Source organism: Teichococcus aerophilus, assembly GCF_014490485.1.
GTDB lineage: Bacteria > Pseudomonadota > Alphaproteobacteria > Acetobacterales > Acetobacteraceae > Pseudoroseomonas > Pseudoroseomonas aerophila.
In genome coordinates this window covers 1-110,641 of record NZ_JACTVA010000003.1, presented here as the reverse complement: position 1 = coordinate 110,641, position 110,641 = coordinate 1, and the positions used below count along the sequence as shown (strand labels likewise).

The window sequence follows — 110,641 nt, the reverse complement described above, 5'->3', positions numbered from 1 at the left end:
GGGCACGGTCCGCAAGGCGCTGGCGGAGCTGGAACGCCGCAACCTGATCGAACGTCGGCAGGGGCGGGGCACCACGGTGCTGCGCCACACCGGCGATACGGCCCGCTTCCACTTCTACCGTCTGCGCGACCTGGACGGGGCGGAGGTCATCTCCCGCATCGTCGTCCTCTCCTGCGAACCGGCCGAGGCCGATGCGGCGGAGGCGGCGGCGCTGAAGCTGCCCGAGGGCACGCCCGTGTACCGCCTGCGGCGGATTCGCCTGGTCGAAGGCGCGCCGCGAATCTTCGAGCGCTGCACCCTGGTGGCCGAGCGGCTGCCCGGCTTCCACCTGCCGGAGGGCGAATTCTCCACGGAGCTCTATGTCCACTTCCAGCGCGCCCATGGCGTGACCGTGGAGCATGCGGAGGAAGAGCTCTCCGCCCAGGCTGCCGGGCCGGAAGAGGCCACGCTGCTGGGCTTGGAGCAGGGAACGCCCTTGCTGATGGTGGAGCGGATCGCCTATGACATCGCCCGCCGCGTGGTCGAGCACCGCGTCTCGTTGATCGACACCAAGCGCTATCGTTACGCCGTCCGGCTCGACTGACGGTTACGACTCCAGCAGCAATGCTTGCACCCCCCGGGGGGCGGTGGTATTGGCCCCGCCTTCCTTATTGACCGCTGACGACTACAGCACGACCAGAGAGAGAGGCCCGGCGCCATGGCCGTTCCGAAGAGAAAAGTTTCGCCGTCCCGCCGTGGCATGCGTCGCAGCCATGAGGCCCTCGGCACCGAGGCGTACCATGAGTGCGCGAATTGCGGTGAGCTGAAGCGCCCGCACCACATCTGCGCTTCTTGCGGCCACTATGACGGCCGCGAGGTCGTCTCGGCTGGTAAGGCCTTGAAGGCCGCGGTTCGCGTCTGATCGGCTGACCGCGCCCAGGGATTTTCCGTACCTTGTCTCAGGTATCTTCTTCCCCGGGCGTGATCGCTCAGAATCCGAAGATCGGTGCGTATGATCTGGCCATCGATGCGATGGGCGGGGATCACGCGCCGGTTTCGGTGCTGGACGGGCTGGAAATCGCCGCGGAACGCCACCCCAACGCGCATTTCCTGCTGGTGGGTGACGAAGCCACCCTGCAGCCGCTGTTGGCCAAGCGTCCGCGCGCGGCCAAGGCCTGCACCATTCGCCATGCCCGGGAAGCCATCCCCGGTGACATGAAGCCGACGGCCGCGTTGCGGGTCCGCCAGTCCTCCATGCGCATCGCCATCGATGCCGTGGCGGGGCAGGAGGCCGCCGGCGTCGTCTCCGCCGGCAATACCGGCGCGCTAATGGCCCTCGGCAAGATCGTCGTGAAGTCGCTGCCGGAGATCGACCGGCCGGCGCTGGCCGCTATCGGCCCCTCCGCCCGCGGCGACGTGGTGCTGCTGGATCTCGGTGCCAACATTGTCTGCGATGCGCGCAACCTGGTCGAGTTCGCGGTGATGGGCGATGCCTTCGCCCGCGCCGTTCTCGGCCTGCCCAATCCTAGCATCGGCCTGATGAATGTCGGCAGCGAGGAGCTGAAGGGCGACGAGCGCGTGCGCCTGGCGTCCGAGATGCTGAAGGCCTCCCCGCTGGCCGCCAACTTCCACGGCTTCGTGGAGGGGCACGACATTACCGCCGGCACGGTGGACGTGATCGTCATGGACGGCTTCACCGGCAATGTCGCGCTGAAGACGGGCGAGGGCGCCCTGAAGCTGTTCGGCGGCCTGCTGAAGCAGAGTTTCACCTCCTCCTGGCTCTCCAAGCTTGGTTACCTGCTCGCCCGCCCGGCGCTGGAGCGGTTGCGCGAGTGGATGGACCCGAGGCGTTATAATGGCGCCGTGTTGATCGGCCTGAACGGCCTGGTCGTGAAGAGCCATGGCGGCACCGATGCGCTGGGCTTCGCCCATGCCGTCGACGTGGCGATGGACATGGTGACCAACCGGGTCAACGACCGGATCCGGGAAGGGCTGGCCGCCATGCCCTCCCGCAACCGGGCGACGGCGAGCCTGACAACAGACTGATTCCATGGGCGACAGGCGCTTGCCGCCGGGCCCGCCTTGCGGATATCTGCCCCCATGATCTCCTCTTCCCAGGACATTCGCGCCGTCATCATCGGCACTGGCGGCTATCTGCCGGAGGAAGCGCTGGATAACGATGCGGTCGCCGCACGCTACCAGCTGGACACCTCCGACGCCTGGATCGTCGAGCGCACCGGCATCCGCCGCCGCCACATCGCCGCCGCCGGCCAAATGGCAAGCGACATGGCGGCCGAGGCCGCACGCGCCGCGCTGGCCCAGGCCGGGGTGGATGTGTCGGAGGTCGATGCGATCATCGTGGCCACCGCCACGCCCGATTCGGCGTTTCCCTCCACCGCCGCTCGCGTCCAGGCCAAGCTGGGCGTGACGCAGGGCTTCGCCTTCGACATTTCCGCCGCCTGCACCGGCTTCGTCTACGCGCTCTCCGTCGCCGATGCGATGCTGCGGGCCCGGCAGGCGCGCTGCGCGCTGGTCATCGGGGCCGAGGTGTTCAGCCGCATCGTCGACTGGACCGACCGTGGCACCTGCGTGCTGTTCGGCGATGGCGCCGGCGCCGTGGTGGTGCGTGCCACCGAGGGCGGGGAGCGCGGCGTGCTTTCCACCCACCTGCATGCCGACGGCAACCACGCTGATATCCTGCTGGTCGACGAAGTGGCCGGCGTGGTGCGGATGACGGGGCGGGAAGTGTTCCGCCATGCCGTATCCAAGCTGGCATCTGTGGTGGACGAGGCCCTGGCCGCCAATGGGCTGCAAAAGTCCGACGTGAAGTGGCTGGTACCGCACCAGGCGAACCGCCGCATCATCGAGGCGATGGGCAAGAAACTTGGCCTGCCGGCCGAGCAGGTGGTGATGACGGTGGACCGCCACGCCAACACCTCCGCCGCCTCCATCCCGCTCGCGCTGGCGGAAGCTACGCGGGACGGGCGCATCCAGCAGGGCGACTTGGTGCTGATGGAAGCCATTGGCGGCGGCTTGACCTGGGGCGCGGCGCTGGCCCGTTTCTGATTCCTGCGGTTCATTATTTGCACCGCGCTGCAGCAATTTGCTAATTATCTAAGCATATCAGCCGCTTGTCGTGGAATTTTCATTCCATTTCAATCGCACGGACCCCTTTGCTTTGTAAGAGGGCCGACTGTATGTTCCGCCCGCCCAGCGGGGGGCCAGCCGATCAGGCTGCTCCCTCTGAGGCCGGGGGATCAAGTTCAATGCTGATCACATTGCCGCCTGATTACAGGCCCTCGGAATCCGAGGAATTCATGAGCCCCCTGCAACAGGAGTATTTCCGCCAGAAGCTGTTGCGCTGGCGGCAGGACCTGTTGCGTGAGGCTGGCGACACCCTGGCGAGCTTGAGCAAGGGTGGTATCTCCGAGGCCGATCTGACCGATCGTGCCAGCGTGGAGACCGACCGCGCCCTGGAATTGCGGACACGCGACCGTGCCCGCAAGCTCATCTCCAAGATCGACCAGGCGCTGGAGCGGATTGCCAATGGCAGCTACGGCTATTGCGACGAGACGGGCGAGCCCATCGGCCTCCGCCGGCTCGAGGCACGGCCGATCGCCACCATGTCGATCGAGGCGCAGGAGCGCCACGAGCGTATGGAGCGCGTGCACCGCGACGATTGAAGCCGGTGGCCTCGGCCACCATGTTACGGTCAAGGCCATGGGCGACGCCCGATGCGCCGCGATACGGGCAAATGGGCGCCTCGGGGCGCCCGGCTTTGCCTGAAGAAGGCCTTACTGCTTGCAATAAGGCCCGATCCAGGGCATGTGCCGCCCCCATGGCCGGCTTCCGGATGACTCGCTTGCGGGTGACGGAACGACGGGAAGCTGCGACGGTTCCGGTATGAAGGTGACCAGGGTTCCCTGGTCCAGTGACAGCCCTGCCGATGGTGGGGCTGGTATCGGTGGTCGGAGCAACCGGGCTTAAGAAGGTTATAAGCGAGGACGCAGCCACGGGAAGCTGCGACCGGCTTGCATCATGATTCCCGCGCGGCTCGCGCCGCGACGCGTATGGAGGCCCACGTGGCGCGCACCCCGCTCAACATGATCCGCAATATTGGTATCACGGCGCATATCGACGCCGGTAAGACGACGACCACCGAGCGGATTCTCTACTACACCGGCAAGTCCCACAAGATTGGTGAGGTCCACGAGGGCAACACCACGACCGACTACATGGACCAGGAGCGTGAGCGTGGCATCACGATCACCTCCGCGGCCGTGACGGCGGAGTGGAAGGGCCACCGGATCAACGTCATCGACACCCCGGGCCACATCGACTTCAACATTGAAGTCAACCGCTCGCTGCGCGTGCTTGATGGCGCGGTGTTCGTGATCGAGGGCGTCGCCGGCGTGCAGCCGCAGTCCGAGACCAACTGGCGCCTGGCCGACCGCTACAGCGTCCCGCGCATCATCTACATCAACAAGCTCGACCGCACCGGCGCCGATTTCTATCGCGCGGCTGATACGCTGACCGAGAAGCTGGGCATCACCTGGGTGGCCCTGCAGCTGCCGATCGGCATCGAGGACACCCTGAAGGGCGTCGTCGACCTGGTCGAGATGAAGGCGCTGATCTGGGAAGGCGACGAGCTCGGCGCCAAGTACCACGACGCCCCGATCCCCGACGACCTGAAGGAGAAGGCGGCCGAGTACCGCCAGACCTTGCTCGACACCGCCCTGTCGGTCGACGACGCGGCGATGGAAGAGTACTTCGACAAGGGCGACGTCTCCGTCGAGACCCTGAAGAAGTGCATCAAGAAGGGCACGATCTCCGGCGCCTTCCGCCCGGTTGTCTGCGGTTCTTCCTTCAAGAACAAGGGCGTGCAGCCGTTGCTGGACGCCGTGTGCGACTACCTGCCGAGCCCGGTTGAAGTCGCCGGCATCATGGTGGCCCCCGAGGAGGGCGAGGAAGAGAACCTCGACCGCCGCGTCATCGAAGTGAGCGAGACCGCGCCGTTCTCCGCGCTCGCTTTCAAGATGATCAACGACAAGTACGGCAACCTGACCTTCATCCGCGTTTATGCCGGCGTCGTGCGCCAGGGCGATACCGTCCTGAACACGGCCAAGGGCAACAAGGAACGCATCGGCCGCATGTTCCAGATGCACGCCGACAAGCGTGAGGAAGTGAAGGAAGTGTTCGCGGGCGACATCGTCGCCATCGTGGGCCTGAAGGATACCCTGACGGGTGACACCCTGGCCGACCCCGCGGACCCCGTCGTGCTGGAGCGCATGGCCTTCCCGGTGCCCGTCATCGACATCTCGGTCGAGCCGAAATCGAAGGACGGCGTCGAGAAGATGACGCTCGGCCTGCAGAAGCTGGCCAGCGAGGACCCCTCGCTCCGCCTGAAGACCGACCAGGAAACCGGCCAGACCATCCTGTCCGGCATGGGCGAGCTGCACCTCGAGATCATCATCGACCGCCTGAAGCGCGAATATGGCGTGGACGCGAATATCGGTGCGCCGCAGGTGGCCTATCGTGAGACGATCACGAAGTCCCACACCGAGATCTACACCCACAAGAAGCAGTCGGGTGGCTCGGGCCAGTACGCCGAGGTGAAGATCACCTTCGAGCCGAAGGAGCGGAACGAGGGCGTCGAGTTCGTCAACGCCGTCGTCGGTGGCTCGGTGCCGAAGGAATACATCCCGGCCGTCGACAAGGGCATCAAGGTGCAGGCCGAGACGGGCGTGCTCGCCGGCTTCCCCACGGTGGACTTCAAGTACTCCCTGGTGGACGGCAAGTACCACGACGTCGACTCCAGCGCCCTGGCGTTCGAAATCGCCGCCAAGGCCTGCTTCCGCGAAGGCATGAAGAAGGCCGGCCCGGTCATCCTCGAGCCGATCATGGACGTGGAAGTCACCACCCCGCAGGATCACGTCGGTGACGTGGTGGGCGATCTCAACCGTCGCCGCGGCGTCATCCAGAGCCAGGATATGGCCGGCACCTCGGTCATCGTCCGTGCCCATGTGCCGCTGAAGGAGATGTTCGGCTACATCTCCAACCTGCGTGGCATGACGAAGGGCCGTGCGTCCTTCTCCATGTCCTTCCACCACTACGATCCGGTGCCGCGCAACGTCGCCGAAGAGATCGCGAAGAAGAGCGCCTGAGGGCGCAGGCGCGGCCCCGCCGGCAAAGGCGGGCCGTGCCGCAACCCGGTACCGGGGACGGTCTTCCGTTCCCCGTTGCCGGGATCATGCTTCGGCAACGACGCGGGCGAGTCATCGCCCGCGTCGTTTGCATTTTGGGGCCAGGCTCCACGGGTGGCGCGGAAGGTCTGTTCCACGCCATCTGCGAGGCGGTGCTACTCGGCGCGCAGCATCCGCTGCACCCGGGTGAAGCGGCCCGCCAAGGCCCGGCAATGGCAGGCCACATGCGGTGCGATCTGCTCGCACCACACCCGCGTCGCGGCATTGCCGGCGGTCAGGCGGGCTGCGGTCTCCCGCGCCTCGCTGGCCAGCCGGGCCTCATCGACGCCCAGCACCTTGCCGTCCCGCAACTTCCAGGCGCCGCCGACCATCACGTCCCGCACCGCGCTGCCATCCTCGGTCCAGACCAGCTGGTTGGCGGCGTTGTTCAGCGGCAGCCAGTTGATGTGGTCCAGGTCCAGGAAGGTCAGGTCTGCCAGCTTTCCGGCGGCGATGACGCCGGCATCCAGCCCCAGGATGGCGGCGGAGCCACTCGTGGCCAGCTTCACCGTCTCCGGCGTGCCTAGCCACTCAGCCTCCTCCGCGCCCTCCCACAGGCGGGAAGCGAAGGCCGCCAACCGCATGGATTCAAACATGTTCTGGTTGTCGGAGGAGGAAGAGCCATCCGTCCCGATCCCCACCGTCACCCCCGCCTGCAACGCTGCCCGCACCGGCGCGACGCCGGAAGCCAGCCGCATGTTGGCACCGGGGTTATGCGCCAGCCCGGCGCCGCGCTGGGCGAGCAGGGCGAGATCCTCCGGCGTCAACCACACGCCGTGGGCAACGCTGAAGCGCTCCGTCACCAGGCCCAGCCTGTCCATGTGCGCCAGCAGGGTGGAGCCGTAGGTGACTTCGCCACCGGCGGCTTGGTAGCGGGCCTCGGAGACATGGCTCTGCATCCGCAGGCCGTACTCGTCGGCCAGGCGCTGGCAGCCCTGCATGAAAGCGTCGGAGCAATGCAGCGGGATGGTGGGGGCGATGCCCAGGGCAATGCCGGCGGCGCCGTGGCGCCACTGGCGGGCCACGCCGTCCAGCGTCGCCAGGATGGTGTCGGTCTCCATCATGCGCATGCCGGCGGCGCGTTCCCGGTGCTCTTCCGGCAGGGCCTCGACCAGCCCGGGCGTCGCCTGGAAGAAGGTGCGGTCGGCGATCATCGGTGCCAGCACCGCGCGCAGCCCGGCGGCGCTGTAGGCCTCGGCAATCGCGTCCAGGCCGTCGGCGGTCGGGCCAGGGAACTCGGCATGCAGGTCGAAGGCGGCGGTGCAGCCCTTCTTCAGCATCTCAACGGCGTTCAGCGTGGTGGAAAGCCGCTTCTCCGCCAGCCCGCGGCCACCGCCGACCCAGGGGGCGTGCGCCAGCAGCAACGCCAGGTCCCATTTGTCGCCAACGCCCTTGGCCAGCGCGCCATGCCCATGGCTGTGCGCATTGACCAGCCCGGGGATGATCAGCCGGCCGGCGGCGTCGTGCTGCTGCGCATCGTCCACCACCGCGTCGGGCGGCAGGATGGCGGCGATGCGGTCGCCTTCGATCAACAGGGAGGCGAGGGGGGCGGAGTCGGCCTCCGGGGTCAGAACCCGGGCACCGGTGATGAGCATGCGTGTCATGCTGCCATCGGTCCAGAGCCCGGGGCGAATGGCAAGCCCCGCGATGCCCGGCTATATGCGCCGCTGCGCAGCGGAGACCAGAATGACAGTCGGCATCGATATGGGCAGCACCAACACCGGGGCGCCAGCCATCCTCGACCTGGAGGAATTGCTGGCGACGCGCTTGCTGGTGCAGGGCAATTCCGGTTCCGGCAAGTCACACCTGCTGCGGCGGCTGCTGGAGCAGTCGGCGCCCTGGGTGCAGCAGGCCATCATCGACCCGGAGGGCGATTTCGTCACCCTGGCCGATCGCTTCGGCCACCTGGTGATCGACGCGGCCGAGCATACCGAGGCCGCCTTGCAGCGCGCGGCGGACCGGGTGCGGACCCACCGCGTCTCCGTCGTGCTGAACCTTGAGGGGCTGGATGCGGATGGGCAGATGCGCCACGCCGCCGCCTTCCTGGGCGGCCTGTTCGATGCCGACCGCGACTACTGGGCGCCCATGCTGGTGGTGGTGGACGAGGCGCAGCTGTTTGCCCCCGCCGCCGCCGGCGAGGTGTCCGATGAAGCCCGGCGTGCGTCCCTCGGTGCCATGGCCAACCTGATGTCGCGTGGCCGCAAGCGTGGCCTGGCCGGAATCATCGCCACCCAGCGCCTAGCCAAGCTGGCGAAGAACGTGGCGGCCGAGGCGTCCAACTTCCTGATGGGCCGCACCTTCCTCGATATCGACATGGCCCGCGCCGCCGACCTGCTCGGCATGGAGCGGCGGCAGGCGGAGATGTTCCGGGACCTGCCGCGCGGCAGCTTCGTCGCCCTCGGCCCCGCGCTCTCCCGCCGCCCGTTGCCAGTGAAGATCGGCGCTGTGGAGACGGAGTCGCGCGGCACCAACCCGTCACTGATCCCGCTGCCGCAGACCGCGCCGGAAGATGCGCGGGAACTGGTGATGAGCGCCGCGGCGCAGCCGGACCCGGTGCGGCTGCCGCCCCGCCGCCCGCCGGCCGCGCCGCCGCCGGATATCCTGGCGCAGCTGGCGCAGGCCCGCCCCACCATCGCCCAGCCGCGTGCAGAGCCGGCGCCGACGCCTGAGGAGGCCGCCGCCCGCAAGCGCCGGCTGGAGGAGATCCTGCGACAGATCCTGGCGGAGCCGGAGGCGGCGTTCCGCAACGTCTCCGTCCTGTACCAGGATTTCCTGGTGCGGCTGCGCATTCACGCCGTGCCAGGCAAGCCGCCGGAAATTCCCGCTTTCCGCCGCATGCTGGCGGTGGCCCGTGCCGGCGTCTCGGCCGAGGCAGCGGAGGGCGAGGAATGGCAGCGGGTCCAGGCCCGCGCCGCCCTGCTGCCGGAGGATGTGCAGGGCGTGTTCCTGCTGCTGGCCCGTGCCGCGCTGGAAAAGGCGCCGTGCCCGTCGGATGCGGTGATCGCCCAGGCCTATGGCACCCGCTCCGCCGGGCGGGCGCGTCGGCTGCTCTCCTACATGGAGGAGCAGGGCGCCATCGTCTGCCGGCCGGATGCCGCCGGGCGCCGCATCGTCGCCCTGGTGGAACTGGGCTGGGAAACCGCGCCGGGCGATCCCAACCTCGTCTGAAACCGAATGGTGCGTTCAGTTTCGCGTCAGGGGGCGGTGATGCCCCGCGCCGTCATCTCGAATTCCGGCAGCCGCGCCTCGAACTCCGCCTTGTCCGCCACGCAGACCATGGAGGTGCGGCCGCGCGGCGTTTCCATGATGGTGAAGTAGGTGCGGATCTGCGCAGCGCGTGGCGGCAATTGCGGGCGGGGCTTGATGTCCCCCACCATCACCAGGGCGCGCAGGGGGCCATAATCCGCCGTGCCGGCCGAGGTAATGTCGTAGATCGGGCCCAGGGCGGCCCGGGCGGCTTCCTGCCAGGGCGGCTGGCTGATCGCGCCGTTGATCTGCGCCTGGGTCAGGTTGGCGTTCTGGGCGGCGGGGGTGAAGGCCACCTGGCAGCCGGTCTCCTGCTCACCCGGGCGTTGGATGGAGAAGCGGGCCGCACTGCGCTGGCCGGGGTCCTCGGCCTTCGCGGCGTAGCCGGGCGGCGGATTCACGGCCAGGCCGCTGGCCGCATCCCGCAGCGGGGCGGCCGTGGCAGGGGCCAGCAGGGCGCTGCCGGCCAGCAGGCTGAAGGCCAGGAAGCTCGCGGGGCGCAGCATCGGCATCATCTCCGTCATCCACCGGATGAGATAGGGCAGCCCGTCCCCCGCCGACAGGCCGCCCTGGCGGAGATTGCGCGTCAGACCTGCCGTTCGGTGGCCGGCGGCAGGAACTTGTCGGTGAACATGCTGGCGGCGGCGGGCGGGTTCTGGATGCCGTAGGCCTCGGCATTCACCTTCACCAGCGTCTCCGCCCGCGCCATGTCCAGGTAGCCGAAGCCGTTCTGCTTGACGTTGGGCGTCAGGATGCAGCGGTCCCGCGTCATGGCGAAGCGGCGGGCTTCCAGCTTGTCGTCAAACAGCGGCTCCCGCTTCTTCAGCGCGGCCATGCCGGCGGGCACGTCCGCCAGCAGCGCGCGCAGGCCCAGGATGGAGGATTTCACGAAGGCGGCGGCGGCCTGCGGGTTCTTCTCGAGCCAATCTGCGCGGGCGACCACGGCGCTGCCATACAGGTCCAGCCCATTCTCGGCATACGGCCAGGCGACGATGTCCTCCTCCTTGATGCCGACGCCGACGAGGTTGAAATAGGTGGTGAACAGGAAGCCCGTCACCGCATCCACCTGCCCCTGGGCCAGCATCGTGTCCCGCAGGTTGGAGGCCATGCTGGTCCACTGGATGTTGCCGATGGGGATGTTGGCGGCACGGGCGAAGGCCGGGAAGATCATGCGGCTGGCCTCGCCTTCCGGCGCGCCGAGCTTCTTGCCCGCCAGCCCCTGCAGGGAAGTGATGCCGCTGCGCTTGGTGGTGATCACCGCCGCCGCCGTCCGGTCGAACACCTGGTAGATGGAGACCAGGCGCTTGTCCGGGTTCTCGGCATTCAGCTTCACGGCGGTGCTGATGTCGGTGAAGCCGATGTCGTAGGCACCGGCCGCCACCTTCACGGCCGTATCGCCCGAGCCGAAGCCGCGATCCATGCGGACGGAGAGGCCGTTCTCGCGGAAGATGCCCTTGTCCTCCGCCAGCGCCCACATGCCGTGGTTGCCCTGCAGCGCCCAGTCCAGCGTGAAGCGGATCGGCGTGGCCTGGGCCGAGGCCGGGCGGATCGCCGGCATGGCGAGGGCCGCGCCGGCGGCGGCGGTGAGGAAGTGGCGACGCTGCATGAGGTGGTGCTCCCGTTTCCCTGCAGGAAACCGGAACGAAGCCAGGGCAGTCAACCGGAGTAGGCGGCCAAAATCAGCCACTTAGGCAGTGTTTGCCACTACTTTGTGCAAAGCCTGCCTCGGTTTCGCCCAGCAGACCATGAGGGTAGGGCCCGTTCACATTCGTTCACGTCCCATGCCCCCGGTCTTCATCCGGCCGCGTGACCCAGGGTTTAGGGCGTCTCGGCCGGCGGGCGGATCAGCAGGGCATCCCGCACCACGGAGCGGAACTCCCGCCTGTGCAGCTCGGAGAGCACCAGGATGCTGCTGAGGATCAGCGCCACCGGGTGAACAATCCAGGCCAGCGCAGCCAGCCCGAAGTAATAGGCGCGCAGGCCGGTGTTGAAATGGCGGGCGCCCCGGTTGGCCACCTGGGCGGCCACGTCCGCCTGCGGCGTCCAGTCCGGCCCGCGGCCCAGCCCGCCGATGCAGGTGCTGCAGTAGTTGAACTGGCGCAGCGCCCAGGTCAGCTCGAAGAAGGCGCGGACGAAGATGAAGATCAGCAGGAACAGGCGCAGTTCCCATGCCGCCGGGTTCTCCGGCACCGCCGCGAAGGGCACCGCGCCGAATACCCGCCGCCCAATCTCCGGCGCACCCAGCAGCGCCACCAGGCCACCCAGAATGAAGATGCTGGTATTGGCCAGGAAGGAGGTGCTGGTCATCAGATTGCCGATGATGCTGATGTCGGCGATGCGGTTCTCGCGGGAGAGCAGCATGCGCATCCAGCGGCCGCGATGCTCGTCCATGGCGGCGATGACGCTGCGGGCGCGGATGGCCGGCACCCGGTCCACCACACTCGCATAGCCGGCCCAGCAGAGTACGAAGACGGCCAGGGCGAGCCAGTCCAGAGTCGTCAGCGGAATGTCCATGGGAAACCGGAAGCAAGGGGGATGCCAGCTTGCGGGCGGCACGAAAAAGGGCGGGGGCCTCGCGGCCCCCGCCCGGAACGAAACGCGGCCGAAGCCTCGTTTCAGCCCATCTTCTTCTGCAGGTTCTCGTCCAGCTTCGCCAGGAAGTTCTGGGTGTTCAGCCAGGGCTGGTCCTTGCCGATCAGCACGGCCAGATCCTTGGTCATGTAGCCGGACTCGACCGTCTCGATGCAGACCTGCTCCAGCGCGGTGGCGAAATCCACCACGTCCTGGGTGCCGTCGAACTTGCCGCGATAGGCCAGGCCACGGGTCCAGGCGAAGATCGAGGCGATCGGGTTCGTGCTGGTCTCACGGCCCTTCTGGTGCTCGCGGTAGTGGCGCGTCACCGTGCCGTGGGCGGCCTCGGACTCGACCGTGTTGCCATCCGGCGCCAGCAGCACCGAGGTCATCAGGCCAAGGGAGCCGAAGCCCTGCGCCACGATGTCGGACTGCACGTCGCCATCGTAGTTCTTGCAGGCCCAGATGTAGCCGCCTTCCCATTTCAGGGCGGAGGCGACCATGTCGTCGATCAGGCGGTCCTCGTAGACGATCCCGCGCTTGTCGAACTCGGCCTTGAACTCCGCGTCGAAGATGGCGCGGAAGATGTCCTTGAACTGGCCGTCATAGGCCTTGAGGATCGTGTTCTTGTGGCTGAAGTAGACGGAGTAATTGCGGGCCAGGCCGTAATTGAAGCTAGCGCGCGCAAAACCCTCGATCGAGGCGTTCAGGTTGTGCTGGCCCATGAACACGCCGGGGGCCTTGAACGGGAAGTCGCCGATCTCGACCGGGGCGCCGCCGCCCTCGGGCGTGTAGGTCATCGTGACCTTGCCGGCTCCGGGGATCTTCATCTCGACCGCGCGGTAGATGTCGCCATAGGCATGGCGGCCGACGACGATCGGCTTGGACCAGTGCGGCACCAGCCGGGGCACGTTCTGGCAGATGATCGGCTCGCGGAAGATGGTGCCGTCGAGGATGTTGCGGATCGTCCCGTTCGGGGAGCGCCACATCTTCTTGAGGCCGAATTCCTTCACCCGCGCCTCGTCCGGGGTGATGGTGGCGCACTTCACGCCCACGCCGTACTGCTTGATGGCGTTGGCGGCATCGACCGTGACCTGGTCGTCCGTCTGGTCACGATACTCGATGCCGAGATCGTAATACTTCAGATCGACGTCGAGGTAGGGGGTGATCAGCTTGTCCTTGATGAACCCCCAGATGATGCGGGTCATCTCATCGCCGTCGAGCTCGACGACCGGGGTCTTTACCTTGATCTTGGCCATGCTGATCCTCGTCTGGACAGTTTTCGTATCCGCCCCGCCGGCGGGTGGCCGAGGCCAGCCCCCGATGGTCTGAATGGCGCGGAACATCGCACCGGGGCGCGGGAACGGCAAGGGTGGGGGGTGACACCAGCGGTTCTCGCGCACGCAAAAAGGTTCTATCAGCGGCGGAATGCTCGCCGCTGGGTGCCCCTGACATGCTGAAGCGCTTCTTCGCCTACTACCGGCCGCACCGGGGCCTGTTCCTGCTCGATTTCGGCTGCGCGGTGCTCTCCGGCCTGCTGGAACTGGGCTTCCCCCTGGCGGTGCGCGGCTTCATCGACCACCTGTTGCCCGGCCAGGACTGGACGTTGATCCTGCTGGCCTCGGCGGCGCTGCTGGCGGTGTATGTCACGAATACCGGCCTGATGATGATCGTGACCTACTGGGGCCACGCGCTGGGCATCAACATCGAGACGGAGATGCGCCGCAAGGCGTTCGACCACCTGCAGAAGCTCTCCTTCCGCTTCTACGACAACCAGAAGACCGGCCACCTCGTCGCCCGCGTCACCAAGGACCTGGAGGAGGTGGGGGAGGTCGCCCACCACGGGCCGGAAGACCTCTTCATCGCCATCATGACCTTCATCGGCGCCTTCGCGCTGATGTTCATGGTGCACCCGCAACTGGCCTTCATGACCGCCATCATCGTGCCGCTGACCGGCTGGCTCTCCAGCCACTACGGCAGCCGGATGACGGCCACCTGGCGCGCCATCTACGGCCGCGTCGGCGCCTTCAACGCGCGGATCGAGGAGAATGTGGGCGGCATGCGCGTCGTCCAGGCCTTCGCCAACGAAGCGCATGAGAAGGCGCTGTTCGCCGAGGACAACGCCAAGTACCGCACCACGAAGCTGGAGGCCTACAAGATTATGGCCGCCAGCACGACCATCAGCTACCTCGGCATGCGGCTGACGCAGATGGTGGTGATGATCGCCGGCAGCTACTTCGTCATCCGGGGCGAGCTGAGCGCGGGCGGCTTCGTCGGCTTCCTGCTGCTGGTCGGCGTGTTCTTCCGCCCGGTCGAGAAGATCAACGCGGTGCTGGAAACCTACCCCAAGGGCATCGCCGGCTTCCGCCGCTATACCGAGCTGCTGGATACCGAGCCGGACATCACCGATGCGCCGGACGCCATCGCCGTCACCAGCCTGAAGGGCGACATCCGCTACGAGCATGTCAGCTTCGGCTATGGCGGTGGCAGGACCGTGCTCAGCGACATTTCGCTGGAGATCAAGGCGGGGGAGACGGTGGCCTTCGTCGGCCCCTCGGGCGCCGGCAAGACCACCATCTGCTCCCTGCTACCCCGCTTCTACGAGGCTGATGGCGGGCGCATCACCATCGACGGCATCGATATCCGGCAGATGACGCTGGCCTCGCTGCGCGGGCAGATCGGCATCGTGCAGCAGGACGTGTTCCTGTTCGCCGGCACGTTGCGGGAGAACATCGCCTATGGCCGCCTGGGTGCCAGCGAGGCCGACATCCTGGAAGCCGCCCGCCGCGCCAAGCTGGATGCGGTGATCGCCGGGCTGCCGGCGGGGCTGGATACGGTGGTGGGGGAGCGTGGCGTGAAGCTCTCCGGCGGGCAAAAGCAGCGCCTGGCCATCGCGCGGATTTTCCTGAAGAACCCGCCCATCCTGATCCTGGACGAAGCCACCAGCGCCCTGGATACCGAGACAGAGCGCGCCATCCAGCAATCGCTGGCCGAACTCTCGGTCGGGCGGACGACGCTGACCATCGCGCACCGGCTGGCCACCATCCGCAATGCGGACCGGATCGTCGTCGTCGACACCACCGGCATTGCCGAGCAAGGCCGGCACCAGGACCTGGTGGCGGCGGGTGGCATCTATCGCCGCCTGCACGAGGCGCAGGCGGGCATCCAGCAGGCCTCCTAGCGGCCGGACTGACGCTGGCGGGCCCTGCGGCCTTCATCCTGGCCGATCTCGTAGCCACGCTGGCGGATCCAGGCATCGGCGGCGGCCTGCCCGTCCCGGGCGGCACGGCGGTGATATTCCGGCGTCAGGCCCCTAACGCGTTCCCGGACGCGGGCCTTGGCCGCTTCGTCCAGTGGCGAGGCGGCATCGCCACCCTGGCGCTGCTGCACCTCGTGCACGCGGGGCGGCTGTTCCTGCTGTAGGTAGCGATCATCCGGGGCGTGGTGGCCCGGCTCTGCCGAGGTCATGGACGGAACCGGCATGCGCGCCTGCGCGGTGCCCGCCATGGTCGGCAGGAGCACAAGGGATGTGGACACCATGGCAATCCGTGCAAGCCGCATGCGCTTCTCCTAATAATCTGCCAAAGGTAAACCGACCTTCATCGTTGCGTTCCGAACCCTTGGGCACATTCATGTCTCGCGGCTGGCCCGGGATCGTCCTGCCGCGCCATCGGTCGCCGGGGGCCTGGCCCCGCTGTCAGCGATAATAGCCGCGGCGAGGGGCGTAGTAGCCGCTGTGATGGCGGCGCGGAGGCGGGCCGTAATAGCCACGGTCGTAGTGATGGCCACGGCTGTAACGCGGGCCGTTGTCGCTAGCGGCACCGACCACCAGCGCGGTGGCGAGACCCGCACCGGCGCCAAGCGCCAGGGTGCTACCCCAATCGGTCGAGCCATCGGGGTTCTGGCAGGCGCCCAGGAAGAGGCTGCCGGCCAGGGCGAGGATCGGAAGAGCGTGACGGCGGATCATGGTTCATTCCTCCTATGAGGAAGAACATGACGGCCCCGCAAGGCGTTGCATGGACGTAATCAGGGCGATTCGGTGGTGAATTGCGGCAAAGATGGCGGGCAGGTCAATCGCGATTGGGTGAGAAGGCGTTGAAGGTCTGCAAAGTATAGGTGTCCTTCACGCCAGGAATGCTCTGCACCCGCTCCACCACGAACAGGCCGATATCCTGCTCCGTACCCAGGTAGAACTTGCCCAGAAGGTCGTACTGGCCGGACACCGAATGCATCTCGGACAATTCCTCGATGGTATCCGCCATTTCGCGCGCCACTTCGTAGGCGCGGCCCATGTCGCACTTGATCATCACGAAAATCGCACGCATCGCATCTCTGCCCTTGGCTGACATTCGCCCCGGAACTGTCGGGGGCGCGCCACCATCGCCCGATCCGCCGGGCGGGGCCAGGGGCGGCACCGTGATTCCCCCGAGTCCGAAGCGGTTCCTTAAGGCCTGCGCGTCCAGATTGCGCCCGGGCCGGCCATGCAGGCGGCCGTCACGAGGACGCTTCCACAATGAATGGTCTCTCCGCCGCCCTGGCGCGCCGCATGATGCTGCTCCTTCCGCTCTGCGCCGCCGCGGTTACGCCTGCCATGGCCCAGGGCCAGCAGGATTTCACCTTGGTCAACCGCACCGGCTACGAGATTCGGGAGCTGTATGTCGGCCCCTCGCGCAGCAGCAACTGGGGCCGGGACATCCTGGGCGAGGGCGTGTTGCCGGCGAACCAGCGCCGCGACATCCGCTTCTCCTCCGGTACCAGGGACTGCGCCTACGACATCAAGGTCGTCTACAGCGACGACGACACGGCCGAGTGGGGCAACCTGGACCTGTGCAAGATCTCCCGCGTCTCCCTGTTCTGGGACGCGACACGCCAGGTCAGCCGCGCCGAAGTGGAGTGAGAGCGCTGGTGGGGGGAAGCACTCCCCCACCAACCTTTTGTCAGTCCCCGACCGCCACGCCTTCCCGCCGCGGGTCGGCACCGCCCAGCAGGCCGGTCGGGGTAATGACGATGGCTTGCAGGCCGGAATTCATCTCCCGTGCCTCGGCCCGGTGTCCGCGCGCCTGCAGGCCCGGCACCAACGCGGCGGCGGCCGTCCCGGCCTCCAGCTCCAGCCCGGCGCCGACGGTGCCGATATGCGGCAGGGAAACCGCCGCCTGCGGGTCCAGCCGCCAATCCAGCAGCCCGACCAGCGCCTGCGTCACGTAGCCGATGATGCGCGCCCCGCCCGGCGATCCGACCGCCGCGAACAAGGTGCCGTCCCGGTTGAACACCAGGGTGGGGGACATGGAGGAACGCGGCCGCTTGCCCCCCTGAACGCGGTTGGCCACCGGGCGACCATCCACCTCCGGCCGGAAGGAGAAGTCGGTCAGCTCGTTGTTCAGGAAGAAGCCGCCCACCATCAGCCGGGCGCCGAAGGCATCCTCCACCGTCGTGGTCATCGAGACGGCGTTGCCGGCGGCATCGACGATGGAGAGGTGGCTGGTGCCGTATTCCGGCTGCAAGGGCTGTGGCGCCAGCGCGGTATCCCGCCAGCGGGGGTTGCCGGCACGGGGCGTGGCAATGGCGCGGTCCATTTCCACCAGTTGGGCCCGGCCGGTCAGGTAGGCGGGGTCCACCAGCCCGCGCAGCGGCACCGGCACGAAATCGGCATCCGCCAGGTAAAGGTTGCGGTCGGCGAAGGCCAGGCGCCCGGCCTCGCCGATCAGGTGCGCGGCATCCAGCCCGCGCGGGTCCAGCAGCGCCAGCGGGAAGTGCTCCAGCACGCCCAGGATCTCGGCCACGGCGACGCCGCCGGAACTAGGCGGCGGGAAGCCGCAGACGACGAAGGCGCGATAGGGGCCGCAGAGTGGCTCCCGCTGCTTCGGCGAGTAGCCGGCGAGATCCCCCGCCGTCATGCCGTTGCCCTGGTCCCCATGGCTGCCGACGGCGGCGACGATTTGCGCGGCGATCGGCCCGGTCTGCAGGGCGGCGGCGCCGCGCTCGGCCAGGGCGCGCAGCGTGGCGGCCAGGGCCGGGTTCTTCAGCACGTGGCCGGCCGGCCAGGGCTTGCCATCGGCGTCGAAGAAATAGGCGGTGGCGGCCGGGTTGCGCTTCAGCCGTTCGGCATCCGCCGCCACCTGCATGGCCAGCCGGGCGGAGATGGGGAAGCCTTCCTCGGCCAGCTTGATCGCTGGGGCGAACAGGTCCGACCATGGCAGGCGGCCCTCGGCGGCATGGGCGGCCGCCAGCATGGGCATAACCCCAGGCACGCCGACGCTGCGGCCGGACAGCACGGCCTCGTAGAACGAGAGGGGAGAGCCGTCGGGCTTCAGGAACAGGCTGGGCGTGGCGGCGGCCGGTGCCGTCTCCCGCCCATCCCAGGCGGAGACGTTCCGGCGGGCGGCATTCCAATGCATCAGCAGCGCGCCGCCGCCGATGCCGGAGGATTGCGGCTCCACCAGCGTCAGCACTGCCTGGGCGGCGATGGCGGCGTCCACGGCGGTGCCGCCCTGGCGCAGCATGGCCAGCCCGGCCTCGGCGGCCAGGGGGTGGGCAGCGGCCACCATCTGCCGCGTGGTACGCGCCGGTGCCCGTTGCTCAGCGGTGGTTGCAACCGGCGCAGGCTGCTGCGCCAGCAGGGGCGCGGGCAGGATGGCGGCGCCCAGCATCAGCAGCCCGGCCAGGGTGGCCCGTCGCGGCGTGGGGTAGCGCGGGCCGGGGTGGCGCGAAAGGTGGCGCATGGGGGTGGCAGTCTCCCTTGGATCGCCAGCAAGCTTGCATCCGCGCCGCGCGATGTCACCTACTGCGCGGGATCAGGAGATCGCGTGCGATGGCAGAGGGCGAGCCGGAAGGCATTCGGCGGAAGCTGGTGGAGACGAAGCAGGCCTGGGCGCGGGAAGGGCGGCTGCTGACCGGCCAGACCGCTGGCCACGAACAGCGGCTGCCGCCCGGGCAGCGCCTGGTGAAGGATTTCCCTGTGCTGGACCTCGGCATCCAGCCCGAGATCGGCACCGCGGCCTTCCGCCTGACCGTGGACGGGCTGGTCGAGAACCCGGTGACGCTGGACTGGGCCTGGCTGAGCGAACTGCCGCAGGAACAGCGCGTCAACGACATCCACTGCGTGACCCAGTGGTCGCGCTACGACAACCAGTGGGGCGGCGTGCCGGTCACGGCGCTGCTGGACCTGGCGCGGCTGAAGCCCGGTGCCCGCTTCGTCAGCTTCGAGGCGCATGACGGCTACACCACCAACCTGACGCTGGAGGATTTCGCCCGGCCGGAGAACCTGCTGGCGCATTCCTGGGAAGGCCAGCCGCTGACCCGCCAGCACGGCGGCCCGCTGCGCGTGGTGGTGCCGCACCTGTATCTGTGGAAGAGCACCAAATGGGTGCGCCGCATCACCTTCATGGCCAAGAATCAACCCGGCTTCTGGGAGGTGAGGGGCTATCATGACCGTGGCGACCCATGGTTGGAGGAACGCTATGGTTGAGCTGCCCCGCCGCCTTCTGCTGGCTGCCGCGCCCCTGTTGCTGCTTCCGGCCGCCAGGCCGCGCGCCGCGACCCCTGCCGGGACCGCGTATGATTTCCGCTTCCCTGCCATCGAGGGCGGGGAGATCGACCTCGCCCAGCATCGCGGCAAGCCAATCCTGGTGGTGAACACCGCCAGCTTCTGCGGCTTCGCGCCGCAATTCGCCGCCCTGCAGAAGCTGCACGAGACCTACGCGCCGCGCGGCCTGCTGGTGGTCGGCGTACCGTCCAACGACTTCAACCAGGAAGCCGCCGACAACGCCGCCGTGAAGGAGTTCTGCGAGGCCGAGTTCGGCGTGGACTTCCCCATGGCCGCCATCAGCCATGTGCGGGGGCCGCAGGCGCACCCGTTCTTTGCCTGGGCGGGGGCGCCACGCTGGAACTTCTTCAAGTATCTGGTCGGCGCCGATGGCCGGCTGCTGAATACCTTCCCCAGCCAAGTGGAGCCCAACGCCCCGGCGCTGCTCCAGCCGGTCGAGGCCGCCCTGGCCTGATGGAAGTCTGGCCTGATGGAAGTTTCGTAATGGCGTGAATCGGCGCGCCCCGTGCTTATGGTGGAAGCCAGCGGGCCGTCCCGGGCCCGGCGACAATGGGCTTCCACCACCGATGCAACAGAGTACCGGCGCCGCCCCGACCACGGCGGCCCTGATCCCCGGGGAGCAGCAGCGCCTCCTCCGCCATCCCAACCTTCCGGCCTTCCTTGGCAGCCGCAGCCTCTCGGCCCTGGCCTACCAGATGCAGACGGTCGCCGTCGGCTGGCAGATCTACGACCTGACCAGCAGCCCGCTGGCGCTGGGCCTAGTCGGGCTGGCGCAGTTCCTGCCGATGGTGCTGCTGGTCTTCGTCTCCGGCCAGGTGGTCGACCGGTTCGACCGCCGGCTGATCGCCGCCATCTGCCAGGGCCTGTCCGCGCTCTGCGCCCTGGCCTTCGCCGTGGCATCCTTCACCCACGCCATCACGCCGGCGATGATCTATGTGCTCATCGCCCTGTTCGGCACCGCCAAGGCGTTCGAGGGGCCGAGCTTGCAGGCGCTGCTGCCCGGGCTGGTGCCGGCGGCGCTGTTTTCCCGAGCCGCGGCGCTGTCCTCCTCGGTGTTCCAGACGGTCACCATCATCGGTCCCTCGGCCGGTGGGTTGCTGTATGGGCTGGGGGCAGGGGTAGTCTATTCCATCGTCGCCGCCATCTTCGCCCTGGCCTCCTGCTCCGCGCTGCTGATCCGGCTGCGCCAGCCGCCCCGCGCACGGGACAAGGTGACGCTGGAAGCGGTGTTCGGCGGCCTGCGCTTCATCCGCTCCCGCCCCGAGATCATGGGTGCCATCTCGTTGGACATGTTCGCGGTGCTGCTGGGCGGCGCCACGGCGATGATGCCGCTCTATGCGCGGGATATCCTGCATGCCGGGCCGTGGGGCCTCGGCCTGCTGCGCGGCGCCCCGGCGGTGGGGGCGCTGGGCGTCTCCATCTGGCTGGCGCGGCGGCCGATCAAGCGGCACGCGGGGTTGCTGATGTTCGCCTCGGTGGCGGTGTTCGGACTGGCCACCATCGTCTTCGGCCTCTCCACCTGGCTGCCGCTCTCAGCGCTGGCGCTGGCGGTGCTGGGTGGGGCGGATGTCGTCAGCGTCGTCGTCCGCTCCACCCTGGTGCAGTTGCGGACGCCGGACGAGATGCGGGGGCGGGTGGCGGCGGTGAACATGCTGTTCATCGGCACCTCCAACCAGCTGGGCGAATTCCGCAGCGGCACCCTGGCGGCCGGCATCGGCCCGGTCGCGGCCGTGGTGCTGGGCGGCGTGGGCACGGTGATCGTCGCCGGGTTGTGGATGCGCCTGTTCCCGAAGCTGCGGAACCTGCAGCGGCTGGATGAGGAAGTGGCGTAACGCTGGCGGCAGGGCCGGGAGGCTGACCTCCCGGCCTTGCCGGCTCAATCCCCGAAGCGGTTGTTCTTCGGGAAGCCATTCGGCGGCTGGCGGCCGGCGCCGGCGCGGTTGCCGCGCCAGGTGGTCAGGTCGGATTCCATGCGGACGCGCTCACCCAGCTTCCAGGTCAGGCCGGCGCTGGCCTTGAACACCTTCACATCGGCCATGCCGCCGTCACGGTAGCCTTGCAGGGCAACACCGCGGCCGCGCGCCATCTCCGGCAGCTGTTCCAGTGGGAACACCAGCAACTTGCGATTCTCGCCGATGATGGCGACGCTGTCTCCCGCGGCGGGAATGCAGCAGGCGGCCTCGTTCGGGCTGTCCACCACCAGCACCTGCTTGCCGGTGCGCTTCTCGGCCACCAGGTCCTCGCTCTTGACCACGAAGCCGCGCCCGTCGGTCGAGGCGACGAGGTGCTTCACGCCCTCCGCCCACACGAACAGGGTGACGACGTCGTCCTCATTGGTCATGTCCACCAGCAGGCGCACCGGCTGGCCGTCGCCACGGCCACGCGGCAGCGCATCGGCCTTCAGGGTGAAGCACTTGCCGTTGGTGGCGAACAGGCAGAGCCGGTCCGTCGTCTGCGCGTGCAGGAAGAAGCGCAGCTTGTCGCCTTCCTTGAACTTCTGCTCGTTCTCCGGCGAGATGTGGCCCTTCAGCGCCCTGATCCAGCCTTTCTCGGAGAGGATGACGGTGATCGGCTCCTTCTCCAGGAAGGCACGCTCGTCGATGATGACGGCGGCGGGCGCGGCATCCAGCGTGGTGCGACGGCGGCCGATCTCCGTCTCCTCGCCGAATTTCTGGCGGGTGAGCTCGATCTCGTCGGCGATCTTGTTCCAGCGCTTCGTCTCGCTGGCCAGCAGGCCCTGCAGCGATTTCTGCTCGGCCGAGAGCTTCTTGTGCTCCTTGCGGATCTCCATCTCCTCCAGCTTGCGCAGGGCGCGCAGGCGCATGTTGAGGATGGCTTCCGCCTGGGTCTCCGTCAGGTCGAAGGCGGCGATCAGCGCCGGCTTCGGATGGTCTTCCTCCCGCACGATGCGGATGACCTCATCGAGGTTGAGGTAGACGATCAGGTAGCCTTCGAGGATCTCCAGCCGCCGGGCGATGGCGTCGAGCCGGTGCTGGCTGCGGCGCACCAGCACCACGTGCCGGTGGTCCAGCCAGGACCGCAGCACCTGCTTCAGCCCCATCACCTGCGGCGTGCGGTTGGCGTCCAGCACGTTCATGTTGAGCGAGAAGCGGTTTTCCAGCGGCGTGGCGCGGAACAGCGTCTCCATCAGCATGGCCGGGTCGATGGTGCGGTTCTTCGGCTCCAGCACGATGCGGACGACGTCCGTGCTCTCATCCCGCACATCGGCCAGCAGGGGGAGCTTCTTTTCTTCCAGCAGCGCCGCGATCTTCTCGATCAGGCCGGATTTCTGCACCTGGTACGGGATCTCGGTGACGACGACTTGCCAGGTGCCGTTCTTCAGCTGCTCCTTCTCCCACCGCGCGCGGATGCGGAAGCCGCCGCGGCCGGTGGCATAGGCCTCCCGCACCGCATCCGGCGGCTCGACCAGGATGCCGCCAGTGGGAAAGTCCGGGCCCGGCACGTGCAGCAGCAGGTCGTCCAGCCCGGCATTGGGGTTGCGTATCAGCTCCAGCGCCGCCGCGCACAGCTCGCCCGCATTGTGGGGCGGGATGGAGGTGGCCATGCCGACGGCGATGCCGGCGGCGCCGTTGGCCAGCAGGTTGGGGAAGGCGGCGGGCAGGACGATCGGCTCCTGCTCCTCCCCATCATAGGTGGCGCGGAAATCGACGGAGTTCTCCTCGATCCCCTCCAGCATCGCCTGGGCGATGGCGGTCAGCCGGGCCTCGGTGTAGCGCATGGCCGCGGCGTTATCGCCGTCGATATTGCCGAAATTGCCCTGGCCCTCGACCAGCGTGTAACGCGCCGCGAATTCCTGGGCGAGGCGCACCATGGCCTCGTAGATCGAGGCATCGCCATGCGGGTGGTACTTACCCATCACGTCGCCGACGATGCGGGCGCATTTCTTGAAGCCGCCGCTCGGGTCCAGCCGCAGCTGGTGCATGGCCCAGAGCAGCCGCCGATGCACCGGCTTCAGCCCATCCCGCACATCGGGCAGGGAGCGCGCGGTGATGGTGGACATGGCGTAGGCCAGGTACCGCTCCGACAGGGCGGCGGAGAAATGGGTCGGGACCTCGCCGTCCTGCGGCAGGATTGTCATGTCATCGGCGGGCATGGTGGGCTCCCTGGTAGGTCGCTATGCGGCAGGCGGGTCGGGTTCGCCGGCAGGCGGCGTTTGTCCTGGCGGGGCTAGCGCATTGCCGTCCTTTGCGCCAGAGCGGGAGAACATAACAGAAACGCATGCCGGGGTCATGCCCGGCGGCGTCAACTCCCACCATCCGGCCACGTTACAGTCCCGCGGGTCAATCGGGACCCAGAGCACGAGCGCCCCGGGCAGTCCGCCCGGGGCGTCCTTCATGACGCCGGAAAACGGCGTCGGGCATGACCGTGGCCGCCCAAGGCCAGATCTGCCCCTGTCAGGGAGCGAGAGCGATGAGCATCTTCGGTTCGATCATGAGCAAGATCTTCGGCCACCCGTCGGCCAAGGCGCAGGAAGCGCCGGCGGCTGCGGAAGCGGCGGCCGGCTCGCCCAGCGCCACCGGGGGCAGCACGCCAGGCGCCAGCGTCGCCGGTACCACCGCACCGGCGCCGATGGCGCCGCCGCCTGTGCTGGGCGGCGCACCGGCCGGCGCGGGGTACGGCACCCCCGCTGCCGCCGCCGGCACGCCAGGGGCCAGCGCCACGCCGCAGCAGCCGGTGGACGTGAACGCCGTGCTGACGCAGATGGCGTCGGCCAACGGACAGTCGCTGAACTGGAAGCAGTCCATCGTCGACCTGATGAAGCTGCTGGGCCTGGACAGCAGCCTGGAGGCCCGGAAGGAGTTGGCGCGGGAGCTGAACTACTCCGGCGACACCAATGACTCCGCCAGCATGAATATCTGGCTGCACAAGCAGGTCATGACCAAGCTGGCCGAGAACGGCGGCCAGGTGCCGCCCGAACTGCGCGGCTGACCGACCCAGGCCGGCCGGGACCCCCGGCCGGCCTGCGTCACCGCCCCGACAGCGGCGAAGTCCTGGCGGTGCGCGCGAACCTTGAGCGGACGGCTCTGTTATTCCACCAGGAAGCGAACACGCCTCTGGAAAGGGAGCACGCCGCGATGAGCATCTTCGGCGCCATCGTGTCCAAGGTTTTCCATCCGCCCCTGCCGCCGGGTGCCGATGTCATCGCCATCCTCCACCGCGCCGCGTTGGACCGGCCGATCATCGAGAAGCTGAACTGGGGCCAGTCCATCGTGGATCTGCTGAAGTTGCTGAACCTCGACAGCGGTCCTGATACCAGGCGCGCTTTGGCGCTGGAGCTTCGCTACAGCGGCGACCCCAACGACATGCTGCATATGAACACCTGGCTGCATCGGGAGGTGATGGCCCGGCTGGCACGGGCCGGCGTGCAGCCGCCGCTGGACCCGCGCCACTGACCGGTAGCGTCGCCAGCGGACAACCCACGTCCGAATCGAGAGAACACACCCCTGGCAGGGTGAGGCGAGTTACAGGCCCGCTTTCCACGGCGCCTTCGCCCGCGCCCGATGCCGTCGACCCGCTCACAAACCCGCAAGTTCGGCCGCCGCCGGGGTGACGCTCCATGCCTCGGCCTGCATAGTCCCCGGATAACCGCCGCCAAGATCAACAAAAACAGCGGCAGCCGGGAGAGTGAACAAGAATGAGTGCCAATGCCGAGGTCCTCGCGCATCGCGATGCTGCGCAGACGGACGACCCCTATCGCCTCACCAAAGACGGCATCATGGAACCGCCCGTCGGGTGGGCGCATTCCCTCAAGCATCTCGGCCCGGGGCTGATTCTCAGTGCGTCCATCGTCGGCTCGGGTGAGTTGATCGTCACCACCACGCTTGGCGCCACGGTGGGCTTCGCGCTGCTGTGGATGGTGATCTTCAGCACCTTCGTGAAGGTCGCCGTACAGGTGGAACTGGCCCGCTGGTGCATCTCTACCGGCCAGCCGGCACTGACAGGGTACAACAAGGTCGGGCCGCATATCGGGCGGCTGAGCTGGATCAACCTGCTCTGGGCCCTCATGGCACTGTCCAAAGTGCTGCAGATGGGCGGCGTGGTGGGCGGCGTAGCCCTGGCCATGAGCATCCTGCTGCCCATCGGCGGCGCGCCGCTCAGCGGCATCTCGCTCGGCATCTGGACCGCCATCACCGTCTGCGGCAGCATCGCGCTGCTCTACAGCAACAATTACAGCCGGATCGAGCGTGGCGCCGGCATCCTGGTGGTGGTCTTCTCCTTCATCACCATCGGCATCGCCCTGGGCCTGCCCTTCACCCCCTTCGCCTATTCGATGGATGACATCGCCGGTGGCTTGGCCTTCGCCATTCCGGCAGGCGCCATCGGCGCCGCCATCGCGATGTTCGGCATCACCGGCGTCGGCGCGGACGAGCTGACCTTCTACACCTACTGGTGCATCGAGAAGGGCTACGCCCGCCATGTCGGCCCGAATGACGGTAGCGAGGCCTGGCAGCGCCGCGCCAAGGGCTGGATCAGCGTCATGTACAAGGACGCCTTCCTCTCCTGGGTCATCTACACCTTCGGCACCATTGCCTTCTTCATCATGGGCGCCGCGGTACTGCACCCGCAGGGCGTGGTTCCGCAGGGCAATGAGATGATCACCGCCCTGTCCCGCATGTACACGGACACGCTGGGCGAGTGGGCCGGCCTGGTCTTCCTGGTGGGCGCCGTGGTGGTGCTGGGCTCCACCCTATGGGCGGCCATCCCCAGCTGGTCCCGCATGTATGTCAACCTGCTGGCCGAGATGGGCGTGCTGAACTGGCACGACACGGCGGACCGGCTGCGCTGGATTCGCTACTTCACGATCGGCCTGCCGGTGGTGTGGGGGCTGGCCTACATGTTCGTCCGCTCGCCAGTGGTGATGGTGCAGATCGGCGGCGTGGCCACCGGCATCTTCCTGCTGGCGGTGGTCGTGGCCGTCTGGCACCTGCGGAAGCATGAGACGGACCCGCGCCTATACGGCAGCAAGGCCTTCAACGCCCTGCTGGTGGTCAGCAGCATCGCCATCATCCTGCTGGGCATCTACACCGGGCTGAGCGCCTTCAAGCTCATCTGACGCGGCGCGCGGCCCAGGGGCACTCAACCCCTGGCCGCGCCCGTATCACGTGCCGCCGCCGCCCGGCGGCTCCGCGCGGAACCACGCACCGAGTGCGTGCCACGGCCGGTCGTCCCAGAAGCGGCTGGCCTGGCCGGAGGTGGAGGGCATCACCCAGACTGGCGGGAAGTCCGGCGCTCCTTCCACGCGGCCGTAGCCGATGGCGCTGGTCCGCCGCCCCAGGAAGGCGGCGGCAGGCGCCTTGGCCGTGAAGGCCACCGCATCCGGCCGTACCGCCAGGATGCGGGCGGCAAAGCCGGCAGGGTCGTAGGCATCCGGCGGCAACTGGTCGTCATTGCCGCTGGCGTGCTTCGCCATGTCGGTCAGCCCAATGCCCCAATCGAGCAGCAGCTTATACTCGGCCGGGGCCAAGCGACGCGGCGTCAGCCCGGCCTCGTGCAGCACGCGCCAGAAGCGGTTGCCGGGATGGGCGTAATAGGCGCCCCGTGCGGCGGAGACGGCGCCGGGCGCGCTGCCGCAGAAGACCAGCCGCAGGCCAGGGCGCAACACATCCGGCAGGACCGGCTCCAACGGTGTCATGGGCAGCGTGGGGGCGGTATCGGGCATCACGATCCAACGTCATTCCGTGCGAGAGGTTCGGCCGCTTCAGCCCGCGACGTTCGTGTCCGTACCGGCGGCGAGGTCCGCGACGCGGTGTTCCAGCCGTTCCCGCGCCGGTGGAACCGCGCGGTGCCGGGCGCCGAAGGCATCGCGGGTGAGAAAGTGGCCGGTCAGGCGCAGACCCTGCAGCCAGGCCGCCGGGTCGCGCTCCGCCTGGGCACCGTGCAGGAAGCTGGGCAGCGGCAGCAACCGGCCGGCATAGGGCAGGGCGGCCTCGGCACTGACGGCGCGGCCGGTGCGTGGAGACACCCAGTCCAGCGCCTCCGTCGTGCCGGTGGCCGCGCAACGGCTGAGGCCGAGGCCGTAGCCCAGCGCCTCCAGCAGCACGAGTTCCCAGCGGACGTAATCCGCCATCAGCTCCGCGCCGCCCTGTTGCAGATGCGCCAGCAACGGCAGCATGGCGGAGAAGACGCGGGGCTGTGCCTCCCGCTCCGGCAACGCATCGGCGGCCAGGGCGCAGGCGGACTGCAGCAGGGCGAGGGAGAGCGGCTCATCCATCGCCAGGGCGGCGGTGGGATGCACCATCTCGCCCGTCATGTGGCCCAGCTGGTCGGCCAGCCGGCTGACCCAGCGGACCTCGACCAGGTTGCCCGACTGCCACAGCCCGGATTGCGCGCGAGAGGCGCCGCCGCGGACCAGCCCTGCATAGCGCCCGTACTGCTCGGTGAGGACGGAGACGATGGCACCGCCCTCGCCGTAAGGGCGGGCCTCCAGCACGATGGCGGGAGCTTCCCATTCCATCGCGGTGCCGGGTCAGCTCTCGGCGGGGCGGTCAGGCCCGGCTGCGCGCATCGGCTTCGGCGGCACCTTCTAGCCGATGTCTTCCAGGCCGATGGCGCGGATGCGGGCGCGTTCCTCATCCCAGCCCTGGCGTTCCTTGACGTTCAGGAACAGGTGGACGCGGCGCTCCAGCAGCTTCTCCAGCTCCGTGCGGGCACGGCGGCCGATATCCTTCACCTTGGCGCCGCCATCGCCGATCAGGATGGCCTTCTGCGTCGCCCGGCCGACATAGATGGTGCAGTCGATGCGGACGGAGCCGTCGCGCCGTTCCTCCCACTGCTCGGTCTCCACCGTGGTGTGGTGGGGCACTTCCTGGTGGGTCTGGCGCAGGATCTGCTCGCGCACGATCTCCGCCGCCAGCATGCGGTCCGGCAGGTCGGAGAGGTCGTCCTCCGGGAACAGGTAAGGGCCGTAGGGGACGTGAGCGGCCATCATGTCCAGCATGCGGTCCACGCCATCGCCGCTCTCGGCGCTGACCATCAGCGTCTCGGCGAACTGGATCTGCTCGTTCAGCGCGGCGGTCAGCGGCAGCAGCTTCTTGGTATCGATCAGGTCGGTCTTGTTCAGCACCAGCCAGACCGGGGCGCGGGAGCGCTTGAGCACGGAGAGGATGGATTGCAGCGCCTCGGTCAGCCCGGCGCGGGCATCGACCACCAGCAGCGCCAGGTCGGCATCCTGGGTGCTTTCCCAGGCGGCGGCCACCATGGCGCGGTCCAGCCGCCGGCGCGGGGCGAAGATGCCCGGCGTATCCGCCAGCACCAGCTGCGCCGCGCCATGCATCACTACCGCACGAATGCGGAAACGCGTGGTCTGCGGCTTGGGGGAGACGATGGAGACCTTGCTGCCCGCCAGCCGGTTGACCAGCGTGGACTTGCCGGCATTCGGTGCACCCACCACGGCGATGATGCCGCAACGGGTCTGGGCCGGGTTCTGCTCCCGGGGGGTCGGGTCCTCGGGCGTCTGGTCGGTGGGCGCGGCGGTGTTGTCGGTCATCTCAGTTCTTCAGATTGCGGCCAGCCAGGCTTCGGCGGCGGCCTGCTCGGCGGCGCGCTTGGATTCGCCGCTGCCCTCGGCTTCCCGCCCAGCGGCGCGCACGGCGACCACGAAGACAGGCATATGGGATGGGCCGGTGGTCGAGACCAGCCGGTATTCCGGCAATCCTTCCCCGCGGCCGAGCGTATATTCCTGCAGCCGGCTCTTCGCCGACATCGGCGGCGTCGGGTCGGCGTCCATGTGGCCGGTCCATTCGCGCCGAATGAAGTCGCGCGCGACCTGCAGCCCACCATCAAGGTAGAGGGCGCCGATCAGTGCCTCGGTCGCGTCCGCCACCACGGTCATGCGGCCGCGCAGGCCGGTGCGGCCCTCGGCGGGGGGGATGCGCAGCGCGGCGGGCAGGCCGATGGCCTCGCCCACCTTGGCCAGCGTCTCGGCGGCGACCAGCACGGCCAGCCGCTTGCCCAGCGCGCCCTCCCGCTCCTGCGGGAAGCGGTCGGACAGCCACTCGGCCATCACCAGCGCCAGCACCCGGTCGCCCAGGAATTCCAGCCGCTCGTTGGAATCGAGCATGTCCCGCCGCGGATCGGCGGCGGAACGATGCGTCATCGCCTGGTCGAGCAGTGCGGCATTGGCGAAGCTATGGCCAATGCGGGCCTTGAAGCCGTTGCTCACCGGACGGCCGAGAACAGGCGGTTCCAGCGGATGGCGAAGGGCCAACCCCAGACTTCCCACCATGCCGCGCTGCCATCGACGGAGAAGAAGATCATCTCCGCCCGGCCCACCAGATTCTCCAGCGGCACGAAGCCGACGCCGCTGATCATGTCGCGGCTGTCCAGGCTGTTGTCGCGGTTATCGCCCATGGCGAAGACATGACCCTCCGGCACCAGGAACTCGACGGTGTTATCGTAGGGCCCGTCATCCGTGGCTTCCAGGATCTCGTGCGGCGCCGGCTGGCCGTTGGGTGAAGCCGGCAGCGCCTCGCGGTAGCGGCGCACGGTGATGCGCGGCCCATCGCCCTCGACCGTGTAGAGGCCGAGTGACTCACGCGGCACCTCCACCCGGTTCACGTACAGCCGGCCGGCGCGGACCTGGATGCGGTCCCCCGGCAGGCCGACGATGCGCTTGATGTAGTCCGTCGTGTTGTCCCGCGGGAACTTGAACACCGCCACGTCGCCGCGCGCCGGCAGGGAACCGAAGACGCGACCCTGGAAGAGGTCCGGGCTGAAGGGCAGGGAGTGGCGGGAATAGCCGTAGGCGTATTTGGAGACGAACAGATAGTCGCCCACCAGCAGCGTCGGGATCATGCTGCCGGAGGGGATGTTGAACGGCTCGAACGCCACGGTGCGGATGCCGATGGCGATCAGCCCGGCATAGACAACGGTCTTGATGCTCTCGAGCCAGCCGCCCGGTTTCTTTTTCGTCGTCATATCAGGAAAGCTCGAGGCCCCGCTTCGGTCTGCCGCGCCAGCCGCCGCGACCACGATGGTGCGGGGTAGAGCGCGCGGTGGGCACGAATGTCAAGAAAGCGCCGCTCGCGGCAGGCCGAAGGCCTCCGCCAGCAGGCGCACGGAACGGCGCCGGGCCTCCGCATCATGCAGGGGGGAGAGCACCGCCACCTCCTGCACATGCAATTCCTCGGCCAGGGCGGAGACGCGGTCCCGCACCTGTTCCGGCGTGCCGATGATGGCGCGGGCGCGGATACGGTCCAGATGCGCCTGCTCGGCCTCCGTATAGGGGTAGGCCTCGGCTTCCGCCACGCTGGGCAGCGGCGGGAAGATGCCGCGGTCACGCGACAGCCGCCACAACTCGCGGGAGCGGTAGAGGCGTCGGGCCTCGGCCTCCGTCTCGGCGCAGAGGGCGAAGACGCCGATGGCGGCATAGGGCGCGGTAGCACGGCCGGGGCGGGGCTGGAATTCGTGGCGGTAGCGGGCCAGTGCCTCGGCGGCGCCACGGCCATCGGTGATGAAATAGGCGAAGCAGTAGGGCAGCCCCAATACGGCGGCGAGACGCGCGCCGTAATCCGAACTGCCGAGCATCCAGGTCTGCGGCGCCGTCGGCGTTTCCGGCTGGGCGCGGATGCTGCGGAAGGGGTGGTCGACCGGCAGGCCTTCGCCCAGCCAGCCCAGCAGGTCCTGCACCTGCTGCGGGAAGTCGTCCACCGTCTGCTGCGCCGCCTGCGGGTTGAGCGCATAGGCGGTGCGCCCATCGCTGCCCGGGGCACGGCCGACGCCAAGGTCGATGCGGCCGGGCGCGATCGCCTCCAGCATGCGGAACTGCTCGGCCACCTTCAGCGCCGAGTAGTGCGGCAGCATCACCCCGGCGGAGCCGACGCGGATGCGCTGGGTGGTCGCGGCGATGGCGGAGATCAGGATCTCGGGCGCCGCGCCGGCATGGCTGGCGCTGTTATGGTGCTCGGCCAGCCAGTAGCGGGCATAGCCCAGCTCGTCGGCCAGCTTCGCCAGAGCGAGGGTTTCCCGCACGGCATCGTCGGCACCCCGACCGGAGACGATGGTGGATTGGTCGAGGATCGAGAGAGCAAGCGCCATAGGCCCAGGTTAACGCATTCCCGGCGAAGCGGAAGGCCCCGCGCGGATCAGCGTCTCGCGAGTATAATTGCTTAAAATTCAGCTTCTTGCGCGTCGTCCTTGCGGACCGGATAGTGGTGCTGGGCGTGATCCAGCGGCCCGTCGATCAGCCAGGCCTGCGCGGCCTCCTGCGCGAAGTCCGGCCCCAGCGGTGCCTTGCCGGCGCCATTCGGCAGGTCCAGCACATAGGTCGGCCAGGCAAGGCCGGAGACCCGGCCACGCAACTGGCGCAACAACTGGCGACCTTCGGCGATCGGCACCTCGAAGCGGGCGGTGCCGGGGGCGCGGTCCAGCTGGTGCAGGTAGTAGGGCTTCACCTGGGACGCCAGCATGGCACGGAACAGGTTTTCAAGCTCTTGTGCGCTGTCGTTCACACCACGCAGCAGCACGCTCTGCCCCAGCAGGGCGACGCCGCCGCGCGTCAGCGCCCGCATACCGGCCTTGGCGGCAGGCGAGAACTCCCGTGCGTGGTTGGCGTGGACGCAGAGGAACAACGCCTTCTCACTCTCCAGCGCCCCCACCAGCGCCTCGTTCACCCGCTCCGGCGCCGCGACGGGTACGCGGGAATGCAGGCGGATGATGTCCAGGTGCGGAATGGCGGAGAGCCGGCGCACGATATATGCCAGCCGGCGGGGCGAGAGCATCAGCGGGTCGCCCCCGGTCAGTACTGCCTCCTTTACCTGCGGCGTGGCGGCGAACCAGTCGAGGGCGGCATCCAGCTCCGCCTCGGTCAACAGGCCGCCATCGGGGCCGACGACCTCCCGCCGGAAGCAGAAGCGGCAATAGACCGGGCAGGCCAGCAGCGGCTTCAGCAAGGCGCGGTCCGGGTAGCGGTGCACCACGCCCTTCACCGGGGTGAAGGGGGCGTCACTGGTCGGGTCGCTGCGCTCGGCCAGCAGGGTCACCAGCTCGGCCGCATCCGGTACGTATTGCCGGGCGATGGGGTCGGCGGGGTCGGCGGGGTCAATTAGCGCCTGCACGGCCGGTGTCACCGCGATGGCGAAATGCTCGGCCACGCGGCGCAGGGCGGGCTCGGCGCCGGGCGGCACCAGGCCGGCTTCGACCAGGGCGGCGGGGTCACGCAGCGTGCGTGGCTTCAAAAGGGGGGCACCGTCGGGCATGGTCGCGCGGCCTTACGCCTGGAAGCACCGCCGCCGCAATGCCCGATGACGCCACCCTGACCCCCGAATGGTCGCCCGCCCGCTTCGCCGCCCGCCTGCCCGCCCTGCGCCGCCGCGCCGCCCTGCTGGGCGAGACCCGCGCCTTCTTCACCACGCGCGGCTACACCGAGGTGGAGACGCCCGCCCTGGTGCCGGTGCCGGGGATGGAAGTGCATCTTTCCGCCTTCCGCACCCTGTTCCGCCCGATGCTGGAGGGCGAGGAGCAGGCGCTGTGGCTGCGGACCTCGCCCGAGCTGGCCATCAAGCGCCTGCTGGTGGCCGGGGCCGGGCCGGTGTTCGAGATTGCGCGAGTCTGGCGCAATGGCGAGGTCTCGCCCCGCCACGGGCCGGAATTCACCATGCTGGAATGGTACCGCCCCGGCGCCGACCTGGCGGCGTTGATGGAGGAGACCGAGGCCTTCGTGCGGGCCGTTCTGCCCCAGCAGGTCTCCTTCGCCGGCGTGCGCACCGACCTGACCCAGTCCTTCGAGCGGCTAACGCTCGCGGAAGCCTTCGCCCGCCACTGCAACGGGCTGGACATCCTGGCGACGCTGGACGCGGCGGGAGAGGGCGACGCAGAGGCCCTGCGCCTCGCCGCCCGCGCCGCCGGCTTCGCGCCGAGGGACGGCGAGGGCTGGGAGGATTTGTTCTTCCGGCTGCTGCTGGAGCGTATCGAGCCCGCCCTGGGCCGGGACCGGGCCACCTTCCTGACCCACTGGCCCGCCCCGCAGGCCGCCCTGGCGCGGCGTGACCCAACCGACCCGCGCGTCGCCCTGCGGTTCGAGCTGTTCGTCGCCGGCATCGAGCTGGCCAATGCGTTCGACGAGCTGACGGAGGCCGAGGAACAGGCCACGCGCTTCGCCCGCGACGTGGCGGAACGCCAGCGCCTCTATGGCGAGGGCTGGCCGGTGGACGAGGATTTCCTGGCCGCCCTGCGCCACGGCATGCCCGCCACCGCCGGCATCGCCCTGGGCTTCGACCGGCTGGCCATGCTGGCGGCGGGGGTGGAGAGCATCGAGGACGTGCTCTGGCTCGGCCGCTGGCCCTATTCGGTGACCTGAACGATGTCGCTGTCCTGCATCCGGCGCCAATGGCCGCCGGTCAGGATCTCGCTGGGCTGGAAGCGGGCCTTGTAGGCCATCTTCCGGCTCTGCGGCACCCAGTAGCCCAGGTACACATAGGGCAGGCCCAGCTGCAGCGCCCGCCGCACCAGCCACAGCACCATGAAGGTGCCGAGGGACTGCCGCTCCAGCGCCGGGTCGTAGAAGGAATAGACGGCGGAGAGCCCGTCGCTCAGCCAGTCCGTCAGGCACCCGGCGACGAGGCGGTCTTCCTCGTCCCGGAACTCGACGATGCCGGTGGTGATGGGGGTGTCTTCCACCATGGCGCGGTAGTCGTAGAAACCCATAGAGGCCATGTCGCCGTCATTGTGGCGGGCCTGCTGGTAGCGCTGGAACAGCGCGAACTGTTCGGCCGTGGCACGGCTGGTGGCCTCGTGCACCCGCAGCCCGGTATTGGCGCGGGCGACGCGGCGCTGCGTCCGGTCCGGCTGGAAGCGCTCGCACTGGATGCGGATGGGGATGCAGGCCTGGCAACCCGGGCAGACCGGCGAGTAGGCGATGTTGTGGCTGCGGCGGAACCCGGCGCGGGAGAGCCGGTCATGCAGCTTCTCCGAGTCCGGGCCGGTCAGCTCGGTCACGATCTTCCGTTCGGTGCGGCCGGCCAGGTAAGGGCAGGGCATCGGGGCGGTCGTGTAAAAGAATTGCGGGCGGCGGGTGGTGCGGTGGAGCATGACGTTCCTCACCGTACTTTCCCCGCCCGCGCGGCTGGGCGCAACAGGGGAGTGGCGTTTCAGCCCGGTTCCAGCCGCAGGATTCCACTGCTGCGGTCCGGCACCGCGCCCAGTGGCAGCAGCAGGTTGCCATCCGGCGCCCTTCCACCCCAGACCGGCGCCTGGTCCGACCATTGGGTGGAGAGCGGATTGCCCGACTGCCCGGTGCCGATGACGCCATAGGCCCCCTGGGGCGAGGCGAGGTCGAACACCGAGCGCAGGCCGGGCCCCTGGGTATTGGTGAAATCCCGGCTGCCGGTGTAGCCGCGATCCACCGTCTGCCCATCGCCGCCGCGCGGGACCGAAATACGCGTCCAGTCCCCCAGCAGCGGCACGAAGCGCAGCAGCGGATGGTCGAACACCGCCTGGTGCGCGGTGCCCCAGCGCCAGGAAGAGGGGTCCGGACCATAGGCCTGGACCAGCTGCGCCGTCGCATCCTCCAGCGCCTTGGCCACCAGGGCGCCGCAGGCATCGCCCGCCGCCGCTCCGCTCACCGGCGCCTCGCCCACCGGGCGGCACCAGTGGGCGCCGCGGCCATCCTCGGCCAGGACGAAGCGGAGGAATTCCGGCGTGACCGGCCAGGCGCCTTCCGGCACGCCGCCGGCCGCCAGCGCCATGCGGGTGGCAATCGGCCACCAGGCGGCGAAGATCAGCGGCTGCGGCATGTCGGCCGCCATCTCTCCGTTCCAGCCCAGCAGCAGGTCCCGCACGCCGCCGGCGGGGCCCTGGGGGCGGGGAATGCGGCGCAGGGCCGGCAGCATTTCCTGCGCGAACAGGCTGAGCGTATCGCGCTGGATGGCGGCGAAATCCTCCGGCGCGTGCTGCTGGCGCTGGGCCAGCAACTGGTGGATGCGCTGGAAGCGCCAGTCCCCGAACCAGTCGCGGCCCAGATAGGGTTCCGCCCCGGCGGGCTGCACGCGGTTATTGGCGTTGACCAGCACGCCGCTGGCCGGATTCTCGCTGTGGGGCATGCTGTCGAACGGCACGAAGCCGGTCCAGTCATGGCTGCCGTCCCAGCCCGGGGCGGGCAGGGTGCCATCCCCGGAACGGCGGACGGGGGTGCGGCCGGTCAGGTACATGGCGATGCCGCCCTGGCTGCTGGCGACCATCAGGTTCTGCGCCGGGGCGGTGATCAGCGCGGCGGCGGCCCTGGCCTCGGCCAGGCTGCCGGCGCGGTTCATGGCATGCAGCCCGGCGGCGGCCGTATCGCCCGGCGCCAGGCTGGCCATGGAGAGGGCCAGCACGGTGCCATCCGGCCGGTTGCCTTCCAGGTCGCTGACTACCGGGCCGTGCCGCGTCTCTCGCACCCTTAGGGTTTCCGGCGCCTGGCCACGGATGGCGATGCGCTCCTCACGGATCGTGTAGGGGCGCGGGCCGTCCGGCGTTTCGTAGCTATCTGGGCCGGCGGGGCGCTCGATGAACAGGTCCTGGGTGTCGGAATGGGTGGTGGTGAAGCCCCAGGCGAGCTGGGCGTTGCGCCCGATGACCATGAACGGAATGCCCGGCGAGGTGGCGCCGGCCAGCAGCCGCGCCGGCTGGCCGGGCGCGGCGGCGATCTCGATCCGCGCCAGGTACCACAGGATGGGCGCCTGGAAGCCCAGATGCGGGTCGGACGCCAGGAGCGGCTGCCCGGTGGCCGAGCGGGCGGCGGACACCGCCCAGGCGTTGGAGGCGCTGGAGGGCAGCGGCGCATCCAACGGGAATTCCGGCACCGCCGCCGCCAGCCGGGCCAGTTGCGCGGACGGTGGCAGAGCGGCGACGTCGGCGCGGCCCATGCTTTCATCCGCCGGCCACAGCTCCTCCAGCCGCTCGGGCGGCAGCAGGGTGGCAAGGCGGGCACGGTTCAGCTCCTGCCGCCAGTTGCCGGAGAGCCAGAGGCCCATGGTCTTGGCCCAGAGGAGGCTGTCCGAGGGCTGCCACGCTTCCGGCACGCCCATGATGAGGAATTCCGGTGCCGCCAGCCGCCCGCGCGCCTCCAGCCAGGCGTTCACCCCCTTGGCATAGGCGTCCAGCATGGCGCGTGTGCCCTCGGGCAAGGCGGCGTAGTCGGCCTTGGCGCTCTGCGCGAGGCCGAGCGTGCGGTTGAAGCGGTCCAGCCGCAGCGCCACCGGCCCGGCGATCTCGGCCAAGCGGCCTGAAGCGTTCCGGCGCATCAGCTCCATTTGGAACATGCGGTCCCGCGCATGCAGCCAGCCCAGCGCGGCGGCGGCATCCAGCTCGTTGACGGCGGTGATGCGGGGGATGCCGTAGGCGTCCTGCACGATCTCCACCGGCGCACCGAGGCCGGGCAGGTCGAACCGGCCATCGCGCGGCGGCAGGGTGAACCACAACAGCGCGGCGATGCCGCCCGCGGCGACGACCAGCAGGCCGACGACCCAGTACAGGCCGCGCAGGAGGAATCGACGAAGCCGCCCGGTGTGTCGCTGCATGCCCCTGGTTTATGCTGCGTCGCGGCCGGGTGCCAGCCGGTTGCGGTGGCGCGCCGGTGACGAAACAATGCGCCATGCCCCGACACGCTGCCTTTCCCCCCGACGCCACCGCCCTGCGCACCGCCGCCGAGGCACGGGGCCGCTTCGCCGAAGCCAAGATGGCCGCCCGCCTGGCCGAGGATGGCTGGCAGGTGCTGGACCAGCGCGTCCGCACCGTCGCCGGCGAGATCGACCTGATCGCGGAGCGGGAGGGGCTGCTGGCCTTCATCGAGGTCAAGGCACGCGCCAGCCTGTCCGACGCGGCCTATTCGCTGGGCCGGCGGCAGCGCCAGCGGCTGATGGCGGCCGCCGAGATCTGGCTGGCCGGCCATCCCGGGCATGGCGAGGCCGGGATGCGCTTCGATGTCTTGCTGTTGGATGCGGAAGGGCGGATGCGCCGGATTGCCGACGCATTCCGCCTGGGAGACTAGGTCAGGCCGCCCTGCCGCATCCTGGTACGGGCGGCGTTATCCGCCGAGCCGGCGAGGATTACGCCCTATGGGAACAGCTTGACGGCTGAGATGATGACGACGGCCTGGGCGTAGGGATACTCGTCCGTCATGGTCAGGCTGATTTGCGCGCCGAAGCCAGTGGGGGTGATGGCGTCCAGCCGCGCGGCGGCGCCGCCGGTCAGCCGCAGGGAAGGCTGGCCGGTGGAAAGGTTCACCACGCCGAGGTCCTTCCAGAACACGCCCTGGCGGAAGCCGGTGCCGAGAGCCTTGGAGGCCGCTTCCTTTGCCGCGAAGCGCTTGGCGTAGGTGGCGGCGCGGAGCTTCTCCGTCCGGCTGTCCGCCTTGCGGCGCTCCAGCTGGGTGAAGACGCGCTGGATGAAGCGGTCGCCGTGCCGGGCCAGGGTCTGCTCGATACGGCGGATATCGACGATGTCGTTGCCGAGACCAATGATCATCGGGTTGGCATAACCTCAGGCCTTGGCGCGGTCCACCTGGGTGATGCCCGGGCAGGTTCGCAACGCCGCGATGACGTGGGAGAGGTGCCGCAGGTCGGACACTTCCAGATCCACCATCACCTCGGCGAAATCGGCCGCGCGGTGGGTGAAGCGCAGATTGTGCAGCTTGCCCTGCTGCTTGGCGATGGCCACCGTCATGGCGGCGATGGCCGCGTCCTCGTTGCTGGTCACCACCTCCAGCCGCGCCAGGTGGCCGCCGCCGGAGCCGGCCTCGTAATCCCAGTCGATATCGATGAAGCGCTCGGGCGTCGCCGCGAAGGCCTCCAGGCTGTGGCAGTCGTTCTTGTGGACCGTCACGCCCTTGCCGGTGGTGACGATGCCGACGATGCGGTCCCCCGGCACGGGGTGGCAGCAACCGGCGAACTGCACGGCCATGCCGGCCACCAGCCCGGTGATGCCAGAGGAAGCTTCCCGCCGCCGTTCCGTCCGCATGACGGTGGAACCGGGCTTGCCGCGGGCGCGGGTGAGCAGGTTCTCCTGCAGCCGGGGCGGGCCGCGCAATTCGGGGTAGGCGGCGTGCAGCACTTCGCGCGGCGTGATGTTGCCGTTGCCGACGGCGACGCAGAGATCCTCGAAGCTGGGCTGCTTGAAGGCCTTGATGGCCGGCTCGACCTGCTTTTCGCTGAAATCTAGCCCTTCCTGGCGGAAGGCCTTGGCGATGGCGCTGCGGCCCTGTTCCTGGAACTCGCCACGCTGCCGGGCCAGGACGAAGCGCTTGATGCGCGCCTTGGCCTTTCCGGTGACGACGAAGCGTTCCCAGGCCGGGTTCGGCGTGCCCCCACGGGCGGTGATGATCTCCACCTGGTCGCCGTTTTCCAGCTGGTGGCGCAGCGGCACGATGCGGCCGTTGATCTTGGCGCCGACGCAGGCATCGCCGACCTGGCTATGCACCTGGTAGGCGAAGTCGATCGGCGTGGCGCCACGGGGCAGGGCGATCAGGTCGCCCTTCGGCGTGAAGCAGAAGACCTGGTCCTGGTGCAGGGCGAGCTTGGTGTGCTCTAGGAAGTCCTGCGGCTCGTCCGCTGTCTCCAGCAGCTCCAGCAGTTCCTTGACCCAGGGGTAGCGGCGCTTCTTGACGGTGGGCTGGCCGTTCTCGTCCGGCGCGCCCTGCTTGTACATCCAGTGCGCGGCTACGCCGTACTCGGCGACCTCGTGCATCGCCGGGGTGCGGATCTGCACCTCGATCTTGGCGTTGCGGCGCTCGGGCACCGTCACGCCGGTATGCAGGCTTTGGTAGCCGTTGGATTTCGGGGTGCTGATGTAGTCCTTGAAGCGCCCGGGCACGACACGATAGGCGGAATGGATGGCGCCCAGCGCCACGTAGCAATTCGCCTTGTCGGTCGTCAGCACGCGGAAGGCCATGATGTCCGAGAGCTGCTCGAACTCCACCTTCTTCTCGTGCATCTTCATCCAGATGGAGTAGGGCGACTTCTCCCGCCCCGTGACCTCGAGCAACGGCACCCCGGCCTCGGACATCTTGGCCCGCAGGTCGGCCGCGACCTCGTCGATCAGGTCGGCGCCCTGGCCGCGCAGGAAGGCGAGGCGGGCGGTGATGGTCTGGTACGCATCACCCTGCAATTCACGGAAGGAGAGCGACTGCAACTCGGTCTTCACCGCATCCATACCGATGCGCTGGGCGAGCGGGGCGTAGATCTCCATCGTCTCCCGCGCCACGCGCGCCCGCTTCTCGGGCTTCGGCACGTAGTGCAGGGTGCGCATGTTATGGGTGCGGTCGGCCAGCTTGACGATGAGGACGCGGATATCCTCGCTCATCGCCAGCACCAGCTTGCGGAAATTCTCCGCCTGCTTGGTGCGTTCGGACTGCAGTTCCAGCCGGGTCAGCTTGGTGACGCCATCCACCAGCTTGGCGATGTCGGTGCCGAACTTCTTTTCCAGCTCGGCCAGGGAAACGCCGGTATCCTCCACCACATCGTGCAGCAGCGCGGTGCAGATGGTTGCGGTATCCAACCGGTATCCGGCCAGGATGCCGGCGACGGCCAGCGGATGCGTGATGTAGGGGTCGCCATTCTCGCGCGCCTGGCTGGCGTGGGCGGTGGCGGCGAGGTCGTAGGCGGCCTCGATCAGCGCGACATCGGCGCGGGGATCGTAGGCCGCGACGCGCCGGGCGAGTTCGGTGCCCGGCGTCTCGACATGCGGTGGCAGGGTAGGCTCAGCCAACCCCTCGGGCGCGCGAGGCGCCGGGTGATACTCTGTCCCGACGCCCGGTTTCAATTGCGCCCCCGGTTCGTCAGCGGCGCCCGCCGCCGAGCTCGGCGGCGATGGCCGCCTCGATGTCGTCACCGCCTTCGTCGCTGCCGACATCCGGCAGCGGCTCGTCGTTGACGTCCATCACGCCGAAGATGTTCTCGTCGGTGGCGATCAGGTCGATCACCTCTTCCTCGACGGGCTCCGGCTCCGGCGCGCGCAGCAGGGACTTGATGAGGTCCTGCTCCAACGCGGGCAATTCCACCGTCTGGTCGGCGATCTCGCGCAGGGCAACGACGGGGTTCTTGTCGTTGTCGCGGTCGAGGGTGATTTCCTCGCCACGGCTGATGTTGCGGGCGCGCTGAGCGGCCAGCAGAACCAGCTCAAAGCGGTTCGGAACCTGCAGGATGCAATCTTCGACGGTTACGCGGGCCATGGGCAGGCCTCCAACTCAATCATCTTAGCGGAACCCCCCAGATAGCCATCGCGGGGCCGAAACACAAGCTCAGAGCGCTTCCATGGCCGCTTCCGGCAGTTCCGCCAGCAGTTCTTCCACAGTTTTGCCGAGTCCCGGATGCCGCCAGCCCGGTGCTACCTCCGCCAGCGGCTGCAACACGAATCGCCGCAGATGAGCGCGGGGGTGGGGCAGGATTGGGTCCGGCGCCTGCCGCACCGTCACGTCCATGGCGATGATGTCCAGGTCCAGGGTTCGGGGCGCGTTGGGGTAGGGGCGCACCCGGCCGGCCGCGTCCTCGATCCGTTGCAGCGCGGCCAGCAGCGCCTCCGGCCCGATATCGCCCTCGCAGCGGGCGACGCCGTTGACGTACCAGGGCGAGCCCGGCAGCGGCGGCTCCGGCGCCGTGGACCACCAGCGGGAGAGCGCGGTGCGGGCCAGGCCGGGTATCCGGCCCAGCGCCTCGGCCGCTTCCTCGCAGGTCGCGCGGGGGGCGCTGCCGTCAGTGCCGGGCAGGTTGGCGCCCAGGGCGATCAGGATCATCGGGCCGGAATGGGCTGGGTCAGCAGCGGCGCGGCGTTCAGCGCCTCCGGCGTATCGAAGTCGCGCAGCACGGCGTCGTCCGGCATCTCCACCTCGGCCACGCGCTCGGCATGCCGGCGGATCAGGCGGCGGGCGCCGGCATCGCCGGTCAACGCCATCATCTCCGGGATGAACTCGCGGGCCCACAGCACCGGGTTGCCCTGCTGGCCGCCATGGGTCGGCATAACGATGGCGCGGCCTTCCTCCGGGTCGAAGGCCGCCAGCAGGCGGCCGATGGCGGTGGGGGTGACCAGCGGCATGTCGCCCAGGCAGATCAGCACGCCTTCCACCTGCGGCGGCAGCGCCGACAGCCCGGCCTTGAGGGACGCCGAGAGGCCCTCGGCATAATCCTCGGCGGTGACGAAGCGGACATCCCGCCCCGCCAGGGCCGCCTCCACCTCCGCCCGCGCATGGCCGGTGACGACGATGACCGGCCCGATGCCGGAGGCGATGACGTTATCCACCACCCGGGCCACCATCGGCCGTCCGTCCTGCCCCTGCACCAGCAGCTTGTTCAGCGGCGCCATGCGGCTGGATTGCCCGGCGGCCAGGACCAGGGCGGCCAACGGCCGGGCACGGCGCGGGGCGGCGGCGCCGGTATGCGCCCTGGCCGCCTTCTCCCGCGGCAGCGGCCGGCTTTCTATTTCCTTCAACAGGCCGCCGACGCCCATGCGCATCACGTCCCGCGCCTTGACCGACAGCCCGGCGAACAGCCGCTGCAACACCCAGTCGAAGCCATTCAGCTTGGGGCTGCGGGCGCATCCAGGCAGCACCAGGGCCGGGACACCGTCGATCTCGCCCAGGCAGATCAGGTTGCCGGGGTCCACCGGCATGCCGAAATGCTCGATCCGCCCGCCGGCACGGATGATGGCGGCCGGCCCGGCATCCCGCCGGTCCACCACAGCCGAGGCGCCGGCGATCAGCAGGATCTGCGCTCCCGCCTGGCGCAGCCGCGCCAGGGCGGCGGCAATCGCTTCCTCCTCATGCGCACAGCGCTCAGGCGGCAGCAGGGTGCCGGTCAGGCCGGCAACGCGGGCGCCGGTGGCCTCCACCGCGCCCTCCATGATGCTTTCCTTCAGGCCGGGCAGTTCCGTCAGCACCAGGCCGACCTGCAAGGGGCGGAACGGGTGCACCGCCAGCAGGCCGCTGCGCGCCACTGATTCCGCCACGCCCAGCATCTCACCGGACATAGCAAAGGGAATGACCTTCACCGTCGCCAGCATCTCCCGCGCCGAGACGGGAGTGAAGTTCGGCAGGGTGGCGAGGGTCAGGCTTTCGTCCAGCTCATTCAGCCGGTCCACCATGGCGGCATTCACCATCAGCAGCCCGGCGGTCTCGGCCTGCAGGTTGACCCGGCCGGTGGCCGCGCGGGTACGGAGGAGGTGCGGGCCGAGCAAAGCCTCGCCGATGCGGTGGGCCGCCTCGTTCTCGGTGACGTCGCCTTCTTCCAACCGGGCGGCGATGACCTCCCGGTGCCCGCCCTCGCGCAGCGCGGCGACCGAGGCATCGTCCAGCAGCGTACCCTTCTTCAGCACGCGGCCTTCCAGCCGCACGGTATGGGCGAGAATGGTGCCGGACGCCTCGCCGATCGGGGTCGGGCCGAAGATCATGCGCCAGCTGCCGCCGGGGCGCGGCTGCCCGCTTGCGCCACAACCCCACCGCCCAGTGCCGCGCCACGACGGCGGGCGACGATCTGCGCCATGATGGAGAGCGCGATCTCCGGCGCCGTCACTGCCCCGATATCCAGCCCGACCGGCGCAGCGATGCGCGCCAGCGCATCCTCGCCAAATCCGGCTTCCTGCAACCGCGCCACCCGCTTGGCATGGGTGCGGCGGCTGCCCAGGGCGCCGATATAGAAGGCCTGGCTTTTCAGCGCCTCTTCCAGCGCCGGGTCGTCCAGCTTGGGGTCATGGGTCAGGGTAACGACTGCGGTGCGGGTATCCGGCGCCAGCGCCACCATCGCCTCATCCGGCCAGTCGCCGTTCAAGGTGACGGCGCCGCTGAAGCGTTCCTCGGTGGCGAAGGCGCGGCGCGGGTCCACCACGGTCACGGCGAAGCCCAGCCCCACCGCCATGGGCACCAGCGCCTGTGCCACATGCACGGCGCCGACCACGATCAGCCGCAACGGCGGGTTCTGCGGCTGGATGAACCATTCGGCGCCCTCGGCCGTCACGTTGGCCGCCTTGTCGGCGTCCAGCGCGGTGCGGGCGGCGTCGGCCAGCGCGGCGGGGGCGTCGTCCTCGGGGTAGAGCAACTGGGCACCGTCGGTCATGCGGGTCAGGATGGCAACGGGCTTCGCCGCCGCCTGCGCCGCCTGGATGCGGGTAAGGAAGGAGGCCTTCACGCCACCTTCTCCACGAACACTTTCAACTTGCCGCCGCAGGCCAGGCCGACTTCCCAGGCCCGCTCGTCACTGACGCCGAAATCCAGCAGCTGGGGCGTGCCGCTGGCCATGGTCTGCTTCGCCACGTCGGCCACCGCGCCTTCGATGCAGCCGCCAGAGACGCTACCAGCCATGCGGCCGGAAGCCGTCACCGCCAGGCGGGAGCCGGCAGGGCGGGGCGAACTGCCCCAGGTTTCCACCACGGTCGCCAAGGCCACGGTCTCGCCTTCGGCCAGCCAGCCGGCGGCGGTCGCCAGGATGTCTTCCTGATCACTCACGGGACGCTCTCCCACGCGCCTGGGGGGCCGAGAGTGTCTCCACCAGCGACCGCAGGCTCTCGATGTTGTGGACGGGGCGGTGCTCATGAACCAGGGGGAGCATCGTCCGAATGCCTTGGGATTTCGGTTGGAAGCCGGCGTAGCGCAAGAGCGGGTTCAGCCAGATCAGCCGCCGGCAGGAATGGCGCAGCCGGTCCGTGGCCGCCGCCAGCCGTGCCAGCTCATCCGCGCCGCCCCGTTCCAGCCCATCGGTGATCAGCAGCACCACCGCGCCCTGGCCCAGCACGCGGCGGGACCAGTCCCGGTTGAAATGGTCCAGCGCCTCGCCGATGCGGGTGCCGCCGGACCAGTCGGGCACGATGTGGCTGACCATCTGGAAGGCCACCTCGGCATCCCGGTGGCGCAATTGCCGCGTGATGTTGGTCAGCCGCGTGCCGAACAGGAAGGTGGAGACGCGGTCCCGGTCATTCGTCACGGCATGCAGGAAATGCAGTAGAATCTGTGCGTAACGGGCCATGCTTCCCGAGATGTCGCAGATTGCCACCAGCGGTGGCGGGCGGCTGACGCGGGACGCGTGGCGGATTTCCAGCACCTCGCCACCCTGGCGCAGGCTCTGCTTCAAGGTGGCGCGCAGGTCGGTGCGGCGGCCCAACGCATCCGGGCGGAAGCGGCGGGTAGGGCGAGCGTCCAGCGGCAGGGTCAGCCGGCGGATCTCGCGTTTGGCGGCGGCGATCTCCTCGGCCCCCATCGCCTCGAAATCCATCTTGCGCAGTTGCTCGCCGGTGCTGACGGTCAGGGCGGCGTCGACGCGACGTTCGGTCTGCGGCGGGGCAGAGGTGGCATTGGCGCCGGCGGCTTCGGAGACACGCCGGGCGGCAGGAGCGGCGGTATCCCCTAGGTCGCCTTCCATAGTCTCCGTGGGAACGGAACGGTCCCGCCAGAACAGCGCGAACGCTTGGTCAAAGATCTCGAAATGCTCGCGCCTGTGCACCAGGGTGGCGCGCAGGGCGGCCTCGGCCTGCCGGCGGTCGCCCAGGTCGATGCGGGTCAGCGCCTCGGCACCGGCCAGCATCTCCCCGGGGCCGAGGGGGAGCCCGGCCCGCCGCAGCATCCGCCCGAAGCCGAGCAGATTGGCGGCGAAGGCGCCACCGTTCTCCATGCTCAGAAGGGCACCGGCACGATCGGCGGTGCCTTCACGGCCTCCAGCAACCTGGCGGCCTCGGCACCGCGCAGCTTGGCGATATCGTCCTGATACTTCAGCAGCACGCCCAGTGTGTCATCCACCAGCCCCGTCTCCAGTTCCCTGGCGTCGAGGGCAGAGAGTGCCGCCGCCCAGTCGATGGTCTCGGCCACACCGGGATACTTGAAGAAGTCGCCCTGCCGCACCCTTTGGACGAAATCGACCACCTGGGCGGAGAGCTTGGCCGGGAGGCCCGGGGCCCGCCGGTCCAGGATGGCGCGTTCCCGCAAGGCGTCGGGGTAATCCACCCAGTGGTACAGGCAGCGGCGGCGGATGGCGTCGTGCACCTCCCGCGTCCGGTTGCTGGTCAGTACGACGATCGGCGGAATCTCCGCCTTGATGGTGCCGAGCTCGGGGATGGAGAGCTGGAAGTCGGCCAGGATCTCCAGCAGGAAGGCCTCGAACGGCTCGTCTGCCCGGTCCAGCTCGTCGATCAGCAGGACGGCGGGGGTGCCGGTGAGGGCGGAGAGCAACGGCCGCTCCTGCAGGAACCGGCGGTCGTAGATGCCGGCCTCCAGGGACGCACGGTCGGTCTCGCCGGACGCCTCGGCCAGGCGGATGGCCATCAGCTGGCGGGCGTGGTTCCACTCATAGGCGGCACCGGCCAGGTCCATGCCGTCATAGCATTGCAGCCGCACCAGCCGCCGGCCGAGCCCCGCCGCCAGGACCTTGGCGATCTCGGTCTTGCCGGTGCCGGGCTCGCCTTCCAGGAAGAGCGGGCGGCCCATGGTGAGGGCGAGGTGCACCGTCGTCGCCAGCGCCCGGTCGGCGACGTAGCCGCCGGAGGCCAGCAATTGCTCGGTGGCTTCGACCGAGCCGGGGGCTTCGACCAAGCCAGGGACCGGCGCCTGGATGCTGGCGTCAGCCATACAGGAACAGCACCACCAGCAGGATCAGCCAGAGGAAGGAGCCGCCCCAGAAGGTGAGCGGCAGACCCATGATCTCGCCCGGGATCAACGACAGCAGCGAGATCGAGGCCGGGGCACTGGCGGGGCGGCGCGCTGGCGCCTGCGGCTTGTCCGAGGTGGGCGTGCCCGGCTGCAGCGGGCCGGTGGCACCGGCGACCGGGTCGGCCAGCCGCGGCGCCGCAACCATGGTGGCGGCAGCCAGCCGGGACTCGGCCGGGGCGTCGCCCACTTCGGTGCCGGGGGCCGGGGTCGGCTCGACACCCGGCGGCAGCTCCGCCTCATGCGTCGGCCGCGTCTCGGACACCCGGGCGGCGAAGCGGTCGAAGAATTGGTCGGCCATCTGCTTGGCAGTGCTGTCGATCAGCCGGGCGCCGAGCTGGGCCATCTTGCCGCCGACCTGGGCCTTTACCGCGTATTTCAGCAGCGTCTCGGTGGGCGAGATCTCTTCCAATGCCACGTCGGCGCCGCCCTTGGCGAAGCCCATGGCGCCGCCATTGCCCTCACCGCCAATGGTGTAGGAGGCGGGCGGGTTGATGTTCGTCAGCTGCACCTTGCCGCTGAACTTGGCGCCCATCGGGCCGAGCTTCACGGCGACGCGGGCCTGGAAGGAATCGGGCCCGGTGCGGTCCACTGACTCGCAGCCGGGAATGGATTCGCGCAGGATCTCCGGGTCGTTCAGGCCCTGCCACACGATGTCACGCGGCGCCTCGATGCGCCGTTCGCCGGTCATTTCCATCACGTATCTCCCAGGAAGGCTCAGGGGTGGGCTTGGCAGGTATTCCTAAAGCTAGGGCTGGAACGCCGGATGGGGAAGGGTGCGGCGCACCGGTGGTCGTATCGGCCACGCGGGTGCTAGGCTCGGCGCGTCCAGGATGGGAAGAACACAATGCCCTATGTGGTTGCCGACGATCTGCCAGATGCCCCTGCCGGGCAGCGCTTCCGCGCCCTGCTGGAACGGCCGGAGATCCTGCGCATCCCCGGCGCGCATCTCGGCATCGCGGCGCTGCTGGCGAAGAAGGCGGGGTTCGAGGCGCTGTACATGTCCGGCGCCGCCATGTCCGCCACCATGGGGTTGCCCGACCTCGGCATGATCACGGTCGATGACGTCGCCTGGCATGTGCGCCAGGTGGCCCGCGCCGGCGGCCTGCCGGCCCTGGTGGATGGTGATACCGGGTATGGCGAGGCACTGAACGTCATGCACATGGTCCGCGCCTTCGAGGAGGCCGGGGCCGGCGCGGTGCACCTGGAAGACCAGCTGCTGCCGAAGAAGTGCGGCCACCTGAACGACAAGAAGCTGGCCGATGCGCGGGACATGGCCGCCAAGGTGGCAGCCGCCCGCAAGGCACGGCGGCACCTCTATCTGATCGCCCGCACCGATGCGGCGGCGAGCGAGGGCATCGACGGCGCCGTGGCGCGCGCGAAGCTGTACCTGGAGGCCGGGGCCGATGCGATCTTCCCCGAGGCGCTGACGACGCGGGAGATGTTCCAGGAATTCGCCGCCCGCATGCCGGGCGTGAAGCTGCTGGCCAACATGACCGAGTTCGGCCGCACGCCCTTCTTCACCGCGGAGGAATTCCAGGAGATGGGTTACGCCATGGTGATCTGGCCCGTCAGCCACCTGCGCGTCGCGGCCAAGGGGATGGAGGACCTGTACGCCGCCATCAACCGCGACGGCGGCACGCACAAGATGATCGACCGGATGCAGACGCGCGCCGAGCTGTACAAGACCATCGACTACAGCGCCTACGAGGCCCTGGACCAGACCCTGGTGGCGACGGTGGTGCCGGAGGCGATGCCGCAGCGGAGTTGAGGCGAGGCGGGGGTGGGAGGAGTTCTCCCCCGGACCCCTATGATGGCGGCGGTATTATAAAATGGACCTCATGGGCGAAACCCACAGTCGCCGGGGATTATGGATCCTCGGCGCGGCCCAGCCGCGCAAAGCGACAACCCCTCCAAAGATCCATCAAAAATACCGCTAAGAAGAGAAGGGGAGGCTGGGGGAATTCATTCCCCCCAGCCTTCAAGCCACCGGCAATTCCACCGCATAGCTCTCCAGCGCCGGCACCCGGCTGATCATCTTCTTCTCGTGCATGAAGCGGGCAAACCGCTCGTAGCGGTTGCGGTCCAGTGCGGCGGGGGCGAGCGAGAAGCGGTTGATGGTGTCCGCGAAGGCGCGGCGGTTCAGCTCGTTGTCCAGTTCCCGGCGCGGGCCGGCAATGAACATCTTCCAGCTTTCCTCGTGGTTGTTGACCAGGAAGGTGGTTGCTGCCTCCACCGCGTCCATGAAGCGGCGCAGCGCCGGGTCACGGCCACGGTCCTTGTGGGCGACGTAGATCAGCTCGTCATAGATCGGCATGCCGTGCTGCTCGGGGAAGAAGGCGCGGCCGGGGCGGCCCTCGATGTCCAGCTGGTGCAGCTCGAAGTTGCGGAAGCCGCCCAGGATGGCGTCCACCTGCCCGGACATCAGCGCCGAGGACAGGCCGAAATTCACGTTGATCAGCGTCACGTCCTTCGAGGACAGGCCGACGGTACCGAGGATGGTATCCACCGCCACTTCCTCGAACCCCGCGGTGCTGAAGCCGATCTTCTTGCCCTTCAGGTCCGCCAGCTGCTTCACCGCCCCGTCCCGCAGCACGGAGAGGGTGGAGAGCGGTGTCGCCACCAGGGTGCCGACGCGCGCCAGCGGCAATCCGTTCTCCACCGCCAGATACAGGTTCTTCTGGTAGTAGACGCCGATATCGGCCTGCTTCGCGGCCACCAGGCGCGGCGGGTCGTTGGGGTCGGCCGGGGCGATGACGCGGACCTCCAGCCCGGCGCGGGCGAAGTGGCCGCCTTCCTGCGCGACGATGATGGGCGCGTGGTCCGGGTTCACGAACCAGTCCAACATCAGGGTCAGCTTTGCCGGGATGGCGGCAGGCTGGGTAGCGGCGGTGGCCGTCTGCGCCTGCGCGGCAGTGGCGGCGGGCAGCGCGAGCGTGGCCAGGGCCGGCAGGGCGCGGCGGGTCAGCAGGGTCATCGGCTTGTGTCCTCGGAAAGGGCGTCCGGCTGCCAGGGCAGCATGCGGCGCAGCAGAAGGTCGGTCACGAACCACAGCACCATGGCCATGCTGGCCAGGATGGCGAGGGCGGCGAACATCACGTCGGTCTGGCTGCGGCCATTGGCCTGCAGCATCACGTAGCCAAGGCCGGAAGAAGCGCCGACCCATTCCCCCACCACCGCGCCGATCGGCGCGACAGCGGCGGCGACCCGCAGGCCGGAGGCCAGGCCGGGCAGGGCTGCCGGCACCCGCACGCGCCACAGGATGGCGGTGCGGGAGGCACCCATAGTGGTGGCCAGGTCCAGCCACCCCGGCTCCGTCCGCCGCAGCCCGTCATAGAAGGCGGTGGCGACGGGGAAGAAGATGATGATGGTGGCCATGGCGATCTTGCTGGCCAGCCCGAAGCCCATCCACAGCGTCAGCAGCGGCGCGATGGCGAAGACCGGGATGGCCTGGCTGGCGATCAGCAGCGGCAGTAGCCAGCGCCGCCCGCCGCGCCACGCCGTCAACAGCAGCGCGGTGGAGGCGCCCAACAGGCTGCCGAACACCATGCCCAGCAGGATTTCCGTCAGCGTGGTGCCGGCATGGCCGATCAGGATGTCCCAGCGCGTCCACAGCACATTGCCGACGCGGATGGGCGAGGGCAGCAGGAAGGGCGGAACCTCCGACCAGCGCACGAACGCTTCCCAACCAAGCAGGATGCCGATGGCGGCGATGAGCGCCCTCATGCGGCATCCGCCAGCATGTCGAGCAGCGCGGCCTGAGCGGTCAGCACCGCCGGGTCCGTCGCGGCGCGCAGGGGTGGAGAGGCAGGGAGCGCCAAATCCGCCGCCACCGCGCCGTTCGGGCCGGGGCGCAGCACCAGCACCCGGTGGGCCATCCGCAACGCCTCCAGCGGATCATGCGTCACCAGCAGTACGGTGCGGCCAGCCAGGAGGCCGGAGGCCAGCCCCTGCAGCCGGTGCCGGGTGGGGGCGTCCACCGCGCTGAACGGCTCGTCCATCAGCACGAAGGGGCGGTCTTCCATCAGGGTGCGGGCCAGGGCGGCGCGCTGGCGCATGCCGCCAGAGAGCTCGGCCGGGCGCGCCTTCTCCCGCCCCGCCAGCCCGACGGACTGGATGAGCGCATGGGCCCGGGCGAGGTCCGGCTTCTGGCCGCGCAGCCGGGCGCCGAGGGCGACATTGCCGCGCAGGTCGAGCCAGGGCATCAGCAGGTCCTGCTGGCCCATCCAGGCGATGCGGCCGGCCAGCGTGCCGCCATCGCCCGGCAGGATGCGCGCGCCGGCGGGCAGTGGCATCAGCCCCGCCAGCAGCCGCAACAAGGTGGATTTGCCGACGCCCGAAGGCCCCAGCAGGGCCGTGACCTGCCCCGCGCCAAAGCGCAGCTCGCAGGCGCCAAGAACAGGGCGGCCGCCCAACTGGACGACAGGCAGGATCAACCCCAAGTCAGGGGCCATGCGAAACCTCCGATCCCTTCGCCGGCATGACCCGGATCAGGTTCAAGGGGTCGCAGGGCCCATCCCTGCCTCTCAGCCTCTTGGAAGGCTCCCCCCGGATCCGGAGGTTCTAGGCATGCCCAGCGGATTCTTGCAAGGATCACCCCAGGCCATGACGGACAGGATACGCCACGCGTGAAGCCGCTGCTCATCGGGTCCGAGATCTACCGAAAATCCACCTACGGCCCGAAGCACCCGCTGGCCATCCCGCGCGTCTCCACCGCGCTGGACCTGATCCAGGCCCTGGGTTGGGCGCAGCCGGCGGAGGTGATCGACAGCCCGCAGGCGACCGACGGGCAGCTGACGCGCTTCCACACGCCGGACTACATCGCCGCGCTGAAGGCCGCCGAGGCCACCCAGACGGTGCCGGAGGCGGTACGGGCGCGCCACCATATCGGCGCCCATGGCAACCCGGTGTACCGGGAGGTCTTCCGCCGCCCGGCCACCAGTGCCGGCGGCGTCTTGCTGGCATCCCGGCTGACGGAGGCGGGCGGCATCGTCCATGTGCCCGGGGGCGGCACGCATCATGGGCAGCCGGACCGTGCCAGCGGCTTCTGCTACGTCAATGACGCGGTGCTGGGCCTGCTCGGCTGGCTGGATCAGGGGCTGACCAACGTCCTGTACCTGGATATCGACGCGCATCACGGCGACGGCGTGCAGGATGCTTTCCAGGACGACCCGCGCGTCTTCACCGTCTCGGTCCATGAGGCCGGGCGCTGGCCCTTCACCGGCAAGCTCGAGGACCGTGCCGGTGGGCATGCCCGCAATATCCCAGTGCCGCAGGGGCTGAATGACAGCGAGATGGAATGGCTGCTGGAACAGGCCATCCTGCCGCTGATCCGCCACCTGAGCCCGCAGGCCATCATGATCCAGTGCGGTGCCGATGCGCTGGAAGAAGACCCGCTGGCCAAGCTCTCCCTCTCCAACAACGCGCACTGGGCGGTGGTGCGCGCGGTGCGGGATTTGGCGCCCCGGCTGATCGTGCTGGGGGGTGGTGGGTACAATCCGTGGTCCGTCGGGCGGTGCTGGGCCGGGGTCTGGGGCGTGCTGAACGACCTGACGCCGCCGGAGCGGCTGCCGCCCGGCGCCGAGTCGATCCTGCGCAGCCTGGCCTTCAACCGGGCTGCCGGGCGCAACCCACCCGAACACTGGTTCACCACGTTGCAGGACACGCCGCGCCCCGGACCGGTCCGATTAGAAATTCGCCATCTGGCGGATGCGACGCTGGAAGGGCTGCCCCAACCGGCTGCCCGCGTGGCATGATCCCCGCCATGCGCCGTCGCCTTTTCCTGGCTTTGCCAGCCCTGGTCGCCCCCATACTGGGTGCCGTGACCATTCCCGCCGCCTTTGCCCCACAAGCCCAGGCCCAGACCGGGCCACAGCCCCGGCTGCCGACCGAGAAGCTGGTGATCGTCACCCGTGACGGCACCCGCCACGACTTCACGGTGGAGATGGCCCTCAATGCCGAGCAGCAGACGGTCGGGCTGATGTTCCGGCCTGAGGTGAAGCCGGATGAGGGCATGTTGTTCGACTGGGGCGCCCCGCGCGACAGCGCCATGTGGATGCGCAACACCATCACCTCGCTGGACATGGTGTTCATCAATGCCGACGGCAGCATCCGCCGCATTGCCGAGCGTACGGTGCCGCTGAGCTTGGCAACGGTGGAAAGCCGTGGCCCGGTGCGCGCCACGCTGGAACTGGCGGCCGGCACCGCCGAGCGGCTGGGCCTTCACCCGGGCGACAAGGTGTTGCAGCGGATCTTCGGCAACGCGCCTTAGCGCCTTTCACCGCCGGGGCGGCGTGGCGCGGGGGCGCTAGGCAGCCCTGGCGGCCACCGCCAGTTCGTGCAGGTCCCGCGCCACCGCCTCGATGACCGTAGTCCAGTCCCCAGGCCGGGGCTGGCGGTAGATGCGTAGCGATGGATACCAGGGACTGTCCCGCCGCCCATCCAGCCAGCGCCAGTCCGGATTGAACCGGTCCAGCATCCACACCTGCTGGCCCAGTGCGGCGGCCAGATGAGCGACGGCGGTATCCACCGTTACCACCAGGTCCAGTTGGTTGATCAGCGCCGCCGTATCGGCGAAATCCGCCATCTCCTGCATCCAATCCGGCAGCGCGGGCAGCGTGCCGGCCTGTTGCAGGCTGACGACATGCAGGCCGGGAATGCCGAGCAGCGGCGCCAACTGCGCCGGGCCGAGCGAGCGCTGGTGGTCCCGCGGATTGCTGGTGCGGCCGGACCAGGCCAGGCCGACACGCGGACCTGGCCGCCCGGTGGCCGCCAGCCGTGCCTGCCAGGTGGCAGCCTGCGCCGGGTCGGCGTGCAGGTAAGGGGATGCCGCGGGGATGCTCTCCAGCGTGGTGCCGAAGGCCAGGGGCAGGCTCATCATCGGGCACTGCAGGTCGAAAGGCGGCAGCGCCTCGCCACGCGCCACGACCGTGGCTATGCCGGGCAGGCCACGCAGCAGCCGCACCAGGGGTGGCGGCACCTCCAGCACCACGCGAAGGCCGCGCGTGGCGGCCATGGGGGCGTAGCGGCAGAATTGCAGCGTATCGCCAAAGCCCTGCTCGGCATGGATCAGCAGCGTCTGGCCCGTGGCTGGCTCCCCGCGCCATTGCGGCTGGGGGAAGGGGCGGCGTTGCGGGGCGATATGCGGCGCCTGCCAGCGCCACTCGTATTCCCGCCAGCCTTCTGCCAGTTCGCCCTGCGCCAGCAGCGCCATCGAGAGGTTGAAATGCGCGCTGGCACTGTCCGGCCGTAGCTGGATGGCCTGCCGGAAGCGGGCGGCGGCGGCGGCCAGATGCCGCTGCTCCTGCAGCACCAGGCCCAGATTGGCGTGGGCATCGGCATAATCCGGCCGCAGCCGCAGCGCCTCCTGGTAGCAGCCGGCGGCGTCCTCCAACTGCTCGGTTTCCCGCAGCGCGTTGCCCAGGTTGTTGTGCGCCTCGGCAAACCTGGGCCGCAGGGCGATGGCGCGGCGGTAGCAGGCGGTGGCTTCCACCGTCTCGCCCAGCGCCTTCAGCGCCACGCCCAGATTGTTGTGGGCGTCGGCATGCGCCGGGTCGATGCCGATGGCGCGACGATAGCAGGCGAGGGCTGCTTCCAACTGGCCGCCCTGCCGCAGCACATTGCCCAGGGTGTTGTGCGCGTCGGTATGGGTCGGGCACAGCGCCAGCGCCCGGCGGCAGCACTGCCCGGCTTCCTCCGCCTGACCCAGCGCCAGCAGCACCAGGCCGAGATTGGCCTGGGCATCCGCATGGCCGGGCCGCAGCGCAACGGCCTGCCGGAAGGCCGCCGCCGCCTCCGCCAGCCGCCCGGCCTGGTAGGCGGCGACGGCCTCGGTGAAGCGGCGCTGGAACTGTGGCGGGGCGGTAGGGCGCGTATCGGCACGGCGTTGCTTGCGGTTCATGCGTCGGGGGTCTTCCGGCAGCCAGGGGCTTGCCGCCGTTTCTACCGCCCGACGCCTGAACGAATTCCTTCCGATGGCGCGTCAGGCCACCGTTAGCGGCACCACGAAGGTCTGGCCGCAGCCGGGCACGACGAAATCCTCTTCCGGAATGCCGGCGGCGGCCAGGGCGACCGCCAACGCGCGGGCAGGCTCGTCGATGGCTTCCTGGGTCAGCTTGAAGGTGCCGAAATGCATCGCCAGGGCCTGGCGCGTCCGCAGCGCCTGGAAGGCGCGCACCGACTCCTCCGGGTTCATGTGCACCTGATGCATGAACCAGCGTGGCTCATAGGCACCGATCGGCAGCAGGGCGAGGTCGAACGGACCGGCGAAGTGGCCGATCTCCTCGAAATGCGCACCCCAGGCGGAGTCGCCGGTGAAGTAGATGCGGCCGCCCTGCGCCGGCCGGATGGCAAAGCCGCCCCACAGCGTCCGCCCCCGGTCCAACAGCGTGCGGGCGCCGACGTGATGGGCGGGCAGGTAGGTGGCGGTGGCGCCGCCGGGCAGTGGGGCATCCTGCCACCAGTCCAGCTCCGCCACGTTCTTCAGCCCGTGCCGCGCCAGCAGCTTGCCGTTCTCCAGCCCGGTGAGGATCGGCATGCCGAAGCGGTCCCGCAGGCGCTGCAGCGTCGGGATGTCGCAATGGTCATAGTGGTTGTGGCTCAGCAGCACGGCGTCGATCTGCGGCAGGGCGTCGAAGGCCAGGCCGGGGGCGCGGGCGCGCTTGGGGCCGGCGAAGCGGAACGGGCTGCACCGCTCGCTCCAGATCGGGTCGGTCAGCAGGGTGGGGCCGTTGTGGAAGCGCAGCAGGAAGCTGGCATGGCCCAGGAAGGTCACGGCCACATGGCCTTCCGGCGGCGGCTGCGGCGCAGGGTAGGCGGGGTCCTCCACCCAGGCCGGCCAGGGGGTGCCACGATTCCTCTCCCGCATCAGGCGCCACACCTGGGCGGTACTGGGGCCGGCACGGGTACCGTCTGGGTTCAGGAACAGCCCGTCGCGCCGCACGGCGCCACGCGGCGGCGGCCGGACCGGCTGGCGGGGTACGGGGGGCTCGCTGCTCATCGGCCGGGCAACGCCACGCCCATCCTCCCGGCCAGATCCATGATGAACTGCCACGCCACGCGGCCGGAGCGCCCGCCCCGGGTGACAGACCATTCCACCGCCTGCCGGTGCAGCTCCTCCGCCGTCACATCCAGGCCGAGATCCGCCGCATAGGCTTCCACCATGGCGAAGAAGGTGGACTGGTCGGCGTTATGGAAGCCGATCCACAGGCCGAAGCGGTCGCTGAGGGAGACCTTCTCCTCCACCGCCTCGCCCGGGTTGATGGCGGTGCTGCGCTCGTTCTCAATCATGTCGCGCGCCATCAGGTGGCGGCGGTTGCTGGTGGCGTAGAACAGCACATTGGCCGGGCGGCCCTCGATGCCGCCATCCAGCACCGATTTCAGCGCCTTGTAGTCCTGGTCCTCCCGCTCGAAGGAGAGGTCGTCGCAGAACACCAGGAAGCGGCGCGGGCTTTCCCGCAGCACATTCAGCAGGTCCGGCAGGGTACGGATGTCCTCCCGCTGGATTTCGATCAGCGCCAGCGCGCCGGGGGCTTCGGCGTTGGCGGCCGCATGGGCGGCCTTGACCAGGGAGGATTTGCCCATGCCCCGCGCGCCCCACAGCATGGCGTTGTTGGCCGGCAGTCCACGGGCGAAGCGCTGCGTGTTCTCGGTCAGCAATTGCTTCTGCCGGTCCACGCCCTGCAACAGGCCGATGCCGACCGTCGCCACCTTCTTCACCGGCACCAGCTGCGCCGGTCCGCCCTGCGGCGAGGCCGGATGCCAGACGAAGGCGTCGGCCGCCGTCAGGTCCGGCCGGGCGGCCGGGGGCGGGGCCAGGCGTTCCAGCGCCGCGGCAATCCGGGCCAGGGTGGACTGCAAGGGATGGGTGGCGATCTCGGACAATACGCGACGCTCCGGTGGGTCCAGGACGGGTTGGAATTGTATCCCGGTGAAACCCGAGGTTGACTGGACAGTCCGGCAGGCTAGTTTCGCGCCCGTCACCCGGCAAGACGGAAGCCCCTCACGATGTTCATCTCCCCCGCCTATGCTCAGGATGTTGCCGGTGGTACCGGCGCCATGGTCATGCAGCTGGCGCCGCTCATCCTCATCTTCGTTGTGTTCTATTTCCTGCTGATCCGCCCCCAGCAGAAGCGCGCCAAGGAGCACCGCTCCATGCTGACGCAGCTGAAGCGGGGTGACCGCGTCATCACCGCCGGCGGCATCCTCGGCTCCATCACCAAGGTGAAGGACGGTTCGGAGGAGATCGAGGTCGAGATCGCGCCGAATGTCCGCATCAACGTAGTGCGCAGCACCATCAGCAGCGTGATCCGCCCGACGGCGGCGAACGACGCGAAGGTGGGGTAAGGATTTAAGCATTCTAAGGCCGCCTCTGTACGCGGCCCAGCTCTTCCGGGCCGAGGCTGCGGAGCGGCCGCCCTGCGATTGAGGGCAGAAAAGAAGAAGGGCGCCGGGAGAGTTCTCCCGGCGCCCTTTTCGTATCCGGCGTGTGCCGAAGAAATCAGGCCGTCTGGCCGGACTTCAGGCCGCCGTTGAGCAGCAGCTCCTCGACCTTCTCCCAGTTCACCAGCTTGGCGAGGAAGTTGTCCAGGTAGCCCGGGCGCACGTTGCGGAAGTCCAGGTAGTAGGCGTGCTCCCAGACGTCGGCGCCCAGGATCGGGGTGCCTTCGCCGGTGGAGATCGGGTTGGCGCCGTTCGGGGTCTTGGTCACCTTCAGCTTGCCGCTGGCATCGACGATCAGCCAGGCCCAGCCGGAGCCGAACTGCGTCACGCCCGCCTGCTTGAAGGCTTCCTTGAACTGCGCGAGACCACCGAAATCCTCGTTGATCTTGGCGCCAATCTTCGCCGGCAGGCTGTCGCCGCCGCCATTCGGCTTCATCACCTGCCAGAACAGCAGGTGGTTGTAGTGCTGGCCGGCCTGGTTCAGCACGGGCAGGCCGTCGGCGCCGGCCTTGCCGGCCTCGGCCACGATCTGCTCCAGCGACTTGCCGGCCAGGCCCTTGCTCTCCACCAGGCCGTTCAGCGCAGTGACGTAGGCCTGGTGGTGCTTGCCATGGTGCAGCTCCAGCGTCTCCTGCTGCATGCCGGAGCCGGCGAGGGCGGAAACGTCATAAGGAAGCGGAGGAAGGCTGAATGCCATGGTGCGGTTCTCCCGATAGGCAGCGAACGGGGTGGGGCGGATGCCACACCCGAGACAATTCGTAACCGCCCTGACAGCTATGCCTCGACCCCCCGCCCGTCAAGCAAGGGGCCGGGATAAACTGGCTTCTCAGGCCGCGTTCCGGCTTGCAAGCCGCCGCCAGGGGTTCATAACCCGCGCCATGCCCGATGTGCCGTTGTCCGAGGTCGCCGCCCTTGCCCGGCGGAACGACCCCGATCGCTTTTTCTGCGCGCTGTTCGCCCCGCCGGAGCGGCGGGAGACGCTGTTCGTGCTGATCGCCTTCAATGCCGAGCTCGCCCGGGCCCGCCAGGTGGCCAGCAATCCGATGACGGCGCTGATCCGCCTGCAATGGTGGCGGGATGCGCTGGGTGAGGTGCAGGCCGGCAACCCGGTCCGCCGGCATGAGGTCTCCACGCCACTGGCAGAGGCGATCCGGCAGGGGCATCTCGATGCCGCGGAATTGCACGCCATGGTCGATGCGCGGGAAGCCGAGGTGGAGGAGGACGTCCCCAGCCGCGGCGCGCTGCTGGCCTATCTACGCGGTTCCGCCGGCGGATTCGCGGTGGCCGCCGGGCGGCTGCTGGGCGCGCCGGCCGAGAGCCTGGGCGCGTTGCAGACGCTAGGCGCCGCCTATGGGATGGCCGGCGTGCTGCGCAGCCTGCCGTCCCAGGCCATGCACGGCCGCTGTCTGCTGCCAGCCGACCTGCTGGCCGAGCGGAACCTGACGCCGGCCGACGTGGCGCGCGACCCGCGCCAGCCCGGCGTGGCCGAAGTGGGCCGCCAGCTGGCGGAGGAAGGTCTGGCGCTGGCGCGGGACGGCAAGGCGAAGCTGGGGCGGTTGCCCAAGGGCGCCATTGCCGCCGCGTTGCCGGGCTGGCTGGCGGCGCGGGACCTGAAGCGGATGCTGGCCAAGGGCTGGGACCCGGCCCAGCCACCGCACCCGCGAGGGCTGGGCGACCGGCTGGCGGTCATGTGGGCGGGCTGGCGGGGCTAGAGCGTGATCGCTTGAGGTGGCATCACCGGAAGCCTGAATCACGCGACCGAACAAAGGCATAGAGCGTGGTGCGTGAGCAAGTGTGAACGCGCCCCACTCTCAGGCACGCAAACCACGACCCGGCGCGGCCTTCCCAGGATCGGACAGCCAGCCTGGGTCTCGATCACAGGCGGCGCCTATTCCTCGACCCAGGCCGGCGGCGCGCCCCGCACCACCGTGCGGATGGCGAACGCCGACTGGATGCGCGCCACGCCCGGCATGCGGGAGAGCTGCTCCTTGTGGATGCGCTCGTAATCCGCCGCATCGCGCGCCTCGACCCGCAGTTGGTAGTCGGACGCGCCGGTCATCAGGTAGCACTCGCACACCTCGGGGCACTGGCGCACGGCGGCCTCGAAGCGGTTGAAGCCATCTTCCGTCTGCTTCTCCAGCGTGATCTGGACGATGACGACGGTACGGGCATGCGGCGCCGGGTCCTCGATGATCGCGGTGTAGCCACGGATGACGCCGGAGGTCTCCAGCAGCCGCAAGCGGCGCAGGCAGGCAGAGGGGGAAAGGCCGATGGCCTCGGCCAGGTCGGCGTTGCTGATGCGGCCATTGGCGCGCAACAGCCGCAGGATCTTGCGATCCGTGCCGTCCAGGGTCGGGAGGTGCAGAATCTTCGTCAAATTCGCAGATCATTCGAAGCTATGCTTCCGAATTCGCATTCCCTTGCGCGGATCGCAAGCACCTGTCGTGAAATCCCGCATAGGCTCGTGCTTTCGCGCCCCTGTCGGCGCGTTGTGATGGACGTGCCTGCGGGCGCGGGCGGAGCATGGCTGCGATGAAGGTTCTCGTTCTCGGCGCTGGCGTGGTGGGCGTCACCTCGGCCTGGTACCTGGCACGCGCGGGGCATGAGGTCACAGTGATCGACCGCCAGCCGGCGGCGGGGCTGGAGACGAGCTTCGCCAATGCCGGGCAGGTGTCCTTCGGCTATTCCTCCCCCTGGGCTGCGCCGGGGGTGCCGCTGAAGGCGGTGAAGTGGATGTTCATGCAGCACAGCCCGCTGGTGGTGCGGCCGCGCATGGACCCGCTGCAATGGTCCTGGCTGTGGCAGATGCTGAAGAACTGCACGGAAGCCGCCTATGAGCGGAACAAGGGCCGGATGGTCCGCGTCTCCGACTACAGCCGCACCGCCCTGGCCGACCTGCGGGCCGAGACGGGCATCGAGTACGACCAGCGGGAACGCGGCACCCTGCAGCTGTTCCGTACCCAGCAGCAGATGGACCACGCGGCCGACGACATGCGCGTGCTGGCCAAATACGGCGTGCCGTTCCAGCTGCTGAACCCCGCCGAATGCGTCGCCGCCGAGCCGGCGCTGGACCGGGTGCGGCAGAAATTTGTCGGCGGCCTGCGCACGCCGGAGGATGAGACCGGCGACGCCCATATCTTCACCCAGCGCCTGGCCGCGCTGTGCGTGGAGAAGGGGGTGACGTTCCGCTACGGCACCGCCATCAAGCGCCTGCTGGTGGAAGGCGGCGACATCGCTGGCGTCGAGACCAGTGAGGGCGTGCTGACGGCCGACCGCTACCTGATGGCGCTGGGCAGCTTCTCGCCGAAGCTGCTGGCGCCGCTGGGGCTGAAGATCCCGGTCTATCCGGTGAAGGGCTACTCCATCACCGTGCCGATCGCGGATGCGGAAGCCGCGCCGGCCTCCACCGTGATGGACGAGACTTACAAGATCGCCATCACCCGGCTGGGGGACCGTATCCGCGTTGGCGGCACCGCCGAAATCGCCGGCTACGACACTCGCCTGCACGAGGAGCGCAAGCAAACCCTTCTGCATTCCGTGCGGGACCTGTACCCGGATGGCGGCCAGTACGAACAGGCGAAGTTCTGGACCGGCATGCGGCCGATGACGCCGGATGGCACGCCGATCATCGGCCCGACGACCTACGGCAAGCTCTTCCTCAACACCGGCCACGGCACGCTGGGTTGGACGATGTCTTGCGGCAGCGGCAAGCTGGCGGCGGACCTGGTGGGCGGGCAGCGGCCGAATATCGACTACGCCGACCTGGCGATGTCGCGCTACGCGTGAGGTTCGGAGGCCAGGGGAGAGAATTCCCCCGGCCCCCATCTTTTTCTTCGAGTTTGACAGTCGAGGCGAGGCTCGGCCGCCAGCGCCTTCGCCTCAGCAGCTTCGTCGGTAAAAAACCGCCGAAAAAGGAGGGGTTTCAGCGGAGTTCACTCCCCTGACCTTCCTCCAGCCGTTAAGCGAAGAGAGGCCCCCCTTGCTTCAGGCCCCGACGATCACCGACCCACCGAAGGTCTTCTCGACGAAGGCCTTCACCGCCGGGTCCGCATAGGCGCGCGCCAGGCGGGTGGCCCAGGGCTTGGCTTCGTCGCCGCGGCGGACGACGACCAGCACGGTGTAGACGCTGTCCGCACCCTCCACCGCCAGGCCGTCGCGGATCGGGTTGAGGCCGGCGGGCACGGCGTAGTTGCCGGTGATGGCGGCGGCGTCCACGTCCTCCAGCGCGCGGGCGATGGAGGCGGCCTCCAGCTCCACGATGCGGATGCGCTTCGGGTTCTCGGTGATGTCAGCGATGGTGGCGCGGAAATCGGCGCCGTCCCGCAGCTTGAACACGCCGGCCTTGGCCAGCAGCAACAGGGCACGGCCACCATTGGTGGGGTCATTCGGGATGGCGACGCGGGCGCCGTTCGGCAGGTCCGCCAGTGCCTTGTGCTTGCGGCTGAACACGCCCATCACCGTCAGCACCGTCTTGCCCACGGGCACGAAGTCGTAGCCGCGCTGCTGCTTCTGCGCGTCCAGGAACGGCTGGTGCTGGTAGGTGTTGACGTCCATCTCCTTCGCCGCCAGCGCCACGTTGGGCTGGATGAAATCGGCGAACTCAGTGATCTTCAGTTGGAAGTTGTCGCGCGCCAGCACGTCTCGCACCACTTCCAGCACCTGGCCGTGCACGCCGGCGGTGACACCGACACGCAGCGGCCGCGCCGCCGTGCCGAACTCGGCATCCTGCGCGCGGGCGAGGTTGGGCAGCAGCATCGCCGCGCCGCCCGCCAGGATGAGGGAACGCTTGGTCAACATAGGCGTATCTCCTTCAGCAAGCGCGCCTGCATGGCGCGGCCGTTCAGTGCGGTCATCAGACGGGGCCGGGCATGACGTCACGCCCGGCCGTGGTGGTGCATGGCCCGTCAGGATGCGGGCCCTGCGAAACGAGAGCACGCTGCGTTCACATCCGTTCACACACCATGCCCTCTGCCTTTGTCGGGTCGCGTGATCCAGGCTTTCGGAAAGGCCACCTCAAGCCATCACGCTTCAGAAAGCGGGGACGACCGAGCCCTGGAAGGTGTCGCGCACGAAGGCCTTGATCTCGTCGTTCTGGTAGGCGGCGACCAGCTTCTTCACCCAGGGGGCGTTGGCGTTGTCGCGCTTGACGACGATCAGGTTGGCGTAGGGGCTGTCCGCGCTCTCAATGGCAATGGCGTCGCGTACCGGGTTCAGGCCGGCGGGGATGGCGAAGTTGGTGTTGATGGCGGCGGCCTCCACCTCGTCCAGCGCACGGGGGATCTGCGCCGCTTCCAGCTCGACGATGCGGATGCGCTTCGGGTTCTCGACGATATCGGCCACCGTGGCGCGGAAATCGGCGCCCGGCGTCAGCTTGAAGGCACCGTTGGCCGCCAGCAGCAGCAGGGCGCGGCCGCCATTGGTCGGGTCATTCGGGATGGCGACGCGGCTGCCATTGGGGATGTCGGCGATCTTCTTCTGCTTGCGCGAATAGACGCCCATCGGGAACACGAGGGTCTTGCCCACGGCCACCAGCGGCAGGTTCCGGTCCTTCACCGCCTGGTCCAGGAACGGTTGGTGCTGGTAGCTGTTGGCATCCAGGTCACCCGCCGCCAGGGCGGCGTTCGGGGTGATATAGTCGGTGAAGGGCACGATGCGCAGCACCAGCCCGTCCCGCGCAGCGATTTCCTGCACCTTCTCCAGCACCTGGCTGTGCGGGCCGGCGGTGCCGCCGATCTTCAGCGGGCGGGCGGCGGTGCCGATCTCTGCCTGCGCGAAGGCGGGGGCGGCGAAGGGAAGGGCGAGGCTGGCACCCAGCAGGGTGCGGCGGGTCGTGTTCATGACGGCGTTGTCCTTGTTTCTTGCTTCAATCAACGGCGGCGGACGCGCCGCACCAGCCAGTCGCCCAGGGATTGCAGGCCCTGCACGACGAGAATGAGGATGACCACCACGCTGGCCATGACTTCCGGCATGAAGCGCTGGTAGCCGAAGCGGATACCGAGATCGCCCAGGCCACCGCCGCCGACCGCGCCCGCCATCGCCGAGAAGCCGACCAGGCTGACCAGCATGACGGTGATGGCGGCGATCAGGCCGGGCAGGGCTTCCGGCACCACGACCTTCAGCAGGATCTGCATCCGCGTGGCGCCCATGGCGCGCGCGGCTTCCACCACGCCACGGTCCACCTCGGCAAAGGCGCTCTCGAACAGGCGGGAGATGAAGGCGGTCGCCGCCAGCGCCAGCGGCACGATGGCCGCGGTCGTGCCGATGGAGGTGCCGGCCACCAGGCGGGTGAAGGGTACGATCGCCACCATCAGGATGATGAAGGGCGTGGAGCGCACGGCATTGATCAGCAGGCCCAGCGGCCGGTTGACCAACCCGCTCTGCGCCAGCCCGCCCTTGCCGGTGGCATGCAGCAGCAGGGCGATGGGCAGGCCGAACAGGATGGCGATGGCGGCGGCACCGCCGACCATCATGGCCGTCTCGATAGCCGATTCGATGAACAGGTCCTGCAGGGCAGGGGAAAGCCAGGGGATCATGTCAGTTCACCTCCGCCAGCGGCGTCACGGTGAGGCCGAGTTCCTGGAACCACGCCGTCGCGGCATCCAGCTGGGCGCTGGGGCCATAGGCGGCCAGGGCCATCAGGCCGAAGGGCTCGCCGGCGATCTCGTCGATGCGGCCGGAGATGATGTCGAGGTCGATGCCAAAGCGGCGGGAGGCCTCGCTGATCACCGCGCGGGTGCTGTTGGGGCCGGCGAAGAGCACCTGCAGCAGGCGCTTCTCCTCGCCCGGCTGCGGCGCCGGCAGGCGCGCCACGGTGCCGCGCGGCACGGAATGGCCGATGGTGCCGGCGATGAAGCTGCGCGTCGTCGGGTGGCTGGGGCGGGTGAAGACGTCGAACACCCGGCCTTCCTCCAGCACCTTGCCAGCTTCCATCACCGCCACGCGGTCGCAGATCTCCTTCACCACGGCCATCTCGTGCGTGATGAGCAGGACGGTCAGGTCCAGCCGGTCCCGCAGGCGGCGGATCAGGCCCAGGATGTCATGCGTCGTCTCCGGGTCCAGCGCGCTGGTCGCCTCGTCGCACAGCAGGATGCTGGGGCGCGGCGCCAGGGCGCGGGCGATGCCGACGCGCTGCTTCTGGCCGCCGGAAAGCTGCGCCGGGTAGGCATCCGCCTTCTCGGCCAGGCCGACCAGGCCAAGCACCTCCGCCACGCGCGCCTTGCGCTCCGCCTGCGGCACGCCGGCGACTTCCAGCGGGAAGGCGACATTGTCGGCCACGGTGCGGGAGGAGAGCAGGTTGAAGTGCTGGAACACCATGCCGATGCTACGGCGGCGCTCGCGCAACGCGCGGTCCCCCAGCAGCAGCAGGTCCTCGCCCAGGACGCGGACCTCGCCCTCGGTCGGCCGCTCCAGCAGGTTTACGCAGCGGATCAGCGTGGATTTGCCGGCGCCCGAGCGACCGACGATACCGAAGATTTCCCCCGCCGCCACGCTGAGGGACACGCCATCCAGCGCCTTGGTGGCCACGCCGCCACGGCCGGCGAAGTGCCGCACCAGGTTGCGCAGCTGGATGGCCGGCTCGGCGCCTTGCGCGGACCCGGGGGCCTGCGCGGGGTCTGTGGCCTGCCTGGGCGTTGGCCCGGGAGGGAATGCGGACATCAGTCTTCCGATAACTACGGGAGGAACGGGGAGGAGCGGGACGCGGGATGAAGGGCAGATGGGCCTCGCCATGCTGGCGGCGAGGGGTGCCTGGAACCTAGTTCCGGCGGAGGTGACACATCATCGTCAGGCGTCCCGGCGCTTTAGCTGTTGGTGTCGCGGCGCAAGCTGCATGCTTCAAATTCCGCGGGAAACTTCGTGCATTTCCACGATCTACAATGCTCATTGCGCCCGCCTCACGCAAGGCCGGAACGGAATGACTGACCCATGCGGCCCCTGCATGCCTCCTGCCCAAGCTGCGGTGTGCGATGCAAAACGCGGAAAACCCATGTAGAAGGCGCCGGATATAGCCTTGTGCCAGCGCTCATGACATGCGCCGCACTGACTCGGCGCTGACCCCCATAGACTGCTGCTGGAACCTAACTGCCTCATGCCGTTCTCCGAGACTTTGCCCGCCGTGCTGATCCGTGCCCTTCAGGAGCGCGGCTACGCCGAACCCACCGCCGTCCAGGCCGCCGTGCTGGAGGAGGAGACCGTGGGGCGTGACCTGCTGGTCTCCGCCCAGACCGGGTCCGGCAAGACGGTGGCCTTCGGCCTCGCCATCGCCCCCGAGCTGATGGGCGGGGCGGAGCGGATGCCGCAGGCCGGCCACCCCCTGGCGCTGTGCGTGGCGCCGACGCGCGAGCTGGCGTTGCAGGTGAAGAATGAGCTGGCCTGGCTCTACGCCCCGGCCGGCGGTCGCGTGGTCAGCTGCGTCGGCGGCATGGACCCGCTGGCCGAGCGCAGGGCGCTGGCCCAGGGCGCCCATATCGTCGTCGGCACCCCCGGCCGCCTGCGCGACCATATCGAGCGCGGCAACCTGATGACCGGCGCGCTGCGCGCCGTGGTGCTGGACGAAGCGGACGAGATGCTGGACCTCGGCTTCCGCGAGGAGCTGGAGGCGATCCTGGATTCGGCGCCGGAAGGCCGCCGGACCCTGTTGTTCTCCGCCACCGTGCCGCGCGAGATCGCAACGCTCGCCGCCAGCTACCAGCGGGACGCGCTGCGCATCTCCGCCGGCAAGGAAGGCGGCCAGCACCGTGACATTGAGTACCGAGTCGTCAATGTCGCGCCGCACGAGATTGAGCGCGCCGTGGTGAACCTGCTGCGTGCTTCCGATTCGCCTTCCGCCATTGTGTTCTGCTCAACCCGTGCGGCAGTGGCGCGGCTGCATACCAACCTGGGCGAGCGCGGCTTCTCCGCCGTTGCACTCTCAGGTGAGCTGACCCAGGCCGAGCGCAGCCGGGCCTTGCAGGGCCTGCGGGACGGCAAGGCGCGCGTCTGCGTCGCCACCGACGTCGCCGCGCGCGGCATCGACCTGCCCGATCTGGGCCTGGTCATTCATGCCGAGCTGCCGAAGGAGCCGGAGACCCTGCTGCACCGCAGTGGCCGGACCGGCCGCGCGGGCAAGAAGGGCGTCAGCGTCCTGGTCGTGCCACCGAACCGCCGCCGGACCGCCGAGCGCCTGCTGATGGCTGCCAAGCTGAAGGCCGAATGGGGCGAGGCACCGACTGCCGACGAGATCCGCGCCAAGGACCGCGAGCGCCTGACCGAGCAGGTCAAGGCGATGGTGGCCGAGGAAGCCGATGCGGACGACCTGGCCGCCGGCCGCGCCCTGCTGGAGGAGGCCGGGGCCGAGGCGATCGCCGCCGCGCTGCTGAAGGTGCTGCGCGCGCCGCTGCCGGCGCCCGAGGAACTGATGACGGTGCAGGAGCAGAGCCGCCCCGCCCGCCCGCAGCGCGAATTGGCGCCGGGTGGGGGCGAAGGCACCTGGTTCCGCCTGAATGTCGGCCGGGATGGCCAGGCCGACCCGCGCTGGATCCTGCCCTTCCTCTGCCGCCGCGGCCACGTGGCGCGGGAGGAGATCGGCCGCATCCGCATCATGGGCCGGGAGACCCGCTTCGAGGTGGCGCCGCAGGTCGCGGCTCGCTTCGCCGCCGCCGCCCGTCGGCCTGACCCGGCCGAGCCGCACATCCGGGTTGAGCCGCTGCCGGCCGGCATGTCTACGGAACAGAGTGACCGGCCGAAGCGCCACTACCGTAGGTAGAAGGTCCTCGAGGCCACTTGCGGCAAGCGAAATTAGCTTGGCCTTGACGGTCTTCAAATGGCCGTGCTTCACGGGATGGAGGCCTCTGCGCATGGTGCAGGAGCCGGTACATCTTGACGGCAGCCCGGGTGGTCCGGGTTGCCGTCGCAACGTGTAGCCGCAAGCGAGTGGCGAGCAAGGGAACTGCAGCCCTGGTATCCTGGGGTGACCCATCCATCCAGCATGCCGAGGAGGACACCGGGATCGACCGGTTGGGCCTGGCCTCTCCTTTGCTCGGCGCGACGGGCTGGATCGATGGTCTGGCGCGCCTGATCGCGATCGATACCTCGGCGGCGCCTGGGCGCTATTCCGGCGCCTTCGCCGGCGTACTGCAGGACATGTTCTCGCCCCTGGGCTTCAGCTTCAGGCGCATGGAGGTTCCGCCCTCCTTTATGCCGGAAGCGGAACCGACACCCCGTATCAGCATGATCGCGGGCCGCCGCACCGGGCGGCGCATCTGCACTCTCTACTTCAACACGGACGCACTGCCGGCTGGGGAGGGCTGGAACCGCCCGCCCTTCTCGTTGAGCCGGCAGGGCAACCGCCTCTACGGGCGCGGCACCGCCGATGTGAAGGGCGCGATCGCCGCCGTATGGTCCGCCCTTCGCGCTGCCGATGCCGTCGGTCTCGGCCTGCGGTTCGACCCGGTGCTGCTATTTTGCACGGATGAGGAGCGCGGCCTGTATCCCGGCCTGCGGCACCTGGCATCCGAAGGGCAGATCGAAGGGCATGTCATTTGCCTGAACGGTTCCGCCGCGCCGAAGATCTGGACCGGCAGCCTCGGCCGCATCGACCTGACCGTGCGGATCGAAGCCCTTGGGCCGGATGCCGGGGCTGCGAACGCGGTTGAGGCCGCCGCACGGATGACGACGCAGCTGGTGGCGATGAAGGACCAGATCGAGGTCCGCACCTCGACCCTCGTGCCGCCGGATTCCAATCCCCCCGGCGCGCCGCTGCAATCGGGCATGGCGGTCTCTGCCATCCGGGGCGGCGACGGAGGCTTCGCGCCGGGCAGCTGTGCCCTGACCGTGAGCCGCGAGTACCTGCCCGAAGAGCTGTTCGAGAGCGTCCTCGCCGAGCTTCAGGCCATGGTGCGCCATGTGTCCGAGCAGATGCCGGCCTTCCGCGTGCAGGCCATGCTCTCCGGCCATCGTGCCCCTGTCGTGGCGCCGGACCAGGGGCCGAACTGGCCGCGCTGGCAGCAGGCGCTGAGTTGGGGCTTCGGCTATTCCCCCAGCAATTTCCGCCGTGCCGCCAGCCGGGAGCCATCGCCGATGGGCTTCGTGCAGCAGGCGGGTATCCAGGAGATCCTGGTCGGCGGGCTCGGCCGCCCAAACAGCCAGAAGGGCGAGGCCAACGAGTTCACCACCATCGAGGATGTCGAAGCGCTGGCGCGCTCCGTCCTCGCCTACCTCGCCGACGTGCCGGAAATTCCGCGTTACTGATGCAAGCTGCCGGGCGGCATGGTTCGCTCAGCGCGCCCTCTCCAAGCAATTCGTCTATCGCAGCGATGCCTGCAACTGCGCGTAGCGGTCCCGGCTGGCGCTGAGGTGCCGGCGCATGGCGCTGCGGGCGGCCATGGCCTGGCCGGCGACGATGGCGGCGGCAATCCGTGCATGTTCCTCCCGCACTCCCTGTAGGTAGGCGGTGCGGTTGGCGCCGTCCTCCACCTGCGCGCGCACGGTCTGGCGGGGGATCAGGATGGGGCCGAGGAATTCCAGAAAGCGCGGAAAGAAGCCGTTGCCCGTGGCGGCGAAGATGGCGCGGTGAAAATCCAGGTCCTGCATCACCGCGCTTTCCCCGGCATCGACGGCGGCGGCGAAGGCGATGGCGGCGGTCTCGATCCGCTCCAGCGAGGCGGCGTTCCGGCGCTCCGCTGCCAGCCCGGCGGCCTCCGTCTCGATGGCGATGCGGAGCTCGATCACCTGCAGCACGTCGGTGAGGGAGCGCATCTCCTCCGGCGCGATCCGCACCTGGCCGCGCGTGGTCGGGTCGGTCACGAAGGCACCGACGCCCTGGCGGGTGGTCACCAGCCCTTCCGCCCGCAGGGCCGAGACCGCTTCGCGCACCACGGTGCGAGAGACGCCGGCCTGCCGCATCAGCGCCTGCTCGGTCGGCAGTCGGTCGCCAGGATTGAGGCGCCCGGCGCGGATTTCGGAAGCCAGCCGCCGCACCAGTTCCGTGGTCAGGTTGGCGGGCGGCGACAGCGGCGTCAGCTCGATACCGTGTACGATGCCGGGCGGCGCCCTGCGGCTCAGTGGCATGTCTCTGCTCCCCCCTGGTGCGCCAACGGCGCTTTGGCCGACTATGCCAGATCGGCGCGGCCTGGGCTGCCAGGAAAGCAGCGCATAAGGTGCGGCCGGCGTATGGAATTGCCGTGCGCTATCCTGACTGACCCACGCTCCCCGTTGCCTTGAGGATGCCTATGCCTGCTTCCAGCGCGAACCCGGCCCGCCACACCATCGTCGATTGCGACCCGGGGACGGACGACGCCATCGCGCTCTGGCTGGCCTTCGCCGCGCCGGAGCTGGACGTCGCGCTGGTCACCGTCGCCGGCGGTAATGCCGGGCTGGCGCAGACCCTGGCCAATGCCCGCGCCGTGGTGGGGCTGGCGGGGCACGACGTGCCGGTCGTGGCCGGCGCGGAGCGGCCGCTCTTCGGGGCCTTCCAGGCCGAGGTGAAGGTGCATGGCGCCGATGGCCTGGCCGGTGTGCGACTGCCAGAGGGGCCACCGGTCACCCCGGGCGTGGCGGCGGACGCCATCCGCGACCAGTTGCGCCGCGCGGCGCCGGCATCCGTCACGCTGCTGGGCATCGCCGCCGCCACCAACCTGGCCCTGGCCCTGGCGACCGAGCCGGCGCTGGCCGACCGGGTGGCGGAGATCGTGCTGATGACCGGCGCGTTGGGCGAGGGCAATTGGACCCCCGGGGCCGAGTTCAACGCCGCCATGGACCCGGAATCCCTGGCGGTCCTGCTCAGCGCCGGCCGGCCCGTCACGCTGGTGACGCTGGACCTGACCGCCCAGGCGCTGGTGACGCCACAACGCATCGCGGCGCTCCGCGCGCTGGGGCAGGGGCAATGCCTGCGGGCCTGTTGCGACATCATGGATGCGGTGCCGCCCTCCCGCCGGCTCGGCCACCGCGGGCATCCGCTGCACGACCCCTGCGCCGTTGCGTGGCTGCTGGCGCCCAGCCTGTTCACGGCACGGGACGTGGCGGTGCAGGTGGAATGCGGCACCGGGCCGGGGCGCGGCCGCACGCATATCGACCGCTGGGGCCGCAGTGGCCAGCCGGCCAATGCGCGTTTCCTGGAAAGCCTCGATGCCGACGGCTTCTTCCAACTGCTGGGCGAGCGGCTGGCGACGCTGCCCTAGCTTCAGCCCTGGGGGGTGCGCGCCGCCTCCACCAATCCCGGAGTCTCCAGCCAGCGCAGCACTTCGGGCAGCGTATCGTCCAGCACCTGGCGGGCCTGGGCGATGGCGCGGCCGGCTTCCTGGCTGTCGGCCATGCTGCGCGAGAGGGCTTCCAGCGCCCACACCATCCGCGCCGCGCCCAGGGTGCGGCAGACGCCCAGCAGGCGGTGCAGCGCCGTGCGCAACTGCGCGGCGTCCGTGGCGGGGGAAAGGCTGTCCAGCGTCTTGGCGCCGCGCCGCAGCTCGATGACGAACTCTGCCAGCACGGCCGGGGCGGCGGCGCCCAGGTCATGCGTCAGCGAATCGCAGACCTCGGCATCCAGCAGCGGCGGCACCGCCGTGCTGGTATGCGGCTGCGGGGCGGGGCTGGGGATGCACTGGTTCGCCACCAGCCGCAGCAGGCTCTCCCGGTCGATCGGCTTGGCGAGGTGGGCGTTCATGCCGGCGGCGCGGCAGGATTCGACCTGCTCCGGCAGGACGGAGGCGGTGACGGCAATGATGGGAATGGCATTGCGCGGCGACGGCAGGGCGCGGATGCGGCGGGTGGCTTCCAGCCCGTCCATCACCGGCATCTGCAGGTCCATCAGAACCAGGTCGAACGCATCCGCCTGCACGGCGGCCAGGGCGGCGGCACCGTCCTCGACCAGGACGACGTGGTGGCCGGCGCCCGTTAGCATCGCCCGCGCCACCAGCCGGTTGGCGGCGACGTCGTCGGCCACCAGCACGCGCTTGCGGGCGTCGCGCGGCGGTTGCATGGGCAGGCTAGTGGGGCTGGCTTCCTGCGTCATCGGCAGCAGGCCGGGCCAGGGGGATTCCGCCTCTGGCAACGGCAGCTCCACCCAGAACAGGGCGCCGCCTTCCTCTGGCGTATCATGGCCGATGGTGCCGCCCATCAGGGACGCCAACTGGGACGCGATGGCGAGGCCCAACCCGGTTCCGCTGACGGTATCGCCGCCATTGGCCGCCGGCGAGGCCAGTTGCATGAAGTCCTGGAACAGCAGGTGCCGCTGCTCGGCCGGCACGCCCGGGCCGGTATCCTGCACCTCCAGCCGCACGCCCTTGCCGTTATGCAGCGGCCGGGCACGCAGCCACACCCTGCCATCGGCCGGGGTGAACTTCACCGCGTTGGACAGCAGGTTCAGCAACAGCTGCCGCAGGCGCATCGCATCCGCCAGCACGGCGGCGGGAATATCCGGATGCACGTCCAGCTGGAAGCGCAGGTTCTTGCGCACCACCTCCGGCCCCAGCAGCGTGCTGCACCGTTCCAGCAGGGAACGTAGCTCGGTCGGCGCCGGGCGCATTTCCAGCCGCCCGGCGGCGATCTTGGAAAGATCCAGCAGGCCGTTCACCAGATCCAGCAAATGCCTTGCCGCATCGTACAGGGTCTGCAACTGCTCGCGCTGGTCCGCCATCACGCGCGGGTCGTTCAGCAACACCTGGGCGAAGCCGAGGATGCTGTTCAGTGGCGTGCGCAACTCATGGCTCATCCGGGCCAGGAACTGGCTCTTCGCCTCGCCGGCCGCGGCGGCGGCATCGCGCGCGGCGGCCAGGTCCTCGATGGTGCGGCGGATCTCGGTGATGTCGGTGCGGATGCCGACGGTGCCGCCGCCCGGCGTGGCCCGCTCGGTGATCAGCACCCAGCGGCCATCGGGCAGCAGCCTTTCCATCGGGCGGTTCTCGCCACGGTGCCACAGGCGCATCTCGGTCAGGAACGCCTCGGCGTCGTCGCCGGCCTGCGGATACTGGCCGCGCTTGAAGCCTTCCCGCATGATGTCGTCGAAATGCGCACCGGGTTTGATGAAGGGTGCGCTGACCCGGTAGAAATCCTTGTAGCGGCTGTTGCAGGCCACCAGCCGGTCATCGGCGTCCCACATGACGAAGCCGTCCGTCATGGAATCGATGGCGTTCTCCAGCATCGAGCGCCAGCGGTTGCGCTCGATCTCCACCTTCTCCCGCTGCCGCAGCGCCAGGATCAGCGTGGCGGCGATCACCAGCACCAGCATCGCGAAGCCGGCGGAGATCAGGTAGGCACGCGTCCGCTCCTTCTCCCACCCGGCCAGGGCGGCTTCCTGGCGCATGCTCGCCTGCAGCGAGAGGGTCGGGTAGAGCGTCGGCCGCACCGCGGCGATGACCGGGCTCTGGTCGAACCGGCTCGGCGCCTGGAAGGTGGGCGGTGCGTTCGAATCGACCAGCTTCTCCGCTGCCGGCGGGATCAGGATGTGGCCGATCATCGTCTCGTCATGCGGCACGCTGGCCATCAGCGTGCCGTCGTCGCGCTCCAGGTTGATGCGCAGCCCGGCACCTTCGCCGCTGACGGCCAGCAGGGCGCCGATGACCGGCACCGGAATCTCCGCCACTGCCATCAGCGGTCCGAATTCCGGCAGCACCACGCGGCGCGCCAGGAACAGCGCCCATTCCCCCGTCGCCGGATTGCGGAACGGGCCACCGATCAGCACGGCACCGGCGCGCGGCCCGCTCTGGAAGAAGGCGCTGGTCAGAGAGAGCGGCAGCGGCCGGCGGCGGGACACGGCGAGGCCGGTGGCCATCGGCATGCCATCCTCCCGCACCAGCAGGATGTCGCGCAGCACGAAGTTCTGGTTGTTCAGCTCCCGCAGCACGCGGTTGACCAGGGAGATGTCCAGCTTTCCGTCCGAGACCAGCGGCGCCAGGATCGCCGGCAGGCCCGCCAGCGTGGCGTCCACTGAGACGAAGCTGCGGTTCAGCGAGGCCTCCACCGCGCGGGCGATGCGCTGCACCGTGTCGGACGCCGCCGTCATCGCGGCTTCCCGCGCGCGGCCGACCAGCAGGCCGGTGGTCACCCACTGCGCCAGCAGCAGCATGGCCGCGGCGGCGATGACCGCCAGGCGCAGCCGTCGCGATTGCGGCTTCTCAGTGGGCATAGGCCGGGATGCCCAGAGTGGGGCCAAGATAGCGGTTCCACGCATCCGCGCAGTCGGGACCGCAACGGTCCACCCAGCGCGGCAGCACGGTCTGCACCAGCAGGCTGCGGCGGCGGGCGTCATCGGCCGGGGTCACAGGCACGATGGTCAGGTTGCCGCGCGGCCCGGTGGTGCAGCTGGGGCGGCCGGCGCTGCAATCCAGCCCCTCGCCAGTCTCCCGTGCCGCGCTGTCCCAGATGGTTTCCTCCAGTTGCTCGACGCCGCGCTGGATGATCTGGCGAATTTCGTCGGGCAGGGCGCGCCAGGCTTCCTGGTTGGCGCCGAAGATGGAGACGCCCCAGGTCAGCGTCATGGCATGGATATGGGTGCTGACCTCCTGCAGGCCGACGGCGCTGCCGGAGAGCGTACCGGTGACGGCGCATTCCACCACGCCCGCCTTCATGGCCTGCACGATGCCGGCAAAGGAGATCACCACCGGGGTCGCACCCAGCGCCTCGAACATCTCCGCCTGGCCGACGGAGGAGGTGCGGATGCGCCGCCCGGCGAGGTCGGCCAGCCCGGTGAAGGGCCGGCGGCACCAGGTGACCTGGGCAGGGTAGGTGTAGACGGCCAGCAGTTCGATCCCATACCGCTCCTGCAACAGAGCGCGCAGATGCGGCCGGTAGAGCCGCACCGTCTGGCGCAGGCTGGCGAAGTCGGGGTTCAGCGCTGGCAGGTCCACCGCGTTGAACTCCGGCTCCTCGGAGGAGACGATGGCCAGCAGGGCGGTGCCGAAGGGCACGACGCCCAGGCGCATCATCTGCAGCATCTCCTCCGCCCGGAAGCCGGCACGGTCGAAGGGCGCGATCTCCCCGACCACCCGGCCCTGGGTCAGCTCGGAAATACGCTGGCGCCAGAACGGTTCCTCGTAGCGCACGTACTGGGAGACATCGGCGAGGCCGCCGACCACCTTCAAACGCAGCACATCCTCGGCGTGGCCAGGGACGGGGCAGAGGGCGACCGCGACAGCGGCCGCGTGCAGCAAGGAAAGACCCCGGCGAAGCAGACGCTCCGGAAGACTGGCCGACATCGGTCTCCTCTCGCCAGCGCGGCGGGCAGTGATTTCAGCAAAGGTTACAGCAGGGCTGGGGTAATTCCAAAGCCGCAACTTTACTGGATGGCGAGGGAGATTGCGGGTTCTTCAACCCTCAGGCATGCAGGGGGCCATGCCGATCCAAACCGACATCGTCAGCCACCGCGGTGGCACCTTCCTCTGGCCGGAGAACAGCCTGGAGGCGTTCCGGGCCACCCTGGCCCTGCCGGTCGAGCAGGCGGAGTGCGACGTGCACCTGTCCGCCGACGGCGTGCCCGTGGTGATCCACGACGCCGTACTGAACCGGCTGACCGATCAGAAAGGCGCCGTCGCCGCCCATACGGCCGCGGAGCTTGCCGGCATCCGCCTGCGCGGCGCCCGTGGCGGCACCGTGCCCACCCTGGCGGAGGTGGCCGGGCTGTTCACCGGCAGCAGCATGCAGCTGCAGGTGGAGATCAAGAACGACGCGTCCGGCAAGCCGTATCCCGGCCTGCTGGAGCGCAGCCTGGGCGCGCTGGACGCCGCCGGCATCCGCCCACGCTGCCGAATCATCGCCTTCGATGCCCGCATCGCCGCCGCGGCGCAGCAGGCGGGCGGTCTGGCCGGCGTGATCTGGCTGTTCGAGGGCGTGGCGCTGGAATGGCTCGGTGTCGAGGGCATCATCGCCGTTGCCAGGGCCTATGGGCTGGAGATGGTGGAGACCGAGATCGGCGCGCTGGATGCCGAGATCTGCGCGCGCCTGCGCCAGCAGGGGCTGCGCATAGCCGCCTGGGGCGCCAACCATGCGGCCAGCCTGGAGAAGGCCTTCGCCCTCGGCCTGGACGCCGTGGCGACCGACGACCCCGTTCTGGCGCTGCAACTGCGCGCCCGGGGCCTGTAGGCCCGGGCTCAGGGGGCGGCGAGGATTCCCGCGCAGGCGGCCGGCAGGCGCGGCGGCGGCGCGGGCGGGCGTGTGGAAGGGGTGGGCGGCCGGCGCGCTTCCTCGCTGAACCACCAGGAGAGGCTGGCGTCGCAGCCATCCCCGGCGGGGACGGGCGCCTGGTCCTGGCACGCGGCCTGGCCGGCCGGGCAGCGCAGGCGGATATGCATGTGGGAATCGTGGCCGCGCCAGGGCCGGATGCGCCGCAGCCACGGCTCGCCCGCATGGGTGCCGCACAGCGCCTGCTTAATGGCGGGGTTGACGAAGATCCGGTCGACGCCCGGCTGCTGCGCGGCCAGCCGGATCAGCGTCGCGTGTTGCTCGGTATAGATCGTGTGGTCGACCGCCATGCCATCCGCGCGGACGAGGGAAGGGACCTCGATCCTCTCCCGCGCCGCGACGGAAAGCAGCGGGCGGCGGGAAACGTCCAGCCACACATCGGCATCCAGGCCGACCTGGTGGCTGGAATGGCCCCAGGGCATCGGCCCGCCGCGCGGCTGGCCGAGATCGCCGATCCAGATCTGGGGCAGCCCGGCCTGTGTGGCGGCGGAAGCGAGGTCCCGCAGCGTTGCCACCATCGCCGGGTGGCCCCAGAAGCGGTTGCGCGAGACCCGCACCACCTGCCAGCCCGGCCCGTCCGCCGGCAGCGCCACCGCGCCGGCAATGCAGCCCAGCCCGTGGCCGCCGATGACCCGAGTGGCGCCCGAGCTCGGCCGGGACGCCGCCGCCCAGCGAGACGCCGCCGGATCGGCCGCCTCGAGGGGGAAGGAAAGCAGGGCCAGGGAGGCTGCCAGCAGGCCGGTCGTCATGCGCATGCTGGCATCATGCCCGGCGGCGCGGGCGCTGGATAGCAGCGGCCCGGCACAGCGAAAGGGCGCCCCCCGTTCCCCGGGGGCGCCCTTTCAGCATCTGGTCAAGCGCGCGATGACGCTGCGGCCGGTCTCAGCCGGAGAAGCGGAAGGCGCCCGGAACTTCGTCCGGCTTGACCGCCTCGGCGGCTTCGGTCTGCTGGGCCTGCGCCTGCTTCACCTTGGCTTCAATCTGCTTCAGCAGCGTCATCATACCGTTGGCGAAAGCCGGCAACTGCACCACGGGCAGCAACAACTGCCCGCTCGGCACCGGCTTACCATCAGACCCCGTCTGGGCCAGCGTGATACGGGCCACGCCGAAATTGACGCTCGCTTCCAGAATACCGTCGGCGAAGAGGGTCTGCTTATCGGTCATGCGGCGTCCTTTATTGTATTTTACTGTTCTCGGAAGGCGCGGTGGAAGCTGTCCAGCACCGGCTGCACCATGTAGCGGAAGAAGCTGCGGCTGCCAGTCTGGATTTGCGCTTCCACCGGCATGCCGGCCCGCAGTTCCACATTCTCCAGCTTCGCCAGTTGCTCCTGGTCCACCGCGACCTGGACGCGGTAGTGGCTGGCGCGCGTGCGCTCATCCGTCGTCACGTCGCTGGCGACGTAGGTGACGCGGCCGTGCAGGAACGGCACCAGCCGCTGCTTAAAGGCAGGCAGCCGCACCTCGGCCTGCAGGCCAGGATAGACGACGTCGATATCGCTGGGGGAGAGCTGTACCTCGGCCACCAGCCGGTCATGCGAGGGCACCAGCTCCATCACCGGCTCACCGCCGCGGATGACGGCGCCGAGATTGAAGAACTTGCTGCCCATGATGGTGCCGTCTTCCGGCGCCGTGATCTCCCGCCGCGTGGCGGCGTCCTGGGCCGCGCGCAGTTTTTCCTCGGCCTCGTTCAGCCGGCTGCGGACTTCACGTTCCTCGGTGGAAATATCGGCCTGGCGCTGGTCCCGCGTCTGGCGGATCTGGCTGCGGGCCTCGTTGGCGGAGGCCTCGGCGCGCTCCACCTGGCCGCGCAGATCCTCCATGTTGCCTTCCAGCGAGGCGACGTTGCGCTGCAACGCCAGCAGGCGCGGCATCCGCTCCAGCCCCTGGCTGACCAGGGTGCGGACGTCCTGCTCCTCCCGCCGGATCAGGTCGAGCTGCCGGCGCTGGCTGGCGATCTGCCCGTGGGCGGAGGCGCCGGTCGCCTCATGCTGGGCCACACGGGCCTCCAGCACCTGCACCTGGCTGATCAGGCTGGCCTGCCGGGCGGCGAACAGGGTGCGCTGGCCGGTGACGGCCTCCAACGCGCGCGGGTCGGTCGCGGCTAGCAGGTCGGGCGGGAAGGTAATCTCGGTCGCCCCGGCGCGCTCGGCCTTCAGGCGGGAATCCTGCGCGATCAGTGCCCAACGCTGGCTGCGTAGCGTCTCCAGCCCTGCGAGGGACTGCGAATCGTTCAGGCGCATCAGCACCTGCCCGGCCTTCACCGTGTCGCCATCCCGCGCCAGGATCTCGGCGACGATGCCGCCTTCCAGGTGCTGGATGGTGCGGCGGTTGCCCTCGCTGCGGATCTGGCCGGGGGCGATGGCGGCCTCGGCCAGCGGCGCCAGGGTGGACCAGGCGATGAAGCTGCCGAGGAACACGACGATCGCGGTGGTGCCGAACAGCAGCGGGCCGCGCGTCAGCGGACGCTTGGCCTCCATCAGGCCGGGGGTCAGCGGCGGCAGGCCGGGCTTGCGCGGCTCGGTCAGCGCTCCGCCGGTGGGGGCTGTGGTGATGCTCATGCTGCGCCTCCCGGGGCCAGGCGGTTGGTGGGGGTAGCGGTAACGGCGGCGGGGCGCTGGTTCTGCATCAGGCGCTTCAGCACCTCGGTCCGCGGACCGAAGGCCTCGACGGCGCCGTCCCGCAGCAGCAACACCTTGTCCACGCCCTGCACCAGGGCCGGGCGGTGGGAGACCAGGATCACGGTCGTGCCCTGCTCCTTCAGCTTCTCCAGCGCGCGGGAGAGCGCGGCCTCGGCATCGCCGTCGAGGTTGGAGTTCGGTTCGTCCAGCACCACGAATTTCGGCACGCCGAACATGGCGCGGGCGAGGCCCACCATCTGGCGCTGGCCGCCGGAAAGATGCTGGCCGCCATCGCCGATCTCGGTGTCGTAGCCCTGCGGCAGGCGCAGGATCATCTCATGGCAGCCGGCCAACTGGGCGGCGGCGAACACGGCTTCCGGCTCGGCATCCCCCATGCGGGCGATGTTCTGGAACACGGTGCCGTCGAACAGCTCCACATCCTGCGGCAGGTAGCCGATATGGCGGCCGAAATCCTCGCGCATCCAGGTGTAGACGTCGGCGCCATCCAGCCGGACATTGCCGGCGGTCGGCTGCAGCGTGCCGATCAGCAGGCGGATCAGCGTCGTCTTGCCGGCGGCGGACGGGCCGATGATGGCCAGGCTCTCGCCCGGCTCCAGCGCGAAGGACACGCCCTTGATGATGGCCATCGGCTGGCCGGGAATGCCGTAGGAAACGCGCTCGGACGCCACGGCGCCCTTGGGGGCGGGCATGGCCATCCCGGGCGGGCGCATGCGCGGCATGGCCAGGAAGGCGGTTAGCCGCTTCAGCGCCTGGCGGGACTGCACCAGCCCCTTCCAGCCACCGATCAGCTGCTCCACCGGCGCCAGGGCACGGCCCATGATGATCGAGCCGGCGATGGAGGCGCCCGAGGTCAGTTCCTGCTGCAGCACCAAATAGGCACCGCCGCCAAGCACCGCGAGCTGCACCGCGAGGCGGAAGAACTTGGTGGCCGAGAGCAGCAGCGCGGCACGGTCGGCCGCCTTCTGCTGCGGCACCACCACCAGGGCCACGCTGTTTTTCCAGTGGTGCATCACCGCCGGGGCCATGCCCATGCTGTCGATGACCTCGGCATTGCGGGCCACCGCATCGGCCCGGCGCTGGCTGTTCATGGAGGCGCTGTTGGCCTGCCGCAGCAACGAGGAGGTGGTGAATTCGTTCAGCAGTGTCAGCGCGAACAGCAGCACGGCGCCGGCCAGCGCGATCCAGCCCATCACGGGGTGCAGCACGAAGATGGCGCCCAGGTAGATCGGCACCCACGGCACATCATACACCGCCAACGCGCCGGGCGAGCCGAGCCAGGAGCGGCAGACGGCGAGGTCGCGCAGCGCTTCCATCCGGTAGGGGCGGCCACGTAGCTGGGCTTCCAGCGCACGCTCGAACCCCTCGGGCGCCACGCGGGCCTCGATCCAGGCCGCGACGCGCTGCATCACCTGGCCGCGCACGGCTTCCAGCATCGCCAGCAGCAGGATCGCGGCCATGGCGATCAGGGTCAGGAAGGCCAGGGTGTCCAGGCTGCGAGTGGCGAGCACCCGGTCGAACACCTGCATCATGTAGATGGAGACGGTCAGCTGCAGCAGGTTCACGACACCACTGAACAGGCCGACCGCGACGAATTCCTTGCGGCAGGAGGCAATGGCGCGGGAGAGCAGAGTATCGGGAGCCTTATCGGCGCCCGGAGCGCGTGGAGCGAAGAACATCCGTCAGCCCTGCCGGCTCTGGCCGTCAGCCGGCGCAAGACGCCGGGAAAGGATGGAGAGGGCTGACATCAAGTTAAGGCTCCGTGACGGTACAATGTTGATGCTGGCAACTTGGCAGGTTCTGCGTGTCTGCGTAAATTAACCTTCGCACAGGGCAGCAATGTCCCGAACGGCCAAGAGAAACAAGGCCGTGGGAAAATATTACACGAAGTGTAAAACAACTGACACCATTCTGCCCGGAGTGTCGGAAAATCTGTCATGCCGCCTCAGGACGGAAAACAAAGCGTCGGCTGAGCAAAAAGTTGCCGGCCATGCCCGCGAGCGATCCGGCCGCCACGCCGATAACCGGATGGGCGGCGGCGAGGCTCCAGTTGGCGACCAGCAAAGTATAGGTGCCGTAGTTCACCGCGAAACCCAGCAGGTTCACCAGCAGGAACAGCGCCCACTGGCGGCGCCGCCCGGCCCGGCCGGCCTGGCGGAAGGTCCAGGCCCGATTTAGCGCCCAGTTGGCGGAGGCGGCGGTCAGGTAGGACAGCACCCGCCCCAGATAGAGCCCGGCCCCCAGCCACAGCGCGGCGTAGAGCGTGGCGGTATCGATGATGAAGCCCAGCGTGCCGACCACGCCAAAGCGCAGCATTTCGCCCAGCAGGGCGGCATGACCGGGCTTGAGGCGCGGGAAGGGCAGGGGCATGCCCTTGCCCATAGGCAATGGACCGGCCGTTGCCAAGCGGGGACGACGAAGCGCCGCCCGCCGCCCCGCGGCAGGCCGCGGGCCGAAACGAACGCAGATCGCCCCTTGCGCCCGCCGCATGGCTCGGCTTCCCTTCGCGCACAGGAAGGCTTCATCGGAGAAACGGGATAATGTTCAGACGCCAATTGATCGGTGGCGCCGCCAGCGTTGCGATGGCGAGCAGCCTGCCGCGCTTCGCCGTGGCGCAGCGCCGCGATGCCCGCGTCCTGAAGTTTATCGCCCAGTCGGATCTGGCGGTCGTCGACCCGATCATCACCACCGCCTATGTCAGCCGCAACCACGCCTACATGGTGTGGGACACGCTGTATGGCTTCGACGAGAACTACAAGCCGTCGCCGCAGATGGTCGAGGGCCATGTCGTCGAGGATGACGGCAAGCGCATCACCATGACGCTGCGCGACGGCCTGAAGTTCCATGATGGCGAGCCGGTGCGGGCGCGGGATGCCGTCGCCTCCATCCGCCGCTGGGGCGTGCGGGACGCGCTGGGCCAGGTGCTGTTCTCCCAGTTGGACGAACTGTCGGCGCCCGACGACAAGACCATCGTCTTCCGCCTGAAGAAGCCTTTCCCGCTGTTGTTCGAGGCGCTGGCCAAGCCCGCCACCCCTGTCTGCTTCATCATGCCGGAGCGCCTGGCCAAGACCGACCCGGGCACCGCGATCCGCGAGGTCATCGGCTCCGGCCCCTTCCGCTTCAAGGCGGATGAGCGGGTGGCCGGCAGCCGCGTGGTCTATGAGAAATTCGCCGACTACGTGCCGCGCGCCAGCGGCACGCCGAGCTGGACCGCCGGCCCCAAGCACGTGAATTTCGACCGTGTCGAATGGCACGTGATGCCGGATGCGGCGACGGCCGCGGCCGCCCTGCAGAACGGCGAGATGGATTGGTGGGAGCAGCCGACCGGCGACCTGCAGCCGATGCTGCGCCGGTCCCGCGACATTGTGCTGGAGATTCCGGACCCGACCGGCCTGTGCGGCATGGCGCGCTTCAACCACCTGCACCCGCCCTTCAACAACCCGGCCATCCGCCGCGCGCTGTTGGGGGCGGTCAGCCAGGAAGACTACATGACGTCGGTGATCGGCACCGACCGCAGCCTGTGGCGCGAGAATGTCGGCTTCTTCCCGCCGGAAACCCCGCTGGCCAGCGATGCCGGCATGGAGGCGCTGACCAGCCCGCGCGACTACGACAAGGTCAAGCGGGACCTGGCCGCCGCCGGCTACAAGGGCGAGAAGGTGGTGCTGATCGCGGCGTCCGACTTCCCCTCCCTCAACGCCCTGGCGCAGGTCGGTAACGACATGCTGACCAAGGCAGGGATGAACGTGGAGTTCGTGTCCACCGACTGGGGCTCCGTGGTGCAGCGCCGCGCGAGCAAGGAGCCGGTGGAGAAGGGCGGGTGGAGCATGTTCTTCACCTTTTGGGCCGGATTGGATATGTTCAATCCGGGTGTGCAACAAGCTCTGCGTGGCCACGGCCAAGCGGCCTGGTTCGGCTGGCCGACCGCACCCAAGCTGGAGGAGCTGCGCAACGCCTGGTTCGAGGCGCCGGATGCCGCGGGGCAGAAGGCGGTTGGGCGGGACATCCAGTTGCAGGCGTTCCAGGACGTGCCCTACCTGCCGGTTGGGCAGTACTTCCAGGCCACTGCCTACCGGCGCGACCTGACCGGCGTGCTGAAGGGCCTGCCGCTGTTCTGGAACGTCAAGCGCGCCTGAGACTTGGCCTTCTTGCTGCCATTTTCCTAGGCAGCGCCTGCGGACGGGGGCCTTCGGGCCCCCGAATACCAGCCCGGCTTGGCTGGCACGATGTGTGCATAAGGGAGAGCTGCAACGGCCGGGCACCATGCCCGGCCCCGGACCGCCAACGACGCGGCCGGCAAAAACGCAGGGTGATTCCGAATGGAACGAAGGTCTTTTCTGAAGGCGACGGCCGCTGCCGCCGCCTTCTCAGCTACCGGCGGTATCGCGGCGCCTGCCTTGGCGCAGGGCGCTGCCGCGCGGACGCTACGCTTCGTGCCGCAGGCCAACCTAGCCAATTTCGACCCCATCTGGGGCACCCAGTACGTGGTGCGCAACGCATCCCTGCTGGTGTGGGACACGCTGTACGGCGTGGACGAGACCATCACCCCGCGCCGCCAGATGGTGGAGTCGGAGGAAGTCTCCGCCGATGGCCTGACCTGGACCTTCAAGTTGCGGCCGGGGCTGCGCTTCCACGACAATACCCCGGTGCTGGCCAAGGACGTGGTGGCCAGCCTGACCCGCTGGGCCGTGCGCGACCCGATGGGCCAGATGCTGCGTGCCCTGCAGAACGAACTGGTGGCGGTGGATGACAACACCTTCCGCTGGTCGCTGAAGGCGCCCTATCCAAAGATGCTGCTGGCGCTCGGCAAGAACAACTCGCCCTGCGCCTTCATCATGCCGGAGCGCATCGCCAAGACCGACCCGTTCCAGCAGATCACCGAATATGTCGGCTCCGGCCCGTTCCGCTTCGTGCGGGACGAGTGGGTGCCGGGGGCGAAGGCCGTCTTCGCCCGCTTCGACGGCTACGTGCCGCGGGAAGAGAAGCCGAGCTGGCTCTCCGGCGGTAAGAAAGTGATGGTCGAGCGGGTCGAGTGGATCGTGATGCCCGACCCGGCCACCGCCGCCGCCGCGTTGCAGAACGGCGAGGTGGACTGGTGGGAAAGCCCGATCGCCGACCTGGTGCCCGTGCTGCGCCGCAACCGGAACATCGAGGTCGACATCGCGGACCCGCTGGGCAATGTCGGCAGCTTCCGCATGAACCACCTGCACGCGCCGTTCAACGACCCGCGTGCCCGCCGCGCCATCCTGATGGCGCTGAGCCAGGAGGATTACATGCGTTCCCTGGTCGGGGACGACCAGAGCCTGTGGAAGGAGATGGGCGGCTTCTTCACCCCGAACACGCCGCTCTACACCGAGGCGGGCGGGGCGATCATGAAGGGCCCGCGTAACCTGGATGCGGCGAAGAAGCTGCTGCAGGAAGCCGGCTATGACGGCCGGCCGATTACACTCGTGGTGGCGCAGGACCAGCCCATCACCAAGTCCTTCGGCGATGTCAGCGCCGACCTGCTGAAGCGCCTCGGCATGAATGTCGACTTCGTTGCCACCGACTGGGGCACGGTCGGCGCACGCCGGGCGCTGAAGACACCGCCGAGCCAGGGCGGGTGGCATATCTTCCACACCTGGCACGCCGGTGCAGACTGCGTGAACCCGGCGCCCTACACGGCCATGCGCGCCAATGGTGATAATGCCTGGTTTGGCTGGCCGAATAATCCTGATATTGAAGCAGCACGAGACCAGTGGTTCGCCGCAAGCGATCTTGCTGGTGAAAAGGCTGCGGTGGACAAGATGAATGCGTTGGCGGTCGATTTCGGCCTCTATGCGCCGACGGGATTCTTCTTGTCCTATCAGGCATGGCGTAAGAACATCACGGGCGTCGTGAAGGCTCCCGCGCCATTCTTCTGGGGTGTCTCTAAAACCTGATTGGATTCACATGTTCGCCTACATCGTCAGACGTATCCTGGCGACGATCCCTGTCATGGCGATCGTTGCGCTCTTTGTCTTCAGCTTGCTCTACATCGCTCCGGGCGATCCTGCGGCGGTGATTGCCGGCGACCAGGCCACGCCTGCCGATGTGGAGCGGATTCGCGCCAGCCTCGGCCTGGACCGTCCATTCGTCGTCCGCTTCGGCGAATGGGTGTTCCGCATCATCCAGGGCGATCTGGGGCTGTCGATCTTCACGAACCTGCCCGTCACCCGCATGATCGCGCAGCGCATTGAGCCGACCCTGTCGCTGATGGTGGTCACGCTTGTGCTGGCCATCACCATCGCAGTGCCGATGGGCGTCGTCGCCGCCTGGAAGTCCGGCTCGCTGATCGACCGCATGGTCATGGGCTTCGCGGTGCTGGGCTTCTCGGTGCCGGTCTTCGTCGTCGGCTACCTGCTGGCCTATGTCTTCGCGCTGGAGCTCGACTGGCTGCCGGTGCAGGGCTACACACCCATCTCCAACGGCTTGTGGCCCTGGTTCCAGAATCTGATACTTCCGGCCGTGGCGCTAGGTGGTGTCTACATCGCGCTGATCGCCCGCATCACCCGCGCGACGATGATGGAGATCCTGCAGCAGGACTACATCCGCACCGCGCGCGCCAAGGGCGCCGGGCAGACCACCATCCTGTTCCTGCACGCGCTGAAGAACGCCGCCGTGCCGATCGTGACGATCATCGGCATCGGCCTCGCCGGCCTCATCGGCGGCGCGGTGGTGACGGAGAGCGTCTTCGCCATCCCCGGCCTGGGCCGCCTGACCGTCGATGCGATCCTGCGTCGCGACTACCCGGTCATCCAGGGCGTGATCCTGCTGTTCAGCTTCGTCTACGTGCTGGTCAACCTGCTCATCGACCTGAGCTACACTCTCTTCGACCCGAGGATCCGGTATTGAGCACCACCTTCCCGAGCGGCGGTGCCCCCGCCGCCGCCCCGGTCATGCCGGATGTCATGCCCACCCGCATCGCGCGGAAGGGCATCACCGGCTACATCTTCCGCAACCCGACCATCGCCATCGGCGGCTTCCTGCTGCTGCTGCTGATCTTCGTCGCGGTCTTCGCGCCCTTCCTGTGGACGAAGGACCCGACGGCGCTGGCGCCCGCGATGCGTACCCGCGCACCGTCCGAGCGCTGGTGGTTCGGCACCGACATGCTGGGGCGCGATGTCTATTCCCGTGTCCTCTACGGCACCCGCGTGTCGCTGATCGTCGGCTTCGGCGTGGCGTTCTTCGCCTCCGTCATCGGCCTGACCATCGGCCTGATTTCCGGCTTCGTGCGCTGGGCTGACAGCATCATCATGCGCGTCATGGACGGGCTGATGTCCATCCCGTCCATCCTGCTCGCCATCGCGCTGATGGCGCTGACGCGCGGTTCGGTCGGCAACGTCATCCTGGCCATCACGGTGGCCGAGATCCCGCGCGTCTCCCGCCTCGTCCGCGGCGTCGTGCTCTCGCTGCGCGAGCAGCCGTATGTGGAGGCGGCGATCGCGTCCGGCACGCGCACGCCGGTCATCATCTGGCGGCACATCCTGCCGAACACCCTGGCGCCGATGATCGTGCAGGCCACGTATATTTGCGCCAGCGCCATGATCGCCGAAGCCATCTTGAGCTTCATCGGCGCCGGCACGCCGCCGATCATCCCATCCTGGGGCAACATCATGGCCGAGGGCCGTGCCCTGTGGCAGGTGAAGCCCTACATCGTGTTCTTCCCGGCCATTTTCCTGTCCATCACCGTGCTCGCGGTGAACCTGGTGGGTGACGGCCTGCGGGATTCGCTGGATCCGCGTCTGGCGAAGAGGGTCTGATTGAATGGCATTGCTCGAAGTCGATAATCTGCAGACGCATTTCCGCACCCCCGACGGCGGTGTGAACCGTGCCGTCGATGGTCTCTCCTTCTCGGTGGAGGCGGGTGAGACCGTGGCCATCGTGGGTGAGTCCGGCTGTGGCAAGTCCGTCACCTCCATGTCCATCCTGCGGCTCATCCCCGAGCCGCCGGGCAAGATCGCCGGCCAGATCCGCTTCAATGGCAAGAACCTGCTGGAGATGTCGGACCGCGAGATGCGCGCCATCCGCGGCAACGAGATCAGCATGATCTTCCAGGAGCCGATGACCTCGCTGAACCCGGTGCTCAGCATCGGCAATCAGATCGGTGAGGCGCTGGTGCTGCACCAAGGCCTTTCCAAGCGCGAGGCCGAGGCCAAGGCGGTGGAGATGCTGACGCTCGTCGGCATCCCGGCGCCGGACAAGCGGGTGAAGGAATATCCGCACCAGCTCTCCGGCGGCATGCGTCAGCGCGTGATGATCGCCATCGCTTTGGCCTGCAACCCGAAGCTGCTGATCGCCGACGAGCCGACCACCGCGCTGGACGTGACCATCCAGGCCCAGATCCTGGACCTGATGCGCGACCTGAAGCACCGCGTCGGCGCCGCCATTGTGCTGATCACCCACGATCTCGGCGTCGTCGCCGAAGTCGCGGAGCGGGTAATCGTCATGTATGCCGGCCGCAAGGTCGAGGAAGCGCCCGTTGGCGAGTTGTTCAACAACCCGAAGCACCCCTACACCAAGGGCCTGCTGGGCGCGGTGCCGAAGCTCGGCTCCTCGCTCACCGGTGAGAGCACGCGCCTGGCCGAGATTCCCGGCTTGGTGCCGAGCCTGAAAAACAAGATTCAGGGCTGCGTCTTCGCAGGACGCTGCCCCGAGGCCACCGAGCTGTGCCGGGAGATCAACCCGGCGCTGGAACTGAAGGCACCGCGCCACCAGGCTGCCTGCCATTACGCGACCAAGGAGGCTGTGGCCGCATGAGCATGACGATGGGTCGTTCCCCTGCCAACCCGTCGGCACCTGCCGGGCGTCCGCTGTTGGAGGTCAATGACCTCAAGAAGCACTTCCCCATCAAGGCGGGCTTCTTCGGCGGTAAGACCGGCAACGTCTACGCCGTGGACGGCGTGACCTTCCACATCAACAAGGGTGAGACGCTGTCGCTGGTCGGTGAATCCGGCTGCGGCAAGTCCACCGTCGGCAAGACCCTGCTGCGCCTGTACAACCCGACGGACGGTCAGGTGGTGCTGGATGGCCAGCGGATCGACGATCTGTCCGAGGGCAAGCTGCGCCCGGTGCGCCGCCGCATTGGCGTCGTGTTCCAGGACCCGTTCAGCAGCCTCAACCCGCGCATGCGGGTGCGGGACCTGCTGGCCGAGCCGATCCGCAACTACGGGCTGGCGAAGAACGGCGCCGACCTGCAGGCGCGGCTGGACAAGCTGATGGACACGGTCCGCCTGCCGCGGGATGCCGTGAACCGCTTTCCGCACGAATTCTCGGGCGGCCAGCGCCAGCGTATCTGCATCGCCCGTGCTTTGGCCGGTGAGCCAGAGCTGATCATCTGCGACGAGGCGGTCTCCGCCCTCGACGTGTCGGTGAAGGCGCAGATCGTGAACCTGCTGCAGGACCTGCAGAAGGACCTCGGCCTGGCGCTGCTGTTCATCAGCCACGACCTCGCGATCGTCGAGCACATGACGCACCGCGTGGCGGTCATGTATCTCGGCAAGATCGTCGAGATCGCGCCGAAGCGCAGCCTGTTCGCCGCGCCGAAGCATCCGTACACGGAAGCGCTGCTCTCCGCCGTGCCGGTGCCGTCGCCCGGCCAGGCGCGCAAGCGCATCATCCTGAAGGGTGACGTGCCGAGCCCGATCAAGCCGCCGAAGGGCTGCCGCTTCCACACACGCTGCCCCTACGCCTTCGACCGCTGCCGGGTGGATGAGCCGCGCTTGCAGCAGACTTCGCCCGAGCATTGGTCCGCCTGCCACCTGCACGACCTGCCGGCGGCCGAGAACCCGCTGGCGCGCGATACGGTCCTGTATTCGTAAGACGACAGGGAAGGGGGCTTCGGCCCCTTTTCTTGTGGCGTTACTTGCGAACGCCTCTCAATATCAATATATTTGCTGAGCTTTTCATACGTGATCTTGCTGCCTTCGCTTGACGGGTGAAGGGGCTTGGATGACCTTCTCCGTTCAAGGTCGCCGCACGTCGCGGCGCCGTCGCTTGGGGGAGACGAAGAATGCCGCAGGTCACGGTGACCGTGAACGGCCAGGCCCATACGGTCGAGGTCGAAGCGCGCACGCTTCTGGTTGAGATGCTCCGGGAACAGCTGCGCCTGACCGGCACGCATGTGGGTTGTGACACCAGCCAGTGCGGCGCCTGCGTCGTGCATGTGAATGGTGAGAGCGTGAAGGCCTGTACGCTGCTGGCGGTGCAGGCCGAAGGCGCGCAGGTGACGACCATCGAGGGACTCGCGGCGGCCGACGGCACTCTGCACCCGATGCAGGAAGCCTTCCGCGAATACCATGCCCTGCAATGCGGCTTCTGCACGCCCGGCATGGTGATGAGCGCCATCGATCTGGTGCAGAAGAACCCGCAGGGCCTGACGGAACACGAGATCCGCGAAGGGCTCGACGGCAACATCTGCCGCTGCACTGGCTACCACAACATCGTCAAGGCGATCTCGGCCGCCGCCGAGGTCATGCACGGCCAGCGCGCCGAGCTGGCGCCGGCCGGCTGAGGGGGACGCGCCATGTATGATTTCGCCTATCACAAGCCGACTTCCGTGGCCGATGCGGTCAAGATCCTGTCCGAGGACCCGGACGCCAAGCCGATCTCCGGTGGCATGACGCTGCTGCCGGCGCTGAAGCATCGCCTGAACCGCCCGACCTCGCTGGTCGATCTCGGCGGCATTGCCGAGCTGAAGGGCGTGAAGCGGGAAGGGGATGCCATCGTCGTCGGCGCCATGACCACGCATTACGCCGTGGCGACCGACCCGCTGCTGAAGCAGTCGATCCCTGCGCTGGCGCGCATGGCTTCCACGGTGGGGGACACGCAGGTCCGCAACCGCGGCACGCTGGGCGGCAGCCTGGCGAACAACGACCCCGCTGCGGACTACCCGGCCGCCGCCGTGGCGCTGGGCGCCACCTTCATCACCAACAGCCGCCGCATTTCGGCGGAGGATTTCTTCCAGGGTATGTTCACCACGGCGCTGGAGCCTGGTGAGCTTCTCGTGGCCGTGTCCTTCCCGATCCCGGAGAAGGCGGGCTACGCCAAGCTGCGCAACCCGGCCAGCCGCTACTCCATGGCCGGGGTGTTCATCGCCAAGACCGCTGGCGGCGTCCGCGTCGGCGTGAATGGCGCCGGGCCCGGCGTGTTCCGGCAGACCGAGATGGAGACGGCACTTTCCGCCAACTGGTCGGCCACGGCGCTGGACGGTGTGCGGCAATCCCCGGACTCGCTGAACAGCGACATCCATGGCAGCGCCGAGTACCGCGCGAATCTGGTCGAGGTCATGGCCAAGCGCGCACTGGCCGACGCGGGCTGAGACGGCGTGGCGGGCGCGCTCGCGCCCGCCTGCCGAAACGCGGTTACGCACAACGAAAAATCCGATGCCGTAACGCTTCAGCTGGCTCGGGGATGCACCAGAATCGCAGGTGGCTTATCGATTCGACTGGCAATCGGTGCCGTGCGGTGCAAGGATAAGAACGCCGGTCCTGCATCCCGTCGGGCCGTGTGCTTTTTTACGGATACGAGACGCAGTGTTTCCGGACAACGATTCGCAGGGTGGCACCGGGCCGATTGAGGCCGAGGTGAAGTGGTACAACGGCCGGAAGGGTTTCGGCTTTGTGCTTGGGCCGGATGGCCAGGATGTGTTCTTCCACGCTTCGGCACTGACTGAGGCGGGAATTGAGCCCCCTGAGACTGGCGACAAGCTGGTCTGCGAGATTGGCTCGGACCGCCAGGGCCGCCGCCTCGTGACGAAGATCCATGAGCGTAAGCTCGGCCCGGGCGGCGGGGATCGCCCGCCGCGCCGCGAGTTCGGCAATGACCGCTTCGGCGATCGTGCGCCGCGCCGCGACTTCGGTGACCGTCCGCCCCGCCGCGACTTCGGCGGCCCGCCGAGCGGTGGCTTCGGCGACCGTCCGCCCCGCCGTGACTTCGGCGGTGGTGGTTTCGGCGCTCCCGGTGGCTTCGGCGACCGTCCGCCGCGCCGCGACTTTGGTGGTGGCGACCGGTTCGGTGGTGGTGGTGACCGTTTCGGCGGTGGTGGCGATCGCTTCGGTGGTGGCGGCGGCGGCTTCGGTGCCCCCCGTTCCTTCGGTGACCGTCCGCCGCGCCGCGACTTCGGCGGCCGTGACGATAGCGGCCCGACGCAGAGCGTCAGCGGCACCGTCAAGTGGTTCGACCAGGTGCGCGGCTTCGGCTTCGTGACCCCCGATGACGGTGGCCAGGACGTGTTCCTGCACTCCTCCGTTCTGCAGCGCGCCGGTAAGCAGGAAGTGCAGCAGGGCGAGAAGGTGTCGCTGGAGGTCAAGGACGGTCAGCGTGGCCGTCAGGCCGTGATCATGAAGGACTGAGCTTCGGCTCAGCCTTCCAGGAAGAAGCCCTCGGCACGCTGTGCCGGGGGCTTTTTTTGTGCTCAGGCAGCAACCTTGAAGGAATAACAAAATTATTTCGTGAATTGCGCTCGATAGGTCACGCCATCCGCGAAATATCGCGTCAAGCTGCTTGGTTGTGCCAGGAATGGCTTCTATATAACGCTGATAGAGCGTTCATATCAGAAACCAGCACATCCAAGGCGCAGTCGATATGTCCAAGATCCATGTCATCCACGAAAACCCCGTGTGGCTTCCGCCGCTGGCCGATGCCTTCGACCGGATCGGTCTGCCCTGGGGTGAGCTCGACCTCTCCCGTGGTACTTTCGACCTCGCCTCCGTGCCGCCCGAGGGCGTCTACTACAACCGGATGAGCGCCTCATCTCACACCCGCGGCCACCGCTACTCGGCGGAGCTGACGGCGGCCGTACTGGCGTGGCTGACGCGGCACGGCCGTCGTGTAGTGAACGGCCCGCGCGCGCTGGACCTGGAGATCAGCAAGGTACGCCAGTACGCGGCGCTGGAAGCCGCCGGCCTGACCGTGCCGCACACGGTGTTGGTGCAGGACGATACGGACGCCATCCTGGCCGCCGCGCGCCGCCACTTCGCGCCGGGTCCGCTGATCCTGAAGCCCAACCGCGGCGGCAAGGGCCTTGGCGTCCGGCTGTTCAATTCCGTCGAGGCCCTGGCTGACTATTTCACGACGGCACCGGCTGATGAGGCGCCGGTGGATGGTATCTGGCTGCTGCAGGAATATGTCCGCGCACCGCGCCCGGTGATCACCCGCGCCGAGTTCGTCGGCGGCCGCTTCGTCTACGCCGTGGAGGTGGATACGACGGCGGGCTTCGAGCTATGCCCGGCCGATGCCTGCGCGGTGGGCGATGCCGCTTGCCCGGTCGGCACGGAGGTGCAGGCCCCGGCCCAGCGCTTCACCATCCTGGAGCAGGGGATCGAGCCGCAGCTCCGCAGCCGCCTGGAAGGCTTCCTGGCGCAGAGCGGCATCGACGTCGCCGGCATCGAGTTCATCCGTGACGCCAGTGGCCGTGTGCTGGTCTACGACGTGAACACCAACACCAACTACAACCCGGCCGCCGAGGAAGCCGCCGGCGTCGCCGGTACCGCCCAATCCGGCCCCGGTGCCCTGGCCGCCTTCCTCGCAGCTGAACTAGCCGGCAAGCAACGCCTGGCAGCCTGACTCTGTCCAAGCCGCTTATCACGCTTCGATAGCGTGATAGAAGCCTCCGGTTCCTCGGGCCGGAGGCGTCTGCGCTTTCGCGACCTGCTGCGCGTCTGGCGAAAGCCTCCGTTGCGGGCAGGGGGCGGAAGGCGGCATCCTTCATCCCGCATGACCCTGCCTGTCCCGATTTCGCGCCTCACGCATGGCTTCCGCGATACTGCGCTGTTCAAGCCCCGCTCGGTCGTCTTACTCGCGGATGCGAGTTTGCCGGAAGCACAGATCCTGGCAGCCAATCTGGGCGGCGGCGGTTTTCACGGCACGCTCCACGCGGTCGGCATCGTCGCCCCAGGCCTGAGCTCGGCCTTGAGCGTCGCGGATTTGCCTGAAACACCCGACCTCGCCGTGCTCTGCCTGCCATCCGCCGCGCAGGAGGCCGCCATGCTCGCGCTGGCGGCGCGGGGCTGCTTCGCGGTCGTGGTGCCCGTCGCGGCGCCGGAGATCGCGGCGCTCTCCGCCCGCACCGGGGTGCAGGCCTTTGGGGCGCATAGCTTCGGGTTGTGCCTGCCTGCCATCGGGCTGAATGCCAGCCTGTCCCACCTGCATCCGAAGCCAGGCCGTCTGGCGCTGCTGTGCCAGTCCGCCGCCATCGCACGCGCGGTGATCGACTGGGCGGCGGGAGAGAATCTCGGCTTCAGCCATATCGTCGGCATCGGCACCAACCAGGGCCTGGGCTTCGCCATGGCGTTGGACTGGCTGGCGCGGGATGCCGCGGCGGGCGCGGTGCTGCTGGATGTCCGCCGGATCAAGAACCGGCGGATGTTCATTTCCGCCGCCCGGGCCACGGCGCGGACCCGGCCGGTGGTCGCCCTGCGCCCCGGTGGCCGCCAGGGCGACGCATCCGGCATCACCGACGCAGTGATGGAAGCGGCCCTGCGCCGTGCCGGCGTCCTGCGCGTCGATAGCTACGAGGACCTGTTGGCCGCTGCCGAGACGCTGGCCCGCGTCCGCGCCGCCCGCCGCGTGGGGCCGGATGCCGTGGCGGGGGACCGCATCGCCATCGTCGCCAACGGGCAGGGTCCGGCGCTGCTGGCAGCGGATGCCGTGATCCGCGGCGGTGGCCGGCTGGCCCGCTGGGGCGATGCGGCGGCGACGACCCTGTCCCTGGCGCTGCCGGATGCCACCAGCGGCAACCCGGTGCTGCTGCCGCCCGGGCAAAGCCACCGCCTGGCCGAAGCCGCCGCGCTGCTGGCCGCGATGCCGGAGGTAGATGCGGTGGTGGCGCTACATGCCCCGGTGGCCGGCGATGGCTCCGTCGCGGCGGCGGCCATGACGGCGGCCGCCAAGGCCACGCGGGGCGCGCCGGTGCTGCTGGCCTGGATGGGCCAGGCCGGCGCCGCCTGGCGGGCGCTGGCCGAGGCCGGGATCGCCGTCTTCGCCTCGCCGGAGGCCGCCGTCAAAGGCGCGCTGCATCTGGCGATGGACCACCGTAACCGCGCCGCCGCCGCCGAGCTGCCGCCGCATGACGTGCTGCGCCTGACGCCGGACCGCGCCGCAGTGCGCCGCATCCTGGATACCGCCCGCGCCGAACTTCGCTTCTCCCTGAACGAGGACGAAGCCCTGGCCATCCTCGCCGCCTACGGCCAGCCTGTCGTGCGGGGGGAACGGGTGGCGGATGCCGTCGGGGCGGCGGAGGCCGCCGCGCGGCTGGGCTTCCCGGTGGTGCTGAAGCTCTCCAGCCCCGACCTGCCGCGCAAGACCGAAGTTGGCGGCGTTGCGCTGGGGCTGGAGGACGCGGCGGCGGTGGAGCACGCGGCCCATTCCATGCTGGCGCGCGTACGGCAGGAACGGCCCGCTGCCCGCCTGGACGGCTTCCTGGTGCAGCACCAGGCGGGGCGCGGCTGGCCCCGCGCGCATGAGCTGCGCCTGCGGCTGGGCGACGACCCGATGTTCGGCCCCTGGATCAGCTATGGCCGCGGCGGCACCACCTCCGACTTCGAGCCGGACGTGGCGTTCGACCTGCCGCCCCTGAACCGCACCCTGGCCCTCGCGCAGATTCGCCGCACGCGGGGTGCGCGGCTGCTGGAAGGGTTTCGTGACCTTGCTGCCGTCGAGCTGGACCGGGTGGTGGATGCGCTGGTCCGGCTCTCGCAGATCGCCGTGGATTTTTCGGAGATCGAGGACCTCATCATCAACCCGCTCCTGGCGCGGGGCGGGGAGGTGGTGGCGCTGGATGCCTCGGTGCGCCTGCGGCGGGACGTGCCACCGGGCGCCGCGCTGGCCATCCCGCCTTACCCAGCCGAACTGGTGCATGTCTGGCAGGCCAAGGACGGGCGGGAATTGCTGATCCGCCCCATCCGGCCGGAGGACGCCGAGGCCCATGCGGAAGCCTTCCGGCAACTGACGCCGGAGGATATCCGCTGGCGCTTCTTCAACCAGCTCCGCAGCCTGCCGCCCGAGCAGATCGCCCGCATGACGCAGATCGATTACGATCGGGAGATGTGCTTCGTCGCCGTGGAGCGGCAGGCGGAGGGGCGTGGCCGGACCGTCGGCACCGCCCGGCTCATCCGCGCCCCGGGCAGCGACACCGGCGAATTCGCCGTGGTGACTCTGCCGGGCTGGAAGGGCCAGGGGCTGGCCAGCCACCTGATGCGGCGGCTGATCGAGTGGGCGAGGGCGCAAGGCCTGCGCGTTGTCGCTGGTCAGGTATTGGCGGATAACCGGCCGATGCTGCGCTTCGTCCAATCCCTCGGCTTCACGCTGAAGCGCTCGGCGGAGGACGAGGACGTGATGGAAGCACGCATGGAGCTGTGAGGGCGGGCCAGCCGGCCCGCCCTCACGTCGTTCAGCGCGCCGCCGTCTCGCGGATCAGGTCGCGGATGCGGTTGGCGGCGGCGGCGCCCTTGGGGGCGTCACGCCAGGCGGCCTCCGCCACGCGCTGATGCGCGGCGATGGCTTCGTCCGCGGCGGTGATGCTGCCGACGCCGATGCCGGCGCTGGCCGTCATCTCGGCTGCGAAGGGGCTGACGCAGACATGCGCCCGTTCCCGCCCGCGCAGCACGATGAAGTTGCCGGCGGGCTCGGACGCCAGCAGGCCCAGCTGCAGGCCGATCGGCACGCTTTCCATCAGGTTGGCGATGCTCTCCGCCTCCGCCCGCGCGGCCAGGCGGCAGCGGGTGCGGGTGCGCTCGGATACCGCCATGCCGGCGGCCACACCATCCATCAGCATGCGGCGGATGGCGGTCTCGGACAGCATGGCGATGATGTTGGCGCGGCGGGACTGGTGCAGCTTCTTGCGCGCCACCAGCAGGCCCATCGCCTGGTCGGCGGCGGCGCGGGCGGCCACGCGTTCCTGCGCCTGGTCGGCGGCTTCGGCCCAGGCCTCGGCCAAGGCGCCGTCATAGGCCTCCGTCGTGGTCTGGTAGCAGATGGCACCGCCGACCTGCAGCACCTGGTCCGCCTGCTCCTCCACCTGCCGCAGCCGTTCCTGGAAGGCGAGGGGGCGGGAGAAATATTCGACGCCGATGCCCAGCAGGGACAGCGGCGAGATCTTCAGCAGTTCCGCGAGGCGCCGGATCGTGTCCAGCTTGATGACCTCGCCCTTCTCGTATCGGTACAGCGCGGCGCGGGAGACGCCCAGGCGCGCGGCGATCTCCTCCGCCCGCATGCCGGATTCCAGTCGATAGGCGCGCAACTGTTGACCGATATCGGCAAACCGCATGGAACCTCTGTATCAGTATGACCCGGACATGATCGCCCATCGCAAGAGAGCCGTCTCATGAGATGGGCGGCTGACGGAAAAATGCGGTGCTGCCTTCGCAAAGGCAACACCGATTCTTAACCACTGACACAATAAAGCGACGGTCCCGCTAGCCTTCGGCGACGGGATGAGCCGACATGATCTCCAGCGCCTTCACCAGTGCCGAATGATCCAGCTGCCCGGCACCGGCCGCCACGCAGGCGGAGAACAACTGTTGGGTCGAGGCCGTGTTCGGCAACGCCACGCCCAGTTCCTTGCCCGATTGCAGCGCCAGGTTGAGATCCTTCTGGTGCAGGGCGATGCGGAAGCCCGGGTTGAAGGTGCGCTTGATCATCCGCTCCCCATGCAGCTCCAGGATGCGGGAAGTGGCGAGGCCGCCCATCAGCGCCTGCCGTACCTTGGCCGGGTCGGCGCCGGCCTTGGAGGCGAAGACCATCGCCTCGCCCACCGCCTCGATCGTCAGGGCGACGATGATCTGGTTGGCCACCTTGCAGGTCTGGCCGGCACCGGTGCCGCCCACCAGTGTGATGTTCTTGCCCATCGCCTCGAACAGCGGCTTCGCCCGCTCGAACGCCGCATCGCTGCCGCCGACCATGATGGTCAGCGTCGCCTGCTGCGCGCCGACTTCGCCGCCGGAGACCGGGGCATCGAGGTAGTCGCCGCCCTTCTCCTGGATGCGGGCGGCGAAGGTCTTGGTGGCCGTCGGGCTGATCGAGGACATGTCGATCACCAGCTTGCCGGCGCCGATACCCTCCGCCACGCCGCGCGGGCCGAACAATGCCGCTTCCACATCGGGGGTGTCGGGCACCATCAGGATGGTGGTTTCGGCGGCGGCGGCCACGGCGGCTGGGTCGGCCAGCACGGTGGCCACCTGGCGGATCTCGTCCTTCAGGCTGGCACGCTCGGGGACGAACAATTCATGCCCGGCCTTCTGCAGGTGCAGCGCCATGGGGCGGCCCATGATGCCCAGGCCGATGAAACCGATCTTCATGTTGAGTTTCCCCTCTTGATCAGGATTTGTAGGGCGCGAACCAGCCGAGGCCGGCCACCGTCTCGCCCAGCGGGCGGTATTCGCAGCCGATCCAGCCGCGGAAGCCCAGCGCGTCGATCCGCTCGAACACGAAGGGCCAGTTCACCTCGCCGGTGCCGGGCTCGTTGCGGCCGGGCACGTCGGCCACCTGCATGTGGGCGATGATGGGCAGGTGCTTCTCCACCCGCTTCACAATGTCCCCCTCCGTTACCTGGCAGTGGTACAGGTCGAACTGCAACCCCAGCTTCTCCGGCCCCACGGCGGCGATGATGGCGGCGCCCTGGTCCATGGTGTTGAGGAACATGCCGGGGATGTCGCGGTGGTTGATCGGCTCGATCACCGGCTTCACGCCGGCCTTGGCCGCTTCCTCGGCCGCCCAGACCAGGTTGGCGGTGTAGGTGCCGGTCAGCGTATCCCGCGCCACGTCGGCAGGGGCCAGGCCGGCCATCAGGTGCAGCCGGGGGCAGGACAGGGCGGTCGCGTATTCCAGCGCCTTCTTCACGCCATCGCGGAATTCCTGCTGGCGGCCCGGGATGCAGGTGGTGCCGCGCTCGCCATTGGCCCAGTCGCCCGGGGGCGCGTTGAACAGCACCTGCTGCAGGCCGTTATCGGCCAGCCGCTTGGCGATGTCGGCGGCGGCAAAATCATAAGGGAACAGGAACTCTACGGCGGTGAAGCCGGCCGCGCGGGCGGCGGCGAAACGGTCCAGGAAGGGCAGCTCCTGGAACATCATCGACAGGTTCGCGGCGAAGCGCGGCATACGTCTCTCCCATTTTTGCGGCTTCGCCCATGCAGGCACGAAGCTGGACGGGCACGCTAGAGCGGGCAGCCAGAAGAGCAAGTCTTCGCGGGCAAAGCAGCGTCCCTGGCGGAAGCGAAACGGCTCGGGCAATCTGCGCCTTATGAGCCCGTCCTCCCCCCCCGACCCCCATATGCTTCGCCCGGCGCGGCTGCTCGGCCTGACCGCGCTGGTCGCGCTGGCGGTCGGCTGCCTGCTGGTGCTGCGCCCCTTCATCTCGGCGCTGCTCTGGGCCGCCATCCTCTCCTACTGCACCTGGCCAATCTTCCGCCTGGTACGGGAGCGGCTGAAGCTCTCCGCCACGCTGGCCGCGCTGCTGATGGTGACGGTGGAGATGATCCTGGTCGGCCTGCCGCTGCTCTTCGCCGCGCCAATCCGTGCCGATGACCTGCAATGGCTGCGTGAGACGGTGGAGACCTTCATCTCCGGCGGCTTCCCCGGCGTCAGCGAGCAACTGGGCCACATCCCATTCGTCGGCGGCTGGCTGCAGGAACGCTTCGCGGCGTTGCAGCTGGATTTCTCGCCGCTGACCAATCTGGTCCGCCCCTATGCCGGCACCATCGCGCAAAGCGCGCTGAGCGTGCTCCTGGCGGTGCTCTCGGGCGTGGCGGAGCTGGTGATCGCCATCCTGCTCTCGTTCTTCTTCTACCGGGACGGGCCGCGCATGGCCTCGGTGGTCGAATCGCTGGTGATGCGCATCGCCGGGCCGCAGGGCCGCCGGCTGGTGCAGCTGACCGCCGCCGTCACCACCGGCGTCGTCTACGGATTGCTGGGTACCGCCGTGGCGCAGGGCGCGCTGACGGCCTTGGGGCTATGGATTTCCGGCGTGCCGCAGCCGGTGCTGTTCGGCATCATCGCCGGCATCATCTCCATCTTGCCGGTAGGTGCACCCGTTGTGTGGTTGCCGGCGGCCATCTGGCTGTTCGCGCAGGGCGAGACCTTCTGGGGTATCTTCCTGCTGGTCTACGGCGCCGCCGGCATCAGCAGCGTCGACAACGTCATCCGCCCTTGGCTGATCAGCCGTGGTGCTGACCTGCCGCTGCTGCTGACCATCCTGGGCGCGCTGGGCGGCGTCTTCGCCTTCGGCTTCCTCGGGCTGTTCCTGGGGCCGGTGCTGCTGGCCGTCGGCTTCACCCTGCTGCGGGACTGGGCGGAAGAGGAACCCTGAGCCGCCGCAGGGCCGGGGGAGCACTCTCCCCCGGCGATAGCTTCAACGACCGACGGCGTAGCCCTGCATGCCGCGCGGGTTGGCACCGGCGAACATCTGCCCATCCGCTTCCAGCCGCGCCGCGGAGAGGCGGCCTTCGGACCAATCGCCGCCCAGCTCCGCCTGGTGGCCACGGGCCAGCAGCGCATCCAGCACCGCTTGGCCCAGCCGGCCTTCCAGCACCGCCTTGCCCGGGCGCGCGACGCGCGGCCAGAAGGAGGACGGCCAGTGCTCGCTATGGAAGGCGGGCGCGTCGATGGCCTGCTGGATGTTCAGCCCGTGGTCGAGCATGCGGGCCAGCATGATGGGCTGCCACTGGTCCTGCTGCTCCCCACCCGGTGTGCCGAAGGACATCCATGCCTTGCCGTCCCGCAGCGCCATGCCGGGGGAGAGGGTGGTGCGCGGCCGCTTGCCCGGCCTCAGGCCGTTGGGCAACGACTCGTCCAGCCAGAACATCTGGCCACGGGTGCCGAGCGCGAAGCCCAGCTCCGGAATGGCCGGGGAGGATTGCAGCCAGCCGCCGGAGGGGGTGGCCGAGACCATGTTGCCCCAGCGGTCGATGACATCGACATGGCAGGTATCCGCGCCGGAGACGCCGAGGCGGGAGACGGTGGGCTCGCCCGCGCCGGCGGCGCCGAGCAGGGAGAGGCGAGATTCCGCCGCATGGTCCACCCAGGGGGTACGGCCATCGATACTGCCGGGGCGCAGTTCCATCGACGCCTGCTGGCCGATCAGCTTGCGGCGCTCGGCGTTGTAGGATTCGGACAACAGTTGCTGCATCGGCACATCGACGAAATCCGGGTCGCCGTAGAAGGCTTCCCGGTCCGCGAAGGCCAGCTTCATGGCTTCCAGGACGGTGTGGACGAACTCGTCGCCATTCGTATCCATCGCGCCGACATCGAAGCCGTTGAGCAGCGCCATGGTCTGCAGCATCGCCGGGCCCTGGCTCCACGGGCCGCATTTCAGCAGAGTGGTGCCGCGATAGTCATAGGCCAGCGGCGTCTCCACGGGCGCGCGCCAGCGCGCCATGTCCTCGCCGGTCAGCACGCCGCGATGGTGGCGACCGGAGGCATCCAGCACATCCGTCTCCCGGCAGAAGCGGTTGATCGCCTCGGCGACGAAGCCTTCGTACCAGGCGCGGCGCGCGGCATCGATCTGCGCCACCCGGTCCCCGCCCGCGGCGGCGGCTTCCTTCAGCACGCGCACATAGGTGGCGCCCAGCGCCGGGTTGGCCCACAGCTTGCCGGGCTTCGGCCCGCCATCGCGCAGCCACACGGCGGCGGAGGAGGTCCACTCGCTCTCGAACAGCGGCTTCACGGTCTGGATGGTGGCGCAGATGCGCGGCACGTAGTGGATGCCGCGCTGGGCGTAGCCGATGGCGAATTCCAGCACGTCCGCCAGCGCCCAGGTGCCCCAGTCCCGCAGCATCGTCGCCCAGGCATCGAAGGCGCCCGGCACCATGGCGGCCAGCAGGCCGGTGCCGGGAATCAGGTCCAGCCCGAGCTCGCCCTTCACCTTCGCCACGCTCAGCCCGGCAGGGGCGACGCCCTGACCGCAGATGACGTGCTGGGTGCCGGCCTTGGCGTGGTGGATGATGATCGGGCAATCGCCCAGCGGGCCGTTCAGATGCGGCTCGGCCACCTGCAGGGTAAAGCCGGCGGCGGCGGCGGCGTCGAAGGCATTGCCGCCGCGCTCCAGCACCGCCATCGCCACCTGGCTGGCGATCCAGTGCGTGCTGCCGACGACGCCAAAGGTGCCGGCGATTTCAGGGCGAGTTGTGAACATTTGGTTGCTCCCGGGGAGGGGGCGGCCAAAAACGCGCCCCGGCTGCTTGCGTCCTTCCCTCTGCGCGCGGAAAAGCAGCGGGTCAATCGGAGGGACGTCATGTCGGGCTGGCTGGTGACGGTGGTGGGGCCTTCGGGCGCTGGCAAGGACACGCTGCTGGGCGTGGCGCGCGCGGCCCTGGCGGAGGACCCGCGCTTCGTCTTCGCCCGCCGCGTCATCACCCGCCCGGCGGAGGTGCTCGCCCATGCCGGCGCGGAGGACCACCTGCCGCTGAGCGAAGCCGAATTCGGCATCGCGCGGGATGCCGGCGCTTTCACGCTGCATTGGCAGGCGCATGGCCTGCACTACGGAATTCCCAACAGCATTCAGGCGGACCTGCTCGCCGGGCGCGTCGTCATCGCCAATCTCTCGCGCTCCGTCCTGGCGGAAGCGCATGGGCGGTTCCGGCTGCGCGTCATCAACGTGACGGCGCCGCCAGCGGTGCTGGCGGCACGGCTGGCCGGGCGCGGGCGGGAAACGGCGGAAGAGATTACCGCCCGCCTGGCCCGCACGGCGCCGCTGCCGGCGGGGCTGGACGTGGTGGACGTGGTGAACGACTCCACGCCGGAGGAAGGCGCGGCCCGCCTGTTGGCCGCGCTGCGGGACGTGGCGGGCTAGGCACCCGCCACGCGCTGCCTTTACGGGTGCAACTCGGTATTCGGCGTGTTGCCCTCGGTCTGGTCGATGACCAGCAGGCGGACGGTTTCGGTGCCGATCGTCTCGCCGAAATGCCAGTGGTCCAGCATCTCCACCACGACGTCGCCGGGCTTGTACGTCCAGTCGCGGCCCTCGGGCGTCGCGACGCGTAACTCGCCGGCCAGCACGTAGGCGATGCGCTGCTGCGGGTGCCGGTGCACGGGCAGGCGGGCGCCGGGCGGAATTTCGTAGGTGGTCACGACCAGCGTGCCGTTCTGGTGCGGGAAGCGCAGCGGCTGGCCGAGCGCCGTGGTGCTGCTGCGATAGATCTCGCGTACCACCGGCTTGGCCGGCTGGGCTTCCGCCTGCACCGGCGGTTGGACGCACGCGGCCAGGGGCAACAGGGCAAGGGCGGGCAGCACCGCCAGCAGCCGTGGGAATCGCATGGTTCTTGGGTCTCCTCCGGCCCGCCGGATGGCTGCCAAGCCTTTGCTGTCACCGATTTCGTTGCGTGGATAGACGAATTTCTTGCGCTGGACGCAAACGCAGGGCGCGGCCGCTGGTCACCCAGCGGCCGCGCCCCGTTTAGCCGGCAAGCGGCAGTCGCTCCGCCAGCAGGAAGGGCACGCCGCGCTGCGGCTGGGTGAACAGGCACAATTCCCGCACGATGCGCGGCCGGGCGGCGGCTTCACCGACAGCGGCCTCGGCGGCGGGGAGCACGATGGCCTTCTCCTCCGCCGTCAGGCGGCGGGAGAGGGTGAGGTGGAAGAACCATTCCTCGAACACGTAGGGGTAGCCCCAGCGCGCCAGGAACCCCCGCTGCCGCTCGTTCATCCGGTCCGGGTTGCGGCGGGCGATCTCGGCCTCGGTGGGCGGGGCGCGGTGGGCGTCCAGTGCCCGCACGCAGTCATCGGCGAAGGCCTGCAAAGCCGGGCAGGGCTCGCTTTCCGTCAACGCCAGGAAGCCGCGCAGGTCGGTCACGCGCAGCGGCGGCAGGGCGAAGGGCGCCGTGCGGGCAGCCAGTTGCGCCGCCGCCTCCCGCGCCGCGGCGTAGGAGGTGGCGAGGTGGAAGGGCGGCTTCAGCGTCGCGTGGAAGCCGTAATTACCGGCCTCCGCGGTGATCTCCGCGATGTCCACGCCCGGCAAGGGGGATTGGGGGTAGGTCGCCCCCGTCTCCGTATCCCGCCCCAGCCAGCGGGAGGCCGCCGTGTGCAGCGGGTCCCCGACCTCCGGTGCCCAGTAGAGGGCGAGCCGCGCGCTCACGCCACCCGCTCTCCGGCCCGCCAGACGCTGCGTACCACCGGCATGTGGCCCAGCGGGCGGATACGGACGAGATCCGCGCGGCGCCCCGCCTCGATACGGCCGCGATCCGCCATCTTCAACATGCGCGCGGGTGCATCGGTGATGGTGGCGACGGCGGCGGCCAGGGAGATCCCGGTCTCCGCCGCCGCGCGCCACACGGCCTCGATCATCGCGGGGGGCACATAGTCGCTGGCGAAGACATCTACCAGGCCCTTGCGGACCAGGTCCACCGCCGCGACGTTGCCGGAATGGCTGCCGCCGCGCACCAGGTTGGGCGCGCCGGCGATGATCTGCATGCCGTGCCGCCGCGCCGCTTCCGCCGCCAGCATGGAAACGGGGAATTCCGAGATCATGATGCCGTCGGCTTCATTCTCGGCAATCTCGTCCTCCCGCCAGTCGTCGTGGCTGGCCAGCGGCAGATTGCGGTAGGCGATGCGCTCCAGCAACGCGCGGCGCTGCGGGCCGCGCAGGCGCTCCCGCTGCGTCAGCAGCTTGTCGATGCGCTTCTCCACTTCCTGCATCGGCATGGAGCGGGCGCGCATGTTGCGGTAGCGCTCGATATCCGCGTACTGGCCGACGCCGGGCGAATGGTCCATCAGGCTGACCATGCGCACCGCCGGGTGGTCCGCCGCCGTTTCCAGCAGCGGCATCAAATCGGCGGCCGGCAGCTCGCAGCGCAGATGCAGGAAATGCTCGCTCTTCAGCAGTCCGGTGGCGCTGAGGAAATCGAGGTCCTTCACGCCGTTCAGGAACGTCTCGGTCCGCTCCGCATCGAAGCCGAGATCGCCCAGGCACAGCGCATCCAGCACCGTCGTCACGCCCGCCGCCGCCGTCTGCGCATCGTGCGACAGGAAGGCGGAGCGGGAGGGCCAGCGCGCCGTGGCGCGGGGCTGCACCTGGCGCTCCAGGTTGTCGGTATGGACGTCGATGACGCCGGGGATCAGGTGGTCCCCATCCAGGTCGATGGCGCCGGGGGCATGGCTGCGGCCCGGCTGCATCTCAGCGATCAGCCCGTCGCGCAGCACCAGCGTGCCGGGCTCGATGGCGTCGGGGAGGACCAGCAGGGCGTTGGTCAGAATCATCTCGGTGGTCATGCGGCGTCCTGGATGGGCAAAACTTCGAAAAGCCGGTCCGCCACCCGGTCGCGCACTTCCACGTCGTGGAAGATGCCGATGATGGCGGTGCCGGCGGCCTTCGCCTCGGCGATCAGGGCGATCACCACCTCGCGGTTGGCAGCGTCGAGGCTCGCGGTCGGTTCGTCCAGCAAGAGGATGGGGTAGCCGGGTGCGAAGCCGCGGGCAAGGTTCACCCGCTGCTGCTCGCCGCCGGAGAAGGTGGCGGGGGGCAGATGATGCAGGCGGGGCGGCAGGTTGAGCCGCAGCAGCAGCTCCTCCGCCCGGGCGCGGGCGGCGTCCGGCGCGGCACCGCGGGCGATCAGCGGCTCGGCCACGATATCCAGCGCGCCAATGCGGGGAATGACGCGCAGGAACTGCGACACATAGCCCAGGGTCTGCCGGCGGATCTCCCGCATTGCGCGGGCGTCGGCGGCGGTCAGCTCCACATCCTGGCCGTCATGGCGGATGTGGATGCGGCCTTCCTCGGCGCCGTAATTGCCGTAGAGACAGCGCATCAGAGTGGACTTGCCCGCACCGGAAGGCCCGGCCAGCGCCACACACTCACCCGGCGCCACCGAGAAATCGACATGCTCCAGCACCGGGATACGGACGCTGCCTTGCAGGTGCAGGCAGAAGCTCTTGCCCAGGCCTGTGGTCCAGAGAGATGCGCTCATGCCGCCAGCACCGATGCGACCAGGAGTTGCGTGTAGGGATGCTGCGGGTCGTCCAGCACCCGGTCGGTCAGCCCGTGCTCCACCACCTGGCCATGGCGCATGACCATGATCCGGTGGGCCAGCAGGCGGGCGGCGGCGATGTCGTGCGTCACCAGCAGCACGGCGATGCCGAGATCGGCCACCAGGGCGCGGATGAGGTCCAGCAACCGCGCCTGCACGGAGACATCCAGCCCGCCGGTCGGCTCGTCCATGAAGACCAGGCGGGGGCGCGTGACCAGCGTGCGGGCGATCTGCAACCGCTGCTGCATGCCGCCGGAGAAGGTGCGGGGCAGGTGGTCGATCCGGGCGGGGTCGATCTCCACCCGCTGCAGCCACTCGGTCGCCTCGCCCCGGATGTTGCCGTAGTGGCGGGAACCGATGGCCATCAGCCGCTCGCCCACATTGCCACCGGCGGAGACGCCCATCCGCAACCCATCCCGGGCATGCTGATGCACGAAGCCCCAGTCGGTGCGCATCAGGCGGCGCAGCGCGGCCTCGCCCATGTCGTGCACCGGGTGGGCGGTGCCGTCCGGCGCGCGGTAGGTGACCTCGCCCGCATCGGGTCGCATCTGCCCGGCCAGCACCCGCAGCAGGGTGGACTTGCCCGAACCGGATTCACCGACGATGGCAACCACCTCGCCCGGGTGGATGTCGATCGCCACGTCGTCCAGCGCCTTCACGGCACCGAAGGAGAGGCGGAGGCCGGAGGCCTCCAGCAATGCCTCGCTCATGCCGCTTCGCCTTTCGCGTTCTCAGTCTGCTGGTCTTCCTGGCGCGTCTCGCAGTAATCGGTGTCCGAGCAGACGAACATCCGGCCGCCGCGATCGTCCGTGACCACCTCATCGAGGTAGGAACTGCGCGAACCGCACAGCTCGCAGCTTGCATTGGCGCGATGCGGGCGGAAGGGATGGTCCTCGAAGTCCAGGCTGCGGACCTCGGTGTAGGGCGGGACGGCGTAGATGCGCTTCTCCCGCCCCGCGCCGAACAACTGCAGCGCCGGCATCCGGTCCATCTTCGGGTTGTCGAAGGCCGGGATGGGGGAGGGCGACATCAAATAGCGCCCATCGACCATCACAGGGTAGCTGTAGGACGTGGCGATGTGCCCGTGCCGGGCGATGTCCTCATACAGCTTCACATGCATCAGGCCGTAATCGGCCAGGGCGTGCATGCGCTTTGTCTCGGCCAGGCGCGGCTCCAGCCGGAACAGCGGCTCCGGCATCGGCACCTGGTAGACGAGGATCTGCGCTTCCGTCAGCGCCGCTTCCGGAATGCGGTGCCGGGTCTGGATGATGGTGGCGTCGCCGGTATGCGTCGTCGTCTCCACCCCCGCCACGCGGTTGAAGAAGCGGCGGATGGAGACGGCGTTGGTGGTGTCGTCCGCGCCCTGGTCGATCACCTTCAGCACGTCGCCCGCGCCCAGCACGGCGGCCGTGACCTGGATGCCGCCGGTGCCCCAGCCATAGGGCAGCGGCATCTCCCGCGCGCCGAAGGGCACCTGGTGGCCGGGGATGGCCACCGCCTTCAGCAGCGCGCGGCGGATCATCCGCTTCGTGTTCTCGTCCAGATAGGCGAAGTTATAGGCCTCGTCGCGGTTCATGGTTCCACCTGCTCCGGCTCGGCTTGGGAAGCGACGGTTGCGCGCATCAGGCGCACCACTTCCAGCTCGCTCTGGAAATCGACGTAGTGCGGCAGCTTCAGATGCTCGACGAAGCCGGTCGCCTCCACATTGTCGCTGTGCAGCAGGACGAACTCTTCATCCTGAGCGGGGGCGGTGCGGTCCTCGCCCAGCTCGCCCGCCATCAGCGCGCGGTCCACCAGCGCCATGGACATCGCCTTGCGCTCGCCATGGCCCAGCACCAGCCCGTAGCCGCGGGTGAATTGCGGCGGCTCGCTGCGGCTGCCGTGGAACTGGTTGACCATCTGGCATTCCGTGACCTCGATCTCGCCGATCTCGATCTCGAAGCCCAGCTCCGGCGGGGTCAGGCAGACGGTGACGCTGCCCTGGCGAATCTCGCCGACGAAGGGGTGGCTGTTGCCGTAGCCGCGCTGGGTGGAATAGCCCAGCCCGAGCAAAAAGCCCTCGTCGCCGCGCGCCAAGTTCTGCAATCGCGTGGAGCGCGCGGCGGGGAAGGAGAGCGGCTGGCGCGTCAGATCCGCCGGCTCCTGCGCCGCGTCCTCCTCCCGCCGCATCAGGCCTTCTCGGGAGAGCAGTTCGGTGACGCGCGGGGCCACCGCATCTTCCGCTTCCGCTTCCACCTCCGGCGCGGGGGCGGGTGGCTCGCCAGCGGCGGCGAGGGCGAAATCCAGCAGGCGGTGCGTGTAGTCGAAGGTCGGGCCCAGCACCTGCCCGCCGGGCAGATCCTTGTAGGTGGCGGAGACGCGGCGGCGGATCAGCATCGCCGCCGTATCGAGCGGCTCAGCGTAGCCAAAGCGGGGCAGGGTGGTGCGGTAGGCGCGCAGCAGGAAGGCGGCCTCGATCAGGTCGCCCTTCGATTGCTTGATGGCCAGCGCTGCGAGATCCCGGTCATGGCAGGAGCCTTCCGTCATCACCCGGTCCACTGCCAGGCCGAGCTGCTGGCCGATCTGCGCGACCTCCAACTCGCTCACGGCGGCATCGCCCCGGCGGGTCTCGGCCAGCCAGGCATGGGCGTTGCCGATCGCGCGCTCACCGCCCTTTACGGCGACATAGGCCATGGCTCAGCCCTCCTCGATCAGGGTGGTGCGGGGCAGCGCGGCGATGCGGTCCCCTGCGCAGAGGATGACGTCCACGCCGCGTGGGAACAGGCCGCGCCGGGCAGCCCGGTCGGCCAGGAAGCCATCCGGCAGGCCGCGCACCGCCAGGCGATGCTCGGCCTCGATGCCGGGGCCGCGCAAGCGCCAGCCGCTGCCGGCTTCCAGCGCTTCGACCTGGATCACCAGCGTGGCGCCGCGTTCCGGCTCCTCATCCGTCCCGGCCTGCAGGGTGGCCAGGGCGGGGGGTGGCGTCACCGCCAGCACGAAGGCGGCGCTGCCGGCGGCGGTCATCGGGCAACCGCAGTGGAAGCGCAGCCAGGCATCGGCCTCGGCGCCGGCATCATGGTGCAGCGGCGTCTCGGCATCGGCCAGGGTCAGCAGCACGGCGGCCGTAGCGGGGTGCAACGGCGCGGGCGGGGTCAGGCCCGATGCCAGGGTCTGCACGCGGCCGGGGCGGCTCAGCGCCTCCAGCACCGCGCGGAAGCAGGACTGGGCGTCCTGCACGGGGTCGGCGAAACCGGGGCGCATCATCGCATATTCGCCATGGTGAAGAATTGCACGCGGGTGGCGGCGGCCTTGCGGCTCTCGGTGGCCCGCGCCTCGGCCTGGGCGGCCGCCAGCGGTTCGATCACGGCCGCCAGCAGGGCGGGGCGTTGGGCCGCATCCTGCAGGGCGGCGTCCAGCACCGCCGCCAGCTCTGCCTGGCTGCGGTCCCGCCCGGCGACATAGGCGTGGCCGACGGTATCGCCACCTTCCAGCGTCACCGCGCAGCGGGTGACGGTCATTTCGGAAAGGTTGAAGGCGGCGCCGTCGCCGCCGGCACGGCCGCGCAGCATGACCAGGCCGGTTTCCGGCCCGCGCAGGCGGGTATGAGGTGGCAGGGGCGGCACGGTATGCAGGCAGGCCCTGATGGCGTCGGCACTGGCTTTCGCCAGCACGCCCATCCAGCGTTTGCGCGCTTGAAGATCCTCGGACAAGGTCAGCTCCGTGTCCTGTTGAGATGTCTAGACGAGTAGATATCTAACAGGCTAACGTCAATGGAGAATGTGGCAGCCACCGGAGCAGAACGGGTTGAAGCTTTCATGACACTCCCCCCGCATCCCGAAACCCGGCCATTGGCGAGGGGCGAGGGCGTGGCGCTTTGGCGGCAGATCGCCCAGGCGCTGGAACATGCCATCACCAGCGGCCAGCACCCCCCGGGATCCCGCCTGCCGACCGAGGCGGAGCTCTCCGCCCGCCACGGCGTCAACCGCCATACCGTGCGCCGCGCACTGGACGCGTTGAGCGCCCGTGGGTTGATCCGCATCGAGCAGGGGCGCGGCTCCTTCGTGGCGGAGGACGTGGTCGATTACCCCGTCGGCCCCCGCACGCGTTTTTCCGAATTAATCCGCGCGCAGAACCGCGACCCCGCCGGCCGCATCCTGCATGTCGGCGAGCAGCCGGCCGATGCGGCGGTGGCCGAGGCGCTGCGCCTGCGCCCGGGCCGCCCGGTGCTGGTGGTGGAGCGGCTGGGCTTGGCTGATGGCCGCCCGGTCGTGGTCGGCACCCACCATTTCGTGCTGCCGCGCTTCCAGCAACTGCCGTCGGCCTTGCAGCAGGATGGCTCCATCACCCGCGCCCTGGCGGCCTGCGGCGTGCCGGATTACCGCCGCGTCTCCACCCGTCTCACCGCGCGCATGCCAACGGCCGAGGAAGCCGAGGCCCTGCAGCAGAACCGCAACCGCCCGGTGATGGTGGCCGAGGCGCTGAACAGCGACCCGGACGGCCTGCCTATCGACTACACCCTGTCGCGCTACGCCGCCGGGCGCGTGCAGATCCTCATCGACGGCAGCGGAGACAGCCTATGAACGACTGGACGATCAGCGGCGGCCGCGTGCTGCGCGAGGGCACGCTTGCGGAGGGGGACCTCCATCTCGCCGCCGGCATCGTCGCGGGGCAGCGCGCCAGCGGTGCGCGGCGCCTGGATGCCACCGGCCTGCTGGTGCTGCCCGGCATCGTGGATATCCATGGCGACGCGCAGGAACGGCAGTTGCAGCCGCGCCCCGGCATCGGCATTCCCACCGCGCTGGCGCTGCGGGATTCGGAAGCGCAGTTGCTGGCCGCCGGCATCACGACCGCCTTCCTCGGCGTCACGCTGTCCTGGGAGCCGGGCTTGCGGTCCCTGCCGGCCTGGCGCGCACTGCTGGATGCGCTGGACGAGGCCCGCCCGCACATGGCGGCCGACCTGCGCGTGCATCTGCGCTTCGAGGTCGACAACCTGGCCGCCATGCCGGACGCGCTGGCCGATATCGCCGCCGGCCGTGTGCATTTGGTGGCCTTCAACGACCACACGCCCAGCATCCTGAAGAAGCTGAAGGACGATGTGCAGGCCGCGAAATTCGCCGGCCGGGCCGGCGTCGATGTCGCCACGTTGCGGCAATTGGCCGATGCCGTCGCCGCCCGCCGGCCGGAGATGCCGGAAGCGCGCCGGCAGCTTGCCGACGCTGCCCGGGATGCCGGCCTGCCCATGGCCAGCCATGACGATGCCAGCGTGGCGGAACGCGAGACCTTCCGCGCCCTCGGCGCTGGCATCTGCGAGTTCCCGATGGCCGAGGAGGTCGCCGCCGCGGCCCGCGCGGCGGGGGAGGCGGTGGTGATGGGCGCGCCGAACGTGGTGCGCGGCGGCAGCCATATCGGCTGGGCGCACGCGGCGCCGCTGGCGGAGCGCGGCCTGGTGACCGTTCTGGCCTCCGACTACGTCTGGCCGGCAATGATGGAGGCGGCCTTCGTGCTGGCCGGGCGCGGGGTGCTGGACCTGCCGGCCGCCTGGGCGCTGATCAGCGCCAACCCCGCCGAGGCGACCGGCCTGGCCGATCGGGGCACCCTGGCCGACGGGCGGCGGGGCGATGCGGTGCTGGTGGATGCCGCCCGCCGTGCACCCGTGGCGACGTTCTGCGCCGGCCAGTTGGCCTGGATCTCGTCGGCCGGCGCGGCGCGTCTGGCGGGGTGAGGGATGCGGCAACCTGGATCGCGGCAACGCGGTCCAGGAAGCGGCTTTCAGGTGACCGCTCCGGGTCGATAAAGCCGAAGGCGTGAAGCCCATGTGCGGCTGAAGCAACCCCGCCAGCCAGCAGGGCGCACTTCAAAGTAGCGCTCAAGCTCGCGCAAAGAAAAACCCCTGGGTGCCGAAGCACCCAGGGGTTCTACAGAATGGCTCCCCGAGTTGGACTCGAACCAACGACCTAGCGATTAACAGTCGCGTGCTCTACCAGCTGAGCTATCAGGGATCACTGTGTTGGCGGCGATATAGCGAGATGACCGGGGGCCTGCAAGAGGTCTTTGCCATCATTTTTTATACCGCTTTTCGTCGTAGTCGTAGTTGGAGGCCTGAGCGGGAATCGAACCCACATTCACGGATTTGCAGTCCGTTGCATCACCATTCTGCCATCAGGCCGTAGGGCGCTGTATCGGGTGCAGCGGCGCAGCGGTCAAGAGGCGAGGCCGAAAATCACGCGGCGTTCAGCGCGGCGACATGGGCGCCCGGTGGACGGAACTTGCACGTCCGGCTGTGCGGGACTGCGCCTTCCGGCAATGGCACGAAAGGCAGATGGGCGGCGCGGGGCAGGCCGCCCGTGCCTTATGCTTGGCCCCATGCTGCACCGCGCCTATAACGCGCCCACGCGCGGTGGACGGTCCGCGCTGTGGACGAGGATGAGCGGCCGATGAATCTCGCCGATGCGCGCAAGTGGATGGTGGACGGGCAGGTGAAGCCCAACAAGGTCACGGACCTTCGCATCATCGAGGCAATGCTGGACCTGCCCCGGCACCTGTTCGTGCCTGCCGCCGTGCGGGCCCGCGCGCATGCCGATGAGGATGTGCCGCTGGGCCATGGCCGCGTGCTGATGCAGCCGATGATGCTGGCCAAGCTGCTGCAGCTGGCGCAGGTGCGGGATGGCGAGGCCGCGCTGGTCCTCGGTGCCGGCGCCGGCTACGGCGCCGCCGTGCTGGCCCGCATGGGCGCCAAGGTGACGGCGGTGGAGAACGATGCCGAGCTGGTCGCGCTCGGCCGCGCCGCCCTGGCCGAGATTTCTGTCGCCCCCGGCTCCCTGCAACTGGTGGAATCTGCCCCGATCGAAGGCGGCCCCGCCGGCACGGCCTACGACCTGATCGTGATCGAGGGCGAGGTGCCCGAGATCCCCGCCGCCATCTCCGACCGCCTGGCCGAGGGCGGCCGCCTGGTCGCCGTGCGCCGCCAGCCGGGCAAGGCGGGCGCGGGCATCCTGGGCCGCCGCATTGGTGGTGGCTTCAGCGTGACCGAGGCGTTCGACTGCACCACTGCCCCGCTGCCCGGCTTCGTGCGGGATGCCGGCTTCGTCTTCTGATCCGGCCCTTCTGAACGGCCCGCCGGCACATCTGCTGGCCGGGGCTGCCGACCTCGTCTAATCTCCCGCCCGCCGGGCCGTGCCCGGCCTGGGCGAGGAGAATGGGCGATGTCGATGAAGAAGGTGATGTCGGCGTCGGGGCTGCTGGCGCTGCTGGCGGTGAGCGGCGCGCAGGTTGGCGTGGCGCAT

105 protein-coding genes, 2 tRNA genes and 1 riboswitch (1 of these 108 cut by a window edge) are annotated in these 110,641 nt (G+C 69.2%); of the genes, 43 read left to right on the top strand and 64 right to left on the bottom strand.

Annotated features, from left to right (window positions below; translation table 11 throughout):
- The 6 genes from IBL26_RS02960 to fusA all read left to right on the top strand — a co-directional run.
- Window positions 1–583, top strand: partial view of a GntR family transcriptional regulator gene (locus IBL26_RS02960; protein ID WP_187782954.1) — the 3' portion only. 164 nt of this gene lie to the left of the window's left edge; the window shows 583 of its 747 coding nt (coding positions 165–747); the start codon falls outside the window, past its left edge; its stop codon occupies window positions 581–583.
- Between the two features lie 114 nt (window positions 584–697).
- A complete protein-coding gene (gene rpmF, locus IBL26_RS02955) occupies window positions 698–901 on the top strand; it encodes a 50S ribosomal protein L32 (protein WP_187782953.1) in 204 nt (67 codons plus the stop codon).
- 59 nt (window positions 902–960) lie between these two features.
- A complete protein-coding gene (gene plsX / locus IBL26_RS02950) occupies window positions 961–2,025 on the top strand; it encodes a phosphate acyltransferase PlsX (RefSeq protein ID WP_187782952.1) in 1,065 nt (354 codons plus the stop codon).
- 54 nt (window positions 2,026–2,079) lie between these two features.
- The gene (locus IBL26_RS02945; RefSeq protein ID WP_187782951.1) at window positions 2,080–3,045 is read left to right on the top strand and encodes a beta-ketoacyl-ACP synthase III; all 966 of its coding nucleotides are present in this window, start codon (window positions 2,080–2,082) and stop codon (window positions 3,043–3,045) included.
- A 203-nt stretch (window positions 3,046–3,248) separates the two neighbouring features.
- Window positions 3,249–3,662 (top strand): RNA polymerase-binding protein DksA, encoded by a 414-nt coding sequence (gene dksA / locus IBL26_RS02940; RefSeq protein ID WP_187783070.1) that lies wholly within the window; start codon window positions 3,249–3,251, stop codon window positions 3,660–3,662.
- 387 nt (window positions 3,663–4,049) lie between these two features.
- Window positions 4,050–6,143, top strand: a complete 2,094-nt coding sequence (gene fusA / locus IBL26_RS02935; RefSeq protein ID WP_194443482.1) for an elongation factor G — start codon at window positions 4,050–4,052, stop codon at window positions 6,141–6,143.
- Between the two features lie 194 nt (window positions 6,144–6,337).
- Here the strand turns inward: fusA and IBL26_RS02930 are convergent, their stop codons facing one another.
- Window positions 6,338–7,825, bottom strand: coding sequence for an amidohydrolase family protein (locus IBL26_RS02930; protein ID WP_187782949.1), 1,488 nt, complete (start codon window positions 7,823–7,825; stop codon window positions 6,338–6,340).
- Between the two features lie 82 nt (window positions 7,826–7,907).
- Between IBL26_RS02930 and IBL26_RS02925 the strand changes: the two genes are divergently transcribed.
- Complete coding sequence (locus IBL26_RS02925; protein WP_187782948.1) at window positions 7,908–9,389, top strand: ATP-binding protein; 1,482 nt, start codon at window positions 7,908–7,910, stop codon at window positions 9,387–9,389.
- Window positions 9,390–9,415: 26 nt separating this feature from the next.
- Here the strand turns inward: IBL26_RS02925 and IBL26_RS02920 are convergent, their stop codons facing one another.
- From IBL26_RS02920 to IBL26_RS02905, 4 genes are all read right to left on the bottom strand, one after another.
- Window positions 9,416–9,973 carry a hypothetical protein gene (locus IBL26_RS02920; protein WP_194443475.1) on the bottom strand — a complete coding sequence of 186 codons (558 nt, stop codon included), beginning with the start codon at window positions 9,971–9,973 and terminating at the stop codon, window positions 9,416–9,418.
- Window positions 9,974–10,053: 80 nt separating this feature from the next.
- Entirely contained in the window at window positions 10,054–11,073 is a 1,020-nt protein-coding gene (locus tag IBL26_RS02915; RefSeq protein ID WP_187782946.1) for an ABC transporter substrate-binding protein, read from the bottom strand.
- A 212-nt stretch (window positions 11,074–11,285) separates the two neighbouring features.
- Window positions 11,286–11,981, bottom strand: a complete 696-nt coding sequence (locus IBL26_RS02910) for a DUF599 domain-containing protein (protein WP_187782945.1) — start codon at window positions 11,979–11,981, stop codon at window positions 11,286–11,288.
- A 101-nt stretch (window positions 11,982–12,082) separates the two neighbouring features.
- Window positions 12,083–13,297: an NADP-dependent isocitrate dehydrogenase gene (locus IBL26_RS02905; RefSeq protein WP_187782944.1), complete on the bottom strand. Its 1,215-nt coding sequence runs from the start codon at window positions 13,295–13,297 to the stop codon at window positions 12,083–12,085.
- A 194-nt stretch (window positions 13,298–13,491) separates the two neighbouring features.
- Here IBL26_RS02905 and IBL26_RS02900 point away from each other — a divergent pair, with 194 nt between their 5' ends.
- Window positions 13,492–15,219 (top strand): ABC transporter ATP-binding protein, encoded by a 1,728-nt coding sequence (locus tag IBL26_RS02900; protein ID WP_187782943.1) that lies wholly within the window; start codon window positions 13,492–13,494, stop codon window positions 15,217–15,219.
- On the opposite strand, the gene IBL26_RS02895 is transcribed toward IBL26_RS02900, so the two are convergent.
- The 3 genes from IBL26_RS02895 to IBL26_RS02885 form a co-directional block, all read right to left on the bottom strand.
- Complete coding sequence (locus tag IBL26_RS02895; protein WP_187782942.1) at window positions 15,216–15,599, bottom strand: hypothetical protein; 384 nt, start codon at window positions 15,597–15,599, stop codon at window positions 15,216–15,218. The genes IBL26_RS02900 and IBL26_RS02895 overlap by 4 nt on opposite strands.
- A 136-nt stretch (window positions 15,600–15,735) precedes the next feature.
- Entirely contained in the window at window positions 15,736–16,005 is a 270-nt protein-coding gene (locus IBL26_RS02890; RefSeq protein ID WP_187782941.1) for a hypothetical protein, read from the bottom strand.
- Between the two features lie 103 nt (window positions 16,006–16,108).
- Window positions 16,109–16,363, bottom strand: a complete 255-nt coding sequence (locus tag IBL26_RS02885; protein ID WP_187782940.1) for an Lrp/AsnC family transcriptional regulator — start codon at window positions 16,361–16,363, stop codon at window positions 16,109–16,111.
- 188 nt (window positions 16,364–16,551) lie between these two features.
- Between IBL26_RS02885 and IBL26_RS02880 the strand changes: the two genes are divergently transcribed.
- Entirely contained in the window at window positions 16,552–16,935 is a 384-nt protein-coding gene (locus IBL26_RS02880) for a hypothetical protein (protein ID WP_241748935.1), read from the top strand.
- Between the two features lie 40 nt (window positions 16,936–16,975).
- Here IBL26_RS02880 and ggt read toward each other — a convergent pair whose 3' ends face one another.
- Complete coding sequence (ggt, locus tag IBL26_RS02875; RefSeq protein WP_187782939.1) at window positions 16,976–18,757, bottom strand: gamma-glutamyltransferase; 1,782 nt, start codon at window positions 18,755–18,757, stop codon at window positions 16,976–16,978.
- Window positions 18,758–18,846: 89 nt separating this feature from the next.
- Between ggt and IBL26_RS02870 the strand changes: the two genes are divergently transcribed.
- The 3 genes from IBL26_RS02870 (at window position 18,847) to IBL26_RS02860 (ending at window position 21,413) form a co-directional block, all read left to right on the top strand.
- The gene (locus IBL26_RS02870) at window positions 18,847–19,503 is read left to right on the top strand and encodes a sulfite oxidase-like oxidoreductase (protein WP_187782938.1); all 657 of its coding nucleotides are present in this window, start codon (window positions 18,847–18,849) and stop codon (window positions 19,501–19,503) included.
- Window positions 19,496–20,035 carry a glutathione peroxidase gene (locus IBL26_RS02865; RefSeq protein WP_187782937.1) on the top strand — a complete coding sequence of 180 codons (540 nt, stop codon included), beginning with the start codon at window positions 19,496–19,498 and terminating at the stop codon, window positions 20,033–20,035. Before IBL26_RS02870 ends, IBL26_RS02865 begins: the two co-directional genes overlap by 8 nt.
- 112 nt (window positions 20,036–20,147) lie before the next feature.
- A complete protein-coding gene (locus tag IBL26_RS02860; RefSeq protein WP_187782936.1) occupies window positions 20,148–21,413 on the top strand; it encodes an MFS transporter in 1,266 nt (421 codons plus the stop codon).
- A gap of 44 nt (window positions 21,414–21,457) precedes the next feature.
- Here the strand turns inward: IBL26_RS02860 and parC are convergent, their stop codons facing one another.
- Window positions 21,458–23,695: a DNA topoisomerase IV subunit A gene (parC, locus tag IBL26_RS02855; RefSeq protein WP_187782935.1), complete on the bottom strand. Its 2,238-nt coding sequence runs from the start codon at window positions 23,693–23,695 to the stop codon at window positions 21,458–21,460.
- 317 nt (window positions 23,696–24,012) lie between these two features.
- Between parC and IBL26_RS02850 the strand changes: the two genes are divergently transcribed.
- From IBL26_RS02850 to IBL26_RS02840, 3 genes are all read left to right on the top strand, one after another.
- Window positions 24,013–24,531, top strand: a complete 519-nt coding sequence (locus tag IBL26_RS02850; RefSeq protein ID WP_187782934.1) for a DUF3597 domain-containing protein — start codon at window positions 24,013–24,015, stop codon at window positions 24,529–24,531.
- Between the two features lie 146 nt (window positions 24,532–24,677).
- Window positions 24,678–24,995: a DUF3597 domain-containing protein gene (locus tag IBL26_RS02845; protein WP_187782933.1), complete on the top strand. Its 318-nt coding sequence runs from the start codon at window positions 24,678–24,680 to the stop codon at window positions 24,993–24,995.
- 242 nt (window positions 24,996–25,237) lie between these two features.
- Window positions 25,238–26,656 (top strand): Nramp family divalent metal transporter, encoded by a 1,419-nt coding sequence (locus IBL26_RS02840; RefSeq protein ID WP_187782932.1) that lies wholly within the window; start codon window positions 25,238–25,240, stop codon window positions 26,654–26,656.
- 45 nt (window positions 26,657–26,701) lie between these two features.
- Here IBL26_RS02840 and IBL26_RS02835 read toward each other — a convergent pair whose 3' ends face one another.
- From IBL26_RS02835 to IBL26_RS02805, 7 genes are all read right to left on the bottom strand, one after another.
- A complete protein-coding gene (locus IBL26_RS02835) occupies window positions 26,702–27,262 on the bottom strand; it encodes a mismatch-specific DNA-glycosylase (RefSeq protein ID WP_241748934.1) in 561 nt (186 codons plus the stop codon).
- 39 nt (window positions 27,263–27,301) lie between these two features.
- Window positions 27,302–28,057 (bottom strand): DNA repair protein RecO, encoded by a 756-nt coding sequence (gene recO / locus IBL26_RS02830; RefSeq protein WP_187782931.1) that lies wholly within the window; start codon window positions 28,055–28,057, stop codon window positions 27,302–27,304.
- A gap of 69 nt (window positions 28,058–28,126) precedes the next feature.
- Complete coding sequence (era, locus tag IBL26_RS02825) at window positions 28,127–29,089, bottom strand: GTPase Era (protein WP_194443474.1); 963 nt, start codon at window positions 29,087–29,089, stop codon at window positions 28,127–28,129.
- Between the two features lie 9 nt (window positions 29,090–29,098).
- On the bottom strand, window positions 29,099–29,764 hold the full coding sequence (rnc, locus tag IBL26_RS02820) for a ribonuclease III (protein ID WP_187783066.1): 666 nt from the start codon (window positions 29,762–29,764) through the stop codon (window positions 29,099–29,101).
- A complete protein-coding gene (lepB, locus tag IBL26_RS02815) occupies window positions 29,761–30,519 on the bottom strand; it encodes a signal peptidase I (protein ID WP_187782930.1) in 759 nt (252 codons plus the stop codon). The genes rnc and lepB overlap by 4 nt, the downstream gene beginning before the upstream one ends.
- Before the next feature lie 90 nt (window positions 30,520–30,609).
- On the bottom strand, window positions 30,610–31,638 hold the full coding sequence (locus IBL26_RS02810; protein WP_187782929.1) for an LLM class flavin-dependent oxidoreductase: 1,029 nt from the start codon (window positions 31,636–31,638) through the stop codon (window positions 30,610–30,612).
- Window positions 31,639–31,709: 71 nt separating this feature from the next.
- Window positions 31,710–32,798, bottom strand: coding sequence for a lysine-2,3-aminomutase-like protein (locus tag IBL26_RS02805; RefSeq protein ID WP_187782928.1), 1,089 nt, complete (start codon window positions 32,796–32,798; stop codon window positions 31,710–31,712).
- 38 nt (window positions 32,799–32,836) lie between these two features.
- On the opposite strand from IBL26_RS02805, the gene epmA reads away from it, so the two are divergent.
- Window positions 32,837–33,898, top strand: coding sequence for an EF-P lysine aminoacylase EpmA (epmA, locus tag IBL26_RS02800; RefSeq protein WP_187782927.1), 1,062 nt, complete (start codon window positions 32,837–32,839; stop codon window positions 33,896–33,898).
- Here the strand turns inward: epmA and IBL26_RS02795 are convergent.
- Window positions 33,883–34,629: an arginyltransferase gene (locus tag IBL26_RS02795; RefSeq protein ID WP_187782926.1), complete on the bottom strand. Its 747-nt coding sequence runs from the start codon at window positions 34,627–34,629 to the stop codon at window positions 33,883–33,885. The two genes, epmA and IBL26_RS02795, sit on opposite strands and share 16 nt — an antisense overlap.
- Window positions 34,630–34,688: 59 nt before the next feature.
- Window positions 34,689–37,097, bottom strand: coding sequence for a penicillin acylase family protein (locus IBL26_RS02790; protein ID WP_187782925.1), 2,409 nt, complete (start codon window positions 37,095–37,097; stop codon window positions 34,689–34,691).
- Window positions 37,098–37,171: 74 nt separating this feature from the next.
- Between IBL26_RS02790 and IBL26_RS02785 the strand changes: the two genes are divergently transcribed.
- Window positions 37,172–37,567 carry a YraN family protein gene (locus IBL26_RS02785; RefSeq protein ID WP_187782924.1) on the top strand — a complete coding sequence of 132 codons (396 nt, stop codon included), beginning with the start codon at window positions 37,172–37,174 and terminating at the stop codon, window positions 37,565–37,567.
- Between the two features lie 65 nt (window positions 37,568–37,632).
- On the opposite strand, the gene acpS is transcribed toward IBL26_RS02785, so the two are convergent.
- The 10 genes from acpS to IBL26_RS02735 all read right to left on the bottom strand — a co-directional run bounded on the left by acpS (window position 37,633) and on the right by IBL26_RS02735 (window position 46,889).
- Window positions 37,633–38,043 (bottom strand): holo-ACP synthase, encoded by a 411-nt coding sequence (acpS, locus tag IBL26_RS02780; protein ID WP_187782923.1) that lies wholly within the window; start codon window positions 38,041–38,043, stop codon window positions 37,633–37,635.
- Between the two features lie 15 nt (window positions 38,044–38,058).
- On the bottom strand, window positions 38,059–40,425 hold the full coding sequence (locus tag IBL26_RS02775; protein ID WP_241748932.1) for a RelA/SpoT family protein: 2,367 nt from the start codon (window positions 40,423–40,425) through the stop codon (window positions 38,059–38,061).
- Window positions 40,352–40,744, bottom strand: coding sequence for a DNA-directed RNA polymerase subunit omega (gene rpoZ, locus IBL26_RS02770; protein ID WP_187782921.1), 393 nt, complete (start codon window positions 40,742–40,744; stop codon window positions 40,352–40,354). Before rpoZ ends, IBL26_RS02775 begins: the two co-directional genes overlap by 74 nt.
- Window positions 40,745–40,813: 69 nt before the next feature.
- A complete protein-coding gene (gene folK / locus IBL26_RS02765; protein ID WP_187782920.1) occupies window positions 40,814–41,305 on the bottom strand; it encodes a 2-amino-4-hydroxy-6-hydroxymethyldihydropteridine diphosphokinase in 492 nt (163 codons plus the stop codon).
- Window positions 41,302–42,954, bottom strand: a complete 1,653-nt coding sequence (locus IBL26_RS02760; RefSeq protein WP_187782919.1) for an NTP transferase domain-containing protein — start codon at window positions 42,952–42,954, stop codon at window positions 41,302–41,304. The genes folK and IBL26_RS02760 overlap by 4 nt, the downstream gene beginning before the upstream one ends.
- Window positions 42,951–43,688 (bottom strand): XdhC family protein, encoded by a 738-nt coding sequence (locus IBL26_RS02755; RefSeq protein WP_187782918.1) that lies wholly within the window; start codon window positions 43,686–43,688, stop codon window positions 42,951–42,953. The genes IBL26_RS02760 and IBL26_RS02755 overlap by 4 nt, the downstream gene beginning before the upstream one ends.
- Window positions 43,685–44,005 (bottom strand): XdhC family protein, encoded by a 321-nt coding sequence (locus IBL26_RS02750; protein WP_367615358.1) that lies wholly within the window; start codon window positions 44,003–44,005, stop codon window positions 43,685–43,687. Before IBL26_RS02750 ends, IBL26_RS02755 begins: the two co-directional genes overlap by 4 nt.
- Window positions 43,998–45,164, bottom strand: coding sequence for a vWA domain-containing protein (locus IBL26_RS02745; protein ID WP_187782916.1), 1,167 nt, complete (start codon window positions 45,162–45,164; stop codon window positions 43,998–44,000). The genes IBL26_RS02750 and IBL26_RS02745 overlap by 8 nt, the downstream gene beginning before the upstream one ends.
- Before the next feature lie 2 nt (window positions 45,165–45,166).
- Window positions 45,167–46,114 carry an AAA family ATPase gene (locus tag IBL26_RS02740; protein ID WP_187782915.1) on the bottom strand — a complete coding sequence of 316 codons (948 nt, stop codon included), beginning with the start codon at window positions 46,112–46,114 and terminating at the stop codon, window positions 45,167–45,169.
- Complete coding sequence (locus tag IBL26_RS02735; RefSeq protein WP_187782914.1) at window positions 46,107–46,889, bottom strand: SRPBCC family protein; 783 nt, start codon at window positions 46,887–46,889, stop codon at window positions 46,107–46,109. Before IBL26_RS02735 ends, IBL26_RS02740 begins: the two co-directional genes overlap by 8 nt.
- Window positions 46,890–47,039: 150 nt before the next feature.
- Here IBL26_RS02735 and prpB point away from each other — a divergent pair, with 150 nt between their 5' ends.
- Window positions 47,040–47,963 (top strand): methylisocitrate lyase, encoded by a 924-nt coding sequence (gene prpB / locus IBL26_RS02730; protein ID WP_187782913.1) that lies wholly within the window; start codon window positions 47,040–47,042, stop codon window positions 47,961–47,963.
- Between the two features lie 210 nt (window positions 47,964–48,173).
- On the opposite strand, the gene IBL26_RS02725 is transcribed toward prpB, so the two are convergent.
- The 3 genes from IBL26_RS02725 to IBL26_RS02715 form a co-directional block, all read right to left on the bottom strand.
- A complete protein-coding gene (locus tag IBL26_RS02725; protein WP_187782912.1) occupies window positions 48,174–49,169 on the bottom strand; it encodes an ABC transporter substrate-binding protein in 996 nt (331 codons plus the stop codon).
- The gene (locus IBL26_RS02720; RefSeq protein WP_187782911.1) at window positions 49,166–49,918 is read right to left on the bottom strand and encodes an ABC transporter permease; all 753 of its coding nucleotides are present in this window, start codon (window positions 49,916–49,918) and stop codon (window positions 49,166–49,168) included. Before IBL26_RS02720 ends, IBL26_RS02725 begins: the two co-directional genes overlap by 4 nt.
- Window positions 49,915–50,646: an ABC transporter ATP-binding protein gene (locus tag IBL26_RS02715; RefSeq protein WP_187782910.1), complete on the bottom strand. Its 732-nt coding sequence runs from the start codon at window positions 50,644–50,646 to the stop codon at window positions 49,915–49,917. Before IBL26_RS02715 ends, IBL26_RS02720 begins: the two co-directional genes overlap by 4 nt.
- Window positions 50,642–50,751, bottom strand: a riboswitch (TPP riboswitch). Its footprint overlaps the gene before it by 5 nt.
- Window positions 50,752–50,820: 69 nt before the next feature.
- On the opposite strand from IBL26_RS02715, the gene IBL26_RS02710 reads away from it, so the two are divergent.
- Complete coding sequence (locus IBL26_RS02710; RefSeq protein ID WP_187782909.1) at window positions 50,821–51,948, top strand: acetoin utilization protein AcuC; 1,128 nt, start codon at window positions 50,821–50,823, stop codon at window positions 51,946–51,948.
- Window positions 51,949–51,956: 8 nt separating this feature from the next.
- Window positions 51,957–52,463, top strand: coding sequence for a DUF192 domain-containing protein (locus IBL26_RS02705; protein ID WP_187782908.1), 507 nt, complete (start codon window positions 51,957–51,959; stop codon window positions 52,461–52,463).
- Window positions 52,464–52,499: 36 nt separating this feature from the next.
- Here IBL26_RS02705 and IBL26_RS02700 read toward each other — a convergent pair whose 3' ends face one another.
- The 3 genes from IBL26_RS02700 to IBL26_RS02690 form a co-directional block, all read right to left on the bottom strand.
- Complete coding sequence (locus IBL26_RS02700; RefSeq protein WP_187782907.1) at window positions 52,500–54,092, bottom strand: tetratricopeptide repeat protein; 1,593 nt, start codon at window positions 54,090–54,092, stop codon at window positions 52,500–52,502.
- An 81-nt stretch (window positions 54,093–54,173) separates the two neighbouring features.
- Window positions 54,174–55,190 (bottom strand): MBL fold metallo-hydrolase, encoded by a 1,017-nt coding sequence (locus tag IBL26_RS02695; RefSeq protein WP_241748931.1) that lies wholly within the window; start codon window positions 55,188–55,190, stop codon window positions 54,174–54,176.
- Window positions 55,187–56,074: an ATP-binding protein gene (locus IBL26_RS02690; protein ID WP_187782906.1), complete on the bottom strand. Its 888-nt coding sequence runs from the start codon at window positions 56,072–56,074 to the stop codon at window positions 55,187–55,189. The genes IBL26_RS02695 and IBL26_RS02690 overlap by 4 nt, the downstream gene beginning before the upstream one ends.
- 123 nt (window positions 56,075–56,197) lie before the next feature.
- Between IBL26_RS02690 and yajC the strand changes: the two genes are divergently transcribed.
- Window positions 56,198–56,536, top strand: a complete 339-nt coding sequence (gene yajC, locus IBL26_RS02685) for a preprotein translocase subunit YajC (protein WP_187782905.1) — start codon at window positions 56,198–56,200, stop codon at window positions 56,534–56,536.
- Between the two features lie 154 nt (window positions 56,537–56,690).
- Here yajC and IBL26_RS02680 read toward each other — a convergent pair whose 3' ends face one another.
- On the bottom strand, window positions 56,691–57,329 hold the full coding sequence (locus IBL26_RS02680; RefSeq protein ID WP_187782904.1) for a superoxide dismutase: 639 nt from the start codon (window positions 57,327–57,329) through the stop codon (window positions 56,691–56,693).
- A 181-nt stretch (window positions 57,330–57,510) separates the two neighbouring features.
- Between IBL26_RS02680 and IBL26_RS02675 the strand changes: the two genes are divergently transcribed.
- A complete protein-coding gene (locus tag IBL26_RS02675; RefSeq protein ID WP_187782903.1) occupies window positions 57,511–58,344 on the top strand; it encodes a phytoene/squalene synthase family protein in 834 nt (277 codons plus the stop codon).
- Window positions 58,345–58,520: 176 nt separating this feature from the next.
- Here the strand turns inward: IBL26_RS02675 and IBL26_RS02670 are convergent, their stop codons facing one another.
- A complete protein-coding gene (locus IBL26_RS02670) occupies window positions 58,521–59,009 on the bottom strand; it encodes an Lrp/AsnC family transcriptional regulator (RefSeq protein WP_187782902.1) in 489 nt (162 codons plus the stop codon).
- 101 nt (window positions 59,010–59,110) lie between these two features.
- Here IBL26_RS02670 and IBL26_RS02665 point away from each other — a divergent pair, with 101 nt between their 5' ends.
- On the top strand, window positions 59,111–60,418 hold the full coding sequence (locus tag IBL26_RS02665) for a D-amino acid dehydrogenase (RefSeq protein ID WP_277817287.1): 1,308 nt from the start codon (window positions 59,111–59,113) through the stop codon (window positions 60,416–60,418).
- A 198-nt stretch (window positions 60,419–60,616) separates the two neighbouring features.
- Here the strand turns inward: IBL26_RS02665 and IBL26_RS02660 are convergent, their stop codons facing one another.
- The 4 genes from IBL26_RS02660 to IBL26_RS02645 form a co-directional block, all read right to left on the bottom strand.
- Window positions 60,617–61,429: a MetQ/NlpA family ABC transporter substrate-binding protein gene (locus tag IBL26_RS02660; RefSeq protein WP_187782900.1), complete on the bottom strand. Its 813-nt coding sequence runs from the start codon at window positions 61,427–61,429 to the stop codon at window positions 60,617–60,619.
- Between the two features lie 231 nt (window positions 61,430–61,660).
- A complete protein-coding gene (locus IBL26_RS02655) occupies window positions 61,661–62,470 on the bottom strand; it encodes a MetQ/NlpA family ABC transporter substrate-binding protein (RefSeq protein ID WP_187782899.1) in 810 nt (269 codons plus the stop codon).
- A gap of 29 nt (window positions 62,471–62,499) precedes the next feature.
- Window positions 62,500–63,165, bottom strand: a complete 666-nt coding sequence (locus IBL26_RS02650) for a methionine ABC transporter permease (RefSeq protein WP_187782898.1) — start codon at window positions 63,163–63,165, stop codon at window positions 62,500–62,502.
- Window position 63,166: 1 nt separating this feature from the next.
- Window positions 63,167–64,288, bottom strand: a complete 1,122-nt coding sequence (locus IBL26_RS02645; protein WP_241748929.1) for a methionine ABC transporter ATP-binding protein — start codon at window positions 64,286–64,288, stop codon at window positions 63,167–63,169.
- A gap of 430 nt (window positions 64,289–64,718) precedes the next feature.
- Here IBL26_RS02645 and IBL26_RS02640 point away from each other — a divergent pair, with 430 nt between their 5' ends.
- Complete coding sequence (locus IBL26_RS02640; protein WP_187782897.1) at window positions 64,719–66,374, top strand: DEAD/DEAH box helicase; 1,656 nt, start codon at window positions 64,719–64,721, stop codon at window positions 66,372–66,374.
- A gap of 167 nt (window positions 66,375–66,541) precedes the next feature.
- The gene (locus IBL26_RS02635; RefSeq protein ID WP_187782896.1) at window positions 66,542–67,858 is read left to right on the top strand and encodes a M20 family metallopeptidase; all 1,317 of its coding nucleotides are present in this window, start codon (window positions 66,542–66,544) and stop codon (window positions 67,856–67,858) included.
- Between the two features lie 54 nt (window positions 67,859–67,912).
- Here the strand turns inward: IBL26_RS02635 and IBL26_RS02630 are convergent, their stop codons facing one another.
- Window positions 67,913–68,677 carry a FadR/GntR family transcriptional regulator gene (locus IBL26_RS02630; protein WP_187782895.1) on the bottom strand — a complete coding sequence of 255 codons (765 nt, stop codon included), beginning with the start codon at window positions 68,675–68,677 and terminating at the stop codon, window positions 67,913–67,915.
- Window positions 68,678–68,838: 161 nt separating this feature from the next.
- Between IBL26_RS02630 and IBL26_RS02625 the strand changes: the two genes are divergently transcribed.
- Entirely contained in the window at window positions 68,839–69,786 is a 948-nt protein-coding gene (locus IBL26_RS02625) for a nucleoside hydrolase (RefSeq protein WP_241748927.1), read from the top strand.
- A gap of 2 nt (window positions 69,787–69,788) precedes the next feature.
- Here the strand turns inward: IBL26_RS02625 and IBL26_RS02620 are convergent, their stop codons facing one another.
- Window positions 69,789–72,725: an ATP-binding protein gene (locus IBL26_RS02620; RefSeq protein WP_187782893.1), complete on the bottom strand. Its 2,937-nt coding sequence runs from the start codon at window positions 72,723–72,725 to the stop codon at window positions 69,789–69,791.
- Window positions 72,715–73,794 carry a TRAP transporter substrate-binding protein gene (locus IBL26_RS02615; protein ID WP_187782892.1) on the bottom strand — a complete coding sequence of 360 codons (1,080 nt, stop codon included), beginning with the start codon at window positions 73,792–73,794 and terminating at the stop codon, window positions 72,715–72,717. Before IBL26_RS02615 ends, IBL26_RS02620 begins: the two co-directional genes overlap by 11 nt.
- A 136-nt stretch (window positions 73,795–73,930) precedes the next feature.
- Here IBL26_RS02615 and IBL26_RS02610 point away from each other — a divergent pair, with 136 nt between their 5' ends.
- Window positions 73,931–74,677 carry a glycerophosphodiester phosphodiesterase gene (locus IBL26_RS02610; protein WP_187782891.1) on the top strand — a complete coding sequence of 249 codons (747 nt, stop codon included), beginning with the start codon at window positions 73,931–73,933 and terminating at the stop codon, window positions 74,675–74,677.
- Window positions 74,678–74,685: 8 nt separating this feature from the next.
- Here the strand turns inward: IBL26_RS02610 and mepA are convergent, their stop codons facing one another.
- The 5 genes from mepA to IBL26_RS02585 form a co-directional block, all read right to left on the bottom strand.
- The gene (mepA, locus tag IBL26_RS02605) at window positions 74,686–75,531 is read right to left on the bottom strand and encodes a penicillin-insensitive murein endopeptidase (protein ID WP_187782890.1); all 846 of its coding nucleotides are present in this window, start codon (window positions 75,529–75,531) and stop codon (window positions 74,686–74,688) included.
- A gap of 127 nt (window positions 75,532–75,658) precedes the next feature.
- Window positions 75,659–75,940: a hypothetical protein gene (locus IBL26_RS02600; RefSeq protein WP_187782889.1), complete on the bottom strand. Its 282-nt coding sequence runs from the start codon at window positions 75,938–75,940 to the stop codon at window positions 75,659–75,661.
- Between the two features lie 20 nt (window positions 75,941–75,960).
- Window positions 75,961–77,334, bottom strand: coding sequence for an HlyD family type I secretion periplasmic adaptor subunit (locus IBL26_RS02595; protein WP_187782888.1), 1,374 nt, complete (start codon window positions 77,332–77,334; stop codon window positions 75,961–75,963).
- The gene (locus tag IBL26_RS02590) at window positions 77,331–79,091 is read right to left on the bottom strand and encodes a type I secretion system permease/ATPase (protein WP_187782887.1); all 1,761 of its coding nucleotides are present in this window, start codon (window positions 79,089–79,091) and stop codon (window positions 77,331–77,333) included. Before IBL26_RS02590 ends, IBL26_RS02595 begins: the two co-directional genes overlap by 4 nt.
- 256 nt (window positions 79,092–79,347) lie before the next feature.
- Complete coding sequence (locus tag IBL26_RS02585; protein ID WP_241748925.1) at window positions 79,348–79,782, bottom strand: GtrA family protein; 435 nt, start codon at window positions 79,780–79,782, stop codon at window positions 79,348–79,350.
- A 170-nt stretch (window positions 79,783–79,952) separates the two neighbouring features.
- Between IBL26_RS02585 and IBL26_RS02580 the strand changes: the two genes are divergently transcribed.
- The 11 genes from IBL26_RS02580 (at window position 79,953) to IBL26_RS02530 (ending at window position 93,786) form a co-directional block, all read left to right on the top strand.
- On the top strand, window positions 79,953–81,545 hold the full coding sequence (locus tag IBL26_RS02580) for an ABC transporter substrate-binding protein (RefSeq protein ID WP_187782886.1): 1,593 nt from the start codon (window positions 79,953–79,955) through the stop codon (window positions 81,543–81,545).
- Window positions 81,546–81,728: 183 nt separating this feature from the next.
- Window positions 81,729–83,330: an ABC transporter substrate-binding protein gene (locus tag IBL26_RS02575; protein WP_187782885.1), complete on the top strand. Its 1,602-nt coding sequence runs from the start codon at window positions 81,729–81,731 to the stop codon at window positions 83,328–83,330.
- 10 nt (window positions 83,331–83,340) lie between these two features.
- Complete coding sequence (locus IBL26_RS02570; protein ID WP_187782884.1) at window positions 83,341–84,282, top strand: ABC transporter permease; 942 nt, start codon at window positions 83,341–83,343, stop codon at window positions 84,280–84,282.
- A complete protein-coding gene (locus IBL26_RS02565; RefSeq protein WP_456316397.1) occupies window positions 84,279–85,190 on the top strand; it encodes an ABC transporter permease in 912 nt (303 codons plus the stop codon). The genes IBL26_RS02570 and IBL26_RS02565 overlap by 4 nt, the downstream gene beginning before the upstream one ends.
- Window positions 85,191–85,194: 4 nt before the next feature.
- Entirely contained in the window at window positions 85,195–86,187 is a 993-nt protein-coding gene (locus IBL26_RS02560) for an ABC transporter ATP-binding protein (RefSeq protein ID WP_187782883.1), read from the top strand.
- Complete coding sequence (locus IBL26_RS02555) at window positions 86,184–87,248, top strand: ABC transporter ATP-binding protein (RefSeq protein ID WP_187782882.1); 1,065 nt, start codon at window positions 86,184–86,186, stop codon at window positions 87,246–87,248. Before IBL26_RS02560 ends, IBL26_RS02555 begins: the two co-directional genes overlap by 4 nt.
- A 191-nt stretch (window positions 87,249–87,439) precedes the next feature.
- Window positions 87,440–87,940: a (2Fe-2S)-binding protein gene (locus tag IBL26_RS02550; RefSeq protein ID WP_187782881.1), complete on the top strand. Its 501-nt coding sequence runs from the start codon at window positions 87,440–87,442 to the stop codon at window positions 87,938–87,940.
- Between the two features lie 12 nt (window positions 87,941–87,952).
- On the top strand, window positions 87,953–88,747 hold the full coding sequence (locus IBL26_RS02545) for an FAD binding domain-containing protein (RefSeq protein ID WP_187782880.1): 795 nt from the start codon (window positions 87,953–87,955) through the stop codon (window positions 88,745–88,747).
- 109 nt (window positions 88,748–88,856) lie between these two features.
- Window positions 88,857–89,780, top strand: a complete 924-nt coding sequence (locus IBL26_RS02540) for a cold-shock protein (protein ID WP_206684127.1) — start codon at window positions 88,857–88,859, stop codon at window positions 89,778–89,780.
- 232 nt (window positions 89,781–90,012) lie between these two features.
- Window positions 90,013–90,993 (top strand): ATP-grasp domain-containing protein, encoded by a 981-nt coding sequence (locus IBL26_RS02535; protein ID WP_187782879.1) that lies wholly within the window; start codon window positions 90,013–90,015, stop codon window positions 90,991–90,993.
- Between the two features lie 150 nt (window positions 90,994–91,143).
- Window positions 91,144–93,786: a bifunctional acetate--CoA ligase family protein/GNAT family N-acetyltransferase gene (locus IBL26_RS02530; RefSeq protein WP_187782878.1), complete on the top strand. Its 2,643-nt coding sequence runs from the start codon at window positions 91,144–91,146 to the stop codon at window positions 93,784–93,786.
- 31 nt (window positions 93,787–93,817) lie between these two features.
- Here the strand turns inward: IBL26_RS02530 and IBL26_RS02525 are convergent, their stop codons facing one another.
- The 3 genes from IBL26_RS02525 to otnI all read right to left on the bottom strand — a co-directional run bounded on the left by IBL26_RS02525 (window position 93,818) and on the right by otnI (window position 96,522).
- Window positions 93,818–94,693 (bottom strand): helix-turn-helix domain-containing protein, encoded by an 876-nt coding sequence (locus IBL26_RS02525; RefSeq protein ID WP_187782877.1) that lies wholly within the window; start codon window positions 94,691–94,693, stop codon window positions 93,818–93,820.
- A 148-nt stretch (window positions 94,694–94,841) separates the two neighbouring features.
- Window positions 94,842–95,723, bottom strand: coding sequence for a 2-hydroxy-3-oxopropionate reductase (locus tag IBL26_RS02520; protein WP_187782876.1), 882 nt, complete (start codon window positions 95,721–95,723; stop codon window positions 94,842–94,844).
- Between the two features lie 19 nt (window positions 95,724–95,742).
- Window positions 95,743–96,522: a 2-oxo-tetronate isomerase gene (otnI, locus tag IBL26_RS02515; RefSeq protein ID WP_187782875.1), complete on the bottom strand. Its 780-nt coding sequence runs from the start codon at window positions 96,520–96,522 to the stop codon at window positions 95,743–95,745.
- 172 nt (window positions 96,523–96,694) lie between these two features.
- Between otnI and IBL26_RS02510 the strand changes: the two genes are divergently transcribed.
- Window positions 96,695–97,729, top strand: coding sequence for an AI-2E family transporter (locus tag IBL26_RS02510; RefSeq protein ID WP_241748924.1), 1,035 nt, complete (start codon window positions 96,695–96,697; stop codon window positions 97,727–97,729).
- Between the two features lie 42 nt (window positions 97,730–97,771).
- Here IBL26_RS02510 and IBL26_RS02505 read toward each other — a convergent pair whose 3' ends face one another.
- A complete protein-coding gene (locus IBL26_RS02505; protein ID WP_187782873.1) occupies window positions 97,772–99,553 on the bottom strand; it encodes a gamma-glutamyltransferase family protein in 1,782 nt (593 codons plus the stop codon).
- 99 nt (window positions 99,554–99,652) lie between these two features.
- Here IBL26_RS02505 and phnN point away from each other — a divergent pair, with 99 nt between their 5' ends.
- Window positions 99,653–100,210 (top strand): phosphonate metabolism protein/1,5-bisphosphokinase (PRPP-forming) PhnN, encoded by a 558-nt coding sequence (phnN, locus tag IBL26_RS02500; protein ID WP_187782872.1) that lies wholly within the window; start codon window positions 99,653–99,655, stop codon window positions 100,208–100,210.
- 20 nt (window positions 100,211–100,230) lie between these two features.
- Here the strand turns inward: phnN and IBL26_RS02495 are convergent, their stop codons facing one another.
- The 9 genes from IBL26_RS02495 to phnG form a co-directional block, all read right to left on the bottom strand.
- Window positions 100,231–100,674: a cupin domain-containing protein gene (locus IBL26_RS02495; protein WP_187782871.1), complete on the bottom strand. Its 444-nt coding sequence runs from the start codon at window positions 100,672–100,674 to the stop codon at window positions 100,231–100,233.
- Between the two features lie 139 nt (window positions 100,675–100,813).
- Window positions 100,814–101,491: a DUF1045 domain-containing protein gene (locus IBL26_RS02490; protein WP_367615357.1), complete on the bottom strand. Its 678-nt coding sequence runs from the start codon at window positions 101,489–101,491 to the stop codon at window positions 100,814–100,816.
- Complete coding sequence (locus IBL26_RS02485) at window positions 101,488–102,624, bottom strand: alpha-D-ribose 1-methylphosphonate 5-triphosphate diphosphatase (protein ID WP_187782870.1); 1,137 nt, start codon at window positions 102,622–102,624, stop codon at window positions 101,488–101,490. The genes IBL26_RS02490 and IBL26_RS02485 overlap by 4 nt, the downstream gene beginning before the upstream one ends.
- Window positions 102,621–103,319 carry a phosphonate C-P lyase system protein PhnL gene (gene phnL, locus IBL26_RS02480; RefSeq protein ID WP_187782869.1) on the bottom strand — a complete coding sequence of 233 codons (699 nt, stop codon included), beginning with the start codon at window positions 103,317–103,319 and terminating at the stop codon, window positions 102,621–102,623. Before phnL ends, IBL26_RS02485 begins: the two co-directional genes overlap by 4 nt.
- The gene (gene phnK, locus IBL26_RS02475) at window positions 103,316–104,089 is read right to left on the bottom strand and encodes a phosphonate C-P lyase system protein PhnK (protein WP_187782868.1); all 774 of its coding nucleotides are present in this window, start codon (window positions 104,087–104,089) and stop codon (window positions 103,316–103,318) included. Before phnK ends, phnL begins: the two co-directional genes overlap by 4 nt.
- Window positions 104,086–104,955, bottom strand: coding sequence for an alpha-D-ribose 1-methylphosphonate 5-phosphate C-P-lyase PhnJ (locus IBL26_RS02470; RefSeq protein ID WP_187782867.1), 870 nt, complete (start codon window positions 104,953–104,955; stop codon window positions 104,086–104,088). The genes phnK and IBL26_RS02470 overlap by 4 nt, the downstream gene beginning before the upstream one ends.
- Window positions 104,952–106,052, bottom strand: a complete 1,101-nt coding sequence (locus IBL26_RS02465) for a carbon-phosphorus lyase complex subunit PhnI (protein WP_187782866.1) — start codon at window positions 106,050–106,052, stop codon at window positions 104,952–104,954. Before IBL26_RS02465 ends, IBL26_RS02470 begins: the two co-directional genes overlap by 4 nt.
- A gap of 3 nt (window positions 106,053–106,055) precedes the next feature.
- Window positions 106,056–106,622 carry a phosphonate C-P lyase system protein PhnH gene (gene phnH / locus IBL26_RS02460; RefSeq protein WP_241748921.1) on the bottom strand — a complete coding sequence of 189 codons (567 nt, stop codon included), beginning with the start codon at window positions 106,620–106,622 and terminating at the stop codon, window positions 106,056–106,058.
- Window positions 106,619–107,068, bottom strand: coding sequence for a phosphonate C-P lyase system protein PhnG (gene phnG, locus IBL26_RS02455; protein ID WP_367615356.1), 450 nt, complete (start codon window positions 107,066–107,068; stop codon window positions 106,619–106,621). Before phnG ends, phnH begins: the two co-directional genes overlap by 4 nt.
- Window positions 107,069–107,173: 105 nt before the next feature.
- Here phnG and phnF point away from each other — a divergent pair, with 105 nt between their 5' ends.
- On the top strand, window positions 107,174–107,938 hold the full coding sequence (phnF, locus tag IBL26_RS02450; protein WP_187782865.1) for a phosphonate metabolism transcriptional regulator PhnF: 765 nt from the start codon (window positions 107,174–107,176) through the stop codon (window positions 107,936–107,938).
- Complete coding sequence (locus tag IBL26_RS02445) at window positions 107,935–109,080, top strand: alpha-D-ribose 1-methylphosphonate 5-triphosphate diphosphatase (RefSeq protein WP_187782864.1); 1,146 nt, start codon at window positions 107,935–107,937, stop codon at window positions 109,078–109,080. The genes phnF and IBL26_RS02445 overlap by 4 nt, the downstream gene beginning before the upstream one ends.
- Before the next feature lie 201 nt (window positions 109,081–109,281).
- Here IBL26_RS02445 and IBL26_RS02440 read toward each other — a convergent pair.
- Window positions 109,282–109,357 (bottom strand) — tRNA-Asn (locus IBL26_RS02440).
- 93 nt (window positions 109,358–109,450) lie between these two features.
- A tRNA-Cys gene (locus tag IBL26_RS02435) sits at window positions 109,451–109,524 on the bottom strand.
- 268 nt (window positions 109,525–109,792) lie between these two features.
- Here IBL26_RS02435 and IBL26_RS02430 point away from each other — a divergent pair.
- The gene (locus tag IBL26_RS02430) at window positions 109,793–110,452 is read left to right on the top strand and encodes a protein-L-isoaspartate O-methyltransferase family protein (protein WP_187782863.1); all 660 of its coding nucleotides are present in this window, start codon (window positions 109,793–109,795) and stop codon (window positions 110,450–110,452) included.
- Window positions 110,453–110,641 lie beyond the last annotated feature (189 nt).

Excerpts from the sequence above, each read along its gene's own strand:
- IBL26_RS02895 (WP_187782942.1), bottom strand. The coding sequence starts at position 15,599 with ATGCGGCTTGCACGGATTGCCATGGTGTCCACATCCCTTGTGCTCCTG.
- IBL26_RS02790 (WP_187782925.1), bottom strand. The coding sequence starts at position 37,097 with ATGCAGCGACACACCGGGCGGCTTCGTCGATTCCTCCTGCGCGGCCTG.
- IBL26_RS02510 (WP_241748924.1), top strand. The coding sequence starts at position 96,695 with ATGCTTCGCCCGGCGCGGCTGCTCGGCCTGACCGCGCTGGTCGCGCTG.
- IBL26_RS02890 (WP_187782941.1), bottom strand. The coding sequence starts at position 16,005 with ATGATCCGCCGTCACGCTCTTCCGATCCTCGCCCTGGCCGGCAGCCTC.
- IBL26_RS02640 (WP_187782897.1), top strand. The coding sequence starts at position 64,719 with ATGCCGTTCTCCGAGACTTTGCCCGCCGTGCTGATCCGTGCCCTTCAG.
- phnK (WP_187782868.1), bottom strand. The coding sequence starts at position 104,089 with ATGAGCGAGGCATTGCTGGAGGCCTCCGGCCTCCGCCTCTCCTTCGGT.
- IBL26_RS02595 (WP_187782888.1), bottom strand. The coding sequence starts at position 77,334 with ATGAGCATCACCACAGCCCCCACCGGCGGAGCGCTGACCGAGCCGCGC.
- era (WP_194443474.1), bottom strand. The coding sequence starts at position 29,089 with ATGACCGACAACACCGCCGCGCCCACCGACCAGACGCCCGAGGACCCG.
- IBL26_RS02745 (WP_187782916.1), bottom strand. The coding sequence starts at position 45,164 with ATGGAGAACGGTGGCGCCTTCGCCGCCAATCTGCTCGGCTTCGGGCGG.
- phnH (WP_241748921.1), bottom strand. The coding sequence starts at position 106,622 with ATGATGCGCCCCGGTTTCGCCGACCCCGTGCAGGACGCCCAGTCCTGC.
- IBL26_RS02700 (WP_187782907.1), bottom strand. The coding sequence starts at position 54,092 with ATGAACCGCAAGCAACGCCGTGCCGATACGCGCCCTACCGCCCCGCCA.
- IBL26_RS02735 (WP_187782914.1), bottom strand. The coding sequence starts at position 46,889 with ATGGAAATGACCGGCGAACGGCGCATCGAGGCGCCGCGTGACATCGTG.
- parC (WP_187782935.1), bottom strand. The coding sequence starts at position 23,695 with ATGCCCGCCGATGACATGACAATCCTGCCGCAGGACGGCGAGGTCCCG.
- folK (WP_187782920.1), bottom strand. The coding sequence starts at position 41,305 with ATGATCCTGATCGCCCTGGGCGCCAACCTGCCCGGCACTGACGGCAGC.
- IBL26_RS02445 (WP_187782864.1), top strand. The coding sequence starts at position 107,935 with ATGAACGACTGGACGATCAGCGGCGGCCGCGTGCTGCGCGAGGGCACG.
- IBL26_RS02900 (WP_187782943.1), top strand. The coding sequence starts at position 13,492 with ATGCTGAAGCGCTTCTTCGCCTACTACCGGCCGCACCGGGGCCTGTTC.
- ggt (WP_187782939.1), bottom strand. The coding sequence starts at position 18,757 with ATGCGCCACCTTTCGCGCCACCCCGGCCCGCGCTACCCCACGCCGCGA.
- IBL26_RS02720 (WP_187782911.1), bottom strand. The coding sequence starts at position 49,918 with ATGAGGGCGCTCATCGCCGCCATCGGCATCCTGCTTGGTTGGGAAGCG.
- IBL26_RS02525 (WP_187782877.1), bottom strand. The coding sequence starts at position 94,693 with ATGCGGTTTGCCGATATCGGTCAACAGTTGCGCGCCTATCGACTGGAA.
- IBL26_RS02545 (WP_187782880.1), top strand. The coding sequence starts at position 87,953 with ATGTATGATTTCGCCTATCACAAGCCGACTTCCGTGGCCGATGCGGTC.
- IBL26_RS02530 (WP_187782878.1), top strand. The coding sequence starts at position 91,144 with ATGACCCTGCCTGTCCCGATTTCGCGCCTCACGCATGGCTTCCGCGAT.
- IBL26_RS02625 (WP_241748927.1), top strand. The coding sequence starts at position 68,839 with ATGCCTGCTTCCAGCGCGAACCCGGCCCGCCACACCATCGTCGATTGC.
- IBL26_RS02650 (WP_187782898.1), bottom strand. The coding sequence starts at position 63,165 with ATGATCCCCTGGCTTTCCCCTGCCCTGCAGGACCTGTTCATCGAATCG.
- IBL26_RS02805 (WP_187782928.1), bottom strand. The coding sequence starts at position 32,798 with ATGCCCGACGGTGCCCCCCTTTTGAAGCCACGCACGCTGCGTGACCCC.
- IBL26_RS02850 (WP_187782934.1), top strand. The coding sequence starts at position 24,013 with ATGAGCATCTTCGGTTCGATCATGAGCAAGATCTTCGGCCACCCGTCG.
- phnN (WP_187782872.1), top strand. The coding sequence starts at position 99,653 with ATGTCGGGCTGGCTGGTGACGGTGGTGGGGCCTTCGGGCGCTGGCAAG.
- IBL26_RS02675 (WP_187782903.1), top strand. The coding sequence starts at position 57,511 with ATGCCCGATGTGCCGTTGTCCGAGGTCGCCGCCCTTGCCCGGCGGAAC.
- IBL26_RS02845 (WP_187782933.1), top strand. The coding sequence starts at position 24,678 with ATGAGCATCTTCGGCGCCATCGTGTCCAAGGTTTTCCATCCGCCCCTG.
- IBL26_RS02585 (WP_241748925.1), bottom strand. The coding sequence starts at position 79,782 with ATGCCCCTGCCCTTCCCGCGCCTCAAGCCCGGTCATGCCGCCCTGCTG.
- IBL26_RS02760 (WP_187782919.1), bottom strand. The coding sequence starts at position 42,954 with ATGATCTTCGGCCCGACCCCGATCGGCGAGGCGTCCGGCACCATTCTC.
- acpS (WP_187782923.1), bottom strand. The coding sequence starts at position 38,043 with ATGATCATTGGTCTCGGCAACGACATCGTCGATATCCGCCGTATCGAG.
- IBL26_RS02715 (WP_187782910.1), bottom strand. The coding sequence starts at position 50,646 with ATGGCCCCTGACTTGGGGTTGATCCTGCCTGTCGTCCAGTTGGGCGGC.
- IBL26_RS02840 (WP_187782932.1), top strand. The coding sequence starts at position 25,238 with ATGAGTGCCAATGCCGAGGTCCTCGCGCATCGCGATGCTGCGCAGACG.
- IBL26_RS02705 (WP_187782908.1), top strand. The coding sequence starts at position 51,957 with ATGCGCCGTCGCCTTTTCCTGGCTTTGCCAGCCCTGGTCGCCCCCATA.
- IBL26_RS02610 (WP_187782891.1), top strand. The coding sequence starts at position 73,931 with ATGCCGATCCAAACCGACATCGTCAGCCACCGCGGTGGCACCTTCCTC.
- IBL26_RS02555 (WP_187782882.1), top strand. The coding sequence starts at position 86,184 with ATGAGCATGACGATGGGTCGTTCCCCTGCCAACCCGTCGGCACCTGCC.
- IBL26_RS02430 (WP_187782863.1), top strand. The coding sequence starts at position 109,793 with ATGAATCTCGCCGATGCGCGCAAGTGGATGGTGGACGGGCAGGTGAAG.
- IBL26_RS02915 (WP_187782946.1), bottom strand. The coding sequence starts at position 11,073 with ATGCAGCGTCGCCACTTCCTCACCGCCGCCGCCGGCGCGGCCCTCGCC.
- rpoZ (WP_187782921.1), bottom strand. The coding sequence starts at position 40,744 with ATGGCCCGCGTAACCGTCGAAGATTGCATCCTGCAGGTTCCGAACCGC.
- IBL26_RS02695 (WP_241748931.1), bottom strand. The coding sequence starts at position 55,190 with ATGAGCAGCGAGCCCCCCGTACCCCGCCAGCCGGTCCGGCCGCCGCCG.
- prpB (WP_187782913.1), top strand. The coding sequence starts at position 47,040 with ATGCCCTATGTGGTTGCCGACGATCTGCCAGATGCCCCTGCCGGGCAG.
- IBL26_RS02870 (WP_187782938.1), top strand. The coding sequence starts at position 18,847 with ATGGCAGAGGGCGAGCCGGAAGGCATTCGGCGGAAGCTGGTGGAGACG.
- IBL26_RS02865 (WP_187782937.1), top strand. The coding sequence starts at position 19,496 with ATGGTTGAGCTGCCCCGCCGCCTTCTGCTGGCTGCCGCGCCCCTGTTG.
- IBL26_RS02470 (WP_187782867.1), bottom strand. The coding sequence starts at position 104,955 with ATGAACCGCGACGAGGCCTATAACTTCGCCTATCTGGACGAGAACACG.
- IBL26_RS02580 (WP_187782886.1), top strand. The coding sequence starts at position 79,953 with ATGTTCAGACGCCAATTGATCGGTGGCGCCGCCAGCGTTGCGATGGCG.
- IBL26_RS02835 (WP_241748934.1), bottom strand. The coding sequence starts at position 27,262 with ATGCCCGATACCGCCCCCACGCTGCCCATGACACCGTTGGAGCCGGTC.
- IBL26_RS02680 (WP_187782904.1), bottom strand. The coding sequence starts at position 57,329 with ATGGCATTCAGCCTTCCTCCGCTTCCTTATGACGTTTCCGCCCTCGCC.
- IBL26_RS02880 (WP_241748935.1), top strand. The coding sequence starts at position 16,552 with ATGAATGGTCTCTCCGCCGCCCTGGCGCGCCGCATGATGCTGCTCCTT.
- recO (WP_187782931.1), bottom strand. The coding sequence starts at position 28,057 with ATGGAATGGGAAGCTCCCGCCATCGTGCTGGAGGCCCGCCCTTACGGC.
- IBL26_RS02560 (WP_187782883.1), top strand. The coding sequence starts at position 85,195 with ATGGCATTGCTCGAAGTCGATAATCTGCAGACGCATTTCCGCACCCCC.
- IBL26_RS02655 (WP_187782899.1), bottom strand. The coding sequence starts at position 62,470 with ATGAACACGACCCGCCGCACCCTGCTGGGTGCCAGCCTCGCCCTTCCC.
- IBL26_RS02860 (WP_187782936.1), top strand. The coding sequence starts at position 20,148 with ATGCAACAGAGTACCGGCGCCGCCCCGACCACGGCGGCCCTGATCCCC.
- IBL26_RS02495 (WP_187782871.1), bottom strand. The coding sequence starts at position 100,674 with ATGCGATTCCCACGGCTGCTGGCGGTGCTGCCCGCCCTTGCCCTGTTG.
- IBL26_RS02925 (WP_187782948.1), top strand. The coding sequence starts at position 7,908 with ATGACAGTCGGCATCGATATGGGCAGCACCAACACCGGGGCGCCAGCC.
- IBL26_RS02465 (WP_187782866.1), bottom strand. The coding sequence starts at position 106,052 with ATGGCCTATGTCGCCGTAAAGGGCGGTGAGCGCGCGATCGGCAACGCC.
- IBL26_RS02775 (WP_241748932.1), bottom strand. The coding sequence starts at position 40,425 with ATGTCGGCAGCGACGAAGGCGGTGACGACATCGAGGCGGCCATCGCCG.
- IBL26_RS02485 (WP_187782870.1), bottom strand. The coding sequence starts at position 102,624 with ATGACCACCGAGATGATTCTGACCAACGCCCTGCTGGTCCTCCCCGAC.
- IBL26_RS02920 (WP_194443475.1), bottom strand. The coding sequence starts at position 9,973 with ATGCTGCGCCCCGCGAGCTTCCTGGCCTTCAGCCTGCTGGCCGGCAGC.
- phnL (WP_187782869.1), bottom strand. The coding sequence starts at position 103,319 with ATGAGCGCATCTCTCTGGACCACAGGCCTGGGCAAGAGCTTCTGCCTG.
- IBL26_RS02810 (WP_187782929.1), bottom strand. The coding sequence starts at position 31,638 with ATGGCGCTTGCTCTCTCGATCCTCGACCAATCCACCATCGTCTCCGGT.
- phnF (WP_187782865.1), top strand. The coding sequence starts at position 107,174 with ATGACACTCCCCCCGCATCCCGAAACCCGGCCATTGGCGAGGGGCGAG.
- IBL26_RS02520 (WP_187782876.1), bottom strand. The coding sequence starts at position 95,723 with ATGAAGATCGGTTTCATCGGCCTGGGCATCATGGGCCGCCCCATGGCG.
- rpmF (WP_187782953.1), top strand. The coding sequence starts at position 698 with ATGGCCGTTCCGAAGAGAAAAGTTTCGCCGTCCCGCCGTGGCATGCGT.
- IBL26_RS02795 (WP_187782926.1), bottom strand. The coding sequence starts at position 34,629 with ATGCTCCACCGCACCACCCGCCGCCCGCAATTCTTTTACACGACCGCC.
- IBL26_RS02550 (WP_187782881.1), top strand. The coding sequence starts at position 87,440 with ATGCCGCAGGTCACGGTGACCGTGAACGGCCAGGCCCATACGGTCGAG.
- IBL26_RS02740 (WP_187782915.1), bottom strand. The coding sequence starts at position 46,114 with ATGGCTGACGCCAGCATCCAGGCGCCGGTCCCTGGCTTGGTCGAAGCC.
- fusA (WP_194443482.1), top strand. The coding sequence starts at position 4,050 with ATGGAGGCCCACGTGGCGCGCACCCCGCTCAACATGATCCGCAATATT.
- IBL26_RS02590 (WP_187782887.1), bottom strand. The coding sequence starts at position 79,091 with ATGTTCTTCGCTCCACGCGCTCCGGGCGCCGATAAGGCTCCCGATACT.
- otnI (WP_187782875.1), bottom strand. The coding sequence starts at position 96,522 with ATGCCGCGCTTCGCCGCGAACCTGTCGATGATGTTCCAGGAGCTGCCC.
- IBL26_RS02945 (WP_187782951.1), top strand. The coding sequence starts at position 2,080 with ATGATCTCCTCTTCCCAGGACATTCGCGCCGTCATCATCGGCACTGGC.
- IBL26_RS02910 (WP_187782945.1), bottom strand. The coding sequence starts at position 11,981 with ATGGACATTCCGCTGACGACTCTGGACTGGCTCGCCCTGGCCGTCTTC.
- yajC (WP_187782905.1), top strand. The coding sequence starts at position 56,198 with ATGTTCATCTCCCCCGCCTATGCTCAGGATGTTGCCGGTGGTACCGGC.
- IBL26_RS02885 (WP_187782940.1), bottom strand. The coding sequence starts at position 16,363 with ATGCGTGCGATTTTCGTGATGATCAAGTGCGACATGGGCCGCGCCTAC.
- IBL26_RS02615 (WP_187782892.1), bottom strand. The coding sequence starts at position 73,794 with ATGTCGGCCAGTCTTCCGGAGCGTCTGCTTCGCCGGGGTCTTTCCTTG.
- IBL26_RS02630 (WP_187782895.1), bottom strand. The coding sequence starts at position 68,677 with ATGCCACTGAGCCGCAGGGCGCCGCCCGGCATCGTACACGGTATCGAG.
- IBL26_RS02930 (WP_187782949.1), bottom strand. The coding sequence starts at position 7,825 with ATGACACGCATGCTCATCACCGGTGCCCGGGTTCTGACCCCGGAGGCC.
- epmA (WP_187782927.1), top strand. The coding sequence starts at position 32,837 with ATGCCCGATGACGCCACCCTGACCCCCGAATGGTCGCCCGCCCGCTTC.
- IBL26_RS02645 (WP_241748929.1), bottom strand. The coding sequence starts at position 64,288 with ATGTCCGCATTCCCTCCCGGGCCAACGCCCAGGCAGGCCACAGACCCC.
- IBL26_RS02575 (WP_187782885.1), top strand. The coding sequence starts at position 81,729 with ATGGAACGAAGGTCTTTTCTGAAGGCGACGGCCGCTGCCGCCGCCTTC.
- IBL26_RS02505 (WP_187782873.1), bottom strand. The coding sequence starts at position 99,553 with ATGTTCACAACTCGCCCTGAAATCGCCGGCACCTTTGGCGTCGTCGGC.
- IBL26_RS02725 (WP_187782912.1), bottom strand. The coding sequence starts at position 49,169 with ATGACCCTGCTGACCCGCCGCGCCCTGCCGGCCCTGGCCACGCTCGCG.
- IBL26_RS02535 (WP_187782879.1), top strand. The coding sequence starts at position 90,013 with ATGTCCAAGATCCATGTCATCCACGAAAACCCCGTGTGGCTTCCGCCG.
- mepA (WP_187782890.1), bottom strand. The coding sequence starts at position 75,531 with ATGCGCATGACGACCGGCCTGCTGGCAGCCTCCCTGGCCCTGCTTTCC.
- IBL26_RS02570 (WP_187782884.1), top strand. The coding sequence starts at position 83,341 with ATGTTCGCCTACATCGTCAGACGTATCCTGGCGACGATCCCTGTCATG.
- IBL26_RS02905 (WP_187782944.1), bottom strand. The coding sequence starts at position 13,297 with ATGGCCAAGATCAAGGTAAAGACCCCGGTCGTCGAGCTCGACGGCGAT.
- IBL26_RS02620 (WP_187782893.1), bottom strand. The coding sequence starts at position 72,725 with ATGCCCACTGAGAAGCCGCAATCGCGACGGCTGCGCCTGGCGGTCATC.
- IBL26_RS02600 (WP_187782889.1), bottom strand. The coding sequence starts at position 75,940 with ATGACCGATAAGCAGACCCTCTTCGCCGACGGTATTCTGGAAGCGAGC.
- lepB (WP_187782930.1), bottom strand. The coding sequence starts at position 30,519 with ATGACGACGAAAAAGAAACCGGGCGGCTGGCTCGAGAGCATCAAGACC.
- IBL26_RS02785 (WP_187782924.1), top strand. The coding sequence starts at position 37,172 with ATGCCCCGACACGCTGCCTTTCCCCCCGACGCCACCGCCCTGCGCACC.
- IBL26_RS02660 (WP_187782900.1), bottom strand. The coding sequence starts at position 61,429 with ATGTTGACCAAGCGTTCCCTCATCCTGGCGGGCGGCGCGGCGATGCTG.